Here is a 115343-nt window from a genome sequence, read left to right as displayed (position 1 = left end):
ACGGCACACAAGTGCGCTTACTTAAAGATGTCATTCAAATGCGTAAAAAAAATCTTGATGGCACTGTCGGTGATTACGTTTTACTTACCGATGACTCACTCATAGCCGACTATACCGGCATAGTTTTGCGAGATGGAGAAGCCGTTGGTAAACGTGTTAGCACCATGGCCTATGATTTTGGTTTGGATGATTCAGGCACAGAAATCACCAGTATGGACATGGACGGAGGCGGCTCGTTAGATACCCATGTAACTTTCCAGCTGAATTTAGCTGCCACAGCGCCAACAAACCCTTTTGGTCATATTTATCACGCACAGCATGGTAAAAAAATCATAGATGGGCAAGTGGTATCAAGGGCTTATGCTTTAAATCGAAAAATGGAATTTACCTTTGAATCTATCGAAAACGGACTCGGCGCAGGCTATGACGTTAAGGGTGGAACTTACAGAGAAGTGGTTGATGGGTTACACAAATCACCCATTATTGCTGCAGGCACCTTTACGCTGCGACACGCGGCTCAAATCGATAAATTGAACCAATAAGGCATCAACCAATGAAAACTATACAACCACATAAAACCAATAATTGGTGCCTAAAGTTAGCCTGGGTATTGTTCATTATTATTGCACCACTACAAAATAGTATGGCAGCATGGCCAGTGCAATTTGGGGGTGACGGTGATGAAGAAGTTATCGACATGGCTGTTGATAGCAACGGTAATATTATTGTTGTTGGCATGTTTGTAAACAAAAACTACTTTCCTCTTGGCAGTGATGCTGCGCCACTCATTATAGAATCAGCTGGCGGCAAAGATATTTTCGTAGCGTCTTATAACAGTGGTGGTAATCTCAATTGGGTAAGAACAGTTGGTGGCACGGACGACGATACGGTTAATGCAGTAGCGATCGATCACGAAAACGCTATTTATATTAACGGTAATATTGGCGCGGGCGCTGCAACATTCGGAACCGACAAAGAGGCTAGTTTGAGTGCGCATACTGGTTTTTCAGGCAAATTTTTTGCCGGAGGGAGTAAGGATTGGGCGAAAACTACGGCGCCAGATAATGAAGATGACAAAAATGATGTCGATTTAGCCTTGTCTACAACAACGACCATTAATGCACAGCAGCAACCAGAATTTGCCAGTGAACTCTTTGGGGGTTATACCGCGGTCGCAAAGTCATGGAAAGGATACTTCAAAAGTATTGATGCTGATGGCAACTCTTTAGCCAGTAAGATGGTCGAAGGTGGGGCTCCATTATATAGACAAGAGGTTAGCCGAATAGCGGCATCATCAGCGACTGAAGTCTATGTATTGGGTGTCATTGCCGGCGCATCAAATCAGACGGGGTCTTGGTGTGGTACCAATATAGCAAGTGGTGGTGTTTATCCTTATGAGTCGTGGGTATTTGTCTCAAAATACCAAGAAATTAATGGCGTATGGACATGTCAATGGTTAACACAAGTCGACGATATTCAATATAGAGGCGACATCGTTACCGATATTGAAGGCGACGTATATTATAGTGCTTCGGGCTTAGTCAAACGCTTAGACGGTGGAAGTGGTACTGAAAGCATTTTAGGTGAAGTTGACAACCGTTCGTTATTTATTAAACCTGCTGCCTATACCGTTAGGTACATGGACCATCTCAGTACTGACCTAGGTGGGTTGGCAGTTGATGACGAACAGAACGTGTATATCTCAGGTGCCTATGTTGGCGCACCAATTTTTACCGATCTTGACGAAGCGAAACAATTAAGAGCAGTAACAACACCTTCTTTATTTGTCGCCAAACTGTCGGCAAATGAGAGAAGTGCTGACCCTTTCGGCTGGAAATGGGCAACCACAACTACAATAATTAACGACGAAGAAGACTATATTGCACAAAAAAACGCACGTATTGGATTGAGCGCCACTGGAAATACCGTATTTGTTGCGGGTTCTACTTCGGGTTATGAGCGTTTTAATGACAGTATTGTTGGTTCGCAGGATGGTGCCTTAAGTTTTGACGGGGAAGATGATTATCTTGCTTTTGCAGTGCCTGACAGAATACCCGGTAAATATTTACGAGATTATGAATTATCGTTTAACGTAAAAATGCCAGCAGACGCGCAATTTCCGCTGTCACTGGTGAAAAGTTCTGGGGAAGATGGTAAAACCTTACAGATATGGATGAGCGATCCTCAAACCCTGGAGATCCGCGAGTCTTTTGGTCGCGAGATTGAAATAACTGCAAATAACATTTATGAAGCTAAAGTCAATCCAGATAACGTTACTGAGCTTAGCTTCCCACTCGGATTTTCCATCAACGACGATGTTTGGCACAAAATACACCTCAAGCGAGGAAAGTCGGCAACTTATAGAACAGATGACTTGTTTTCCACCACATTTGAGCTAGTTGTTGGTGGAGCGTCTTTAGGGTTGAAAACTCTCGATGCCCAAACGGGTTTTGAAGTGCCGTTGTTACCTGATAACTTGTATTTTGGTGCAGGATCTACTGAGTCAGAAACGACGATGATGTCTAGTTTTAAAGGCCTGCTGACTGGCCTTTCGATTAACCTCACTCACTATAGAAAATATGAGGCGGTGGATAGTACTTTAACAAATTATTACAGTCCTCATATCAAAAAAAGCCAATGGAACTTCCGCCAGTCTAATAACACAGGTACCGTTTTAACTGATACTTTAGGCAACAATGATATTCAATTAACAGACATTAGTGCAGAGCGGAGGCCTTCAATTGTTGCTAATTTTGGCAATTTGGCGCTTAGTTTTGATGGTGTCGATAATGTTATTTTAATGCCGATTCCTCATGACACGGTTACACAACAAATACCCGTTTATGAACTTGGTTTTAAAGTATGGTTTGCTGATAATGCCGACACAGCTTATCCGCAAGTGTTAATGAGTGATAACGCCAGATTCCACTTAATTATGGAATCGCCAACGGAGATAACTCTCATTGAAGACCGTGTAGAAAATACCGAAGGAGCTTTTAAATTCAAATTAAATGCGCCGCTACAAAGTGGTCAATGGCATACCATTAAACTTAATCGAGCGCTTGAAATATATGGTGATTTTGACAATGCCGTTAGAGCAACAGTTTGGGTCGATGGTGGGCAAATTTATCGTGAAAATAACACCGGTGAATGGCTATATGAATTTGGAGGCATCGAATACAGTGGCTTTGCTGCACAAGCGGTGTCTTTTGGGCAAACAAGCAGCACTTTAGTAGGGTACGACACACTAAAACCTTTCAACGGTTTTGTTGATGATCTCTACATAAATGCTGAAGTGTATTCCTTAGATGCATTGCGACTGGTCGATCCCAATGGTCCTGAATATGAGCGGGGACCACTTACCTCAAGTGATTTAAGCCTCAAAGGTTTATGGGAATTTAATACGCCACTAACTAATAGTGTAATTCCCAATACCGCAAGCTCGGGCGCAATGATGGATATTGATATTAGCGGTTTAAGCGCGGCAGAACTTCCTAGCCAAATCATTAATAAATACGATGAGCCTCGCGATGGCTATATTTCATTATTAGATGCTGTGTCAGGCTCGTGGTTAATACCGCAAAGCTGGGAAATAGCTGAAGCAATAGCCTTGCCTGATGGCGCCTTAGCAATACAACCTGATATTAAAATAGATGGCGTATTAGTGTCAGACTATTCTAGCTATCTTTATTGGAGTCCATCTGAAGGAAAGCTCTACGCTATAGGTGAAGCACCGGGTATTGTTACTATTGAATGGAAAGTCAGTTCAGATCCCCAGGTTGAAACTCGTGTCACTACGCTGGGCTCTCCCGTCCAAACAAGTAATTTAGTGCAAACTCATATAGCAGGCACTTCAGTCGCGCTAGAGCCCGCAAATCAGATAGGTAATGAAGGGCAAAAGTTACTGTTCAGTGGTGTGGTGTATCCCGCTAATTCAAATAATTTAGTGACGACAACTGGCCAAGGTAAAATGTTTAATCGCCCACCTGTTAATGCGGGGCAGCCACCCTATGTAGTGTTGCAATATACACTTGTGGATGAAGGTCAAGCATCTAACACTCAAACGCAAACCTCTGTGTTTCAAGTGGTTTACACGAAAGATTGGCACGATGAAAATATTGTCGACATTGACGATGACAGTTGCAAAATTGGTCAGCCATTAATAGATGAACGTCATAATAACTTAAGTGGCAGAAATGGCCATGTCGTGAATTCACTATCGCGCTTCGATGCATCAATTCATAGCGCTGGTTTTGGTTCTATTATTCCAGTTAATAAACGCGCTGGAGATTTAGTAGAAGATTATATGGGTGTGGTTTGGTTTACCGCTAATACTATGGGGCAATACTGGGCTGACACACCCGTTAAATATGATTGTACTTGGCCAGAAAGCCCTAGTTCGATAGTTATTGCTAACCAGCAGGGTTTTGAACTAACAGAAAACATGATCAACCCTGTTATTTATCGACAAAATAATCCAAATGCAGCCGGTTATAATCCAAATGAAGAACATGCGTTATTACAGGATGAGACCGTATTTGTATTACGAAATGATTTAAATAGCGTGATACAAAGCGAAAATCCAAGGCTGGGCTCTGACCCTTATGTTTTGGTGAAATATCAAGACGCGGAAAATGCTGAACAATGGGCATTTAAAGTATTGGCTATTGAATCTAGTACCAATGAGGACCCCTTTGCTCCTGGCGAGACCAATGACCGTTATCGTCACACGGCGGGTTTACTTTTACAGTTACCCCAACCACTGACACGTATGGGGGTTTGCGAAGAAAATAAAATTACACAAGATCCAGACACTGCCGCTTGGCAAGACCATAAGGGTTTTACTTGGGCACGGGCTGCGGGCACCGTTATTCTTCAATATTATTACCCGTTACAAGAATATTTTGATTACGATTTAGACTCTGACGGTGTGCCTGATGTTGAAGCTGGAACTTGTATCCCTTGGTTAGATCAGTTAGCTGGAACGACAGAAAGTACAGAAATTAATAAGCCAATAAATATTGAGTATCGTTTTGAATGGCCGGAATCTGTGCCTTTGATAAAGCCGGGTGAAACCGTATTTACCTCAAAAGAAGTCACTTGCTCTAATGGCGCAGAGGCAGAAAAAGCCTGTTATTTACCTACTATAAACGGACAAGCTGCCGCTCAGATTATCTATGACCAAACAGTAGAAACCAGCAGTGGTGATGTTGCTGATGCTTTAGTTAAACTGATGGATCCGCTTAGCTCGCGAAGTGTACCTTTACTTGAGCTAAATGGCGCTATAGCGACCTTTAGTTTGCAGGGGAAAAAGTTTTTTACAGGACTGCCTTTTGTGCTTCGTTCACGTTTAAGTTACGACGAAATTAATCAAACCTTGAGCTTTAAAGGCACATTTGATGATAGCCAAATAGGCGACCCGCACTTATTACCGAATATAATGACTATCAGAGAAAGAGATCAAATTTTAGCATTGGAAGGGGTGAATGATGACTTCAAAGCCTCCCTGTGGGCATTGTACCATCTGACTCGCAATCCGAACCAACTTGACTTGGTTGCCAATGATGGTGAAGGTGGTGGCTCAGATGAACTTGCTGATACAAATTACTTGATTGGCTTACAACCCAAATACTTAGGCGTTGGCATTGATGAGAATGGTGATGGTTTCGCTATTGGAGTTGAAAGTGAAGATGAAGATGAAAAGGAAGAGAACTTTGTCGATGCCAACCAAAACGGCAAGGATGATCGCTTAGATGATAGTACTTTTAGCTTACCCGCCGGACAGTTTTTAGCTAGCGCAATCGACAGAACTATTGCGGAATCTCAAGCTATGCTAGGAACCCCTATGGCGCTTACCGCAGGTCGACCTGCTGGCGAAGGTTATATTACTGTTGCCTTCAACAATCATCCTAGTTTGAGTAGCCTTCCGGTGAGCTTGCAGGTAATAAAACTTGATACCAGTGATGGGGTTTATCAAGGGAGTATTTGGATAGTACCGTCGGATAATATTTTTGAAGAGGCATTAACCTTACGTCATACCGCTGACTTTGCTGGTGACCCAAATACGATTGATTTTTCGTGGTATTACCAGCCTGATTCAAGTGGCCAACCTGCGGCACCTGATGGAATCTTTGTGCCTGAATCACCATGGATACGACACGATGATTCTGGAGCCGGTGCGTTAGATGTCACTATTTCTGGTCCTGGCTTGTTAACCTTAAGTGATAATTGGTTTATTGCCCGTTATGGTGGTAAAGGGGTAGGAAGTGGTCTGTCTGTAGGCGATAACAATAATATACCCAGCCCTTGGGCAGGTGACCCATCGCAGCCAGCCAATGCGCCTAAAGCTATGTTAGCCACTGGGTGGATAAAACGTGTTATTGCGGGTTTAAATCCCTTTGATCAACGGGTACAAAATTTTCATACCGATGCAATCAGTACTATCAGTAGTATGATCGCACAAGCAGGTGAACCTTTTAATGGTCCGATCCCCTTTAATCCTGATCCTGATGTTGTTAATGGCGTTGGAATAATCGAGGCTTATCAAACTGTACTAAACAGGGGTAAAGATTTAAGCATTAGTTCTGGTTTCAATGATATTGCTGCCAATACGCAGTTGTTGAATGCGTCGACCCGTATTGGTGATTTATATATGTTATTGGGTAATGAGGCTTATGCTGATGCGCAAGATCCAACCATTGGTTTTGATACAAAAAGTGAGGTAGGCAGCTTAGCCTCTTCCATCTTTACCTTTCAAAATCAGTTGGACTCGCCTTTAGAAGAAGAGTTGGTCTTGTTACGCGGTCGTGATGATAGCCGTGCTGGCGTCGCGGGACACCCTGTTAATAACCGATTGTTCTGGAACTTTACCCAAGGTAGTGGAGAAGTTGCTTATGCGCAAAGTTATCGAATTACCGATCAAAATTCTGATGGATTTATTAATGAAACTGATGCTCGTATATTATACCCGCAAGGGCATGGTGATGCGTGGGGTCATTATTTAACCTCGGTGAAAAGTCGCTATGAGTTACTGCAAGAACCCAATTATACCTGGGTACCTAGAGCCGAATCTGTGTTGGTTGCTGGTGTGCCGATTGAAATTGATTATATGGACGAACGTAAGTTTGCTGCGGCCGCCGCCGCCAAAGCTCGCACCGGTGCAGAAATTGTTAATCTTACCTATCGTGACAAGTATGTTGAAGCTCCGTCAGGGCAATGGCAAGGTTATAAAGATAATGATCGAGAACGCGCTTGGGGCTTGGATGGCTGGGGACGTCGTTCTGGGCAGGGTGCTTATTTAGACTGGCTCACCGCCAACGCTATATTGCCAGCGGAAGACCCTAATCCCAGTAATGAAGGTATTGAAAAAATAGATCGAACTACGGTGGTTGAATTAAGTCAGATAATTGCTGGTTTCAATGCGATTCAAGCGCAGGTAGATAAGGCCGATGCGGGTTTAAACCCCTTGGGTTTAGCTAAAGGCGTAGTGCCATTTGATATCGACCCTAGTTTCTTGCAAGTAAGCTCTTCAGTGCAGGGACAGAACCATTTCGACCAAATTGCTAGCCGAGCTCAAAAGGCTTTAGATAACGCGGTAAAAGTTTTTGATCACGCTAGCCAACAAACGCAATCATTGCGACAGGTTCAAGATGATGTTGATAACTTGACATCATTGGTGAATGAACAAGAACGAGGCTTTAAAAATCGATTAATCGAAATCTTTGGTTATGCCTACGCTGGTGATATAGGGGGGGGGAAAACCTATCCTTCAGATTATGACGGCCCTGATCTTTATCATTATATGTATGTCAGTAGCGATTTAACCGGAGATTTGCCTAAACCGGATGGATCTTTTACAGGTTTCTTCTCAGGCATGCCATTTGGTGGCGAAAAAAGCTTCGTATTTGACTCTGACTCTCTGAGTGAAGCATATACCAATGTTGATGCTGGCGATGTGTTAGAGGTCGACTTCCCAGAAGCGAAGGGCGCCGATTGGAAATTTGTCGCCCCAACTGCATGGGGCAAACGACGTGCACCAGGGCAACTACAAGTAGCGTTGTCTGATTTACTTCAATCTCAGGCTCAATTACAACGCGTTTTGAAACAACATGAAAGTTTAATTCAACAAATAGAAGGGGCTGCAAACCTAGTTAAAGCAGAGTATGACTTGAATATTGATTCTATTGATATTTTACAAACGAGACAAGATTACTCTGTAACCTTAGATGTTGCCATGGTAACTGCGCGAGGTGTCAGTGCAACGGCAAGAGAAGCAGGTAAAATACTCGAAGAAGCTGGAGAGGCAACATCAGAGTGCTTTCCAAGATCAGTTGGTTTTTCTGTTGATGGGACATCGAGTATGCGTTGCGCTATTTTAGCTGGTTTTCTTGGAGCCCAAACGAAATGGTCGATTATAGAAGCTGGTGGCGAGATTGTCGAACTTGGACTTGAAAAAATATCAGAACGCTTAGAGCTTCAGAGTGAGATTGACTTACTGGCTGATACAATCAACGTTGACTTATTGGAACGAATTAAAGAGCTCGAAAAACTTTGGCGGGAAGAGGCTGTGCTACGTATAGAGCTTTTTACCCAAAGTGAAGTAGTTAACCAAAGTCTAGGGAATTATTATGCAAAACTTGCTGAGGGTCAGCGTTTGTTGGAAGAGCGGAGATCCTTTCGAGTCAGCGCTGCAGGTGATACTCAACAGTCTCGTTACAATGACATGACCTTCCGTATTTTCCGCAATGATGCGTTAGCTAAATATCGTGCTCAGTTCGACTTAGCGGCCCGCTATGTGTATTTAGCCGCGGCAGCCTATGATTATGAAACCAATTTATTGGGTAATGAGTCAGGCTCGGGTCGTGAGTTTCTTGCCGATATTGTCCGTCAGCGCAGTCTAGGGCAAGTGATTGACGGTGTCCCAATTGCAGGAACGCCAGGGTTAGCCGATGTGCTGGCGAGGCTAACACAGAATTTTGATCTTTATCGCGGCCAGTTAGGCTTCAACAACCCCCAAGTTGAAGAAAATCGCTTTTCGCTACGAAAAGAGCTCTTTAGACTCGCGGGCAATGATGAAGCATGGAGCAAAACTTTAGAAGATGCTCGAGTAGCTAACCTTTGGGATATCCCTGAATTTAAACGCTATGCGCGCCCGTTCGCGGTAGAAAGTTCAGGTGCACAGCCCGGCTTAGTGATCAGGTTTCCAACCACTGTGACCTTTGGTTTGAACTTTTTTGGCCATGAACTCGGTGGTGGAGATAGTGCTTACGACCCGACTAACTTTGCGACTAAAGTGCGCGCAGTTGGCACTTGGTTTGAAGGTTATGACGGCGCGGCATTGTCTAATACGCCACGGGTTTATCTAATACCTGTAGGTATGGATGTGTTACGTTCGCCCTCAGGGGATGATTTTAAAACCAGAGAATGGCATGTTGTTGACCAAAAATTGCCTGCACCTTTTCCTTTAGGAGCATCTGATTTAACGAATCCTGAGTGGATCCCAGCCAATGACTCTTTAAGCGATACGTATGGTGATATCCGCCGAATGTCGAGCTTTAGGGCCTATCACGACAGTGGTGAATATGTTCCGTCACAATCGATCAGTGATTCTCGTTTGGTTGGACGATCGGTGTGGAATACCGAATGGATGCTGATTATTCCTGGCGGCACTTTGCAGAATGACTCAGACGAAGGACTAAATCGCTTTATTCACGGGCAATTAACACCCGATGAGGTTAGTCGTGATGGCTCTGGTATTACTGATATTCTTTTACACTTTCAAACCTACGGTTATTCAGGGAATTAAGGCGATGACAATGAAACAAATTAACGTGTTCACATTGACAAAATGTTTAATGGTTTGTCTATTGTTGCAAACGAACTTCACCCAAGCGGAGATACCTGAACCTGACAATTTATTTTACGGTTCTATTTCTCTCGATAGTCTATTGTTAACCTCGACTGATACTCATGTCACTATTGTCGTTAAAAATAATGGTGAAGAAATTGCAAGTTACCGTTTGGGAGATAATCCTATTATTGAAAACCGCTATGTATTGAATATTTTGATAGATTCGTTAAATGCGCGAACTGAAAAAATTGCACGTATTGGTGATACGTTGACATTACATTATCATTCAGGAAGTCTCGTCAGCAAAGTAGGAGAAATGGTGATTGAGGAGCAAGGAGTAGCAACTGAATTTAACATATCACTGCTCTCTTCTGATCTTCATGAGGAGGATGATTTAACGGCTAACGACTCTGATGGTGATGGTATACCTGATGAGGTTGAATTAGCAAACGGATTAAACCCATTTGATGCTTCGGATGCACTTCTAGATAGTGACGGTGATGGTATAGATAATTTAAGTGAATTCTTAGCCGGAACTGATATTCAAAAGGATGAACAGCCACCTTTAGTTATTGCGCCAGGGACACTTGTTGTTTCAGCAACAGGATTATATACCCCGATAAATTTAGGTGTTTCGGCTGCTTTTGATCAAAAAGATGGTGAATTGACCCCATTGCCCGATGGAAATGGATTTTATGCACCGGGTAAATATACCGTAACTTGGACATCGTCAGATGCTGAGGGCAATCAAGGAATCGATACACAAATTTTAATGGTAAATCCCTTAGTTAACTTTTATGCAAATAAATTGGTCGCGGAAGGTGAGCGAGTTAACGTAACAGTAGAATTAAACGGTTATGCTGCGAAATACCCTGTAACCATACCTTTTGTCGTCACAGGCACTGCTGAGGCAAATGGAATTGACTATACGTTAATAGAAAGTCAAATTGAGATTGATAGTGGTTTGGTTGGTAGTACTGAATTATTGGTGGTTGACGATATGATATCGGGGGAAAATATTGAGTCTATTATTTTCACTATGGGTACACCAATCAATGCTGTTGTTGGCAATAAAAATACTTTTGTTGCCAGTATCACCGAAGAAAACATTGTCCCTCGTGTCAAACTGGTTGTTGAACAAGATAATCAAAAGACAAATATTGTTGTTATCGGTATGGGAAATATTAACGTTACAGCGGTAGTAGAAGACCCAAATATACAAGATACCCATAGTTATGATTGGTCGTTAAGTGATAGTAACTTAGTAGATGTTGATGGAGATACACTTAATTCTATTTTAGCTGTCGATTCAACTGCCCTGACAGCTGGAATATATAAAATTTCATTGCTGGTAACTGACAGTGAAGGAAATAATACTAACGTTGAACACTATATTGAACTTCTACAGGAAGCGCCTTTATTAACAGACGTTGACAGTGACGGAGATGGGGTTGCTGATAATATTGAAGGTTTTCACGATAGTGATGGCGATGGTATTGCGCAATATATGGATGCAATAGCACAAATACATTTAATGCGAGCGAATTCACAAGTGAGTAATGCTTATATAATGGAAACTGAGATAGGCTTACAGATTTCATTAAATGAGGTTTCCTTGAATGTTGGAAATAGTTCGCCTTCGATATCGATGGCGGAGCTGCAAACTGTTTTTCCTAACTTACAAGAAGAAAGTAGAGTTTTTAATGGTGGTATTTTTGACTTTCGTGTCTCAGGTATTTCTGAATCAGGTGCTTCAATAAAAATTATTATCCCTCAATTAGCAGCCATTCCTGATGAGGCTACTTATACTAAATTACATATCGAGGATTTAAGCTGGCATCAATTTGTAGAAGATAATAAAAATATATTATATTCAGCGCCCGGAGCTATAGGCTTCTGTCCTGCGTCAAATGACAGCTCTTATGTAGAAGGTTTAGTTGCAGGGTATTGGTGTGTAATGCTTGAGATAGAAGATGGTGGAGTGAATGATGCTGATGGCAAAGCAAACAAAACAGTTGTTGACCCCGGTGGCGTACAATCACCGATTGTTACCGAGGCACCACCTCCAACACCTGAGCCGTCAATTCCAATAGAATCTAGTAAAAGTAGCAGCGGTGGTAGTTTTGACTTTGGTCTATTGTTTCTACTTGCTCTGTTTTTTACTTGTAATCGTCGTATTTTATTCAGATCAAAGGTTGTGATCTGATAAATTGCTCTGTATTTATAGTTAGGGCTTCTAATGGTCGTAAATAGTCTGTTTTCAATTGGATAGGCTATTTATCTCTTATTTTTTAAGAGAATATTAACTTTTTATAAAAATGGTTTTTCTACTAAAAAAGTTTGTGTCTTTTTAATTTCTAAATTTATTCGAATACGCCAAATTTATTCGAATTTAAATGCTTTTTCTGACCAACACATTTACTTTTGTTCGAAGCAGCTATGATAAAACCCCATTGTTGTATGTAAATAATAGTTAAGATGAAAATGTTGGATTTATAAATGGCTGGTATATGTGTTTTATATGTTAATAAGCTACCTTGAACAGAGATAGATATGGCTTAGTTTATATGCATTATTGTAAAATTAAAAAGCCGCTTTCTTAGCGGCTTAGAAAGTCGTTCAAGCTATTAAATACAACTATATGTTTACAGCGTCTTTTAATGCTTTTCCTGCTTTAAATGCAGGTACCTTAGCTGCAGCTATTTGTATTTCAGCACCAGTTTGAGGGTTACGACCAGTACGAGCTGCACGGTCATTTACTTTGTAAGTACCAAAACCAACTAACGCTACATCACCACCATTGGCTAATTCAGTCGTAACAGAGCTAATTAGACTATCTAACGCACGACCAGCAGAAGCTTTTGAAATGTCTGCGCCTTCAGATATTTTAGTTATCAATTCACTTTTGTTCATTATTATTATTCCTTTTATTGTTGTTATAAACATACTAAAAAATAACAGTGAATAGAGCAATATAAATTGTCTTCTATTAGTCGTAGTTAATGCCTAGGACTAACTCAGAAAGGTTAAAAAACTAGCCTTTATGGTTTGCCTGTTCGTTATGTACTTAAATACTCTTACCTAAACTAACCAAATATACACCTGAAACATCCACCTTTCGCACGAGTGATATAAACTAAGTCTCCACCATGATTGATCATAATCTGTTTAGAAAGGCTCAAACCAATACCTGAACCTTGCCGCTTAGTCGTAAAGAAAGGCACAAAAATCATCTCTATTACATGCTCACCAATACCTGAACCATTGTCAGCAACTTCAACGTAGAGTTGTTGCGCATTGTTTTGGGCGACAGTTATTGATATATGATTATTAACCACATAATTCCCTACTAATTTTAACTGTTCATTACTATGTGATTTTACCGCTTCTATAGCATTTTTAATCAAGTTAATAAGTACTTGTTCAATTTGAGCACTGTCTAACATGACCAATTGTTTATTTTGTATATCAATCGTTAGGGTGGTATTACATTCGCTAAGTTGCTGTCTATGCAGTATTTCGATTCGCGTTAAAATAGTAGCTAATTGAGTCGGGACTAAATTTGGCATCGGTAAGCTGCTAATTTGTCGAAAGCTAGCGATAAACTCACCTAAGTATTGCGTACGAGAAGCTAAAGTATTGAGTGCTAAGGTTAAATCTTGTTTATTTTCTTCATCAATAAAGCTAAGATCTTTGGGTATTAATCCCTGACAAGTTTGTGCAATAGAAGCTAAAGGGGTTATGGTATTGGCAACTTCATGCGTAAGTACGTGAGTAAGTCGTTTATAAGCCTGTTGTTCTTTGTTTAATAACAACTCATGAATTGATTGTAAGGTAACAATCTTAACCTCTTTTCCCTGTATTTCAGCAATACTCACTTGCAGCGTTAACGTGTCTTCCTGCTCTCCATGTTGCCATTGCACTGTACTATGCAAGTTCTTCTGTGCGGCTAAAATAATAGTACCAATATGACTAAGTTCATTGACATGGCCGACACTTTTGCCTAATAACTTCGTAACCGCGGGGTTAGATTCAATAACATTACCTTCATCGTCGAAAACGATAACAGCAAGATCTACATGTACCAGTAACGCTTTTAAAAATTCGCTTTGTCGCTCGGCAGCAAACCGTGCTGATTGCATTTGTTGTTTCACCCCATGAAAATGCTGGCGCATGGGGTGATTATGGCTAAATCCCAAGGTATTATCACCATTAGCTAGCGCTCTTACCACTTGTATAAGTTGTTGATCTTGGCGCTTAAAACAGGTCAGTAATGAAGCTGTTAATGAAATTGATATCACGAGTACCAAAAGTAAAGTTGAAGACATGCCAATCGTATTGTAAATCCAGGTCAGCAATGCAATACAAGCCAGTAAAGCAACAAGGTTAATGACCAATAATAACGTGGGGCGATTATATAAAAAATTCATAAGATAGATTTCATTAAATTAAGTAATAGGGGAATAACTGGAGATCAATTATAGATCATGTTTTTTTAAACGACGGTACATAGCACCACGCGTCAAGCCCAGTGCCTTTGCCGCTTGGGTAACATTTCCCTGATGATGCTTAAGGGCAGCACGGACAGCGCGTTGCTCTAATATCTCTAAATTGAAGCAGTCGTAAACTCTATTATCAATACCAGTATCAATCTCATTTTTTATAGATATATCAGGTAAATTAGTTCCTTCGTCGATAGCTTCTTTTTCAGTTTTTGTAGTTGTGTTTGCGCCTATTACCGAACAAACATCTAATACACCACAGTCACTTAAGATAACGGAACGTTCAATTACGTGAGCCAATTCTCGTACATTACCGGGCCAAGCATATTGGCAAAGCAGGTTCATATCGTCGGGTTCAATAGACAAGTTTCTTTTATATTTACGGCTAAAGTGCTCAAGATAATATTCAGTAAGTAAGGGAATGTCATCTACTCGTTCGCGTAAGGGGGGCAAGCGTATTTCTACGGTATTAATGCGGTAAAGTAAATCTTGTCTAAAACGGTTTTCATACACCGCTTGAGGCAAGTTTTCATTGGTGGCGCAGATGAGTCGAATATTGACATCTATCGGTTTTGTACCACCAACAGGGGTGATCTGACGATTTTGCAAGGCGGCTAATAAAGTCGCTTGTTGACTCAAGGGGAGGTTGCCCAATTCATCTAAAAATAAGCTGCCCTCATGGGCGAGCTCAAATCGACCTGTTCTATCAGCTTTAGCGTCGGTAAATGCACCTTTCTTATGCCCAAAAAGTTCGCTTTCAAATAAACTTGTGGCTATCGACCCCATGTCTAAACTAATAAAAGCTTCATCACTTCTGTTACTTGCTAAGTGCACAGCATGTGCTGCTAGCTCTTTACCCGTACCACTTTCACCGGTAATTAAAATATTAGCATCCGTTTCAGCCGCTTTTTTAATGGTGTTAAAGACCTGTTGCATTGCAGAGCTTTGGCCTAAAAAATCAAAGTTTTTACCTTTTAGCGCGTGATTTAACCCTAAGGTTTTTCGAGTTAGTTTTTCTACTTTTTGTTTATCTTGAGCATGAGCGAAGCCCGCGGCAATTACGGCTAATAGCTGTTCATTCTTCCAAGGTTTGGCAATAAAGTCAGAAGCACCCGCTTTTATAGCGTCAACGGCTAATTGAATATCACCGTAAGCCGTCATTAGCACAACAACTACTGACGAGTCTTGGGCTAAAATTGACTTGAGCCAATAAAAGCCTTCCTGACCACTTATCGCATCATGGTTAAAGTTCATATCCAGCAATATAACTTCTATTTTCTGCTCGTTAATCATCTTTTCAATGTCAAAAGGATTATCTGTTGTTACCACGGTTTGATAATGTTGCTTAAGCAATAATTGGGCAGCAATCAAAACATCAAGGTTGTCATCAACAATTAAAATTGAACCCGCTTGCTTCATTGTTATTATCCATTTTTAGCATTTTTTTTAGTCTACCTATATTTGATAAAGGCGTCTAGTAATTGCCTGTCCATAAATGGACGCTTTGCTGGTTTATGTACCATTAATGGACGCCTCTAGCTGTCGGTAAAATCAAGTGAGAATAATTAAGTTATTGTTTTTATTGTATTTGATTGTGTTTTGGTTTTTGGCACAAGTCTTGTAATAACAATTGATAATTAGGGCATCAATATCTTATAAAGCTAAACGCGAGTTAATAGGAAGACACTAAATGGATAACTTAAATGGATAAAAAAATAATCAAATCTCCGTTCAAAAAGTATGTAAAGCATAGTATTTACGGTGTGATTATTTTTGCTATAACCTTCGCGGCTTATAGCTTTAGTCAATCAAGTACAGAAGGACGTAGCCATAACTTAGCGATAAATACCCTAACTATAAGCTCAGTGACTCAAGGTACATTTGTCGATGCTTTAAGTTTGCGTGGTCAAGTTGTACCAAAAACAACCATTTACCTTGATACCACTTCGGGTGGCCGTGTAGAACAACGTTTAGTTGAACAAGGTGATTTTGTTAAAAAAGGACAACCTTTAGTGCGTTTAAGTAACACAAACTTGCAGCTTGATGTGATGGGGCGAGAAGCACAAGTGACAGAGCAGCTCAATTTTCTGCGTAACACCCAAATGAATATGGAAACAAGTCGATTAGATTTACGCCGTGACTTATTAGAGGTTGAATTACAGATCAGCCACTTAAAGAGACGTGCAAAACAATCATCAACTTTGGTCAAAAAGGGCTTGTTGGCCAAAGATAGACTCGCAGAAGTAGAAGATGATCTAAATTATTATAAAGCCAGAAAAGTACTAACCATGGAGCGTCAGAAACAAGAAAACAGTATACGTAAAGTACAAGTACATCAGCTAGAAGAAAGCGCTATTATGCTAGAAAAAAACCTACAATTTGCCCGTGAAAATTTAAACAATTTGTTAATAAAAGCCCCCGTCTCAGGTTATTTAAGTGAGTTCAATGTTGAACTTGGTGAATCAAAAGAACGTAGTGCCCGCCTCGGACAAATTGATATCCCCAATGAATACAAATTAGTCATTCGCCTTGATGAGTTTTATTTAAGCCAAGTACAACGTGGATTAGCCGTTATGGTTGAGCTTGAAACGGGTGATTTTATGGCTAAAGTCAGCAAAATTGATAGCCGAGTTAATCAATCACAATTCCAAATTGAAGTTGATCTACCAACCGATGCTGGCAACATAAAACGTGGACAAAACATTAATGTTGAATTGATGTTAGGTGGTGACAAAGAACAAGCTTTATTGCTTAAACGTGGTGCATTTTTTAGCAATAGTGGTGGGAATTGGGCCTATGTACTTAACGAAGAGGGTAGTAAAGCGGTTCGAAGAACAATTAGCTTAGGGAAAAAAAATCAAAAGTATTTTGAAGTATTGTCAGGCTTGTCACTAGGCGAAAAAGTGATCACATCAAGCTATGGCAATTTCGATAAAGCGCAAAAGCTGCAATTAAACTAATTAGAATTAAAGGAATAACAATAATGATTAAAATAAATAACTTAAGCCGTATTTTCCGCACGTTAGATCTAGAAACAGCCGCATTAAGTAATATTAACTTAACTGTAAACGAAGGAGAGTTTGTGGCCATTATGGGCCCATCCGGTTGTGGTAAATCAACTTTATTATCGATATTGGGTATGCTCGATTCTCCTTCCTCAGGCAGTTTTGATTTTGATGGCTGTGATATCGCCAAGTTCAATGAAAAAAAGTTAGCTCAGTTACGTAAAGCTTCAATTGGTTTTGTCTTTCAAAGCTTTAACTTAATCGATGAACTTACCGTTTATGAAAATGTAGAACTGCCACTGCAATACCAAAAGATTAGTAAGGGTGAACGTAAACAGCGTGTTGAAGCGATTTTAAAACGCGTTGGTATTGACCACAGATCTGATCATTTACCACAACAGCTTTCTGGCGGCCAGCAACAGCGTGTCGCCGTTGCTCGTGCTTTAGTTATCAACCCAAAACTGATTTTAGCCGATGAACCTACGGGTAACCTAGATTCAAAAAACGGTGATGAAGTTATGGCGATGTTACGTGAACTCAATAAAGAAGGCACCACAGTAATTATGGTCACTCACTCAGAAAAAGAGGGTGATTATGCCGATAGACTAGTGCGACTTCTTGATGGTCAAATCATGCTTGATAAAGCTAATCAAGTTGGTATAAAAGTGGATATGCAGTCTGAGGTTGCCTAACATGATCGTTAATTATTTTGTTACTGCGTTACGCGCTATTAAAAAAGACAAACAACATTTTTTTCTTAATGTCAGTGGCTTTAGTGTCGGTATCGCCGCGGCTATTTTGATGGCGTTGTTTGCACAGCATGAATTGTCCTATGACAAACATCAGCCAGACAGCGAACGGGTATACCTTGCGCATACTGATTGGACCTCGATAGGATTACAGGCAATTTCACAGAGTAGTTATAGTAATGCCGAAACATTTAAAAACCATAGTCAGGTAGAAGATATATTTAGATTAGTAAAGTCGGATGATCTCAGCCGGCTTAATCTAGGAGGGAGTAAACTAGTACAAGTGGATGGCAATGATTATCGGCTGAACAACTTTTATAGCGCAAGCACTAATATTCTCGACTTCATTGCCTTAGATATTATCGCCGGTGATATCACTCAGGCCTTAACACAACCGAATCAATTGGTATTAAGTGAATCAGAGGCATTGCGCTTGTTTGGCGAGTCTCTAGTGGTTGGTCGCACTTTAAAAAATCAGCAAGGCCAATATACTATCGGCGCTATTTTTAAGGATTTAGCACAGAATAGCCATGCTCAGTTTGATAGTTTAATTCACATGCCAGCTAAGTTTATTCAAGAGGGGCAAGGTTATGCTTATTACAAGCTTTTAGCTAATACCGACATAGCCAGTTTTGAGCAACAATTGACCACTAAGTTACACAAATCATGGGGCCAAGAGGGGAGTAGCACAATAACCATGACCTTAATAAACATGGAAGATTTACACTTAAAAAGCAATGGGCCGTTTGTGATGAAAGAAGGTGGATCATCGACAGTATTGCAAATTTGCATTGCTTTGAGTGTTATGTTGATCGTGATTGCTAGTATCAATTTTATCAACCTCAATATTGCCCAATCGGCTAAACGTGCTAAAGAAGTGGGTGTTCGTAAGGCCTTAGGAGCAAGCAAATGGCAATTAGTGGGCCAGTTTCTAACCGAATCATTTTTGGTAGTAACTCTGGCAGCCTTGATCGCTTTTACTCTAGTAGAAACGAGCTTACCCGTATTTAATCAAATGGTGGATAGGCAGCTTAGTTTGAATTCTGGTTTTATATTATCAGCTAGTATTTTGATCTTAGCCATAGGCTTGTTGTCAGGCCTTTATCCTGCGCTATTTGTCGCTTCTTTTAGTGCCAAACGTGTACTCAGTGGTGATTTAGTACGAGGCGCTACTGCTGTTTTTGTTAGAAAACTAACCCTGTGTTTACAGGGCGCTTTATCTGTCGGTTTAATTATTGCCGCGATTTTTTTATCTCAGCAGATTAATTTGATTGACAACCTAGCCGTTGGTTATGAAAAATCATCACGTTTGGTGATAAAAGAGCTACCTTCTGAGGCCTTATACACACAAAAAAATAACAGCTTATTGACTTCGATTAGAAATTTCCCAGGAGTTGAGCAAGTAACTCTTTCTAGTATCGACTTAACCAATGATATTAAAGGTAGCTTGTATTTAAGTTGGCCAAATGGGGAAACATTAACTGGCCCTCAACCTACGATAGCCACTGGTTATTATGCGGTTGAAACCTTAGGACTTACACTGCTTGCCGGTCGTGATTTTTCGCCTCAGTTCAGTGGTGACTGGTATCAGATTGATGATGCAAAAAATAGCACTGTCGGAGTATTAGTCAGTCGCCGCATGGTGGAATTAGCTGGTTATCCATCGCCAGAGTCAGTTATTGGCCTGACATTGATGGACACAGAATCTAAACTTACCGCTAAAGTGGTTGGCGTTATTGAAAATGTTAAAGTTGGCTCGGCTCGGCAACAAGCTTTGCCAATATCCATTAACTTGGGGTTTTACGGCCCCCTTAGCACAGGACATATCATTATTAAGGCGAGCAATGCCAATATGGCTAAGCTACGCAGTCAAGTTCGTCAGCTAATACGCCAAGAATTACATTTAAGTGACGTAAAAATAACCACGCTTGCTGATGATTACGCCAACGCCCATAAAAACGAACACAGGGCATTAGAAATGGTCACTCTTTTTAGCTTGTTGGCCATTTTCCTCAGCTGTTTAGGCACTTTCGGTTTAGCGTCGTTTGCTACTCTTCGCCGTCAGAAAGAAGTGGCGATGCGCAAAGTGTTAGGTGCGTCACGTTTAAGTATCGTGAACTTACTCGCAAAAGAGTTCCTACTATTAGTGGCAATAAGTATTGTTATCGCCTATCCACTTAGTTACTGGTTGATCGGTGACTGGTTAGCTAACTTTAATGAACGTATCGAGCAAACAGTTTGGGTTTACGTTATTGCCGCAGCAATGATTACTGTGATCACTTGGCTTACCGTGGCAAGCTTGGCCTTTAAAGCGGCCAGTAGCAGACCCTCACTTACTTTACGTGACGAATAGTAATGAACGTTAAGGTTTATTAGTTTTGAGCGATTAGTTTATAACAATCGCTCAATAGGGAAAAATATAGTTGGCTAACGATCGTACCTAGAAATTTTAGCCAACTACAATTCCCCGTTAATAGCTTGTCCAGATATTTTTAACTTTAAAAGGATTAATTAAAGTGCCACATGTCTTCGGATCAGAACATCTAAAGCAAACGTTATCAATCACGTTAAATAAATTTGTATTATTGATTTTTTTATTTGTGATTGCGTATTTCGGATATGAAAAATATGCTTTTGATAATGCAGAACAAATTGAAGCTTCGGTTCTAATTTTAACCCCTCAAGTTAATGATATATATTTTTTAGACATGAGATTACTCAGTAATAATTTAGAACGTAAACACAAATATAGATTAGCTAAAGTGGTAAGTGTTACGGGTAATAATGTGGCTATAGTTTATGGAAGGGTTTTCTATCAATGGAAAAATTCAGTAGTCAATCGCATTAAACACGATGATTTAAATAACCATAATTATTTTAAGTTAATACCCGATTATATTCCTTTTAGCACAATCAAAAAAATGAAAGCTAGCGGAGCTATTTATTTAGTTAAACGGCCAATTCAAAATAAACTTTATGGTAAATACGTTAACTAAGATTTCAAGTGGTTGTATTGTCACAGAGGTCGCCCTATGTTTAATTAGTTCTATTATGTAAGGTGTTTAATTGGCTTGGAATAAAGTGCAATATACAAACCATTCAAGCAAGCTCTTCTACAGTTGGCTAGGTTCCTCTTTATCTCGATAACGCCGCCTAACGAAATAGCATTAACATCCAGTATTTCCAAGTTTCAAGCAGTAAGTACCCCATGAATAGGCCATTTTTTATTAGGAATAGCATCGTTATGTAAGAGATTTTATGTCAGCTCTGTGATCATAAAATTTCTTACATAACACGTATACTATTCCACATTCGAGGCATTAGTGAGTGATTCAAATTAGGTGTTTTGTAACGCCGATAAGACATACCTCACTTTCAAAGCTCTTCTTTATCTAACAATTCCATTAATCCAACCAGTGCAGCGAAAAGTACTCCCCCCACAGGCCAAACAATCCAAGTTACACCCCAGTCCATCGTCCATAAGCTCCAGCCAAGAAATATAGCTGTTAGCAAAGGCCAGTAGAATGCAGCAAGCTTTTCAGCGCGTTTTGTACGTTTACTTTTAGTGGTCGCTAAACAGCTATCTTTTAGAATATGGTTGTAGGCATCATATTTAGCAGAGACAGGAGCTACAATGAATATTCCTGCGGCTATCATAAGGAGCAGTACAATTAACATCATTAAAATTGTATCTGAACCATTAGCAAATATGCTAACAAACATCAGAGGGACAAAACTGAAAATGAACATAAATATACCTACTGACAGCCTTCGATTATAAGTAACTCTAAACTTTTTTAATTTTTCTTTAAAAGCACCGTGCACACCATAGGCCAACTCGAAGGCTTCATTATCTATCACATCGGTATCACTTTCATATTGGTTGATTTTGATAAAAAAGCTAATGCCAATAGAGATCATAACCAAAATACTCGCAACTCCTATTGCTGCTGCGATATCACCTGTCAAATTTAATCTATTTGTTTCAGCCATTGCCAAGAAGAAAAACAGTGGTATTACTGAGCAGACACAAAACATAACCCCCTTAGTAATTAAGGCTGACACTTCCATCTTATTTTCAATATACTTCGCCGCTTGTTCCAAGCTAATTAGAATGGTGTCAGGCTCTTTACTTTCATCTAGGGAATCAAATGCTTCAATTTTATCCTTCAGCAGAAAGTCGGTTGAAACGTCAAAAAGCTCTGCTAATATAATTATTCTATTTAAATCAGGTATGCTATTAGTACTTTCCCATTTAGAGACTGACTGCCTAGAAATATTCATCTTTTCAGCCAATTCTTCCTGCGACCAACCAACTTGTTTTCTTAATCTAACAATTTTTTCTGCTAATATCATAAAGTTCATTCCTTCATCTGTAGTTGAGTGGTAAGCATAAAAATTCAGGTGGTTGCAGACCAGCAAGTCAGGTTGTTAATTTGTCAACCAGCAGTTGCAACTAGTCTAAGTGTTTAAATTTTAATGTTATTTTTATGCCGATAAGCTGGTTTTATTTAAAAACTCCAACCCGAATATAGTTCCTAACTATCAGTAGATTATTAATATAATGGCAAATTTCTATATATAAAAGCTCTATCAGCACAATGCATTAACCGTGTGCCACTAGAGCTAATTTTGTATGCTAGAGTCTTTTATGTTTACTAAGTGATCTTGAACTTGGATTCATTACTGACTGTTTAAGGTTCAAAGTTAACGTTCAATAACCGAAGGTGAACGGTATCAATGAGCCCTAAAGCAGACCGTAGCTACTACGACACCGAGACTTCCGCTTTGCGCACAAAGTGAGCGTTAATAATTCAAAAATGGCTATTTATTAAGACAAATTCGTGTCTACATTAGGCCAGCTTTGTAGCATGAGTGACAGTTTATTTAATTAGTCGGTTTGAGTTTTTGTTAAATAATGTTGAAGGTTAACAAAATTATAATTGTTAATAATATAGGTTTGTAAAAACTTAATTACAAAGTAATGCTTTTTATTTAAGAACAAAAAAAAAGACCTCAACTCACCATATAATTTCAGCAATATATCACTATTTTTAAAGCGATAATTCAAATATATTATTAAGATCATCTCTAGAGCCTGCCACTAAATCAGCTAAAGTGTATTTATTTAAGGTACTGATAAAAGACTCTTTTGCCTCATTTAGAATACTTTTGAATTTGCAAGCGGGTAATATCCGACATTTTTGTGTTTCACAATCAATAATTTCTAAAGTACTCTCCATTAAAATAACCATATCTCCAACATTTATATTTTCAGGCGATAACTTTAAGAAAAATCCCCCACCTTTTCCCCGCTGTGTTTCAATAATTTTTGCTTTACCTAATTGGTGCACTATTTTATTAACGTTGTTTCTAGAAATATTATATAGCGTACTAACAGCATCAATACTGGCTTTTTCATTTTTGGGCAAAAGAGCGAGATAGATAAGAATTCTCATTCCGTAGTCTGTATGGCGAGTTAAGTGCATATATTTTCCTTTTAGTACTCTACATATTTCTAAACATAAATCTGGATTATTGTGCTTTAAAAAACGGCCCAAGCCCAAAAATTTGAGTAGACTTTAAGATATGCCGGGTAGCTCGTCAATTGACTTTAGCTTATCTATTTAAAAATTATTTTGTCAGCATAAATGCCTGTGAATAAATAAAGACGAGCATTTATGAAATCGTCAATAACATGCATTTGACATGTATTATATAGGAGGCATACAATAAGGTACATACAAAATGTATCTATTGATTTTGTTTATTTTATTATTAAGAACAAGGAATACTGTATATGAAAAACTTAAAGACAGATGTTGTTATTATCGGTGCTGGTCCTGTTGGAATATTTCAAGTATTTGAATTAGGTTTGCAAGGCCTCAAAGCGATAGTTGTAGATAGTGTTCCTGAAATCGGGGGGCAGTGTTCGCAACTTTATCCAGATAAACCTATCTATGATATTCCTGCTATTCCTATTGCTTCAGCCCAATCGATAATTGATGCGTTAGAGAAGCAAGCATCTCCTTTTAATCCAGAGTATTTGTTATCACAAAAAGTTATAGAGATTCATAAAGAAAGAGACAATTTATTTTTTGTCAAAACAGACAAAGGTATTTTACTTGAATGTAAGTCAGTAATTATTGCCGCAGGAAGTGGCGCTTTTGAGCCCGTTCGTTTAAAAGTGAAGGGAATTGAAGAGTTTGAAAACCGTCAACTTTTTTATAAAGTAAAAGACAAAAATTTATATAAAGATAAAAATGTTGTTGTTTTAGGTGGTGGTGATAGCGCTTTTGACTGGGCACTTACATTACAGCCCATTGCACAGAGTGTTCTGATGATTCACAGAAGTACTAACTTTAGAGCATCTGAAGCGAGTATTAATAAAATGGAGCAGCTGTGTGCAAGTTACGATATGCAATTTTTAAACGGGCAGGTCGTTGATTATACGAAAGACGGAGACTCACTAAGTAAGCTTATTGTTCAGTCTTCAGGTTTAAAAAGAACGGTTGATGTTGATCATTTACTTGTTATGTTTGGCCTCTCGCCAAAAATTGGACCCATAGCTGATTGGAACTTTGAAATGAACCGTCATCAAATTTGTGTCGACACCGAAAAGTTTCAAACATCAATTCCAGGTATATATGCTGTCGGAGACATAAATTACTATCCGGGTAAAAGAAACTTAATTTTAAGTGGTTTTCATGAGTCAGCATTAGCGGCTTTTGCTATTAAGCAGTCAATGGATACGACAAAGCGTGTTGCTACACTATATACAACCACAAGCCCTATTCTACAAAACTTGCTTAAATCTGAAGATATAGCTACTAATTAAATGTGATCAAAAATTTAGACGGTTAAAGTTAGGTCAATATTTAACTACGCCACGACAAAGCGATAAGGCTTATTATAACGTTAAGGAGCATCAAATGAGATTTCATCAATTAAAAGAAATATATGAACATGTAATGGAAATCAATCAAGAATTGAATGGTTTATATAGCTGTTTTTTAGAAAACACTAAAGATGAACGAACACGTATTTTTCTTCATTATGTCATTGAAAAACAATCAGAGAATATTCAAGGCATTAAGAAATTAATTAGCGATGAATCTATTGGTGTGCTCAGTACGTGGCTTGACGAGGATATTGAACATCAGATATCAGCGCGTATTAATAGTTTTAAAGCAAAGCCAGATGTGAGTATTGATATTGTGCTTGATATGACCACAGAAATAAGATTTCAGCTAAATGATTGGTTACTCCTTATTAAGGGACTAGTTTCAAGCGAAACCGTTAAAACCCATCTTGAGAATTTAATTGAATTTCAACAGCTAAAGTCTCAACAACTTATGCACGCCGTTCACCGCATGGATGATATTTAACAACGTACTGTGATAGTCTTTTCTACAGGCAATTATCATGTTGTGTGTATGTATAACATTAAGCAAAACACCTAACACCGATTTTACAGTGAAGTATTACCAATCGGTGGTGAAAAAATGAGTGGGTAGATACAAAATAGAGTATGTCGTTAATTCTGCAATGCATATTATAGCTGGTGTTATCTCGAAGGCTAACATCAATAAGCTTGCAGGGATTGGTTATCATAAAATCCTAACAAAAATTTTACGTGTTAAAAGTACCGCGGGCTACTTTTACTGCCTGCATACATTTTAGCCAGCGATTTTATCCACTAATGGCTGTTATATGCCTAAAGGAATATAGTGTGAGGTTTCCCCTTTTATTTTTATTATCAATATTTTCGTTAAACTGTTATGGCTTAACCAATTTAGAGATTAAAAACTGGCAAGATGATCTTGATGTTTACTCTCAAAGGCTAACAGAGAAGCACATAGACCTTTATCATACAATTTCCAAGCAAGCATTTAATAAAAAAATAATGCATCTGAAAAGCACTTTAGCTACGTTAACAAACAATCAGATTTTAGTTCAATTAATGAAGCTAACACACAGCATTGGCGATGGGCATACATCATTACCTTTATGGGCAGCTAATCTAAAAAGTTTTCCTATTCAATTAAAAATGATGCAAGGAAAGCTTTATGTTATTAAAACAACAAAAGATTTTAAACACCTTCTTGGCGCTAAACTTGAAACAATTGACGGTATTCAAGCAGAAGAAATTTATCTTTTATTTTCTCAACTCACCCCTTTCTCTGAAAACAAATACTCAACACAAGTAAGAGCAGCAGAGTATATTCCCAAAGCTGAACTGCTTAATGGCTTAGGGGTTATTAATGATACAGATCACGCTTGGTTCACATTTAAAGTGGGTGAAAAGCGAGTAAAGCAGCAATTAAAATCTCATCACTCAAACGAATATAACGCTTATCTCTCAATTGAAAACTACTCTTTATTTCCTGTAGAGGAAAAATTAAACGACAATCTTTGGTTTGGGGCGTCAACTAATAAAAAAGTAATTTATGTTAAGTTTCGTCGTTACACCTCAATATCGAACATGGGGTCATTGGCTGAAGATTTACTTTCTTTCATTAATGAACAAGCGTCAGAAAAGTTGATAATAGATCTTAGAGAAAATTATGGAGGTAATTTTTTTATCGGTTTAAAACTTGCTGAACTGCTTGTGTTGGCTGATAGCATTGATTGGAAATCAGGGGTTTATGTTCTTATTGATCATGCTACCTTCTCAGCTGCAATGAGTAATGCCGCACAATTCTCACAACTATTGAATGCAAAGTTAGTGGGGGAGCCTACCGGTGCTAAACCTTCAGGATATCAAGATATGGGACAATTCACGTTACCAAATTCTACACTAGGGGTAACGTATTCAAAGCGGTTATATCATTTTGGTAATGACACAAAAGATGCGTTATACCCAGATGTTGCCATTGAAGTTTCAATTGATGATTACCTTTCTAATAATGACCCTCAATTGCAATGGATAATACATGATGTGGGTTTGAATTAATCCGCTTATAACAACTTGCTCACACGGATCAAGCTATGGCTTTGCTTGCGCCTGGTAAATTACACGAACCATTATTTAGCTTGTTACTGACCTAGTTAGTTATTATAGTTAGATAACAAACGGTTATATATTCATCTAAAGGAATAGTAAAATGAAAAAAGCACTATTAATATTATCATTAGCATCAATTTTGATGTCGTGTGCATCAACAAATGCAAAGCAAGAAAAAAAAGAATATCTAGATTTAACAAATGATTATGATCAAAGTACTTTAGCTCAATATTGGAAGGTTAGTAAAAGAGTTGACCCTAAGTACCCAATAAATGCCGCTAGGCAAAATATTTCTGGATGTGTCGAAGTACTTATAGGGATCAATGAAAAAGGAGAGGTTGATGGCTATAAAATCAATAAATCTTATCCAAAAAGGGTATTTGATCAAAGTACTCAAGCTGCATTAATGGCTTGGAAATATGAACCCACAAAAGAAAATGCAAGCCATCAACCTGTTTTAACGTTAATTCAAATGGATTTTCAAGTTAAACGTAGTAGTACAGATGATAGCTTTGAAAAACACTGTGTAAATAAAAGTGTTTAACTCTATAAGAATATGCAGACATGAGAGTGAAGATAATTACATTTATTTTTAAAGCGCAAGTTTCTATCTGCAACGCTTTCTTATTCAGTTTCATGATTAATATTGGGTTGGTTGGTAGTGTGCAAGCTAATACAATTTTAGAGCAAATAGAAGCACAAGAACACCTGCTTGGCGCTCGTATAGGTGTTTCTATTTATGATGTAAAAGCCAATGACTCATGGGATTATAATGGCAATGCTAAATTTCCATTAATGAGCACATTTAAAGTACTAGCCTGCGCAAAATTACTTGCTGATGTTGAAAAAGGATTACAATCTTTTGATACTTCTACCGTTATAACCACAGATTCTTTGATTAATTGGTCGCCGATAACAAAAAAGCTTGTTGGTGAAAAAATCTCGTTAAAGGAGGCATGCTCAGCAGCGATGATCATGAGTGACAATACCGCGACCAATATTGTACTTAAAGGTATTGATGGACCCAAAGCTTTAACGCAGTTTATGCGTGCTATTGGCGATGAAGTCACTCGGTTAGATAGAATTGAACCTGAATTAAATGAAGCACTTGATGGGGATAAAAGAGATACCACAACCCCAAATGCAATAGTGAAAAGTTTGCATACCTTATTATTTGGTGATGTATTATCTCAAGATTCAAAAGTGCAACTCAAGCAATGGATGATAGATAACAAAGTTACGGGGAGTTTATTACGGTCGGTACTCCCTGAACATTGGTTCATTGCAGACCGTTCAGGCTCTGGGGGCTTTGGTTCCAGAGGAATTACCGCTGTTGTTTGGTCTGATAAACGAACACCGCTAATTATTAGTATTTATTTAACGCAGACCGATGCCACTTTCGCCCAACGTAATAAAGCCATTGCGGATATAGGCAAAGCAATATTCGCTGTTTATCGTAAATAAACGCTAAAAAATTGTGAGTTTTTATTAAAAAACCGGCATAGGCCGGTTTTTTAATTTATTAATCAAGGTGATTTACTCAGGGTTATTGCTAGAAAGTAAAGGTTTTGCTGTCTTTTCCTCCTTTTTCTGAGTCTACTGTTACCTGGTAACTGCCTTTGCCATCAACAATCCACTTAACGACAGTTGTTGAATGTCCAGCAATAGTTGCTACTTTAATTGTCGCTGGGTTTAAGTCGTGGTCAGTATGCGTGTTAGCCCCCTCACTAATGACCGTTAACCCACTTAATATTTTAAAGTCTTTAGATACTATAGATATACGGTCTTCAAAAGACAGGTTGTTATTAACATCTTGTGACAAGCGTGTCGGTATTGCTCTTTCATTTGCAATGTTAGCGGTGATCTCATACAAACCGTTACTGAGCTTACGTGTTGACGAACGTGTCACTTTTAGTTGTGGCATATGGTAGGCATGAAATAAGGTAAAGGCCATATTTCGGTGTGCTTCTTCCTCTAAAAGAAAAGAGGGGGGTGTTCTACCAAAATTTTTCTTAAAACCGCCTACTTCAATATCACCATAAATAGGGTGCTTTACTTTAGTCCAAGGCACAAACGCGTCACCAAATAAAAGATGCGTGTTGAAATTATGGTTTTGATCACCCAATTTGTCACGTGTCTTGTCGTTTGGACGAAACATGTTAGCAGAAGTCCACAGTTCATTGGTAAATGCCATTATGCCATTGTTGCCATAAAACCAGTCAAACTCACCACCGTAAACTTGATAGAGATCTTTCCAAGCAACAAGATAGCGATAATTTGGCAATATTTGTTCACCTTGGTTGGCAATAAAGTCGTATACGCCAATATCAGAACGAGTGTATTTGTTATTTGCTTTACCGGGGCCACGTAAAATCATACCGCCAGCATTGTGGTAACTTTGAGCGGCAGCAATGTTACGGTGAGCTTTAACAAATTTCGCAACGGCACTGGTTTCTTTTAATGAAAAAGGATAACGACGTGCGCCTCTTTGAATATAAGCAGGCTCCCATTCATTTGCCCAGTCACGATTAGGATCATATTCGTAAACCCCTTTGCCATCTTCGTTTACACGGCCATCACCATCGTTGTCATATCCTTCAGCGCCTAACATACGATAATCGCCCGTTTGACCTTCAGCAACACGCACCATTAAGCCAGGGTATTTTTCGTCTTCTTTATGCGTACCACGTACCGTATCTTTAATACGCATGCTAGTAATGTGGCCATCATTATTTAGATCTTCTGGACCGTCTTCATCTATTTCACCGTCAAGGTCGTTATCAGTGGGAACCATGCCAGAGCGAGGAGAGTGCGCGGTATTTGCTTCATTCATAAACCAATCACGTCCGTCAGGGTTTATGGTTGGCACTATATAGAAAGCTTTGTCGTTAAGCAGTTCGGTTATCCATTTCACTTTACCGTAGCTTTCCGTTAAGAACCAAGCGGTATAAAGAGAGACTTCTGTTCCTTGAATTTCATTAGAATGAATATTGCCATCAATATACATTGCAGGTTTTGTTGTATCATCGCCGTTGTTGTAATTGGTGATCTTAATAACAAAAATATCACGCCCTTCAAAGGACTGACCTATAGAGGCCAGTCGCGTAAGTTTTGGGTAGGCTTTATTTATTTTCTTAAGTATTTTTATCGTACTTTCTGAGTCGTAAAAACGATTCCAACGTATATCTACTTTAGGGTCTAGAGGGGCACCTAACGCTTGTAAACCCGTAAGTTTATCTGCGGCTTGTGCCGTTACATTTAATAAAGCAGTGACGGTTAAAATACCGAAAAGCACTATTTTTTTCATAATTAAGCTCCAAACTTAACGGTTTGTTTTACTGCATCGATGACCGGTGAAGATATTTCAAATGAGGCATTACGATGCCCTTTGGTGTTGATCAGCCATTTGATTTCTTGTTGTCCGCCATTAGCCTCAATAGGCGCCAATAATGTCCGCTTGGAACCGCCAATGAAGTTTTCTTTAGGTAAATTCCATTGAACTCTTACTGGTAGCATCCAACGCGTTAGCTTTCCCATTGCACTTTGTGTTGGCAGTTTGCCAGTATTTTTTATTTTTAAGGTGACTCGGTAAAGATCGTTGCCGAGCTTTTTAACGCTTTGACTGACTTTAAGTTCAGGAAATAGCGTGGTTAATGAAGCAACGTATTCTGAACTCTTCGTCTGGGCAAAAACAGCAACATCAGGGTTGTTCAAGTAGGCAAGTCGAAATCCGCCCACTTCTACTTGCTCATCAGCAAAGTCGGGGTGAGCTATTTTTGTCCACGGCACAACAGCGCCTTGAAGCCCTTTACTTTTAGCATTAGCTACCAAACGGCTTTCTTTAGTATCTGAGATTTTCGCGTCTGTATTCTTTTTGTTATCGATTTTACTTTCAACAACACCCGCATCGTTTTTATTTTTGTCTTCACTCGTATTTGCAATGGTTATTTGTTTAAAATTCCAACCATTAGTCGCTATAGACCACCTGCCACCATGAAAATAGGCCCAGTCGTGAAAAGTACCTTGTCCACGGTTTTTGGCGCTTACTGTCCAGTCTTTATGATCTTCGAGCCATAAGTTAGAAAATAACTTATGGCTGTTAACATCTTCTTTAGGCATTTTATCGAAAGCTTCTAGTGGGCGTTTATATTCACTGACCATTACTTTTTTGGCTGGCCAGTTTTCATGTAGATTGTCGTATTTAGAAAAGTTAACCGTCATCAAAATATTCTGATGATCGATCACAAAATCAATCAAGGCGCGTGTTTCAGGTTCAGATGCTTGATTAACACCAGAGCCAACACCAAAATAGTCATAGTTGTAGGTGAAATTTTTATTTATTGCTGCTCCGCCATAGCCGTCTTCGTCTAATTGACCATCGCCATCGTCATCTTTACCTTCATTGAGTACTCGGTATTGACCCTCTTCGTTTTTCAATGGGTCTACTTTAACTAATAAATTTGGCGCTTGTTCACTGGGTTTGTATAAACCTGAACGGTCTGTGATCCTAAGCTGGGAAATAAAACCATCGTTGTTGAGATCGTTAGGGCCATCTTCATTTGTCTTTAAGTCGTTGTCGTCATCTGTTTCTAAATGATTAAACGTCGTTGAATAGCCATTTTTACCCAGCATAAAGTTTGTTGCGTCTGGATTGGGCATTGGCACAATAAATATACTCTTGCCATTTCGCTCTACTTTGCCTGACTTTAGATCTTCAATAAGACGCATAGCAAGTTCAGTACCTACTAAATAATCACCATCAACGTTTCCGGTAACCAAGACAGCGGGTGATTTTTCATCGCCAAATTGTGCCACGACTATCGATTTTCCCGAGCGAGAAGACCCTATTTGCTGAGTTTTCACACCCAGTTTTTTTAACTGTTCTAACATCTCAGCATGACTGGTGTATTGGTTAATATAGTCTTGACCAACACAACTGCTAGAGATGAGGAATAACGCGAGTAGTCGCTTCATTTACTTGTATGCTCCTGTTAAAAAACGCTTAGTTATTATAATAATTGTTTAAGCGAACTTAAATTATCCATAAAGAGTATATATTTTACTCAATAAATTCAAAGAAAAGTGCTTTAAATGAGCTGGTTTGTTAGATATTCAGGCTAAACGTCAAAATGAACAAATATGTCAAGACGCTAAATAGTTCAAACGACTGTTTTCATATTGAAAGTCGACAATTTATCGCCTTATTTACCCTGACTAATTTATTTCACTAATTATTTGAAATAAAAGTGCTTTTAATAGATATTAAATACACTTTAACTTTATGCCAGATAACTATGTTTAAAATAATTAACACACCCATTTTGTTATTTTTAGCCACTTCATTATCACTTTTATTAGTCACGGTAGCACATGCTAAAACACCACTAGATATCAATGAACAGAAGATAGTTAAACAAGTTAAACTCGCGTTACCGCAGTCACTTAAAGACATTGAACAAGCAGTAAATATAAACAGTGGTTCAATGAATTTTGAAGGTGTAAAACAGGTTGGTTTACTGGCTAAGCAACAACTTTCAGAAATCGGCTTTGAAGTGCAATGGCTAGATGGAAGTGCTTTTAATCGAGCTGGCCATATTTTAGCGACTCACAAAAGTAACAATCCAAACGCTGTTAAAATTTTAATGATTGGTCATTTAGATACCGTATTCGCCAAAGATGATAACTTTCAATACTATAAAAGGCTAAGTAAAATACATGCGGCGGGTCCAGGTATTGCTGATATGAAAGGCGGTAACACCATTATAATTGCTGCAATGCGCGCATTAACAAAACTTAACTTACTTGATAATGTCAGTATAAAAGTGCTATTAACAGGCGATGAAGAAAGCAGTGGTCGCCCTTTATCTTTATCAAAAAAAGCCATCGTTGATGGTGCGATTTGGGCTGATATTGCCCTTGGTTTTGAAAATGGTGACAACAATATAAATACAGGTATGGCAGCACGTAGGGGTTATACGGGCTGGACTTTAAATGTAGAGGGTAAGCCAGCTCACTCGTCTCAAATATTTAACGACGAAGTAGGGTATGGTGCAATTTATGAAACGGCGCGTATTTTAGAAGCTTTTAGAGCCCAGTTGGAACAAGAAGAAAATCTCACTTTTAATCCTGGCATGATCATCGGCGGTACCAGTATAGATTTTGATCTCGATAAATCAGCAGGTTCAGCATTTGGTAAAAGTAATGTTATTGCGCAAAAAGCTAAAGTCAAAGGTGATTTAAGGGCACTTTCAAATAAGCAGCTAAAAAGCGCTAAACAAACGATGCAAAACATTCTCAAAAATAATTTAAACCATACACAAGCTGAACTCATTTTTGAAGCAGGTTATCCACCTATGGCGCTTACCAGCGGTAACTTAGCCTTGTTGGAACAATATAGCCAAGTCAGTCAAGATTTAGGGTATAACGCCGTAATTCCTGCTAATCCGCGTAAAGCAGGCGCAGCTGATATTTCATTTGCCGCTGAGCATGTTGATATGTCACTTGATGGTTTAGGCTTAATGGGCACGGGCGCTCATACTAAAAATGAAATTGCAGATTTAACAACGCTAAATAAAAATATCGAAAAAGCAGCAATTTTGATTTATCGTTTGTCTAAAAAAAGTCATAAATAATGACCTGAACAAAACTAATACCTCATTTTCGATGGGCTTACTTATATTCAAAAGTAAATTCATCGGAGACATCAACCTCAATAAAAACCATCAAACATAGCTCCTGTCATTAACGTCTTTTAAAAACCTAGTTTAGGTAAGTAAATCGTATTAGAAACGTGTATAGGTGACTCCCAAGTTAATCAATCGGGTAGGTTTAAACTTGTTGTCAAAACACCTACATATTATTAATGACTGTCATCATCTTTTTTTCAAGCATAAAGACAATTTATAGTGTCTTCTGCATTTTCCAGCTGCCATCAGCTTGGCGGCAGGCATATCCATAAAGCTGTTGGTTTTCCCCTGCTATTTCAGCATCGACAATAAACTCTCGACAAGGGCCTGAATTGGATTGGTCGGTACGTATTGGCTTTACTTTATAATAATTCGCTGTATCAGGGTTACGCCAAGATGATATCTCATTGGTTTTATTGTGCTCTAATATATAAGCAGTACGGCTGCGATCTTCAGCGTCCATATGCTCGCCGATAGCTCTGCCTAATTCACTACCAAGAATAGCACCAAAAAAAATAGCTAAAGCTCGTCCACTACCTTTACCAATACTTGAACCAACGGCGGCACCAGTTACTGCACCTGCTTCTTTTCGGCTAGCGCAACTTTGAACCAGTAGTGTAAAAAATAAAATAAAAAGTACCATTGAAGACGTTTTCATTTGTAACCTCATATTCAAAGTAAATAACAAGCAGGTTCACTTATTAACGAAGATAAATCATTACATCAATTTAATGCAGAGATAATCTGCTTTTATGAGTATGAATTTAGGCTAAAGAAATTTACACGTCGCTGATATAAATCATCTGAGATAGAAGCAACTGATGTGCAGTATTAATTATTGGTTAGTGTATTACTGAGGAGGTGCGTTGGCTCGAAATGTTAAGGAAAAAATATAAGGGTAAACGACTCGTTAGTTTTAGTTGAGAGACGAGTCTATTGCTTTGACTAAAATATCAAGCTCTATTGGTTTTCCTACAATACCATTAAAACCAGCTTCTATATATTTTTATATCGGGGTTTAACTCCCAATCAGTAGAACATAGTTGATAGACAGAGGGAATACTTTACCTTCCCCCCTTGTATGTAGTTAACCGTTAGGAAGTTGCTATTTTACAATTGAATGATAGTTTACATTTACTTATTCTTTGTCGGCTATACGGATCGATGCTTTAATAATTTTAACCGTTTCTTTAGTTTTACCTCCTCGGCTACCTAAGGCTTCAATTTTAGCTAAGCTATCCTCTAAATCTGTGACAACTTTACCAAAAACAGTATGTTTACCATCTAAAAAGGGTGTAGGTAAAAAGGTAATGAAAAACTGACTACCGTCAGTACCTGGACCTGAATTTGCCATGCTTAATATACCCGGCTCACTATGACTTATGTCACTCTTAAACTCACCATCATATTTATAACCTGGGTTGCCAGTACCATTACCCATAGGGTCCCCACCTTGTGCCATAAAACCAGGAATAACACGATGAAAAGTTAACTCGTCATAGAACCCCAGTTTAGTTAAATAAATAGTACTAGAAACATGCATAGGTGCAGAATCGGTTAAAAACTTGATAGTCAAATTACCTTGGTTTGTTTGCAATTCCCAAAAGTAATCTTTACCTGGTGTAAAGGTAAGTAGTGGCGGTTTACTTAACGTGGTTTTCCAAGCAGGGTCAGTTTTATCTAAAGTTTGTTTTGTTATAAATTTGTCTGCCGTTTTTAGGGCGGGATCTATGGGATTACAAGCGGCTAGCGTTATGATTATAAAAAGGCCAGCAATGATGTTTTTATTATTTTTCATAGGTAGTGTCTATTTTATTTCAATGAGTTAAAAGGAGTTAATTGATTAAATATTATCAGATATTAAGCGTGACTTTAAACTTTTAGTTGTCAATATCTTCAATATTGACACGCATAATTTCAGAAGAAATTGATTGCTGATGTTTATATTTAGTGGGTAACACTGCGATAACAACCAAATAACACATCATGAAAGAGTGGTGTTAAATACCTGTTACCATGGAAAATTTTAGCGTTAGTTCGTCACAAATACATCATTAAATTGCCACAATACTCACCTAGCATGACACGAACTTCAATTATATTTTAAAAATTTTGTTACTCATTTTATAAAGAGTCAATACAAGGAACAGTTATGCAAACTTATTTTCCAAAAAAACATTGGGTTTTACTGGCGTTAACGGCGGCTTTTTTTCAAACTGGGTGCAATAGTGACAATAATACCGTTGATGCAGTTCCTCTTGAATTTAATAACGAAGCCGTAGCTAAAGTCGCGGATAAAGTGGTTGCTCAAGTAGGGGTAAGACCCTTATTTTTAATTAATGAAATGAAAAACAGTGAATTAAAAACTAAGCTTGAGCAGTGTAAAGATAATACGTTTTACCGTTCTGATTTCTCAATAGGACATCGTGGCGCTTCTATGCTCTTCCCAGAACATACCAAAGAGTCTTATCAAGCTGCCATTGATTCTGGTGCTGGTATTGTTGAATGTGATGTTACCTTTACCTCAGACAAGGCCTTAGTGTGTCGTCACTCTCAATGTGATTTAGCCACAACAACTAATATTCTAGCCATACCAGAGCTCGCAGCTCAATGTTCACAGCCATTCTCTCCGGCAGACCTAGCCAATGGCGCATTAGCTACCGCCAAATGCTGTACAAGTGATATTACGCTTGCCCAATTTAAAACACTTAAAGGTAAGATGGATGGTGCGAACTTACAAGCAACTACCGTAGAAGAATACATGCGAGGCACACCTGATTGGCGTACGGACCTTTACTCAGGTACAGGAACATTAATAACGCATGCTGAAAGTATCGCCATGTTCAAAAATGCCGGTGTTAAAATGACACCTGAATTAAAGGCCGCTAGCGTACAAATGCCCTTTGACAACTTTAGTCAAGCAGATTATGCGCAAAAAATGCTCGACGAATACATAGTTGCTGGCGTGCCAGCATCTCAAGTGTACCCACAATCATTTAATCTTAAAGATGTTGAATATTGGATAGCGAATGACTCAGCGTTTGCTAAACAAGCGGTATTTCTTGATGGTAGAAATAGTGAAGCTGGTTTTGATCCGCAAAATCCAGAAACTTGGACCCCAAGTATGGACCAGTTAAAAAGCCAAGGTGTTGAGTATATAGCGCCACCTTTATGGATGTTGGTGACCTTAAATTCAGCAGGTGAAATTATACCTTCTGAATATGCTAAAGCAGCTAAATCCGCTGAACTTAACATTATTGCATGGTCGCTTGAACGTTCAGGCTTATTAGCCAATGGTGGTGGGTGGTATTATCAAAGTATATCCGACGCAATAAATAACGAAGGTGATGTACTTATATTGTTAGATGTTTTAGCAAAGGATGTAGGTGTTGTTGGTGTGTTTTCTGATTGGCCAGCAACGGTTACTTATTACGCTAATTGTATGGGGCTTGATAAAGAGTAAAGGGAATAACGAAAAAACTTTATAACAATGAATACGAATTTCAGTATTCATTGTTATAATTTATGCTGGATTACGCGCTAAACGCTATTTTTATTCAGAGACTCAACAGCATAGAGTAAATCTAACAGACTCTTTAGACGTATCTATTTCAGCTCAAATTCATCCGCATCTAAAAAGGCAGGGAAGTTAGCTTTGAATTTTTCAAGTTTGCTAAAATCAAGCTGTGTGGCAATGATTTTTTGTTGATTATCAGTGGCACTAAGTATGTTTTCACCGTCAAAATTAATGATGGTTGTTCCACCTGAGTGAGGAACATTATTGCCGTCTGCACCAACGCGATTAACCCCCACAACAAAGCTTTGATTTTCCATTGCACGTGCTTTTAATAACGTGTCCCAAATATGACGTCGTGGGGCCGGCCAATTAGCAACATTAACCATTAAATCATAGTTTTGACGGTTTCTCGACCAAACAGGAAAGCGTAAGTCATAACAAACTAATGGCAGTATTTTTATGCCGTTAATCGTGATCACTTTTCTGTTTTGGCCCTGTTCTACATGGTCTTGCTCTTTACCTAAACGAAAAAGATGACGTTTATCATAATGTTCAACGGTTCCATCAGCAAACACCCAATAAAAACGATTGACCTTTTTATCGTGTTGGCTCACTAACACCGTACCCGCGACGACACAGTTGTATTGCTTTGCCATTTTTTTTAGCCAGACTAAAGCCATGCCACCATCTTCTGGTTCTTGCACGTCTTCTCTGTTGATACAAAAACCGGTTGAAAATGTTTCTGGGAGTAATAATAAGTCGACAGCCGTATTGTCAATAAAGTGATCGCTGATCAGCTGTTCTAATTGCTTTAAATTGGCTTGTTGGTCTAACCAATGAATATTAAACTGTACTGCGGCTATGGTTAAAGTTGACATAATATTCCTGCGGCTTTTAGTAAGGTTTCGTCATTTTTAGCAAAACACAGTCGTATCACTTTATTCTCTTGATGATAAGCTTCCCTATGTTCTGCGGGATAAAGCGGACTCAGTGGAATAGCCGCAACGCCTATTTCTTTGGTTAACCATATACAAAAATCACGATCATTTAACGTTGATATAGCTGAATAATCTAGTAATAAGAAGTAAGTGCCTTTTGATGGAAGCAGGGTAAAGCGAGAGTCTTTTAAGGCTTTTATGAGTAAATCTCTTTTTTGCTGATAGAAACTGGCTAACGCAGTGATATGTGATGGTTGTTCTTTCAACATTTGTGCAATAGCAATTTGTGCTGGCGTGAATGAGCAAAAGGTAACGTACTGATGAATTTTTCTAAATTCGGCTGTAAGTTCAGCGGGTGCGGCGCAATATCCCATTTTCCAACCAGTACAATGAAAGGTTTTACCAAAGCTAGAAACAACAAAGGCACGTTTAAATAAATCAGGGTAACGTAAAACACTCTCATGGCGTAAACCATCAAAGGTCATGTGTTCGTAAACTTCGTCGCTAATGACATATAAATCGTACTTCTCAACCAAAGCTTGTAGCGTACGTAAATCAGATGCGTTTAATATTGAACCTGTTGGGTTGTGTGGGCTATTAATAATAATGGCACGTGTTTTTTCATTAATCGTTTGTTCAACTAATTCCCAATTTATGGCATAACTTGGCGCAGCAAGTGCAATATGTCGACACGTGCCTCCGGCAAGTTCAATCGCTGGTTCATAAGAGTCGTAGGCGGGATCGAAAATAATTACTTCATCATTTGGGCTGATCAGCGTTTGAATCGCAACCCATAATGCCTCGGTAGCACCTGAGGTAATCGTAATATTGTTTAGACCATTGAGTTTTTTTTCATCAGTTAAATGCGATTGATATTGCCTATGTATCATTTCTGCAATTTGCGTTAATAAATCGGGCAAACCGTTTGAAGGGGAGTATTGATTTTTTCCTTCATTGATCGCCTGATTAATTTTATCTTTTAAAAAAGCAGGCGTGTCAAACTCAGGAAAGCCTTGAGATAAATTTATGGCTTGGTGTTGATTTGCCATCATCGACATCTCAGTGAAAATACTGGTATCTACGTTGGGCAGTTTACGGGTAAAAGAAGATGGCACAAATGGCTCCCTTGATTTCTTAGGTGAATATGTTTCGGTGGTCAGTGTTTAAGTTAGCATTGTTCAAGAGGCGATAGTTTTAATTTGAATAGGCATTGAACGCATCAACCGAATGTTAAGGCTAACAGCTGACGAGTTCAATCGTTATCATTTTTAAATATTAAGTGCCTTCTAAAGGGGCTTAAATTAATAAAAGAACTAACAGGTTAACATGGTTAAAGCGCGACATAATTAACGCACACTTTTATTCTTCACCGTTAAGACAAGTAAAGCTATTGAAATGGCGAGAAAATAGTAAGGTGTTCCTGCTTGCCAACTTACTTGGCTATTAACACCAAAAAAGTCTAGATATAACGCTGCTTGAATCGGTCCCATATACCAAATTGCTGGGTATAGCACTTCAAACATACGTTTTGTGCCAGTAAATGCACCACAAAAATAGGCAAGTGATACGGTAAATGAAATAGCTATAATTAATTGAATGATTAACAGCCACTCGGACATTGCCGCAAATCTAAGCGCACTTCCTAAACTTGCCATTGTCAATAACACCCATGCCGAAGAGTAGCTGGCTAAACTTTGCTGTATTGCTGACTTATTACTGTAGGTTATTAATTCGGTAGTATTCGCTTGTTTCTCTATTTGTCCGAGCTGCGAAACGACTAAAACACACCACAACCATGAAAGCGGCAAAAATACGCTGACCAACAATTGCTGACTAATAAACAACTGTATGATGTTTAATGTTAAAAGTCCCATTACCCAGTAAGTTGAATGGCCTTTGAGTAATAATTTTAGCTCTAATCGTAATAAACGTGTAAAAGCGAAATGCTTGGTTAGCAAATAAAAAGGAATATCAAGTCGGCTGATCACTTGTGTGTTTAAGAAGATAACTAATTTTGATGGCTGTTTGTTTTCGGTAAGTGAATGTTGACTAAAACGATCAAAAAATATCACTGCAATTATAAAGCAGCTCAAGCTAATAATCAGTAAAGGTATGATACCCAACAGGTTCGAAGTTGATGGTTCTATGCCTTGCCAAATAAAAGTGTTAACGGTTTCTACTTCATTGACTATGGTAACGCCGATATGTGTTGAGCCTTGTTGTAGCGGAAAACGTTCTGCAACCTCTGTATCTAGTTGAGAAAGTATTGCGCCTATTCCTGAAACACTTTCAATGGATTGAATAATCGAACCGGTCCATAAGAAAAAATAAACAACATTACCCAAGCCATTTTTAAGCCATTTAATTGTTTCAAACATTATCGCTAATGAAGCAACAGCTAATAGCATTGGCAATACAAACACTAATTGTGGCCAGGCTAACGCCCAAAGGTCTATTTGATAGCTTTCTCCGTAGTAGAGCTGAAGTAAAATACAACTGATCAACATAACCATCACGATAGAAACTAAAATGAGTACATTAGTACACCATTTTGCAAATAAAAAAGTGAGTTTGTTAATAGGCGTTGCTGCAATAAGCTCACTGGTCATTGATTGTCGGTCTAATTCAAGCCCATTCTTGACCAGATAAAAACAGATGAGTGGTAGAAATAAAACGTTTAACATTGCCAAACAAATACCGAGCCAAGCACTGTTATAAATACCTCGGTAACCATTGACCACTAGCGTTTGATATTGATCATCTAGAGAAGGGAAAAAAAGTAAGGTTAATACCGACATTGCCAGCAAAGTAACAACAAAACTTTGTTGGCGTGTTCGTTGTTTAAAGTCGGCGAGAATACATTGCCATAACTGACTCATTAACATGCCCTCGACAGATCAGTTTGAGAACGTTTATTACTGGTAAAGTACAGGTAGGCATCTTCTAGTGATGGTGCTCTTGACGTTGCTCGAGCATCAGGGCAATAGTCAGCGACAATGTTTAATTCAACCTTGTTTTCTTTTCGTACGCTGTGACTAATAATAAAGTCGTGCTGAACTTTTTTTAATTCACTGACATTGCAGGTGAGGTGCCAGCATTTATTCGCTACTTTATCTTGCAGTGCGCTTGGCGTTGCTGACTGAATTAATTGTCCCGCTTGCATAATAGCAATACGGTCGGCTATCGATTCAACATCTGCTACTATGTGCGTTGAAAATATAATGCAACGATCATCGGCTAACTCAGTTAATAGCTGGCGAAAATTTGCACGCTCTTGCGGATCTAAGCCAACAGTTGGCTCGTCGATAATCAGTAACTTTGGACCATTGAGTAAAGCTTGTGCAATACCAATACGTTGTTTCATACCACCGGAATAGCCTTTTAATGGTAAATGTGCGGCATGTGTAAGATTGAGTTTATTAAGTAAATCTTCAATTTTTTGCTTGGCTAAAGATTCATTTAATCCCTTTAGCCCGGCCATATATTGCAAAAACTCAGTACCTGACAACTGGTCATAAACACCGAAATATTGTGGTAAGTAACCGAGTTCGTTACGCAATAACTGCGGTGACTTGATAATATTTTGTCCTTGCCATAGAATTTTCCCTTGGCTAGGCTTTGTGATCGTTGCAAGAATACGCATTAAGGTAGACTTTCCTGCACCATTAGGACCTAACAAACCTAAAATTCCAGGTACAACGTTTAATGACAGCGACTTTATGGCGAATTTTGCATTTTTGCCATCTTGGTATTGATGACTAAGTGATTGAATATCCAATAGCATTATAGTTCTCTTCCTCATTAAGATGAGATCAATTTAGCAAATATCACGCCAAAAAATAAACACTTACAAATCAAGTGTTTAAGTTGGACTGTGAGTTTTTGAAATTTACCCGCTTGATCAATCTCACTAACTATTAGTGAAATAAATAAAAATTATTGAGCGAAGCTTAACTAGAGGTTGGTATAATCATTATTCTTTTTAGGAGCGTTATGTGAAAATTTTCAGTGCTTTTATTGTCAGCGTGTTAGGGATTTTTTCAAGCAACATTGATGCGGGTGAATTAAAAAAAATTGATATAAGCGAGGTTATTTCAAAAGAAGAATTTGCCTTATATAAAAATGTTGCCGATTTCATTGAAAAATCACCTAAAGTGACGATTATTGTTAAACCTGATCAAGACGATGTCTCTATCTATGGCACAGATGTTGTTAAATCTCTTACGGGTTCAGATTGTAATAGAGATGGTGTTATGGACGATAATGCCACTTGTAACGCGGTTTATTATAAACTTTGGATGATATATGAGCGTTAATTTACAACATTAATAGGTAAATAAGCCCAAAATATAAATTATATAAACAACATTTTTAGTCCAATTAATATCAGTACTATACCTCCTAATAACTCTGATTTACTTTCGAGCCATGTACCACTTCTTGCGCCAATAAAAACACCAATAGCACTGAAAAACAATGTGGTAATACCGATTGTCGCGCATGCAATAAACGGATTGACCTCAAGTATCGTTAAAGAAAATCCTGCCGCCATTGCATCTATACTGGTTGCTATAGCAAGCACCAACATGATCCTATGGGTAATTTTAGCGATATCTTCTTCTATGCCTTCAGAAAGCGATTCGTAAATCATTTTTCCACCAATTAATACCAGTAAGAAAAATGCTATCCAAGGTGCATAAATCCCGACCCAACTAAAAAGACCTATACCGCCCATATAACCTAATAAAGGCATTAATCCTTGAAAAATACCAAAGTATAACCCAGCCATAACCGCAAGCGAGGTGGTCTTTTTCGTGCGCTTTGATCCTAAACCTATTGATACCGCAAATGCATCCATACTTAATGCTAATGCGAGAATGACTATGTCGAACACTTTGTAAACTCCAATAAATATAATTTTTACATTAATATGTTTTATGAAAAATAATTCTCATAGTAAGGGCTAATTAAAGCTATCTGGAGCACACCAATACCTTTAACGGTATGCTTACAGTTATTTAACCTCGTTGTATTTCAATAGATACGTGTGAAAGTTGTGGTAAAAACCGCTGTAAAATAGCTTCATACTCTGCTGTATCTAGCGGTTTAACAGCGGTTACTTTAATAATTGCTGCTTGATGAGCGGTGGCTATTTTCCAGACATGTATATCGTTTATTACCGTGTTTTTTTCATTTAATGCCAGTGAAATTTTATCCATGGTTGATTTTTTTATCGACTTATCAAGCAGCACTTCGCTTGATTCTTTGATAAGCCCATAAGACCAACGCAAGATCACTATAGCACCAACAATTCCCATTAATGGATCCATCCAGAGTAGCCCCAAGTACTTTCCAAAGAGCAAAGCAACAATCGCTAATAAAGAGGTAAGGGTATCAGCCAATACGTGAAAATAGGCTGCTTTCATCGTATGGTCTTGCTCATGGTGATGATGCTCATGGTCATCGTCTCCATGATGGTGGTGATGACCATCATGCAAGATAAAAACAGAGGCGACGTTGACGACTAAACCAATAATCGCAACCATGATAGCTTCGTTAAAATGAATAGATTGTGGTTCTACTAATCGAAGCACAGATTCTATTATCATCATCAATGCGACAATGGCTAAGGCGACTGCGCTGGCAAAGCCCCCTAAAGAGTTTACTTTACCTGTTCCGAAGCTGAAGTCTTTATTATTCGCATGTTTTTTAGCGTAAGAGTAGGCAAAGAGTGCAATAAGGAATGCCGCAGAGTGAGTACCCATATGCCAACCATCGGCAAGCAGGGCCATAGAACCTGACCACGTTCCTGCGGCAATCTCAAGTACCATAATAACGGTTGTTAACCAAAAAACAGTTTTTACTTTGTTTTCATGTAGCTTACTGTCAATACCAAAATTATGAGAATGTTCCCATTGAATACTGCTATCATTTTTCATTACATACCCTAAATTGGTCGCTTCATGCTGGATTGAAATAGCACCTATTTAAATTTTGTATTATACTATACCCTAGTATACTACTTTTCAAGCAAAGGACATTTATGTCACATACCATCGCAGGAAAAAAAAAGCTCCTCAGTCGTGTTAGGCGCATAAAAGGTCAGTCACTTGCTTTAGAGACAGCTTTAGAAGGCGAACCAAACTGCATGGCTGTTTTACAACAAGTTGCAGCGATTAAAGGGGCGGTGAATGGGCTGATGAAAGAAGTATTAGAAGCTCATTTGAGGGAGCATTTAGGCGCTGAGGAAATGACTAAAGAGCAGCGATTAGAAGAAGTAGAAGATGTTATTTCCATCCTTAAAAGCTATTTGAAATAACGTGTTAATTAAATTTAAGCGACAGTAATCATCATTTGATCACGTTGCTTTATTAAAGCATCACCTTATTTTTATTGAATATAAATATAGGGTATGCAATCATTTACGCTAATTATCATAGTTTGTAGGTTCTTGTGACTTTTAAATTATCTAAAACATTAATAGTATTGCTCGCTTGCATGACCTTTGTTGGTCAGGCAATGGCGTCGACTATTATGTCTTATCATATGATGAGTATGAAGGTAATGAACGAGCAATCGCAAGACATGTCTATGATGGATCACAGTGACCATAATATGGTTGCTACTTCTGACAGTTTTGAGGAATCAGAGACTACTGATAAATCGATGAAAGATTGTTGTGATGGCACCTGTAACTGTTTTACAGGAGGGTGCTCAATGATCATCGCATTGATGATAGATGTTACAGATAACGGCCCGATCGTTAATTTTTCATTTAAAATACGTTCCTCTTCTCATTTGGCATTAAGCCAACAACCATCGTCTTTATACCGCCCACCCATATTAAGCTAAATACAGCATAATTGTGTCCAAATTTTGGCACCTTTATATAACAATATACTGTGTTAGGCTTTTTTGATGCCGTTTTTTATAACGACTTTATCCCCGTCAAAACAAACTTAATGAATCAAAATATTAATTAATATCCCTCTTGGAGGGGTCATGTATTCAAATAAAGTTACCTTAAAAGCAATCGCTTCTTTTGTTAAAGCTATGGTTAGTTGTTCAATAAGTCAGGTGCTAGTCATACTCATTATGCCGCTACTTCTCACGTTGGCTATGGTGATGGTCAATCCGCTAAGGAAAAATACTCATGAATAAGTATAAATTTGATCAACAATTTTGTATGAAATTTATTGTAGGAACTCTCGCCTTTACACTTTTATCAGCAAGTGCTGCAACGTCGCCTTTAATGGGGGGTAATGCGCCGCTATCTTTTGCAAAGGCAGTTAAGGCCGCTCAAAAAAATGATCCTTGGTTAACAGGGAATGTTCATAAACAAAGCGCTATTGAGTCAATGAGTAGAGCGGTTAATACCTTGCCAGACCCAAAAGTGTCATTGGCTCTGTCAAATTTACCGGTGAATGGTTTTGATTTTGGCCAAGAAGGTATGACACAGGCTAAAGTTGGCATTTCACAAATGTTTCCTCGCGGAGATACTTTAGCGATTAAAAGCCAACAACTTAAAATACAAAGTGAAGCGTTTCCCTATCAAAGAAAAGACAGGGAATCAAAGGTCGCCGTAACGGTTGGAAGTTTATGGTTAGACGCTTATCGAATTCAGCAAAGTGTCGCCTTAATTGAAAAAAACAGATCGTTGTTTGAACAGTTAGCCGATTTAGCAACAGCAAGCTATTCATCTGCCTTAGGTAAAACACGTCAGCAAGATATTGTTCGAGCACAATTAGAGCTTACCTATTTAGATGATAGGTTAGATAAACTAGCACAACAGAAAAATCACTATGAGGGAATGCTTTCTCAGTGGTTAACCACGTTTTCAAAGGGAAGTAACTCAGGTGATGAAGTATACTCAGTCACTGATTATTCTTTAAACAACACTTTACATAATATCGTACTCAGCCAAGAGTTACCCCAAATAGCGTTACTTACTCATGATTTAGTTGCCAAAGAAAGTTGGCTAAAGCCAAGTGAATTGATCGCACACTTCTTAAGCCACCCGTCTGTTATGGCATTCGAAAACAAGATAAAAGCCACTAGAACAGGCATCAAGTTAGCACAACAAAAGTACAAGCCTGAATGGGGAGTAAACGCAAGTTACGGGTATCGCGCAGATGATCCTATGGGAAGAAGTCGAGCTGACTTATTCTCTGTTGGCGTGACATTCGATTTGCCACTTTTTACTGAAAATCGACAAGACCAAGAAGTTAAATCAGCGATATCTCAAACCGAAGCGATGAAAACAGAGAAGTTACTCTTACTTCGACAATTACTTGGTGCTTATTCGAGTGCAAAAGGAAGATTACTGCGTTTAAAAGACCGACAAAACTTGTATACAACCCAATTATTACCACAAATACACGATCAAGCAGAAGCCTCTTTGACTGCCTATACCAATGATGACGGCGACTTTTCTGAAGTTGTTCGTTCACGTATCGCGGTGTTAAATGCCGAAATAGACGAGTTAACCATTAACGTAGAAGAACAAAAAATACGGCTAGAACTTAACTACCTGTTTATAGGTAATCTTGGTATGGCAGCGAAACCACAAAAAACAAACAACGTGAAGTTAACCAGTAGCCGCAAAAATATGGTTATTTGGGGAGAAGAATAATGAGTACAACGACCTCAGTAAAACAAATGAAACCGATAATTCTGGGCATAATAATCGGCGGTATTCTCACTTTTAGTGCCACTCGGTTTATTACGCTGCTAGAGACTGACCAAGCAACCACCATGGTATCCCAAGAGAAAAAACCAATTTATTGGGTCGCACCAATGGATGCAAATTATAAAAAAGACAAACCAGGTAAGTCGCCGATGGGAATGGACTTAGTGCCTGTCTATGATGATGGCGGTGTCGGCCCAAATGAAGGTGCAGGCACCATTCGCATATTACCAGATGTTATTAATAACTTAGGGGTGCGCACGGTAACAGCAAATTATAAGTCATTACATACGGAAATAAACACTGTGGGTTATGTTGCTTATAATGAAGAAAAACTTGTTCATATTAACCCGCGTGTGCAGGGATGGATAGAGAAGCTCTATGTTAAATCAGTTGGCGATCGTGTTAAAAACAATCAACCTTTATATGATATATATTCTCCAGAGTTAGTGAATGCTCAAGAGGAATTATTATTAGCAATAGATAGAAAAAATAGTCGACTAATAAAGGCTGCAGAAAATAGATTGTCGGCATTACAGCTTTCTAAAGTCGCTATTGAAAAACTCAAAGAAACGAAAAAAGTTCAACAGAGAATAACCTTTTATTCACCACAAAAGGGCGTTGTTGAAAATCTTAACGTACGTGAAGGCTCATTTGTAAAACCAGGTTCTACGTTAATGTCAATTGGTGACCTTTCTGAAGTTTGGGTTGAAGCTGAAGTTTTTGAAAGACAAGCTGGGCAAGTTAAAATGGCGACACCCGCCACAATGACACTTGATTATTTACCGGGCAGAACATGGGAAGGTCAAGTGGATTATATCTATCCAACGCTTAATCCTAAAACACGTACAGTGAAAGTACGTTTACGCTTCGATAATGAAAAAGGTGAATTTAAACCAAATATGTTTGCGCAAATTGCCATTCATACAACCGATGATGAACAAGCGCTGATTATTCCAAAAGAGGCCTTGATCAGAACAGGCAAGCAAGACCGAGTTGTGCTTGCATTAGGTGAGGGAAGTTTCAAATCTGTAGAGGTCTTAGTGGGACACTATGGCAGTGAAAGTGTTGAAATACTTAAAGGGCTTAGCGACGGGGAAGAAGTAGTGAGTTCTGCACAATTTTTACTCGATTCAGAGTCAAGCAAATCGTCTGATTTTAAGCGCATGTATTATGAAGTTTCCGATAAAGAGCCTTCCCATAAAGTGTCTGACCAAGATAAATCAATGAAGATGAGTGGAAGCAATAGCAAGGTTTCGTCGACATCTGTTTCTTCTGCAACAGTAAATGGAACCGTCGTTTCGGCTATGTTCGATCATCGCATGGTAACTATCAACCGAGAAGCTATAGAAAAATGGGGACGCGCAGCAGACATCGTTGATTTCATTGTTGATGAGAAGGTTGATATGACCTTATTTTCAAAGCATGCTTATGTGATGTTTACCTTTGAAATTCGAGATAATAATTTTATTATTATCAGTGCAATGACCATGACTAAAGCTGACACAACAATGAAAAATGTTGTTAACGACCAAGGAGAATAACCATGATCACGGCTATTATTCGTTGGTCTGTTGGTAATCGATTTTTCGTACTGTTAGCGACATTATTACTTGTTGGTGCTGGTTTGTATTCTGTTAGCAAAACGCCCATTGATGCACTACCTGACTTATCTGATGTGCAAGTTATCATCAAAACAAGTTACCCTGGTCAAGCGCCGCAAGTGGTTGAAGATCAAGTCACTTATCCAATAACCACTGCTATGCTCTCTGTACCTGGGGCTGTTACTGTGCGCGGTTATTCATTCTTTGGTGACTCTTATGTTTATGTCATTTTTAATGAAGATACTGACCTTTATTGGGCACGTTCACGCGTACTTGAATATTTAAGTCAGGTTGCGCCAAATTTACCCAGTGATGCTCGCCCTCAACTAGGCCCAGATGCTACGGGCGTTGGCTGGGTATATTTGTATGCGCTAACAGACCCAACAGGTCAACATGACTTAAGCCAATTACGTAGTTTACAAGATTGGTTCTTAAAGTTTGAGTTGCAAACCGTACCGGGTGTATCAGAGGTTTCTGCTCTGGGCGGCATGGTCAAGCAATATCAAGTGAGGGTTGATCCCGATAAATTACGTGCTTTTGGTATTCCACTTTCACACATTCAAATGGCGATTAAACAAGGTAATCAAGAAATAGGTGCGTCAGTTGTTGAAATGGCCGAAGCCGAATATATGGTAAGGGCTACGGGATACATTAAAAGTGTCGAAGACTTAGAAAATATCCCTCTAGGGGTGAACGAAAATGGCACACCTTTACTGCTAAAAGATGTTGCCGATATAGGCACAGGGCCACAAATGCGACGTGGTGTCGCTGAACTTAACGGCGAAGGTGAAACGGTTGGTGGCATAGTCGTCATGCGGTTTGGCGAAAACGCTCAGCAAGTGATAAACCGTGTCAAAGAAAAACTTGAACAGCTGAAAAAAGGACTACCAGCAGGCGTTGAAATAGTGCCTGTTTATGACCGATCTGCCTTGATTGAACGAGCAGTCGAAAATGTTGCTTATAAATTGCTTGAAGAATTTGGGGTTGTCGCGTTAGTTTGCATCATTTTCTTATTTCATGTTCGTTCTTCCCTTGTTGTCATTATCAGTATTCCCGTAGGAATTTTAACGGCATTTATTGTGATGCACTGGCAAGGCCTAAACGCAAATATCATGTCGTTAGGAGGGATTGCCATTGCCATTGGAGCAATGGTAGATGGTGCAATCGTGATGGTTGAGAATATGCATAAGCACATAGAGGCTCTTCCGAAAGATAAGCCCTTAACCAAAGAGAATCGTTGGCAAATCGTCAGTGAATCAGCCAGTGAAGTCGGGCCAGCATTATTCTTTAGCTTATTAATTATTACAGTGAGTTTTCTGCCAGTATTTACCTTAGAAGCACAAGAAGGACGGATGTTTTCCCCGCTAGCTTTTACCAAAACATATGCCATGGCGGCTTCTGCCGTATTAGCTATTACCTTAGTACCGGTACTTATGGGGTATTTTATTCGAGGAAAAGTGCTGCCTGAGCATAAAAACCCGGTAAATAGATTGTTAACTTTTATCTATATGCCTGCGTTGAAAACCGTTTTGCGTTTTCCAAAGATGACGCTAGTAGCAGCATTCGCAATTCTTGCTATTGGGATATATCCATTGGATAAAATCGGTAGCGAGTTTATTCCACCGCTTGATGAAGGAGATCTGATGTATATGCCAACCACTTACCCTGGTATTTCAATAGGGCAAGCGCGGCAGTTACTGCAACAAACGGATAAGCTGATTAAAACCGTTCCTGAGGTTAAAACTGTGTTTGGTAAGGTTGGTCGAGCCGACACTGCAACAGACCCAGCACCTCTTACCATGATAGAGACCTTTATTCAGTTTAAACCTCAGGACCAATGGCGAGAAGGGGTAACCCCAGAAAGTTTAAAAAAAGAGCTTGACGATTTAGTGCAACTGCCAGGCGTTACTAACGCTTGGGTTATGCCGATTAAAACACGTATTGATATGTTAGCAACGGGTATTAAAACACCCGTAGGAATCAAGATTGCTGGCCCTAGACTCGAGATTATTCAAGAGATTGGTAAACAGTTGGAAGTGATTTTAAAAGATGTACCTGGCACCGCGTCCGTTTATTCAGAGCGTGTTGCTGGTGGCAGGTATATAAAAGTGGATATTCAACGAGCAAAAGCCGCACGTTACGGTTTAAATATTGCTGAAATACAACAAGTTATCGCTACGGCTATTGGTGGGATGAATGTTACTCAAACGGTTGAAGGTTTAGAGCGTTATCCGGTGAGTTTACGTTATCCACAAGATTATCGTGATTCGCCTGAACAATTATCTTTGTTGCCTATTGTTACCCCTAATGGCCAACGCATTTCCTTGGGCGATGTTGCTAATATTATTATCGAGGATGGCCCTCCGGGGATCAAATCTGAAAATGCTCGCTTAAATGGTTGGGCTTTTGTTGATATTGACGGCGTTGATGTTGGGACTTATGTCGTTGCTGCACAGAAAGTGGTCGCTGACCAATTGAAATTACCGGCCGGGTACTCTATTGCATGGGCAGGCCAATATGAATACATGCAACGTGCTAAAGCTAAGTTGGCTTATGTTGTGCCGCTCACTTTATTTATCATTGTTATTCTACTTTATCTGAACTTTAGAAATGTGATTGAGGTCGCGATGATCATGGGTACTTTACCATTAGCGATGGTGGGCGGTATTTGGTTAATGTATCTAGAGGGCTTTAACTTCTCGGTGGCGGTTGGGGTTGGCTTTATCGCGCTAGCAGGTGTTGCTGTAGAAATCGGTGTCATTATGCTGGTTTATCTCAATCAGGCATATCAAGAAATGCTTAGAGAGCATAGTGAAAAAGCTATCGAAACCACCAAAGAAGATGTACTTAAAGCGGTTTTACATGGCGCTGGTATGCGTGTTCGTCCGGTGATGATGACTTCAGCGACCATATTTATTGGTTTGTTACCTATTTTGTATGGTACAGGGACTGGCTCTGAAGTGATGGGGCGAATTGCAGCACCTATGATTGGCGGCGTGTTCAGTGCTGTCATATTAACATTACTTGTATTACCGGCATTATTTTATTTATGGCGCTCGTCATCGATAAAAACCAATGAAGTATAAAATAAACCTTGAGTTGTGTGTTAGACATAGGTTTATGCTTAAGCAATAGCAAACTAATATTAGTCACAGGGGTCATCATGAAAGTAAGTGAATTAGCAAAAAGTTTAATGGTGACCGCCGATACCGTTCGGTATTACACCCGTAATGGTTTTTTATCACCCAATAAAAATGCTCAAAATGGTTATAAGTCTTACAGTTTTAAAGACCAAAAAAGGTTGAGTTTTATTATAAGCGCAAGACAGCTAGGCTTTACCGTAAAAGATATAGAGAAAATACTCGTTGAAGCTGACAAGGGTCATAGTGCGTGTCAGCTCGCCAGAGCATTAATTGAGAAAAAACTACGTGAAACTGAGCGTCAGTTTCAGCAAGCATTAGCCTTAAGAAATCGTTTAACGTCAGCGATAGCTGACTGGCAGAGTAAGCCAAATAAAGCACCGACAAGTGAGATGATTTGTCATTTAATTGAAGGTTTCGATGAAGGCTTAGAGTCAAAGGTTCAACAAGATGATTCGGTGGTCATTCCCTTATCAAAAAAGGAGGCATAAATGAGTAACGCAATAAACAAGTTAAGAGCAACTGAATTATTAACCCTAGAACTGCTTATTGAAGGGGCTGGTTGCGCCAGTTGTGTTGGTAAAATAGAAACTGTTTTGAAAGAAATTATTGGGGTTAAAAACGCCGAAATGAATTTTGCATTACGAACTGTCAGTATCACAATGCAGCAGGACATTTCCCCACAACAATTAATCAAAGCTGTTGAGTCTATTGGTTATAACGCAAAAAGTGCTCAAGATACCAGTGACGAGGAGCTACTAAATGAAAAAGAGGCCGCTGAAAATAAATACTATAAAAAGCTGATGTTACAAACTTGGATTGGCTTAGGTTTAGGTGCGCCGTTAATGCTGTATAGCTTATTAGGCGGACCCATGACGGTAAATTCTAATTTGGAACGCGGAGTTTGGTTGGTCGTTGGTTTGCTCTGCGCGGCAATTATGTATTTTGCAGGAAAGCATTTTTATATTGGCGCTTATAAATCATTGGTTAACCACAGTGCCAATATGGACACCTTAATTGCTTTAGGCACGGGTACTGCTTGGCTGTATTCAATGATAGTGGTGCTTTTTCCGTTAGCATTACCTGAAATGGCTCGCCATGTTTATTTTGAAGCGACAGCGATGATCATTGGTTTAATTAACTTAGGTTTAGCACTTGAGGTAAAAGCACGAGGACGCACCAGTGAAGCCATAAAGCGTTTAATCGGTTTACAAGCTAAAACCGCCAGAGTGATAAGAGACGCTAAAGAGCTAGATATTACTATTGAGCAAGTTTTATTAAATGACGAAGTGCGAGTAAGACCTGGCGAGCGAGTACCCGTAGACGGAACGGTTATTGAAGGCAGCAGCACAATTGACGAGTCGATGTTAACAGGGGAGCCAATGCCTGTTAAAAAAGAGGTTGGTGACAAAGTCGCTGCAGGTACGATTAACAAATCAGGTGCTATTATTTTTAACGCTACCCGAGTTGGGAAAGACACAGCCCTCGCACAAATTATAAACATGGTGAAACGTGCGCAAAACTCTAAACCCCCAATTGGTCGCTTAGCTGATGTTATCTCTGCCTATTTTGTTCCTGTGATTATGATTGTTTCTATTAGTAGTGCCTTAATTTGGTTGAACTTCGGTCCTGAACCTACAGTTGCCTTTGCAGTAATTTCAGCGACCACCGTGCTAATTATTGCTTGCCCATGTGCCTTAGGATTAGCGACACCTATGTCTGTAATGGTGGGAATAGGTAAAGCCGCGGAAGCGGGTGTACTCATTCGTAATGGTGAAGCGTTGCAAACCTCTTCGAAAATAACGGCAATGGTCTTAGATAAAACGGGAACTATCACTTTAGGTGCACCTAAGGTTACCGATGTCTTGGTGTTTAATAACATGAAGGATAATACTATCTTGTCATTAGTCGCTAGTTTAGAGGCAGGCTCAGAGCACCCTCTGGCACAGGCGATTGTTGACTCAGCAAAAGAGCAAGAATTAACGCTTGATAAAGTTGAATTTTTTAACGCTATCGTCGGGCAAGGCGTTCAGGGTACTGTTAGCGGTGAAAAGCTATATTTTGGTAATGAAAAGCTAATGGTCGAGCAAGGTATTCCCCTTACTCAAGCTATTATTGAACGGGCTCAAGTGATGGCGGGCGAAGCTAAAACGCCGATGTATTTTGCACTAAATAACGAATTAGCCGCGCTCATTGCTGTGTCAGACCCGATAAAAGAAGATTCAATTTCAGCCATTAAGCGGTTACAAGATAATGGTATTCGAGTGGTAATGTTAACGGGCGATAACAAGGCTACTGCAAAAGCTGTAGCGGATAAAGTGGGTATAAGTGAGTTCTATGCTGAAGTATTACCAGAAGAGAAGTCATCTAAAATTGCCGAGCTACAAGCACAGGGAGAAATAGTTGGGATGACAGGCGATGGTATAAATGATGCGCCTGCCTTAGCGCTTGCTAATGTCGGTTTTGCTATTGGAACGGGCACTGATGTGGCCATTGAGAGCGCAGACATTACCTTAATGAGAGGCTCTCTTCATGGCTTAGCTGATGCAATCGCGGTAAGTAAAGCTACTTTACGGAACATCAAACAAAACTTATTTGGCGCCTTTATTTATAATGCTGCCGGTGTGCCCTTTGCTGCCGGAATTTTATATCCATTTTTTGGCGTGTTGCTAAGTCCTGTTATTGCAGGCGCGGCAATGGCTTTTTCTTCTTTGACGGTGGTAAGTAACGCTAATCGATTAAGATTTTTTAAGCCCCAAGATCATTAATCTACAGATAAAGGAATAAGTAAAATGATAATAATTAATGTCATCGGGTTTGTACTTATAGGGCTCGTTATTTGGTGGTTTTGGCTATATAAACCTGCAAAAGCTGTTGATACAAGTACTGAAAATATCACAATAATTGTAAATAATGGTATTTATCAGCCAGCTAAAATAAAGGTTGAAGCAGGAAAAGAAATCGCCCTTAAATTTCTTCGTAAGGATGGCAGTCCTTGCGCGGCAACAGTGCTTTTTCCTGAGTTTGAAATAAATGAAGAGTTGCCGTTGGATATCAGTAAGTCGATTTTTTTACCGTCAATGCCGCCAGGAGAATATCCATTTCATTGCCCAATGAAAATGTATAATGGCACTTTAGTGGTTAAATAATTTTATTAGCACATTCACCACGGAATTGTCATACACCCGCCTAAATGAAAGCGTGGGCGGAAGGCGTAATCGATATTGTGAGCATTGAATAACGATAATTTAATGCGTTATAATTGGCAAGGTTAGCAGAGTAGTCTCTGAAAAAAGTACAATAAAATCTCATTATAAAGTAAAGGTAGTATGCGTTAATGGTAGAAAATCGCAGTCAATTAAAAAGCAATTATGACGATCAAGGTTACGTTGTTATTAGAGATTACTTTAATGCCGCTGAAATTTCATCATTGAGAAAAGTAGTGCTGAAATTTCATGACTTATGGAAAAAAGACAATGCAAAGTTCTATCAAGAGGAAGCGTTTAATTCTTCTTTAATTACGGGAAGCCAATACCTGGCGTTCGACGATAGAGTGAAGCTTTTTAACTTCATCAGTTCAAAAAAAGTAATGGATATTGTTGAATCGGTTATAACAAATCATCCTGCATTTATGAATACCCAATTATTTTTTAACCCCGTTGATCCTAAGCAAAAAGATTTTTGGCATCGAGATTGTCAATACGACCATGAAGTTGAAGCGCAAAAAAAAGCGATTCAGGAGACGCAAGTTGTTCACCTTCGTGTGCCTTTGTTTGACGAGCTTGGTATGGAACTTGTGCCTGAAACACATAAGCGATGGGACAATGAAGAAGAATATAATGTCCGACAAGAAGAAAAGGGTAGGCTCAGCAGTGAAAACCTCTCTACTGGCAAAGCGATTAAGTTAGCCGCAGGCGACTTGTTAGTTTTTTCGGCTGACATGATCCACCGAGGTCTTTACGGAATGGATCGATTAGCGCTAGATATTTTAGTTTTTGATTCAGCTGGAGATTTTGCTGACTACGTTGATGACGACTGTTTACCCGAACGTTCAATGCTCGACAAAATAGATGATCCCAGGTTATTTGTTAATACGTTGCAGTTAAAAACGATTAACCTCAAGTAAAAATCCTCAAGGAGGGTGATACGGTATCAGTCTCTTTGTTTTTCATAGCATCAAAAAAATCTTGATTACCGCAAGCTATTTAACTTAATTCCCTGATGAATGGTAATGGCATAGATAGGGGGGCGATTTAAGTTTGTTTCAAATAAAATATTTTTAATAAAATCAACGACGCTGTATGATCAAAAACGCGCCAGTATTTCTTTATGATGTTTGACGTTTTATTCAACAATAAGTACATTAGGTGATCGTTATTACATTCGTCTATGTTGTATGGCAAATTATTTCTGATCAATACGCATTGAAATGAGGCCATAACTTGCGTAATACATCGAATAAAAATTTATCTAACTTATGCTAATATGAGAAATATGAAATTAAGCACATTTTTTTATCTGTTATTAACGCTGGTACTTTTCTATAGTTCTCCGTTGTTCTCAAAAGAACAAAGCAAAGAGCAGTCGAACGTTCTTACGATCGTCGGTGCTGAAGGTAACTTACCCTTTAGCTTTAACTTACCTGACGGTACTCCTAGCGGACTTTATATTGAGTTTTGGGAACTCTGGTCTAAAACAAATAACATCCCTATACGCTTTGTTATGGTGCCTTTTAAAGAAAGCTTGGCGTTAATAAAGCAGAAAAATACGCTCCATGTTGGACTCTTTAAAAATAAAGCACGAGAACAATGGGCAGACTTTTCATTACCTATCCACAACGTAAAAACCGGTATCATTTATAATCGTTCAATCAATAAAAACGCTAAGCTTAAAGAACTTCATGACGTAATAATATCGACTCAAAACCATAGTTTTCAAGAGTCATATTTGAAAAACCACTTTCCAGATATTGGTTTAACTACATTCGAAATCCTCGATGAGGGAATTGAGCAATTGTTAAATAATGATGTTCAAGCTGTGGTTGCTGAATTACCTAATGCTTTTGCACAAATAGCTAAAAAGGGCTTAAGTGGCGTATTCACTATTTCTGATGAGGTAATTGCTTCAAATAATGTCTTTGCGTTGATAGCAAAAGGCCAGCCTGAATTATTAACTCTGGTTAATACAGGTATCGAAAATATTCCGGTTAATAAAATCATTGAATTAGAAAAAAAATGGCTACCAACGTTAAAACCTTTTTTTGAAACATCGTCAACTAATCCTCATTTAACAGAAATTGAAAAACAATGGTTATCACAAAATAATTCATTTAGTTTGGGGACAGACTCCGCATTTCCACCGTTTGAATTTAACGATCAACAGGGAGTTCATAGTGGTATTTCCGCTGATTACATGCAGTATGCTAAACAACAACTAGGAATAAATTTAACACCTAGGTTAGGGGGGAGTTGGGGCGAAGCGTTTGAGGAATTTAAACGTGGCAATATTGATGTCATGTCTGCCATTTTTTATACAAAAGAACGAGCAGAGTATATTCGTTTTACTGAACCCTATTTTGAAATTTCATTGGTCATTGTCAGTAAAAAGAATGCTTTTTATGCTGAAAGTTTATCATCACTAAACCAAAGAAGGCTTGGCCTAATTAAAGGCTATGTTTATAACGAAATTATTACTCGAGATCATCCCAATATAAATATAGTTGACGTTATTTCGGTTGAAGATGGACTTAAAAAGTTACAGTCTGGTGAAATCGATGCTTTTGTTGATTCAATTGCTGCGATTAATTATGAAATAAACAAAAATAAAATTAATGACCTGATTATCACTTCATTTACTCCTTATACACTTGAATTATCAATGGCTGTTAGAAAAGGACTTGAACCCCTTATTCCTATTTTAAATAAAACTTTTGCCGCTATGAATGAAAAACAACGTTCTGCTATTGCGAATAATTGGCTGTCGGTTCACGTACAATCAGGGACAAAGTTATCCACTATTCTTTTTTGGGCTCTACCGATAATATCATTGTTGATTTTGATTATTTTAATATTTTTCCGTATGAACAAAAGGCTCAAAATAGAAATTGATGCGCGGGTTGAAAATGAAGGAAAGCGCATTGTAGCCCAACAAGATTTGGCGGTGCAAAAAAATGCAATGGATGAGCACTCCCTTGTTTTTGTCACCGATACGAAAGGTGTTATTACTTACGCTAATGATAAGTTTTGTGCGGTCAGTGGTTATAGCCGTGAAGAACTTATTGGTGAAAACCATCGTATTTTAAACTCAAAAAATCAGTCAAAAGATTATTGGCTCAACATTTACTTGGCAGTTTCTAATGGTGCGTTTTGGCACGATGAAGTGCTAATTAAAGCTAAAGGAGATCAACTTTATTGGTTAGATACGACTATTGTGCCACTTTACGATAACTATAATCAATTCAATGGTAACACCTATATTAGTACTGATATTACCCATCAAAAAGAAACTATTATTCGCCTAGCCCAAGCGAAAAAACAAGCTGATGTTGCCAATGAATCGAAAACTAATTTTTTAGCGAATATGAGTCACGAAATTCGTACGCCAATGAATGGCGTAATCGGTATGATTAATCTCTTACTTGATACTCCGTTAAATCAAGAGCAGCAAGATTTTGCCAAAACTGTAAAAAACAGTGCTGAATCGTTACTAGGGGTTATTAACGATATTCTTGATTACTCCAAAGTTGAAGCGGGTATGTTAGCGCTTGAACCACTTGAGTTTGACTTAGAATTGTTGCTGCATGAACTTGCTAGTAGTCTTGCTTTTCAGGCGCATGATAAAGGGCTAGAGCTTATTTTTCCTGCTAATATTATACCTACTCAGTCTTTTATTGCAGACCCTGGACGTATCCGGCAAATACTTAATAATCTTGTCGGTAATGCGATTAAATTTACTGAACAAGGTGAGGTGTCTGTTTATTGCAAAGTGCAAGAGCAAACAGAGCAACGTACAACACTTCTCTTTGAGATATCTGATACCGGAATTGGCCTTACTGAACAGCAGAAAAATAAACTTTTTGAACGTTTCAGCCAAGCCGACGGTTCAACTACCCGTAAATATGGAGGTACGGGATTAGGGCTATCGATAAGTAAGCAATTAGTCGAATTGATGGACGGTGAAATAGGGGTGAAAAGTGTTGAATGTGAAGGTTCAATGTTTTGGTTTACACTCAATATAGCGAATGCCAAAAGTACGCTACCAAATAAATCTTATAACAACTTACATAATCAAAAAATACTTGTGGTTGATGATAATTTAACAAACCGAACGTTATTAGGATTACTGCTCACTAAGTGGCAGGTTGAGCATACCTTGGTAGATAGTGGTCATAAAGCCTTAGAGAATTTAACGGAAGCTGCGATACAAGGACACCCTTATCATATCGCCATTCTTGATATGCAAATGCCTGAAATGGATGGCTTTCAATTAGCGGCGAAAATTAAAGGTGACAGTCGCCTTTTTGCAAATACTCGTTTAATGATGCTTACATCACAAGGCCAACGCGGTGATGCTGAAAAGCTTAAAACAGCAGGTTTTAACGGATATCTTAATAAACCGATTGATCAGTCTATTCTCTACAACACTTTAATGACAATAGCAGAAGTTAATTCCCCAGAGCAATCATTGATCACGGCATACAGTGCTCGCAAACTTCCTCAGTTCAAGGCAAGAGTATTGGTAGTCGAAGATAATGCTGTTAATCAAAAAGTTGCTCAAGGCTTGTTGAAAAAGTTTGGCGTACAAGTTGATTTGGCTGCTAATGGTGAAGAAGCACTGAGTTCTTTAAGCCATTTACCTTTTGACTTAGTGCTTATGGATTGTCAAATGCCAGTCATGGATGGTTATGAAGCCACTCAACGAATTCGCCTTCCCCAATCGAATGTACTTAACAGAAAGATCCCCATCATTGCGATGACTGCAAATTCAATGCAAGGAGATAGAGAAAAATGTTTAGCAGTAGGCATGGACGACTTTATTTCTAAGCCGGTAAACCCAAGTAAGCTCCAAGAGGCATTAACGCGCTGGTTACCTAAGGATAAATCACCTATTACTTAACCAGATAATCAACTTATACAACGTTACTCTCTGCTTTGTTAGCGTTAAGTTCCACGATAACTGAAACTTAACACTTCATAAGCTGTGCGGATTTCAATAAAGTCTTCTGCGCATCCGCCTTTATCAGGGTGACTAATGTTAGTTTTCTTACGGTAAGCTTTACGTATTTTAGACCAATCCACGTCTTTATCTAGCCCTAAGGTCATCAGAGCAGCTTCAACCTTATCTATCGCACGATACCTTTGCCAAAAGCTCGAAAAAAGTTTTTCGACTTCTTCAACGGTGATGTTACTCAAATTAGACCAGTCTAAATAGTAGCTGGCCAATTCAGTATCACGAGTGGTCAGGGCATTGGCACCATCAGTTGAATTTGGCACCATAGAGATTGCTAAGGGGAAGATTGTGAGTATAAAACCCTCGGTTTGAATGTCTCGTTGAATTTGATAAAGCGCATTCATTACAAAAAAATTCTTTTGGAAAATAACAACCTGAAGGTCGACATCCTTACCAATAAGCAATAAAAAGTCCTGATGACAAAGCGTGACCAAATCAAGCAACGAACATGAACTATTCTGTTGTCTTAAATATCCTAATATCGGAATAATTAACGGATTAATCATTGGCGTTGATTCACGGTTAATTTGTTGTTGAACTTTCTTCGTAGAGGAAGGTAACTTAGCCAGAGAAAAGGGCTCACAGTAATAAACCTCGACCTATCTGTATTCTTATCATTAAGAGATAGGAGGGAAATTGAGTATTAATTTAGCGCCGTTTTTATACTCTTTGTCTAGTGATAAGTAGCCTTGTTGTTTACGTGCAAAATCGCCACATAAACTTAACCCTAAACCGTGACCTAATTCTCCTTGAGTACCTCGGTTGCTCGCGACACTCTCACTAAATAACCCGTTTTGTATATCAAGTGGAACACCTTGTCCCGTATCCGTAATGATTAGTTGAATTTTATCCTCAATAGTTTGTGTTTTTATATGTATAGTTCCTTGCTCTGGCGTGTATTTAATCGCGTTTGCCAGTAAATTACGAATAATGGTTTTAGTTAAATTAACATCTGCCATAGCTACCGTATCTTCACTTTTTTCGTGTTTAATAGTAAGTTTTTTTAGGATAAAACTCTCTTTCATTAAGTCGAGCGTTTCTGTTATCAGCGGATTTAAAGCGGTCGCTTTTAACTCAACATGAAGCGCACCTAATTGATTGCGTGACCATTGTAAAATTTCGTCTAATAACTGATAGAAAGTGAGTGATGACTCTAAAATACCGTTTGCCATTTCAGCGATAAGCTCAGGCTCAAGTGTGTCAGCATTTTGATGGAGAATTTTTGATAGCCCCAAAATCCCGTTAAAAGGTGACCGTAAATCATGAGACATAACGGCAAATATCTTTTCTTGATCTTTTTGCATGCGCAATAGCTGTCGATTACGAAGTCTCAGTTCTAGTTGGCTAACCACTTGTTTAGCCAAAGTGTTTAATGCTAACTGCTGTTTTTCATCTAGTTTTTTAGGAGCGGTATCAATAACGCACAAGGTACCTATAGGCAAACCATTTGTACTGACAAGTGGCGCGCCCGCATAAAAGCGAATATCGGGTGCACCGGTTACAAGCGGGTTATCAATAAAGCGCTTATCTTCTAAGGTGTCAGGTATTTCAAATATTTGGTCTTGTAAAATCGCATGCGAACAAAAGGCTATTTCCCTTGGTGTTTCAGGTGCATCAAGTCCTACGCGTGATTTAAACCACTGGCGGTCTTTATCTACAAGCGAGATAAGCGAGATAGACGTGCCACAAATTGCACTCGCCAACTGAGTCAGTTCATCAAGTGCTTTCTCATCTTCGGTATCTAATACTTCGTAACGAAGTAACTCATCAATACGTTGTGTTTCTTTAGGGTGCAGTCCTGCACTTATCATAATGCTCAAATCCTTACTGTGTATTAACTAAGTCTAGACGATAATTGGCTGTTAATTGTATTGTTATAAATAGAATTTATTGATTTTAGCAGAGTTTGTCAAACTTCAAATTACGCTGAGTAAGTTAACAATTCACTCAGGTGGTCAATAGGCCTAATTAATGTGACTGTCTGCTTCGCTCTATACTATTATTAACCTTTATACTGATGGGCTTTTAAAACATCTAGAGATATTACGGCTAAAGCTTTTTGGTTGGTTGCCTCAAGCACAATAGGAGGAGCAGCATTAGCTGCAATCGCCTGATACCAGCGAACGGCGCATAAGCACCATTTATCACCCGCTTTTAAGCCAGGGAAGTCATACATAGGGTTAGGAGTGATTAAATCATTGCCTTGTGCTTTTGATAATTGCAGGAATTCATCGGTCATAATTGCACAAACACTGTGGTTGCCAAAATCAGATTCTGGTACATAACAAAACCCTTTTCGGGTATAGCCCGTATTACTACAACATAACTGTAAACTTGTACCTAATACATTGAATTGATTATCCATGAAGGTGCCTTGTATTAATGAACGTTAAATGAAATGGAAGACCTACTATGTTAGACAAAAGTAAGCTTAACTCGATTCCAAATGATAGCACTGAACCTACTTCTGCTGGTAATTTTAGTCCCGAAGAAATAGCAAAATTTGATAAGTTGGCTGAGAGTTGGTGGGATCCAAACGGTAAGTACAAGACCGCACTTGAATTTAATCGCGCCCGCGTCGAGTATTTTATAACGCAAATATGCTTATTCTACGACCGAGATCCCAAAAAGGTAGCGCCGCTGCAAGGCTTACGTATTTTAGATGTGGGTTGTGGTGGAGGCTTGGTTTGTGAGCCTTTGGCAAATGCAGGCGCTAGCGTAGTAGGCATCGATGTGAGTGAAATGAGTATTGAAGTTGCGAAGCGTCATGCGTTGAAATCTCAGCTTGATATTGAATATCGTCATGAGCATGCGCACCACACGAGCACAAGCGACCAGAACCGTTATGATGTTGTCATTAATGCTGAAGTTATAGAGCATGTTCCGAATAAGAAAGATTTGGTAAAAGAATGTAGTCAATTATGTAATTTCAATGGCTGTGTCATTATGGCAACACTCAATCGTACGTGTAAATCTTACCTAATTGGGATTATTGGCGCCGAATATATAATGCGTTATTTACCTATTGGTACGCACAGTTGGCGTGACTTTGTAACGCCTGTCGAATTGAATAATATGGCTTCAATGGCGGGTATGCAGTTGATAACAGAAATGGGCATGTCTTACAGCCTAGTGACTAAAACATGGAAAACCACCGCAAGTCTTGGGGTCAACTATGTACAACTCTATAAAAAACTAGCGACCGGTTAGACTGTTAATCTGTAAATAGTTAACTGACTGACAATATTTAATGTTCTGTTATGCTAAACATGTGATAGTAACAAGAGAATAAAAGAAAAAGTCAGTTATTGTCTCGATGGTAGCAATGGCTAGGTGAAAACCAGCACCATAAAAAGGGGTTGAACCATCACTACTAGTCGACTTGCGTTTCGTGCACTACGCTTAAGTGTTGATGAACTGAAGGTCTACGTTTTATCCTTCACTGAACTTGCTAACTATTTACACCTTTCATCAGGTGTTAGGTGACTTTATGTTTACTGAAAATCCAGAAGATTTTATCTATAACTCATCAATAGGTATTCATGCTGTCTCGCCAGAAGGTATCATTGTTTATGCCAATGAGTGTGAGCTTGAAGTGCTAGGATATGAAAAAAATGAATATATAGGTCACCACGTGTCAGAGTTTCAGATAGACGAAGACTGCTTATCTGATATGATGAAACGTTTAAGTCGTTTTGATATTTTGAAGAATTACCCCGCAAGGGTACAAGGTAAAAATGACGTTAAATATATTATTTACAACTCAAGTGTTTATGAAGAGGGTGGAGAGTTTAAACATACTCGTTGTTATGGAACTGAAGTAGAAAAGGTCATTTATGATGTTTTCTTTAAACATTTTGATTTTTAAATTTTGCTGTTTTTATTCATAGATACATTTTATTGCTCACTTTTTTGTCCATTATGAGACGGTTCAGCCTCTATTAGCTCGAGAACCTTAACCGTTTAGCGTATCCTATGCATTATTAAATTTATTGTTATTTATTATTTATTATGAACATTGAAGTAAAAAACATTCCCGTTCCCCAAGTCACCTGTGCAAATTGTCAGGCATGTTGCTGCAGTTTAGAAGTTAGAATTATTTCTGATACTGGTGTGCCTCATCGGCATATCTATATTGATGACCATGGCCATGAATCAATGTTACGACTTGATGATGGTCTGTGCTCAGCGCTCAATCGAGATACATTATTGTGCTCTATCTATGAAAACAGACCTTGGGTTTGTCGAGAATTTGAGATGGGTTCATATGAATGTATCGACGAAAGAACAGAAAAGCTCTATACCTCAGTAAACAATTGAACGTTGATTTTATAGCAATAAAAAACCCCTAACCATTAATATTAGGGGTTTTGATCTTATGCGACATCTTGAAAATTAAGCGGTATCTCATTTACCTTATCAGAGAGTATTTAGAGCTTATCCATTACTGACTTCTTCAAAATCAGCATCAATAACATCTTCGTTTCGAGTACTGTCATTAGCCGCTTCACCTTGAGGCTGCTCTGCTTGTGAAGCTTGCATTATTTTACTATGCGCCTCTTGTAATGCTTTTTGTCGCATTTCTATCGCCGCTTTATCATTGCCATTAACCGCCATTTTTAGTTGCTCAATTAATGTTTTAAGCTCGGTTTGCTGATCTTCACTCAAGCTAGGCATTGAGGCTTGCACCGTATGAATCAATTGATCTGCTTGGTTACGTTGTTCAACTAACTCACGTTTTTGCTTATCTTCAGTTGCGTGCTTGTGAGCATCATCGACCATGCGATTAACTTCATCTTCAGTTAAACCACTTGATGCGGTAATTTTAATGCTTTGCTCTTTACCCGTTGCTTTATCTTTCGCTGATACATTTAAAATACCATCTGCATCAATATCAAACGTGACTTCAACTTGTACCGAGCCACGAGGACCTGGGTTAATATCGGTTAAGTTAAATTGACCTAACGATTTATTATCTGTTGCCATTTCACGCTGACCTTGCAATACATGCACCGTTACCGCCGCTTGATTATCTTCAGCCGTAGAGAACGTTTCAGACGCACGTGTTGGTATCGTGGTATTTTTATCAATAAGCTTAGTCATTACACCGCCTAACGTTTCAATACCTAGTGACAATGGCGTTACATCAAGTAGTAACACATCACCGACCGTGCCAGATAACACTCCCGCTTGAATCGCGGCACCAATAGCAACGGCTTCATCTGGGTTAACATCTTTACGCGGCTCTTTACCAAAGAAGGCTTTAACGGCTTCTTGTACTTTTGGCATACGTGATTGACCACCCACCAAAATAATTTCGTTAATATCACCTTTACTTAAGCCAGCATCTTTAAGTGCTTGGTCACACGGAGCGATAGTCTTTTTCACTAAGTCATCAACCAAAGACTCTAATTTTGCTCGGGTAATTTGCACATTTAAATGTTTAGGGCCACTAGCATCAGCGGTAACATACGGCAAGTTCACGTCAGTTTGTAGTGCTGATGATAACTCTATTTTTGCTTTTTCAGCCGCTTCTTTAATACGTTGTAACGCTAACGGGTCTTGGTGAATATCAATACCGCTTTCTTTTTTAAATTCATCAGCAAGGTAGTTAATCAGGCGTAAATCAAAGTCTTCGCCTCCTAAAAAGGTATCACCGTTGGTTGCTAACACTTCAAATTGTTTTTCGCCGTCTACATTAGAAATTTCAATAATTGAAATGTCAAAGGTACCGCCACCTAAATCATAAACCACCACTTTTTGGTCAGCTTTATTGTTTTTATCAACGCCGTAGGCCAATGCCGCCGCCGTTGGTTCATTGATAATACGTTTTACATTAAGTCCTGCAATTTTACCTGCATCTTTTGTTGCTTGGCGCTGTGAATCATTAAAGTAAGCGGGTACGGTAATAACCGCTTCGGTTACTGTTTCACCCAAATAGGCTTCAGCATCTTTTTTCAATTTACGTAAAATTTGCGCTGATACTTCTTGTGGCGATAATTTTTTACCATTAACTTCAACCCAAGCATCACCATTGTCTGCTTTTACAATTTTATAAGGGGCTAACTTAATATCTTTTTGTACTTCTTTATCATCAAATTTACGACCAATTAAACGTTTAATCGCAAATAAGGTGTTTTTAGAGTTAGTAACGGCTTGTCTTTTTGCCGGTTGGCCCGCTAATGTTTCATCGTTTGCATAAGCAACAATTGACGGCGTTGTGCGGCTACCTTCTGCGTTCTCAATAATTTTAGCAACACCACCTTCCATAACCGCTACACATGAATTTGTTGTACCTAAATCTATACCAATAATCTTCGACATAATAATTACCTATTATTTAAAAAAAGGGTTTAATAAAAAAGTCTGCTGCTTTATGGCAATTATCCCGTAAGCAGTTTGACCGTATAAACCTTATAAACAACCTTGGATAAGCCGACTAACATTGATGGTTTAAGCTTGGTTGTTTGTTCAGTGACGCTATAATACATAAGTGGATAAAAGGCTTCTGTCACAAATATGACAGTAATGATCATTTTGTATTGTTAATCGTTTTAAATTTAAAATTAACATTAGCTTTTGCTATATACAGACAAGGGGGTAGAATAAAAACACTTGTGAACACCACGGCTTAAATTTTACCTTCATGAATAAAGATGTTACTCATTTACCTCAAAAAGCCAGTCCTGTTTTAGTCAAGCAAGCTAATATTTTTGCAGACTTACCAACAAAATTAATTGAAGACTTTCAACAAGAATTTCAGCTTGATGAATGGCACAAAGGTGATTACTTTAATCCTGCGTTACTTACCCAGCGTTTCTTCGTCGTTATTGATGGCAGTTTAGAAATCAAACAAAGTAATCCTGAGACAGGCAGAGAAGCCACTCTAGATATGCTTTATGCCGGTGATTGTTTTGACTTAATGGTGCTGTTAGACGATCAACCACATGAGGTCATTGTTTCTCCTTTAACAACGGTAAAGTTATTGTCAGTTAAACTTTCAACGATGCGCCATTGGCTGTGGACATATCCAGAGTTCAACCAGCAATTTATGCCTTATTTAGCCAAAAAAATGCGTGAAAAAGAACAGCAGGCCAGCAGCCTGATTTTACATGATGTTACCACACGCTTAAGCCGTATTATTTTAGAACATATTAATAAAATTAAGTTTTATACCGGCACGGTAGAAGCAGAGCATCAACATCATTTGGTTAACGGTTTAAATGATGAAACCTTGGCGCGGATGACGGGTTCAGTTAGGCAAGTGATAAATAAGCAGTTACAACATTGGAAGAAAGCAGGAACGCTTGATAAAAAACGCAATCAACTGATTATTAAAGATTTAGAAGCATTAGAAAAAGAAGCGAAATACACAGAAACGTTATCAAATGCACCTTTTTATAATGCACCACCTCAAAATAAAAACTAACAGTCACTTATAAATAACGTAAAGCATTGCCTTTCTTCCTTGGGGGATATTATTTTTGGTTGTGTGTTTTTGCTAGGCCTTCGTCGAGCATTTCCATAGCATGTTTAGTGTTTTTTGACTTACTAAAAGCAACATAAATATCACTTTTTTGGTGAAGCTTACCTTTTCTTATGTCGTTAGGTTGAAGCCCCATATCGTTTAATTTACTTTTAACAACATCATCAAACATAATGGCTACATCTATTCTTTTCTTCTTTAGAAGCTTGATCAGTTGTGTTTGACTCGCGACTCTAACCTCTTTAAATCGATTTTTGTTTTTCTCGTAATTATCACCGTATTCATAACCAATAATTACGCCAACAGATATTTTCTTAGATATATCATCAGCCGAAGTGAAGTTTATGACGGTGTCATTGTGATAATAAAATGATGCGTTAGCTTGCAAAATAGGAATTTCACCAAAATTAAATAGATCAATCGTGCTTTTTTGTTTTGTTACATTGAAGGCGCCGTCAACTTGCCCATTCTTGGTCATCTTTAGTGCTCTAGCGTATGGAACAACAATAAATTCAACGCGAATATTTACAGCGTTATATGCTGCTTGAATAATGTTTTTTGAAATTCCGTTTCCGCCTTCGTCTGAATAAGGAGGCCAGCTATTTTCGGCAGCAAGGGTTATGGTCTCTAAAGCCGCACTGTTTTGAGATATTGTTAGCATTAAAAGGACAAATAAGTTTCGAAGCAATATCATGAATATAAAAAATTTCCAAAGTAATGATGACAAGATAAAAGAATGTTTGGGGTTAAATAGCGAATACAGACTCTGACTATAATTATCGACTAATAATGCAGTGAATTTAACTCATTATCTACTTTTAACTGCTGTTAATATTATTGTACTCTCTTTTTTACTTAATGACATAAGCACTATCATTCACTATCATGCATTATTGTCATTAAGTCTCACTTAGGGCTACTGGTTAGTTTTATTTGGTTCTCCAGAGTAAATTATGAGCACTTTGCGCGTTAATATTTCAAGAAGCGATAATGCTCATTAATAAACAGCTAAAAAAGTATATGGATCTATTCGTTTCATTTTTCTGTTAACTATCAATTTTTTGCTTTGCATTTTCAGTTTCATTTTTATCATGACTCGTCGCTAATCCCTTTAAAGATTGATAAAGCGTTTCTTCTTCTGGGGACAAGCTTTTTGGAAAAGCAATCTTAAGTTTTACAAAAAAGTCTCCAGGAATTTTGCTGGGTAATCCCCGACCTTTTAGGCGCATTTTAGCACCACTACTCACTAGTTTAGGTAACGTTAAATCAATTGTACCTGTTGGTGTGGGTACTTTTACTTTTTCACCTAATGCTGCTTGCCATGGAGTAATAGTAAGCTCGGTGGTAATATCGACGCCTTCAATAACATATAACGGGTGAGGATTAAAACCTACCTCAAGATATAAATCGCCATTTTTTGCGCCACTAAAACCCGCTTCACCTTGCTTTTGTAAACGAATTTTTTGCCCTGGTTTGATGCCTTTTGGTATATTAACTTTTAATGTGCGTGCCTTTGATTGTACTTGTCCATTTACAATTTGATCTTGCAGCGTAAAGCTTCGGGTTACTCCAGTGTACGTATCTGGTAAATCTATTAATATTTTGGCATGACTATCTTGCCCTTGTTTAGGCTGATGACCACGCGGTGAATGTTGACCCGCATTGAAGCCACCACCAAATAACGATTCAAAAAAGTCGCTAAAGTCACCTTGGCCACCGGTATTAAAACTACTATTACCTTGTTGGTATTGCTCTTGCCACTTAGGTGGGGGGGTAAAGCCAGATTGGCCCGCTTTCCAATTACTGCCCAGTTGGTCATAAGCTGCCCGCTTTTCTTTATCACGTAATACGTCATAGGCTTCATTTATATCTTTAAAGCGAGTCTCTGCATCTTTCTCTTTACTGACATCAGGATGAAATTTTCGTGCTAGTTTTCGATATGATGTTTTGATTTCATCTTGGGTCGACGTTTTATCAACGCCCATAATCTTGTAGTAATCTTTGTAATTCACCGTGTTCTCCTGTGCAGATAAACCAGCTAATGATTATTGGGTTTATCTATAATAGTCCCATTTTATGACTTTATTATAAGCACAAATAAAAATGATGAATGTCAATAATGTGACATTTAGAGAAAATATGGGATGTTCAATTTAATTTTTCATGCTACTTTTCATACAAAAGTAGATTGTATTAATATATTAACAGGGAATTATGTCTTACACACTGATACACAACACGCAAGAATGTCGGTATGAATATCATATTGATGGTTATATTGCCTATATTACATATGATGATAAAAATGGCAATATGCACCTAACGCAAACTATTGTTCCTGAAGCACTCGCGGGTAAAGGTCTCGCTAAAATACTTTTAGAAGATGTTCTTGAACAGATCAAAAAAGAGAATAAAAAAGCCGTCGCAAAATGTTCATACATCACTAAATACCTTGAAAAAAATCCCCAAGCAAGCGATCTGTTTATTTGAAAGTAGTGGGGGGAAGACTTTTTATTATTGCGTATAGTTTTACCTTTAAGCGCTGGTGGTTATTAATGACAGTTTTGGTGATAAATCCTAATAATGGCCTGCTTGATTTTCGATCTTAGTGCTTGTTATTTGAGCTTGATTTGTTGATCTGTTCTGACATTGGTCGTTGTTAGATAAATTAAGTCAATAATTGCGGTAAATAGTAGCATTCTGCCTCACTTTATATTAAATTTGCCGCCCTTAATTAGCACAGTTAACAAGAGCGCCTTATGATAGAAAATACTCTCCCACAACTCGAACAACTGATCGAAAAAATCATTGATAAAAATAACCAATTAAAAAGCCAAGTGGCAGAATTAATACAGCAAAAAGCAGAACTCGAACAGCAAAAAACTTTGCTTATTGATGAAAATGAAACTTTTCAACTTGAAGCCCTCGAGGGTGAAGAAAAGCAGAAACAAACAAATAATGTATTAACCGCTTTATTAGACAAATTACAAAGTGCAGAAGAGCTGAGTTAATGTTGACTCAAGACTCTAATGGCATCAGCATTGAAATTATGGGTAAGCAACATCAGTTTTCTTGCTCAGCTGAACAAGCAGAGGATTTAAAGCAAGCCGCTAGCAAGCTTGCTGTAATGTGTGAAGACATCAAACAGCAAAGAGGCAATGCCAGCAGTGAGCGTGCTTTATTAGTGGCGTCAATTAATTTAAGCTATTCATTGTTAATGGCAAATAATAAAATTGAACGCTACCAACACGGACAAGAGGCGCTAATTTCAACATTAAAAAGCGCTTTATAGACACTTTCATTTTTTCAGTATTGCCACTCAGCGCGAGAGTTAATATAGTGGTAATACTGCTGATTTAATATTTAGGAACATTTTCGCTATGGCTGATGCTAGCATCGAATTTAAAGGCTCGAGCTTTACCTTGTCTGTTTTACATTTAAAAACGTCAATATTAGCGGACATTCGTACTGATTTAGCTGATAAAGTCGCACAAGCACCCGATTTTTTTTATCTTGTTCCCATTGTGGTCAGTATTGAACAGTTAGAGGGTTCAATTGATTATCAAGCGATAAAAACGTTAATTGAATCATTCAATTTTACCTTTGTTGGTTTTACTGGCACGGTATCAAAAGACCAGCGTACCTTGATCCGCGAACTTGGTTTTTCATTTGTGAATACGGCGAAAGCGAGTACGGTTGAAAAAACCACTCTTTTAGCAGAGGCTGAAGCCGGAGAAACTAAAATAGTTGCAGAGACACCAGAACGTAACTTATTCAGCGACAAAATACACCGTGGGCAAATACGCTCAGGTCAGCAGGTTTACGCTAAAGATCAGAATTTAGTGGTTATTGGCTCAGTATCTGCTGGAGCTGAAGTCATTGCTGATGGTAACATTCATGTCTACGGTTCGTTACGTGGTCGGGCCATTGCGGGTGCAAAAGGTCATCATCGGGCGCAAATATATTGCCAAAACCTCGAGGCTGAATTGGTCTCTATTAATGGTAACTATTGGTTGAGTGAATCAATGGAGCAATATTGGGGTTCTCCCGCATATATACATTTGACTGACAGCGAACTCACGTCATCAAAACTCATTTAACTTTTAACTTAAAAAGGATATTCGGTCTATGGCACGAATAATAGTTGTTACATCAGGAAAGGGAGGGGTTGGCAAAACGACATCAAGTGCGGCAATCGGTCTTGGATTGGCGTTAAAAGGTCAAAAAGTAGTGTTAATTGATTTTGATATTGGCCTACGTAACCTTGATTTAATTATGGGTTGTGAACGCCGAGTTGTTTATGACTTTGTTAATGTGATTAATGGTGAAGCGACTTTAAATCAAGCCTTAATTAAAGATAAGCGCGTTAGCAGCTTGTCTATATTACCCGCTTCGCAAACTCGTGACAAAGATGCGTTAAATAAAGAAAACGTCGGTAAGGTACTTGAAGAACTGGGTAAAATCTATGACTATATCGTTTGTGATTCTCCCGCTGGTATTGAAGCAGGCGCTATGATGGCACTGTATTATGCTGATGAAGCTATCGTAACGACTAACCCTGAAGTGTCATCAGTACGAGACTCTGATCGTATTTTAGGTATGTTAGCCAGTCGCTCTCGCAGAGCAGAACTTGGCTTAGAACCTATTAAAGAACATTTATTATTAACACGTTACTCGCCTAAGCGTGTTGACGATGGTGAAATGCTGAGTGTTGAAGATGTTGTTGATATTCTATCGATACCTTTGTTAGGTGTCATTCCTGAATCACAAGCGGTGCTTAAGGCATCTAACGCCGGCGAGCCAGTGATTTTAGATACAGAAAGTGATGCAGGAAAAGCGTATCAGGATGTGGTTGATCGCCTTATGGGTGAGACGGTTGATTTTAGATTTTTACATGCCAAGAAAAAAGGCATTCTTAGTCGTATGTTTGGAGGATAACATGGCATTACTGGATTATTTTTTACGTAAAAAAGAAAAGCAGGCAACGACAGCGTCGAAAGCCAAAGAACGTCTGCAAATTATTGTTGCTCATGAGCGCAATAGTCGAAATAAACAGCCAGATTACTTGCCTCAACTCACTGCTGATATACTTGAAGTATTGCGTAAGTATATCAAAGTAACTGATGAAAGCTTTTCAATTAACCTTGATAATAAAGGTGGAGACTTAAACGTCTTAGAGCTTAACATCGAATTAAATGACGAGCACAGTATCAACTAAGCCTCTATTCATACCGTTTATGACCTGTCGGTCTTGAACATAAAAAAGGCGGATATTCATTAATAGAATATCCGCCTTTTTCATTTTATTTTATTGATAAAACCATTGATAACCTAAGCGCTTAAGCTAATAGGCGTTGGCAATCGCTTCTTCGACAAGCTGAGTTAATTGTTCGTAGCCAAAATTGGTTAATGGTTTACCATTGACGAAAAATTGTGGCGTCGCTCTAACGTCAAGTGTTTTACCGTCTTCGATATCTTGCATTATAACCTTGCTGACTTTATCGCTACTAACATCTCGCATAAATTGCTCGTTGTCTAAAGGTAAGTCTTTTAATAATGCCCTAGCACTTTGTGGTTGCGCAACATGGTGGCGAGTCCAGCGTTGCTGTTGACTAAATAAAATGTCTACTGCTGGCCAAAATTGCCCTTGCAAGTGTGCGGCTTCGAGTAGTTTTACCACTTGATCTGATCCCTTATGAAAAGGGGTGTAGCGCATCATAACGTTAACTTTTCCAGGGTATTTTTTAATTAAGTTATTTACTAATGGGGAAAAGGCCGAACATGTTTCGCAAGCGGGATCGAAAAATTCGACAATAGTCACTTTCGCCTCTAATGGTCCTTTTATTGGTGCGCCGATACGTTCAACGACGTCGAGGTTTGCAACCTTAGTGTTCTGGTGACTATTGTTTGCTTTAAATACTGATACAACAACAATAAAAGCCAGAAGGATAATAAGGCTGGCGCTAATAAAAAGTGATTTTTTATTCATGATGATTCCGATTTAGTAAGATAAAATAATAATAAAGCCATGACACTAAAGGTTAATAAAGACATCATTGGCATATTTAAGAACCCAAAAACATTGAGGTGCGTTTCTGAACAAGGGATATCTTGTACGCAGGGTTGTGCGCTTTTAGGGATGTAACCGGCCACTAATAATACATGAAATAATGCGGTGAGCCAGCCAAATAACACCAATACACCCGCATAACGTGTCACTTTAGCGTCAAATGGAAATAAGGCCATTGGTAAAATAACGACTAAAGGGTACATGGCAACTCGTTGATACCAGCACAAAGAGCAGACAGGGAGTTTAACAATCTCACTAAAAAATAAGCTGGCAAGCGTGCTTATAGTGGCGAGTATCCAAACCGAAAAGAGTAACAACCAACCTTTGGGTAAGGTGTTGTTAGCAGATATATCGTTCATATAATCTCGTTTAGTTAAGTTAAAGTTAAAAATCCAGCCGAAGCCGGATTTTTTAAGATAAATAAAACTCAGTTAATTATTCAACGATATCCATTTCTTCAATAAGATTAGTCGCGCCGTCAACATGCTCCATTACCCATAACATGTATTTAATATCAACGTGAATCGATCGGTTTAACTTTGTGTCGTAGTCCCAATCACCAATAATACTTTCATAAACACCGTCAAACACTAAACCCACAAACTCTGCCTTATCATTAAGCGTAGGTGACCCCGAGTTACCACCGGTGATATCTAATGTACCTAGGTAGTTAACCGGTACTGAGCCAAGTTCTTTTTTAGCGTATTCGCCGTAAGTTTTACTCTTAATTAAATCAAGTTGTTTTTTAGAGGCATTAAAGGGTTTTACACCTGTGTCTTTTTCTACAATGCCTTCAAGTGTGGTAAAAGGTGTTGCTGTTAATCCGTCTTTTGGCGAATAGCCTTTCACGTTACCGTAAGTAATACGCAGTGTGCTGTTTGCATCAGCATAAACCGGTAAGTTTTTATCGTTAAAATAAGCGATTAACGCTTCCATATACTTAGGACGATAAGCTTGAATATTACCGGATAACTCTTCGCCTTTTTCTTCAAGCGCTTTTCTTACGGTAAATGTACTTACGGCAAGTTGAATAAAAGGGTCTGAGCTGTTTTCAAAGTCTTTTACTGATTTATTCATCCAAGCAAGGCGCGTTGTTTCATCTGCAAGTGACGATGCTTGATACATTTTTGTAAGCTTAGTACTTAGTGCTGTTTCATTGAGACCCTTTTCAAGTTCAAAAAATTTGTCGATTGCGAGAATACGTTCTGATTTAGGCAGTTCAACATAATGCGTTAACATGGCGAATAAAATCTTTTGATCAATATTCTCGTCATAACGGCGATTAAAGGTTTTCATACCTTGTTCAAAGCCGGCAATATCACGCTCTTGGTAACCACGCTCTCTTTCTACATTTGATTTGGTTTTTTCTACGGCTAAACGGTGTAATCGGTAAGCGGTACTTAACATTTTGTTGTAAGCCATATAACCTAAAATTAGATCACGGGCTTGGCTTTGTTGGTCTTGTTTTAGTAATTTGTTGAGACCAGTAAGTGCTTTGCCATATTTAGCTTTACGGGTTTTATCAGTGTTAATCCAAGCACTTAAGTCTTGCTCTAGTTGCTGTTTACGCGCTAAAGTTGTACCTTTGTTATAGCTTTTTATCATACTACCGTAGTTTTTTGCGTAGTTAGCTAAGCCAGCTAAGGTACTTTCGTACTTTATTCTCGCTTCACTTTCTGGTGCAGACTCGGTATGAATTAAGTCGATAAGCTCTTCACGATAATTTTTAGCATTAGGGTAAGTCCAAGTAAATTGGTTCTCAACTTCAAGTGCAGTACGGTAACGATTGGTGCGTCCTGGGTAACCTAACACCATAATGTAGTCACCTTCATCAACACTACTTTTATTCACTTTTAGGTGATGCTTTGGCTCATAAGGTACGTTATCTTTACTAAAGTCAGCGGGTTGGCCATCTTTACCGACATAAGCACGGTAAAAACCATAGTCACCCGTGTGGCGTGGCCACATCCAGTTATCTACATCTCCACCATACTTGCCAACACTGCTTGCTGGGGCATGTACTAAACGAACATCACGAATCGTTAATTGTTTGAATAAATAATATTCTAAACCACCATGAAAATTAACAACACTACAACGATATTTTTCATCACTTTCACATTCAGCTACTAATGTTTTAGAATTTTTATCTATGGTTTTATAGCGTTCAGAGCCCGACATGCTCTCGGTAATACTGGCTTTAATTAATGAGGTAACATCGTTTATTTCTTCAGTTACATAAATGCGGCTACCTGGTGTTGCGGGTAGCTCTTCATCAAAGTTTTTTGCGAGAAAACCATTAGCAAGTAAGTTGTTCTCTGCTGTTGAGTTATATTGAACAGAGCCATAAACACAATGATGGTTAGAGGCAACTAAACCTTTGTCAGAAACAAAAGAGGCGGTACAGCCGCCAAGGCTGACAATAGCACCCATAGGGAAGCCAGTTAGATCGGTTAAGTCGTTTGGGTTTAGTTTTAAACCAGCTTGGGTAAGTTCTTTTGCAATGCTAGGCAATTGGTGAGGTTGCCACATACCTTCATCAGCCGTGGCGAGTGTAGAAGCCATTGCTAATAACAAAATAGTTGTTTTTTTCATTAGAATTCTCTGGGTTGTATTAATTTATAGTTATAGTTTTTATATTGATGAGTCGCCAGATAATACTGAGTAATATTTAGCAGCCACATATTTATCTATTTTTACGGAGAACATTATGCCAAAGATAACTTTAAGGATAAAGCTTGATGTTTACAGCGACTTTTCAATAGTTTACTGAAAATAATACCTAATTCTACCTGCTTTTTGTTATGAGCTTCACAGCAGTTAAGCACTTAATTATAGAGCCTTCATCATTGTCATTATGACCAAGAGCTTGAAATTTAACTATTTCGTACCTATCTAAAGATAAATACTCTCAGGTAATGCTCTTTATGTTGTCTTATTTACTTCCTATCTTTATTGGCGTTTTACTTATTGGTTACTCTGTTGCCAAGCCTTATTGGCGAGAGTATCAGCGAGAAAAAATAAGAAGTCAGCCATTTAAAAAGTCTTGGCGAAAAATCATTCAGCAAAGAATGCCGTACTTTGGACAAATGCCAACAGATTTACAACTGCAGTTAAAGCGACATATTCAGGTGTTCTTGGCGGAAAAAAACTTCGTTGGTTGTAATGGGGTTCAAATAACTGATGAAATACGGATCACTATTGCTGCACAAGCATGTCTGTTATTACTTAACCGTAAGACAAATTTTTACCCTAAATTACAGACTATTCTTGTTTATCCGAGTGCTTTTATTAAAGAACAACAAAATATGGGTACTGACGGTTTAAGGTATCAGCAAAGTGTTGCACTTGCAGGTGAGTCATGGGATTTTGGTAAGGTGGTACTCTCTTGGCAAGATACCCTCGCAGGGGCAAAAATCCCTGACGATGGACGCAATGTGGTCATTCATGAATTCGCTCACCAATTAGACCAAGAAAATGGTAAAGCTAATGGCGCTCCAATATTATATCAAGGGCAAAATTACAAAGCTTGGTCTGACGCTTTTTCTTTACAATTTGAAAAACTTCAAAGACAAGCACAAACAGGGGCACCTTCATTGTTTGACTATTATGGCGCCACTAATCCTGCTGAGTTTTTTGCGGTGACCAGTGAAGTTTTTTTTGAACAGGCTAATCAGTTTAATGCCAAGTATCCGGTGCTTTATCAACAACTCAAAAACTATTATCACGTTGACCCGCTTCACTGGAAATAGGGCGGTAATGGCTGACCTTTTAATCGCTTAATATTTTACACTGTAAAATATCGAGGGTTTTAAATGAACTCAAGCCAATTGATATGCCTGACTTTTCATCTTCTCTACTTTTAAAGTATTGAATATGTGTCATTTTTCCTGAAGTATTTCCCAACTGATACTCTATATTTGCACTACCATTACCGTAGTATTTTATTTGGTAGGGAAACTGATACTTATTCGTTCTGTCATTGTATTCTGCTTGTGCCCAGCGGTATTTTAATGGGCAGTTATTCCTAGCGAGTGTCCATTTTCCATAATTTTTCTTGTAATGTTTAATACTGTGTTTTTCTTCAGGCTTTGCCTTACCTTGGCTTACTCTATATTCAATCGCTGAATATTTTGCCATCGCATAAGCCTCTTCAAACGCTAATACAGCAATAACAGGTAAGTCGGGTGCAACACCAACGCCTTCCCAATTCGTTTTTGTTATAGGGTCAACCGCTCTTCCGGTCGGTATAAAAATTGAAAGCCTTGAAGGTAAATCAAAAAAATGTCCTGGGTTGGCTCCTCCTTTTGTTGTTTCTCCTACGAGGTATGCGCGCTTTCTTACTTTTAAGAGGTAGGAAAATCCTTCAGCGGCTGAAAAGGTATTTTTACTGGTGAGAATGTAGATGGGCAGATTGGGCCTTTTATCACTGGGAAGATCATCAATCGTCCAATATTCTTCATTCTTATTTGTTTCTCGCCAATAAATACTATTAAGGTGTGTCTTCTTATCAAAAAAATAGCTGCTAAAATAGCGAACAAGATCTGCGCTTCCTCCTCGATTATTTCGTAAATCAATGATCAGGGAATCAACATCCGTTAGTTGCAATAAAATACGGTCTATTATGTCTTTAGCTTTTGGATCAGATGGAAACTTATCAAAGGTAATCAGTCCGACATTACCGTCGAGTATTTCGACTTCTCTAAAGTGTTTTTCAACATCTTCATTAATATTAATCGTTACACCTGGTTGACGAAGTTTAACTCTGATGTGCTTGTCTTGCGTTATTTCCTGAATGTCACCAGTTAGTCTGTCTGCAAAGATAAAACTTTCATCATAGCCAAGATATTCATTATTATTGATATTCAATAAAAGCTGTGTTGCTACTTTGTTGGCAACATCAGGGAAGACATAATTATCGATTAATTTTTTCGATATACTATCGATAATGACCCTTTGCTTATCATAAGGTGTTTTGGCAACGGTCATTGCTATAACAGCAAAGTTGACAGGTAAGCTACTGAAAAAAAATATTAATACCACACCATATTTAGTCATAGAAATTATCCCTTTTCGTTATTATCGATAATACACCTCTTAGCAACATAGCATTGTTTTAAGCTTTACGAAACTATTCGTAAAGTAATGGGCTTTGCTGACAAATGATAACAGGGCAGGGATAATTTTTTAGATCTATGTGCTACCACTGTAGTAAGATACGCTTATACTTTTGGTTAAAAATTATTCCGCTAGAAGATGATATGGTTTAATAACTAATTTTCATTTTTTTGCCTATGATTTTCTCAATATTTCTAAAGATCCCCTCTATGCGTTTATTAAAATCAACGATTCATCCTGACATTAGTGACATGTCAGCACGCCAATTTACGCGAAAAGCGACGCGCGCTATTGTGTTAAAAGGCGAAAATATTCTTTTGCTTTATACCAAACGCTATCACGATTATAGCCTTCCCGGTGGCGGCATTGATGACGGCGAAAGTCATGTGGCAGGCTTAGTACGTGAGTTGAAAGAAGAAACGGGTGCACATGATGTAAAAGATGTTCAAGCGTTTGGCTTATATGAAGAGTTTCGACCTTGGCATAAAGCCGATTTTGAATTTATGCATATGCAGTCTTATTGCTATATTTGCTCAATAGACGATGAACTACTTGAACCTGAGCTTGAATCACATGAAATTAGTAATGGTATGTATCCTATATGGATGAATATTCATCAAGCGATTAGTCACAATGAACACACGATGGCTAATAGTCAAAAGAAGGGATTATCCATTGAGCGTGAAACCTTTTTACTCAAACTGATTGTTAGTGAACTATTAGCTTCATAATATTTAATAAGTAACATTTACAAAAGTAATATTGAGCGGGGCAATGTTGATATACTTTTGATGTTTTTTGTTGCTGAAGCTAACGAATTATAGGGAAATATACTTCAAATGATTAAGACTCAACCTTCGTTATTATTGACGGTGGCGGTTAATGAACTGCTTAGTCAGTGTGAACTGCCTGCAACTTTATCGATAGAATTGTGTGCTTCGTCTTTAGCGATGAGCATGACGTCTTTTCGCCGCAAACTTGCCAAAGAAGATACGAGTTTTAAACTTATTCAAGGTAAGTTTTTGAATGAACTTTGTGTGGAAGCTTTATTAACTCAGCAAAGTAATATTGAAGACTTAGCGATTAAACTTGGTTATTCTGAAAGGGCGACCTTTGAAAGGGCCTTTCGTCAAAAATTCGGTATTACTCCTTCTCAGTTTCGCGAACTTTCCCCTGCTGGTAGTACTGATAGCCATTATGAAAAACTGACAAGCATCGCTAAAAATATGCCACCAATGCCCAGCAGTTGTCGTCAATTAATTGAAGAGAAAGAGCAAGGCCGTCTTAATTTGCAGCGAGTTATTGAGATTATAGGTCATGACGCAATTTTTTCTGCTCGTATTCTTGGCCAAGCCAGTAAAGCGATTTATGGAAAAACCCCAAAAAATCTCCTTGAAGCCATAAGTCGTAATTTAGGGATAGGTAGTGTGGTTAATTTTGCCATTGTTTATGCAATGAAAGATGCACTGCAAGATCATGTAGAACAATGGATTGTTGAGCAGTACACTGAAGCCTTTTTAATGGCACCTAAAATATTTCAGCAAGTTCGTAAGTCATTACCCTCAAAAATTAAATTTGATATTGCCCTAACCGAACAAGTACTTGTTTTTGCATTGCTTGGGGTGTTTTTACTCAGCCATAAAAGCACCTATAAGCATGAGTTAATGCTTTATTCGCTGCGTGGTGTTGCCGATTTAGATTCGCTTAATCGTCACATGAGAAAATCGATGGGGATCAGTATATTTTCGTCATCATCTCTAATGCTTTCGTTATGGCATATTGATGCGAGTTTGGTTAAACAGCTTAATCATTTAGAAAAAGTGAGTCAGTTAAAAGTGCTAGGGAGTGTACAAGATGAATTAGTATTATTTATGCTTTCATGTTTGTACTTTTCAGCGGCGGGGTATGACGATTTTAGTCAATTAGAGCAAAAAGCTGAGTTGCTTCATCTTTGTGACTTTGATGAAATTAAAAAATTATTAATTAAAGAGTAGTATAACGTTTGAAAAGGTAACTTTCTCAGCCATTAGGAAAAGGGGGCTACTTGTTATTAACTGAGAAAGTTATAAAGCTTGAATTACGCTTGTTTGGCGAGTTTTCGCTGACGAACAAATAACAAGGTTATTGCTATTAAAAACAAGATAAACATTGACGGCTCTGGAACCGAAGTTACCTGCTCTAAAGAAACATTATCGACTAACCCCCCTAAAGTGTTCTGTGTACCAAATGATGCGAAACTTAAATTCATTGATTGTGCTTGAGCAGTAAATGAAACTGACTGCAAAGCCCAGTTTGGCGTTAAGTTTCTTGTGCTGTTAGCAATTAAAGCTGCTGTCATTCCTAAATTAAAGTCAACGTTTGCATCATACCAAAAAACATTAATTCCGTTATCGTTACTATTATTGGTTCTTGGTTTGTAATAGAACTCTAATAAATAGTCTGCACCAATCGTCAATGAGTTTAGTGTTTGTGTCATTGCAGCGTTAGATGAACCACGTTGATGAGAATCTAATTCAACATGGTATAAGCCGTCTTGAGAGCCTGTAACAACATTTTTTTGTAATTCTATGCCATTACCGTATGACGTTTTCCAGCCAGGTAACGTTGAAAAAACATCCCAAGCACTTGTTTTGTTTTTAAATGCTTGTAAGTCAATATGAGAAACTATACCCGTAGATTTTGTCGCATCAGCAAAGGTAAGTTGTTCAAAACTTCCATTAGTAATTAATGATGCATGAGTAAAAGCACTTAAGCTGATTAAGGAAACATACAATAAAATGTTCTGTATAAGTTTAGACATAGAGATTAAGCACTTATTTGATTTTTTGAATACCGTCACTATACGTAACGATATCAATCGAAAATATGGCTAAACTGTCCATTTTAGGTACTTACTATCAAGAGTAACTATTTTTAGGTAAGAGGGTCTAATTTTTATTCAAAAGGGGGATTCTTAATGTTTCCCTTTGTAGTAACTTTACTGCTACTTCTGCAGGTACTTGATAAAACTCATTTACGTATTTTTTTGCATTTAAATACGTGCGAATTTGTTTTTTGACTTCGCACGGCTCACTACATGCTAAAGAATAGACCAGAGAATAATCACCGGGTGAATTTTTTGAAAGTGCTTGCGCATATTCCATAGGGTCTTCAGAGGTGCAACCTATTCTTATGACATCTGAAAAAAAAGAGTGGGTCATTATATAAACGTAACCAGTTGAAACAGTATTATCCTTCATTTTTTATAAGCGTCCTTGTTAATACCTTAATAAGGCTCAATATTTTTAAAGCACTTACCTTATTAATAAAGTAAGTGCTTTTTAAATACTTGTTGGCTGGCTTAAGCTATTTTTAAATAATCTTTGATTATTTCTGCGCCATTATTGGCTTGAATCGGCTTGAAAATGAACCCTGAAACGCCACTTTGTTGGCATTCATCGACAAGTGCTTTATCAGTGACCGATGACAACATAACAACCGGCACATTTGAACCACTTGCTCGGATAACTTTTAATGCTTCGTTGCCGTTCATTTGAGTCATAACGACGTCCATGAAAAGAAAATCAGGGGCTTCGTTTTTTACAGCTTCTACCGCAGTACTACCATCATCAGCTTCAATGACATTTTCATAGCCCAAACCAGCTAAAAAGCGCTTTAATGCTTTTCTTATCATCGCGCTATCGTCAACGAGTAATATTTTACTGTCTTGGGGTAAAGGTGTGTTGTGTGGATTAGAAATACCCGCACTTTGCTCTCTTTCAACATTATTCGTTTGAAAGTTAACATTACGTACCAATAAATTAAAATAATAGCGACCAACGCCTTCAACGGTAATTGGCACAGTGACTATTTCTTTAACACCTTCGAGGTATTTTTCCATATCTTTAAAATCATGAATAAAATAGGGGCTAGAAAAATCAAACTGTAAGTTATTTCGACTGAGTAAGTCGGTAGCACGACCTACAATAGTATTGCCCCATTCTGCTAAAGCATGGCTCAATTCTTCATTTATTTCTGTGTAATCATAGTCTTCATTAAACATATTTTGACAAACAGAATTGCCAATAGCGACTGCAGTTTCTGGATAATGATGCATCATTATTACCCCATCCAAACAGCCCGTAATATCAGAACAAACGGCATAACCTTTAAAACGAAAGTCTTCAACTTTATCCATAAAGGCGTCGCCAGCATTACCCGATAAACTGGTCATCGATTTTAAGCTAGCAATAGATTCATTAATGAAAGGGTGTAGGGTGACTTTGTAAATTGTATCAATAGACATGAAATATCCGCATATATTATTTTTATTGTGCTAACAAAATACTAGAGCAAATAAGGTTTTGCAAGGAAATACCCGAGGCGATTAACAAGCTTTGATAATTTTTATTTAATAAGATATCAAGCACTAATCACTTCTGTATTGCTACTGGTGAAAAAACAACCAGAAATATTGAGGATTAAGTAGAGAAAATAGAGTTTTTACTGTATAATGCGGCACTTTATTTTGATGGTCTTAAATATGTTTCTATTTTTGCTATCTTCACCGTTGCTGGTTAACCATTTTAGTTAGCACTATTTAGGAATTTATCTTTGATCACTACATCTAACATTACAATGCAATTTGGCGCAGAGCCTTTGTTTGAAAACATCTCGGCAAAATTTGGCAATGGTCACCGCTACGGTTTGATCGGCGCAAATGGTTGTGGCAAGTCTACATTTATGAAGATACTGAGTGGCGATTTAGTACCAAGCTCTGGCAATGTATCGGTTAGTACCGGCAACAAAGTCAGCACTTTGGGACAAGATCAATTTGCCTTTGAACAACACAATGTTATTGATACTGTGATCATGGGTGATATGCCTTTATGGAAAGTAAAGCAAGAAAGAGATGCTATTTACGCACAAGCTGAAATGAGTGAAGCCGACGGCATGCGTGTGGGTGACTTAGAAAGCGAATTTGCTGAAATGGATGGTTACACGGCAGAAAGTCGCGCCGGTGAAATTTTATTAGAAGCAGGCATTGAAGAATCTTTTCATTACGGTTCAATGCAACAAGTTGCGCCAGGTTGGAAGCTTCGTGTACTACTTGCACAAGCCTTGTTTGCCAACCCTGATATTTTATTACTTGATGAGCCAACCAACAACTTGGATATTCATACTATCAGTTGGTTAGAAACAGAATTAAACAAGCGTAAATGCACCATGATCATTATTTCGCATGATAGACATTTTCTTAATTCTGTTTGTACGCATATGGCTGACATTGATTATGGTGAATTACGTGTTTACCCAGGTAATTACGAGTTCTTCTTAGCGCAGTCTGGCTTGTTACGTGAACAGTTATTAGCGGGCAATGACAAAAAAGTTGCTGAAATTGCAGAGCTACAAGACTTTGTTAACCGTTTTGGTGCAAATGCTTCAAAAGCGAAGCAAGCAAGTTCTCGTGCCAAGAAAATGGATAAAATTAAACTTGATGATGTTAAATCGTCTAGTCGTATCACACCAAAAATTGCTTTTGCTCCAGGCAAGAAAATGCACCGTCAAGCATTAGAACTTGAAAATCTAAGCCATGGTTTTGATGGTGAAGTATTATTTGAAAAAGGTGACTTATTACTTGAAGCGGGTGCTAAATTAGCCATTATTGGTGAAAACGGTGTTGGTAAAACAACATTGCTACGCTGTTTAATGAGTGAGTTAACGCAAACTGAAGGCGTTGTTAAGTGGTCTGAGAATGCTTCTGTAGGCTATTGCCCACAAGATAGTGGTTCATTTTTTGATAATGACTTAACCCTCATGGAATGGATGTCGCAATGGCGTAGACCTTGTCATAACGATTTAAGTGTTCGTGGCATGCTAGGGCGTATGTTATTTACTGATGACGACGCAAACAAAAAAGCACGTAACTGTTCAGGTGGTGAAAAGAATCGCTTGTTATTTGGTCGCTTAATGATGGCTGATATCAATGTATTAATCATGGATGAGCCGACTAACCACATGGATATTGAAGCGATAGATGCATTGAACAATGCACTGAAAGACTTTGAAGGTACGTTAATCTTTGTTAGCCATGACCGTGAGTTCGTTTCAAGCTTGGCAACCCGTATTATCGATATTAAAGATAAAAAGCTTGTTGATTTCCAAGGTTCTTTAGACGAATACCTTGATAGCCAAATGCAGGCACAAAAAAGAGCTTAGTCTTTTTTATTGGCTTAATTGAAGTTTAAAAGCGTCTTTAATGACGCTTTTAAGTCTTTGGTTAAGTAACTTTATTACGATATATAAATAAATGAGTTAGGCAGAATTCAAAACGAGTGCGCTATACTCTCTATCTTTTTGAATATGACGCTATGTTATATTCACTCCTACTACGACTTCTAGGCTTATACATGATAAACAATGATATTCTTCGTCGCTTAAGTACTTTACTTGGTTTTGATGACGAAAAAACACGCGCAGTATTTAAATTAAATGCGTGTGACATAACTGCAGATAAATTGGTTTGTTTTTTTAAAGAAAAAGATGATGCTGCTTACATTGAATTACTTGATGTGGAACTTGCTAGTTTCCTTAACGGTTTAATTGTTGAGAAAAGAGGGGCAAAAGAAGGGCCTCAAGCTGTGCCTGAAGAAGATTTAACGAATAACGCCATTTTTAATAAATTGAAAATAGCCTTTTCTTTACAAGCTGATGAAGTGATTGAGACGCTTGAATTAGCTGAGTTGAGTCTAACCAAATATGAATTAAGTGCATTCTTTCGAAGTATCAATAATAAGCACTATAGAGAGTGTAGTGATGAAGTTTTGTCGACCTTTATCAAAGGTTTGAAAATTAAACTTCAAGGATAGTATCATGCCATTTTCGACATTGGGATTAAGTGAACCCCTTTTAAAAGCGCTTGCTGAATTGAATTATAGCGAGCCAACGGCTATTCAGAAAAAAGCAATACCCGTTGTTTTATCAGGTAAAAATCTTGTTGCTGCCGCGCAAACGGGGACCGGTAAAACGGCGAGTTTTGTTTTACCCATACTTGAAAAACTTAATACCGATCGAAAATTACGTGGTAAACGCATTCGAGCACTTATTCTTACGCCAACGCGTGAGCTCGCGGTGCAAGTAGAACAAAGTATTCGTGATTACGGTAAACATCTAAACCTTAGTTCAATGGCCATGTATGGCGGTACTGATATTGAGCCGCAAAGGCAAAAGCTCATTTGGGGGGTCGATATTGTTGTTGCAACCCCAGGTCGATTACTTGATATGGCGCATCAACGTGCTTTGCATTTTGATGAACTCGAAGTACTTGTTTTAGATGAAGCCGACAGAATGCTTGATATGGGTTTTATTGAAGATATTAATAAAATTATTGAACGTTTACCGCTTGAGCGTCAAAATCTATTATTTTCAGCGACTATTTCTGATGATGTTCGCTTGTTATCAAAGAGAACCTTTAGTAATGCGACAGAAATCTCAATCGGCAATAATAGCGCGTCAAAGCCTAAAATTGACCAATGGTTAATAACCGTTGATAAAGGTAATAAATCTGCATTACTGAGCCATTTAATTAATGAAGAAAAATGGCAACAAGCGCTCATTTTTATTGAAACAAAACATGGTGCGGCTAAATTAGTCAGCCAATTAGAAAAACGCGGTATCCATGCTGAATCTATCCACGGTGGTAGAACGCAAGCGATGCGAGAACAAGTACTTAATGACTTTAAAGCGGGAAAAATTAAATTTCTTGTCGCTACTGGTATTGCTTCTCGTGGTCTTGATATCGGTGAGCTTGTACGTGTGGTTAATTACGACTTACCCGATCAAGTTGATGACTATATTCACCGAATAGGTCGAACAGGTCGCGCAGGTGCTTCTGGCGAAGCGGTATCATTTGTCGCAAAAGATAACTTTAGAAACTTGTGTGCGATAGAAAGTCGTTTAGGGCATGTTATTAAACGCAAAGAATTTGAAGGCTTCCCCGTCAAAAAAGCTGTGCCAGTTTCTATTTTAAATTATGTTCCTAAAAATAAGAGATAAATTTAAAATATTTCACTCTCATCAGTTAAGTATTCATTAGACCAGCCAATATACCCGCTTCACCTCAATATGCAGTAATCTGCATTTTGAAGTGGAACGGGTATATATACTTAACTGGCTATATTTAGCTTCAGCAATCGGCTATATTTACTTTAATACATTCTCCTGAAAAATTAATCCGATTTTGCATACCCTCTTAGATGTTTTACAAGCGATTTTATTTGTCGGTATACCTGTTGGTGTATTTAGTTTTTTGATGATCTACTTTTCTTATCAAAAAGGATATTTATCAACTGATTTTGAACTTAAGGATGCCTTTAAAAAAAATAACAACACAGGTTCTTCTCTCTCAAGAAAACACAAAAAAGAATTATTATTCTTACACTCTAAATGGGTCACCTTTGGTGGTGGTTTCTATGGGCTAATTGCGTTGTTAACTTTTCTTATTATTGAATTAACTCAAGTGGTTAATTTTTTGTTTAGCATTACGGGTTGGCAAGATATTGTTGCATTATTCAGTTTTGACACTTTGATTGCTATGATTATTGATTCAATAACTAATATGATACAAGCAATCATTTGGTTTACGTATTGGTCCGAAAAATTCGATACTGAAAACTTCATAGTCTGGATTTTTATTGCTTATATAAGTTATCGTTTTTCTGAAAAATATGCGATGCGTTATACCGTTTATCAACGTAAACTTGCTATAGAAGAGGCTATAGAAGAATAAAATGGTAATGAATGCTCTTCTAATAGTTTGAGCATAACGTTCATGTGCTATTTTATTCTTACTTTCCTGTAAAAATAGCACGCCTTATATGGCTGTTTTCAGCTTTATTTCCTAATCTTACTCGTCCTGCTTGTTGCTCTATTCCTAACATATTTAAATCATCCATATATTTAGGTAATATGTAACTTTTTGAAAATTCGGTAAATAATGAAGTGAAGATATTATTGTTAGTTAATTTGTCGAGTTGCTTGGTAATTTCTCCTGCCGATAAGTAGCGATCAAAGCAACATTTGTGTAATTCATGTAATGCCTTATCAAGTGAATAACCAGTATTGAGCTTTCTTAGGGCAATATCAGCTTTAAGCCAATATAAGGCACCACTCCAATAAACGCGCATATAACTATTATTCTGATTAATATTATCACTCAAGTAATTTAACTTTTGATGATTATACTTCGTGTCTTTTCTGCCACGTTCAAATCCTTCATAGAGCTTTTGCCACATTTTACTTTCATTAAACATACCCACACGCGCTTGAATTATATTTTGATAATAACTGGCGAGACCTTCAGAAAACCAACGGGAATCAGCGGCATCATAAGGTATAAGTAAGTGGCTAAATTCATGATATATCGTCCAATCAGCTTTTAATTCATTGAGGGTGCTTTTGGGATTCACAACAAGTGTCACCTCAGGAATAGTATTTCGGCTAACTTCTCCCCAAGGAACTACACCAGAGTCTCGTTTACTGAACTTTATTTTGGTTATGAAATGGTCAACAGGTAGTTCACCATAAACCAAGGTTAACGCATCACTACTATGGTTAATCCATTGGCGTAAGATTTCTTTTTTATCTGAAGAAATATTTGATTGAAAGCGCACATCTATATTTTGGTTAAAATGAGTATTATCCCCATTACTTTTTGCAGAGATAGGGTGAGTAAAAAGTATCAATAATAACGTAATACTCAACACTGGATAGTTTAGGGCGTATTTATAAAACATAATCACATACTAAATAGATTTTCATAAGCATCATTTATTGTAGGTTCAACATCTTAAAAATGACCTTGGATTGTACTTATTCTTTTGAAATACAGTGTAACAAGGCATTACCAAAGCAAATAAATCACATTGGTATTACGTTATAAGTGGGTTGAATTGATTAATTATTCAAGCTAATGAAATTATAGTATAGGTGGCTATTATTTAATAAAGGTTATTAACTAGCGACTATCACTCATCAAATCGTCGAGGATTAATTGTGCTTTTTTGGGGTGATTCAAATCTACCACTTCAATCATTTCACATTCATCTCTTACCATTTCAGCAATATTACTGGGATATTGACGACAATCTTCTGGGCGGTCTAGATAAATAGCGCAGGTATATTTTACTTGCTCTGAAGGCTGTTGGTTGGGCATTTTTTCTAAAAATGGGCATTGAGTTAATTGTGTGCCTGTTTCGGGGTTAAACCAAATTTTATCTTTGATAACATATTGATGAATGTGTGGTCGAAAAATTGCCCACATGTCAATATCTTCCTCGGAAGCTGCTATGCCGCCATTGCCATACTTAATACAACACTTTCCACATTGATTACAATCTTTCAACGGTTGAATTACTCCTTAAATTGTTTACACAAAATTGTACCATGGTATTTCAAGTAATAATGGAGGGTAGCACTTCATTCGTTATTCGTAAAAGGGTTGTTTTCATCCTTAAAATTAGGGGCGCGTGTGCTGATTTGATCTCTGACCGGTTTAAAGTGACAATAAGCCCAATAAATGATTAAAAGGTAACAATTACAACGTGAAAAAATCTATTTTAATAACGGGGTGCTCAAGTGGTATCGGCTTAGATGCTGCCTTGACACTATCAATGAGAGGTTATCAAGTTTTTGCTACGGCGCGAAAAGAAGCAGATGTATTAATGTTGCAAGAAAAAGGCTTAACCGCCTGCCAGCTTGATTTAACTGAAAGTGACAGTATCAAAACCGCGCTTTCTTTTGTACTTAAAGAGACAGGAGGAACATTGGACTTTCTCTTTAATAATGGCGCTTATGGACAACCAGGCGCATTAGAAGACTTATCAACACAAGCCCTTAAAATTCAATTCGACACTAATGTTTTTGGTTGGCATGAACTTACTAAGCAGGTTATTCCTGTTATGCGTAAACAAGGTCATGGTCGAATTATTCAATGTAGTTCTGTGTTAGGTTTTGTTTCTATGGCATATAGAGGGGCTTATAATGCGTCAAAATATGCGCTTGAAGGCTTAACTGACACGTTAAGATTAGAATTGAAATCAGCTAATATTTCGGTGGTGTTATTACAGCCAGGACCGATTAATACACAATTTCGAGCGAATGCATTAAAGGCTTTTCAAGAACACATCGCTGATAAAAACAGTGCTCACCAAGTTCAGTATCAACAGCAAATAGCAAGGCTGGCCAGTAAAACCTCAAATGCAAAATTTACCTTAGAGCCCGCTGATGTCACAGCAGCATTGATCCATGCTTTAGAAAGTAAGCGACCAAAAATACGTTATAGAATTACAGTACCCACTAAACTATTTGCTGTATTTAAACGTATATTACCGGCACGTTGGTTAGATAATCTTTTATCGAAAGGTTAAGCAGCCAAAATAAGATAAACTAAAAACAACAAAACTTAAATACACTCATCTTTAAAAGGTAACCCTGATGAAAAATACGTCAAAAGTCGTTTCTACATTACTAGCCATATTTACGAGCTTTAGTTTGCTCGCTTCTGATTTAAAAGTAGGGGAACAAGCACCCAACTTTAAATTACAGGCGACTAATGGTGATTATTATCAACTGAGTGATTATAAAGGTAAGCAAGCGGTTGTTTTAGCTTGGTATCCAATGGCTAATACCCGAGGTTGTACGATTGAATGTAAGTCATTAGTAGAGAAAGGGCATTTAATTAGAGAATACAACGCTAGCTATTTTATGGCCAGTGTAGATCCATTAGATGACAATAGAGATTTTGCAAAGAAAACAGGTGCAGATTTTCCGATGTTAAGTGATCCTTCCAAAGAAGCTGCTAAAGCGTATGATGTCTTGAATATTATGCGAGTGGCTAGTCGTGTGACTTTTTATATTTCTAAAGACGGTCAGATATTAAAAATAGATGAAGACATTTCGCCCAAAACGGCTGCTGAAGATATTGCCAGTAACCTTGAGATGCTAAAAATAGCCAAAGCTCAGTAATAGAAAGAGAGTAGCCAGATGCACTCTGGCTACTCAATATAAATTATTTAGCGAGTAACTTTTCTATATCAGCTTTAATGCTTTCAGGTTTAGTTGTAGGTGCATAACGCTTAATAACTTGCCCTTGTCTATTGACTAAAAACTTAGTGAAATTCCATTTAATACTTTTTGACCCTAATATTCCGGGTGCTTGAGCTTTTAAAAAAGTGAAAAGCGGGTGAGTGCTATCGCCATTTACATCTATTTTGTCAAATAACGGAAATTTGATATTAAAGGTTAAATCACAAAACTGTTTAATCTCCTCGTTACTGCCTTTTTCTTGTTGCTTAAACTGATTACAAGGGAATGCCAATACTTCTAAGCCTTGAGTTTGATACTCACTGTAAAGTGATTGTAAACCTTCATATTGTGGCGTAAATCCGCAGGCACTTGCCGTATTAACAATAAGCATGACTTTATTTTGGAAGTCTTTTAACTCAACGATTTCTTTTTTATTGTTTAGTGCATTAAATTGATAAATAGCATCAGACATTGATTATTCCTTTATATTAAGCGGCTTAAAATTTAGTGAAATTCTTCACAAGCTATCAAAGTGTTCTCGATTAAACTTGCTACTGTCATTGGACCTACACCGCCAGGTACGGGCGTAATATGAGCTGCTTTCGTTTTAGCTATATCAAAACCTACATCACCAACGAGTTTACCGTTTTCTAAGCGGTTAATCCCAACATCAATGACAATAGCGCCTGTTTTAATCCATTCACCAGGTATGAACTCAGGTTTTCCTACAGCAACCACTAATAAATCAGCGTTACGTATTTTGTCTTCAAGATTTTTGGTAAATCTATGCGTGGTGGTTACGGTACAACCAGCGAGTAATAACTCGAGTGTCATCGGGCGACCCACAATGTTTGATGCACCCACTATTACCGCTTCTAGACCGTGAGGGTCTATTCCGGTAGTTTCTATCAGTTTAATGATACCTTTAGGCGTGCAGGGGCGTAATCCTGGCTGACGTAGCGCTAGTTTACCGACGTTGAACGGATGGAAGCCGTCTACATCTTTTAAAGGGTTAATATGTTCGATAATCAAATTAGCATCTAGACCTTTGGGTAAAGGAAGCTGAACTAGAATACCATCAATGTTTTTGTCATTATTTAATTCATCAATTAAAGTAAATAATTCGGCTTGAGTCGTTGTGGGTTCAAGATCATAAGAGCGAGAAAGGAAACCGACTTCTTCACATGCTTTACGCTTGCTCCCTACATAAACTTGAGAGGCGGGATCAGAGCCAACTAATATGACTGCCAATCCTGGAGGTCGTAAGCCATTTTTAATGCGTAGTGCTACTTTTTCTTTCACTGAGAGCCTAAGCTGCTGAGCAATGTATTTACCGTCTATAAGAGTTGCTGTCATGATAGTTTCGATTCAATTAGTTAAATGATGAAAAACAAGTTTATTTTCGCATAAAAAGAAGGACTGTTATAGTTACTGTTCTTATAAATGTACATTATTAAATGATTTACGGTTAAATCAGGAAATTAAATAAGGAAAAGTACTATTAACCCTATATGAAAAGCTTAATTTATCCATCATAACGGGGCTGCTATATATTTAGCCAATAAATGGCGATTATCAAGCGTCTTGCTTTAAAAGTAAGCAAACGGTTATTTTTTTATAAAAAAGGTTTGACGGGGCTCAGGCAACTAGGTAATATCCGCATCCGTTGAAAGGGACGTATTTTTAGTTCTTCTCAACGTAGTACATATCGGTGATTAGCGCAGCTTGGTAGCGCACTTGGTTTGGGTCCAAGGGGTCGCAAGTTCGAATCTTGCATCACCGACCACTTTTTTAATTATGTTAATAACTAAAAATTTGGCCTGTAGGTAATGTGCGCCCTTAGCTCAGCTGGATAGAGCAACGCCCTTCTAAGGCGTGGGTCGCAGGTTCGAATCCTGCAGGGCGTACCAAACAATATTTTACAATGGTGGCTATAGCTCAGTTGGTAGAGCCCCGGATTGTGATTCCGGTTGTCGAGGGTTCAAGTCCCTTTAGCCACCCCATTTTTTCTCAAAAAATGGTGTTAGAATATTGTAGTAAAATAGAATAAATGTCGGTGATTAGCGCAGCTTGGTAGCGCACTTGGTTTGGGTCCAAGGGGTCGCAAGTTCGAATCTTGCATCACCGACCACTTCTTATTTTATAAAATATTAACTTCAATAATTCTTCTTCTAAATACTTCATTATAAATAAATATCTTCTTAAATATTTCGTAACACCACGATCATTGATCTTAAATAAAGTTATTACAGGCTATTTTTATCTGTTTTTTTCACTAATTTTAAAAATAAGTCAAAAATAACGCGATTAAGGGGTCGACTCTTATATCAAGCATCGCTATAATTTCGCGTCATTATTTTAAAATCTAGGTTGTTTACTTGGATTTTTCGGGCTTCTGTAGCGTTGGTTATAGGGCTACAAACGTCACACTCTTTGGCTAAATTAAGCTGTGAAGTAGTTGTGTTATTGAAAGCGTTAATAAAACGCTAAGTTTTGAGGTATTAAAATGCAAGTTTCAGTAGAGACTACACAAGGTTTGGAACGTAAGTTAACTATTTCTGTTCCTGCAGAATCAGTAGATGTAGAAGTAAAAAACCGTCTTCGTCATATATCAAAAACCCAACGAATTAATGGTTTCCGTCCAGGTAAAGTACCTGCGACTGTTATCCAAAAGCGTTACGGTCAATCAGTTCGTCAAGAAGTTGCTGGTGAATTAATGCAACGTAATTTTGTTGATGCAATCGTTGCAGAAAAAATGAATCCTGCCGGCCGTCCAAGTTTTGTTGCTAAAAGCAATGAAGATGGCAAAGCGTTAGAATTTGAAGCGACTTTTGAAATTTATCCAGAAGTTACTTTAACGGGCTTAGACTCAATTAACGTTGAGCGTCCTGATGTTGAAGTTACTGATGCTGATTTAGATGAAATGTTCATTACATTACAAAATCAACACAAAACGTGGAAAGAAAATAAGCGTAAAACTAAAGCGGGCGATAAACTTGTTTTAGACTTTACTGGTCGTGTTGACGGTGAGATTTTTGAAGGTGGTGAAGCTAAAGGTTTCGAACTTGAATTAGGCGCTGGTCGCATGATCCCAGGTTTTGAAAAAGAAATTACTGGCATGAAAGCTGGCGATGAAAAAACAATTAAAGTAACTTTCCCTGATGATTACCATGCTGAAAACCTTAAGGGTAAAGAAGCAGAGTTTGATATCGTTCTTCATAGCACTGAAGGTCCAGTATTACCAACAGTTGATGAAGATTTTGCTAAATTGTTTGGTGTTGAAGCTGGTGGTGTTGAAGCACTACGTACTGAAGTAAGCACTAATATGACGCGTGAGTTGACTCAAGCAGTAAAAGCTAAAGTTAAAGAGCAAGTTATTGAAGGCTTATTAGAAGCTAACGAAGTAGAAATTCCTAAAGCATTAATTGCTCAAGAAATTGATGTTTTACGTAAGCAAGCTATGCAAAGATTTGCGGGTCAAATGGATCCTAACAACATGCCAGAACTTCCTGCTGACATGTTCGAAGAGCAAGCTAAACGTCGTGTTAAAGTTGGCTTATTACTCGGTGAAGTGATCAAAATTAATAAATTGAAAGTTGACGAGAACAAAGTTAACGAATTAATTGCATCTGCAGCATCAGCTTACGAAGATCCAAAAGAAGTTATTGAGTACTACGCAACAAACAAAGAGCTTAACCAACAAATGCAAAATGTTGCATTAGAAGAGCAAGCTGTTGAGTTGTTACTTGAAAGTGCAAAAGTTAAAAATAAAAAAGCTAGCTTTAAAGATATAATGAATCCAGAAGGTAAATAAGACTGAGTCTCTTAAGGTTCTTGTCACTGAGCAAAGAAACTTAATCGGCTGAGTTGCTGCCATTTGCTTAAATTTGTAGCACTTTAGTGAAACAAATGTGAATTGGTAGACCTTTTAGATTGACATTATGTCAAGCAATCGCTTAAATGGCTGGTATGGGGACATACGAGCCATTTTTTATATAGAAAGGAAATTTTAGTTGTTTACTTCTCACAATAATTCTCAGAAAATCACCAGCACTATCGATAGTGCTTTAGTGCCAATGGTTATTGAGCAAACACCTAAGGGTGAGCGCTCGTTCGATATTTATTCAAGACTTTTAAAAGAGCGTGTTATTTTCTTGTGTGGTCAAGTTGAAGATCACATGGCAAATTTGATTGTTGCTCAATTATTATTCCTTGAGTCTGAAAGTCCTGATAAAGATATATATTTATATATTAACTCTCCTGGCGGCTCAGTAACTGCAGGCATGGCTATTTACGATACAATGAAGTTTATTAAGCCTAACATCAGTACCGTGTGTATTGGTCAAGCGGCAAGTATGGGCGCATTTTTATTGTCAGGCGGTGAAAAAGGTAAACGTTATTGCCTACCTAATGCCCGTGTGATGATTCATCAACCATTGGGTGGTTTCCAAGGCCAAGCCTCTGATTTTGAAATTCATGCAAAAGAAATTCTTTACATAAAAAACAAATTAAACACCCTAATGGCAGAGCATACCGGCCAGTCGTTAGAAAAAGTCGCTCATGACACAGACCGTGATAACTTCTTAAGTGCAGAAAGTGCGGTTGAATATGGAATAGTTGACTCCATATTATCAGAAAGATTAGATAAATAATTTCACAGCTTTGTGATCTAGACAATTTATGAAATACTTAACAGTATCTGTATTAGCAATTAAAAGAATTAGAGGTTCCGTATGACCGATATTAAAAATGGTGACGGTGATAACGGCAAGCTTTTGTATTGTTCGTTTTGTGGCAAGAGCCAACACGAGGTTCGTAAACTTATTGCTGGTCCGTCAGTGTTTGTTTGTGACGAATGTGTTGAGCTGTGCAACGATATTATTCGTGAAGAAATAAAAGAAATTTCCCCGAAAGAAGAAAAAGAAAGCTTACCAACGCCTATAGAAATTCGTGAAAGTTTAGACGACTACGTTATTGGTCAAGATCACGCAAAGAAAGTGTTATCAGTAGCTGTTTATAATCATTATAAACGTTTACGCAATGGTGACTCTCATAATGGTATTGAACTAAGTAAAAGTAACATTTTACTTATTGGTCCAACAGGGAGTGGTAAAACATTACTTGCTGAAACCTTAGCACGTTTACTCGATGTCCCATTTACAATGGCAGACGCAACAACATTAACAGAAGCAGGTTATGTTGGTGAAGATGTTGAAAACATCATTCAAAAGCTTTTACAAAAATGTGATTACGACGTAGAAAAAGCACAGCGTGGTATTGTTTACATTGATGAAATTGATAAAATTTCACGTAAATCTGATAATCCATCAATCACTCGCGATGTTTCAGGCGAAGGTGTTCAACAAGCATTGTTGAAATTGATTGAAGGCACCATTGCTTCAGTGCCACCACAAGGTGGGCGTAAACATCCTCAACAAGAGTTTTTGCAGGTTGATACTTCAAAAATCTTATTTATCTGTGGCGGTGCTTTTGCCGGTTTAGATAAAGTTGTTGAGCAACGCTCTCATACAGGTGCTGGTATTGGTTTTGGCGCAGAAGTTCGTGGCAAAGACAGCAAAAAAACACTTACGCAACATTTACAAGATGTCGAGCCTGAAGATCTTATCAAATATGGTCTAATTCCAGAATTTATTGGTCGCTTACCTGTTGTTGCTACGTTAACAGAACTTGATGAAGATGCATTAATTCAGATATTGCAAGAGCCTAAAAATGCGTTAACTAAGCAGTTTGGCGCTTTATTTGACATGGAAAATGTTGAACTTGAATTCAGAGAAGATGCCCTTATTGCTATTGCTCACAAAGCAATGGTTCGTAAAACAGGTGCACGTGGTTTACGTTCAATCGTTGAAAGTGTCTTACTTGATACGATGTATGAATTACCATCAATGGACGACGCTGTAAAAGTTGTTGTTGATGAAACTGTAATAAGAGGCGAGTCAAAACCTATTATTATTTATGATACACCGCAGGAAAAAATAGCGAGCGAATAGTCGTTCATTGCTAAATTTTTAGGTGTTTCGATAAAAAGAGTTATGTGACATTGGTCATTTAGCTCTTTTTTTTTGTCTATCCGTTGAAAGCTTTACTAAAATCCCCATATACTTTTTAACTACAATTTTTTCCCTACTGATTTTCGAGAGAGTAACCTATGACCGAAGAGTTATCTGGTATCAATGAAATTCCTGTTCTAGCCTTGCGTGACGTTGTTGTTTATCCCCAAATGGTGATCCCATTATTTGTAGGTCGCGAAAAATCTATTCGCTGTTTAGATATCGCGATGGAAAACGACAAGCAGGTTTTTCTTGTTGCCCAAAAAGACGCAGCAGTTGACGACCCAACCGCAGATGATGTTTATCGAGCGGGCACTATCGCCACTATTTTACAAATGTTAAAGCTACCTGACGGCACAGTAAAAGTATTAGTTGAAGGAGCACGTAGAGCTCGCATCACTGACTTTGTTGAAACACAAGAATACTTCACTGCCGATATTGAGTTTCTCGACGTAGAAACTGTTAACGAAGACGATTGTGAAGTATTGGTTCGCTCCGCTATTTCTCAGTTTGAAGGTTACGTAAAACTCAATAAAAAAATACCACCTGAAGTATTAACGTCAGTTTCAGGTATTGACGATGCTGAACAATTAGCTGATACCATGGCTGCACATATGCCATTAAAGTTAGCTGAAAAACAAAAAGTACTAGAAATTGAGAATGTTGCTCAACGTTTAGAATACTTAATGGCACTGATGGAAGGCGAGATTGACTTATTACAAGTTGAAAAGAAAATTCGCACCCGTGTTAAAAAGCAAATGGAAAAAAGTCAGCGCGAATACTATTTGAATGAGCAAATGAAGGCTATTCAGAAAGAATTAGGTGATGACGAAGAAGGATCAAATGAAGTTGAGCAGCTTGAGAAGCAAATTGAAGACGCTCAAATGCCGGAAGAAGCGAAAGAAAAGACCTTAGCTGAGGTACGTAAATTAAAAATGATGTCGCCGATGTCAGCGGAAGCAACCGTTGTTCGTTCTTATATCGACTGGATGATTAGTGTTCCTTGGAAGAAACGCAGTAAATTAAAACGTAACTTAAAGCTAGCACAAGATACTTTAGACAAAGATCATTACGGTTTAGATAAAGTCAAAGAACGTATTTTAGAGTACCTAGCCGTTCAACAACGTGTCACTCAGTTGAAAGGACCCATTCTTTGTTTAGTTGGTCCTCCAGGAGTAGGTAAAACGTCTTTAGGGCAGTCAATTGCTAAATCAACCGGACGTAAATACGTGCGTATGGCATTAGGTGGCGTTCGTGATGAAGCTGAAATACGCGGCCACCGCCGCACGTATATTGGTTCTTTGCCCGGCAAGTTAATTCAAAAAATTGCCAAAGTAGGGGTGAAGAATCCACTATTTTTATTAGATGAAATAGACAAAATGGCGTCTGATATGCGAGGCGATCCCGCTTCTGCGTTATTAGAAGTGCTTGACCCAGAACAAAATACAACGTTTAACGACCATTACCTCGAAGTAGATTACGACTTATCGGATGTGATGTTTGTAGCAACGTCGAACAGTATGGATATTCCTGGGCCTTTACTTGACCGCATGGAAGTTATTCGTTTATCGGGTTATACCGAAGATGAAAAGCTTAACATAGCCAAAAATCACTTACTTGATAAGCAAATTGGTCGTAATGGTTTAAAAGAGAAAGAAATTTCAATTGAAGACAGTGCCATTATGGGTATTATTCGCTACTACACCCGAGAAGCTGGAGTACGTGGTTTAGAACGTGAAATATCAAAACTATGCCGTAAAGCAGTGAAGGCGATTTTATTAGATAAAACCATCAAGAAAGTCACCATCAATCAAGATAACTTATCTGAATTTTTGGGTGTACAACGTTTTGATTATGGTAAAGCTGATAGTGAGAATAGAATTGGTCAAGTGACTGGTTTAGCGTGGACATCAGTTGGTGGTGAGTTATTGACCATAGAAACAGCTTCTGTACCTGGCAAAGGAAAATTGACTTACACGGGATCGTTAGGCGACGTTATGCAGGAATCTATACAAGCGGCGATGACAGTTGTGCGAAGTCGAGCGGATAAATTTCGTATTAATGCCGACTTTCATGAAAAGCGTGATATTCACGTGCATGTTCCTGAAGGTGCTACACCAAAAGATGGACCCAGTGCGGGTGTTGGTATGTGCACGGCATTAGTTTCTAGCCTAACAGGTAATCCTGTCAAAGCTGATGTTGCTATGACGGGTGAAATTACCCTTCGTGGTGAAGTACTTCCTATTGGTGGTTTGAAAGAAAAGTTATTGGCAGCACATCGTGGTGGTATAAAAACAGTCATTATTCCAAAAGATAATGAACGTGATTTGGAAGAAATCCCAGACAATGTCAAAGGTGATTTGGTTATTCATCCGGTAAAATGGATAGAAGAGGTGCTCGATATTGCCTTAGAGCATCCGGTAGAAAAATTCAAATTAGGTGACTAAATTGGAAAAAGTGCTGTTTTTTTAGTAAATAAAAGAAAAAATTGCAATTAAATAACAAAAAACAGTGATTTTTGCTTTTCAAACGCTGAAACTATGGTAAGTTAATGTCGCTGATAACGCTAAACCCCATGTATACATGGGTTTTAGCTAAGATAAAAATAAATAATAATTTTATTTTCTTAAACACAGTGCTTGATGTTCAAAAGAAGCAAAATACAAAAATGCTTCCGCAGGACGCTAAAACAAATGATGGCACTGAATAATAACAATTGAAGGGGAATACTTGTGAACAAATCTCAACTAATCGAAAAAATCGCTGCTGGTGCAGACATCTCTAAAGCTGCTGCTGGTCGTGCGTTAGATTCATTTATTGAAGCTGTTACAGACGAATTAAAAAATGGTGAGCAAGTAGCTCTAGTTGGTTTTGGTACTTTCTCAGTACGTGACCGTGCAGCTCGCACTGGCCGCAACCCACAAACGGGTGCAACTATTCAAATTGCTGCAGCTAAAATTCCAGCGTTTAAAGCTGGTAAAGCATTAAAAGATTCAGTTAATCCATAATTATCTGCTTCAATTTTTGTAGATAATTTAGAAAAGCCTTTTTAAACGAAGGCTTTTTTTATTTTAGATTTTCAATAAACAGCTTCATTTATATCACTAAACATAATTAAATCTTCGTCTGCTACTTCAAGCTCAGTGATGCTTCTGATAGAATCCTGATCAAGAAATATCTGTCGTAATAAATAGAGAAAAAGATGTTAGAAAATATTCGAGAAGGTTCACAAGGATGGATCGCAAAATCAATCCTAGGTTTAGTTATTTTAACTTTTGCTTTAGCCGGAATTGGTACTTATACCAACTCAGTAGACACATCGGTTGCTGACGTTAACGGTGAAAAAATATCGCAAGATGACTTTAATAAAGCCTATCAGGCACAACGTAATCGTATGGCTCAGCAATTTGGCGATATGTTTGATACTTTGTCAGCCGATGAAAATTACATGGCGAATTTCCGCAACGGTATTTTAGATAATTTAATCAATGAAAAATTGATTGATCAAAGTACGGTTAATATGTCTATTCGCGTATCTGACGAGCGTATCAAGACAACTATTCGCACAATGACTGAATTTCAAATTGATGGTGTTTTTGACAATAACCGTTATTTAGCGATGATAAACCAAGCGGGTTTTTATCAATCATCAGACTTTCGTGACTACTTACGTGTTGAAATGACTCGACGTCAATTAACACAAGGATTAGTCGCAAGTGAATTTAACTTGCCGTACCAAGAAAACCTGATGAATGCCTTACAAAATCAAAAGCGCAACGTTCGCTACGCAACCATCAACGCTGAACAATTTAAAACAGGTATTGAATTAAGTGATGACGAAATCAATCAATATTATTTAGCGAATCAAGCCCGTTTTGAAAACCAAGAAAAAGTTAAGCTTAATTACATTGCGCTTGATGTTAATGACATAGCAAAAACAATTGAAGTAAATGATGATGACGTTAAAACGTATTATCAAGAAAATATTGCTAGCTACCGTGAAGACGAACAGCGCCGTGTTGCCCATATTCTTGTTGAATTTGGTGACGACGAAGTAGCTGCTAAAGTAATGGCCGAAGCTTTATTAGCGCGTATTAATGCCGGTGAAGATTTCGCTACTTTAGCTAAAGAAAGTTCAGATGATACTTTCAGCGGTGAAAACGGTGGTGATTTAGATTGGATCGAACGCGGAGCTATGGGCGATGGGTTTGACGAAGGTGCTTTTGCTTTAACTGATATTAATAGTGTTAGTGGCGTTGTTGAAAGTGAATTTGGCTTTCATATAATCAAACTAACTGATTTAAAAGCTGAGAAGATTCAAGCTTTTGCTGATGTAAAAGAAGATCTTCAGTTAAAAGTAAGTGAATCAAAAGCCCAAGATAAGTTTTTTGAATTACAACAAGAGATGGCACGTTTAAGTTTTGAATACCCAGATAGCTTATACGATGCAGCTAACGCTATTGATGTAAAAGTGATTTCGACCGATTGGTTAAGTAAGTTTGGTAACGTGGCACCGTTTAATAATCCTAAAGTGATAGAGGCTGCTTTCTCTGACTTAGTACTTCAAGAGAACTTGAATTCAGATATTATTGAAGTCAGTGATACCTTAGCGATTGTTATTCGTTTAGAAGAGTACCAACCAGCAGAAGTTAAACCACTTAGTGAAGTTACTGCACAAATTCGTGATACTTTGATTGCTGAGAAAGCGACCGAGAAAGCGTTAACAACAGCAGACTCTTTACTTGTTTCATTTAAAGCCGGTAATGATATTGTTGAACAACTCGCAGCGGTTAACGCCGTATTTGTTGAAAAAACTGATGTTGCTCGCTCAGGTGGTGATATTGCACCTAACTTAAGTCGTGAAGCTTTTAAATTACCTCATCCAAGTGAAGGTATGATCTCAGCAACGACGGTTACGTTAAACAATGGTGATTTAGCCTTACTTGAAGTTCAAGCGGTTATAACCAGTGATGTTGAAAAAGCGGTTGATCCGAGAATGGCTCAGCAACAAACTCAGCAACTTGCACAATCAGCTTACCAAAGCTTTGTTGAAGCACTAAAAGTTGACGCTGAAATTACCCGTAAAGTAATAACAGCTCCAGCATCTCAGTTTTAAGTTGTTAAACGACTAAGCCATTTGGCGATTAAAAAGCATTAACAATACTTATTCAACATCTAGTATTGAATAAATATAAGGCTACAAATTAATTTGTAGCCTTTTTTATTATTTTTTATCTAATAAGGTTATCGATGCACTCATCATTATTAAACCAATATTTACCTGAACTCAAAGATCAGACAAGCCCATTACCCATCTTAGATCTTGCTTGTGGTAATGGCAGGAATGGTTTGTTTTGTCTGGAAAAAAATTTAATGGTGACTTTTGCAGATATTAACGAGGAGTCATTAGGATATGTTAAGCAAACAATAAGTCGTGATGCAGATAAATATCAATCGACTCTAGCCACTTTTTGGCGCGTTGACTTTGAGCAAGCGTTTTCTCAGCCACTAGCAGAGAAAAGCTATCGTGCGGTAATGGTTTTTCGCTACTTACACCGACCACTTATAGAGCAGATTAAAGCGGCCGTAATCCCTAATGGTCTCGTTATTTATGAAACCTTCACCTTAGGTCAGGCTGAACTGGGTCGCCCTAAAAATCCTAATTTTTTATTAAAAGTGGGGGAGTTAGCTGAGCATTTTTCCGATTGGAAAATCATTCACTATTTTGAAGGGACAACAGTTTCAGATACGGGTAATCATCATCAAGCGATAGCACAAGTGGTGGCGAGAAAACCTTTATAATTGCTCTACAATCAAGTTGTGGCATAATCTAGTTAACTTTATTCAGTCAGTGGAGATTGCTTTTTTTATGACAAAGTATCTTTTATCAATAGACCAAGGTACAACAAGTTCACGGGCTATTTTGTTCACCACCCAAGGGGAACGCTACGCAAGTGCTCAAGAAGAGTTTCCGCAATACTTTCCTCAAGATGGCTGGGTAGAACATCAACCTAACGATATTTTACAAACGGTATTACGTACCTGTCAAAAAGTGCTTGCTGAAAACCAGTTGAGTGCTAGTGATATCATCGGTATTGGCATTACCAACCAGCGTGAAACAACACTCGTTTGGAATAAGCATACCGGTCACGTTATTTATAATGCCATTGTATGGCAAGACAGAAGAACCAGCGACTTTTGTGATTCAATTGATTGTGTAGAAATTAGAAAAAAAATTATTGATAAAACGGGTCTAATTTTAGATGCTTATTTCTCTGCCAGTAAAATTAATTGGATATTAACTCATGTTCAAGGTGCAAGAGAAAAAGCTGAAGCGGGGCACTTACTTTTTGGTACGGTTGACACATTTTTACTGTGGCATTTAACAGGGCAGAAGTCACATAAAACGGATGCAACCAATGCCTCAAGAACGTTATTGTTTAATATCCATCAGCAATGTTGGGATGATGAGTTATTAAACTTGTTTTCAATTCCAAAAAATATGTTACCTGAAGTGATGGACTGCGCTGATGAATTTGGCGTTACGCAATCATCCCTATTTAATGGAGAAATACCCATTTTAGCGATGGCAGGAGATCAACAGGCCGCTTTATTTGGTCAAGCTTGTTTTGAAGAAGGTATGGCTAAGTGTACTTATGGAACAGGGGCATTTTTAATGCTAAACACCGGCAGTAAGGCCTTGAAGTCAACTAACCGATTACTTACGACTATTGCTTATCGTTTAAATGGAAAAGTGAGTTATGCGATTGAAGGCAGTATTTTTATGGCGGGAGCAACGATTCAATGGTTAAGAGACGAACTACGGATTATTGATAAGGCCTGCGACAGTGAAAATATTGCTAAAAACACCACTGTTGAGCATGGTGTGTTTATTGTGCCCGCATTTACAGGCTTAGGTGCGCCATACTGGGACCCTAATGCCCGTGCGGCTATTTCTGGTTTGAGTCGAGACTCAGGCCGAAATGAAATAATTAGTGCAGCCTTACAGTCAGTCGCCTTTCAAAGCAAAGACTTACAAATCGCCATGGAAAAAGATGGTTTACGGCTCTCCTTGTTAAAAGTTGATGGTGGGATGGCTGAAAATAGCTGGCTGCTTAATTTTGTCAGTGACATGTTATCAATAACGGTTAAGCGGCCTGAAATTGTTGAAACAACAGCTTTAGGGGTTGCATACTTAGCGGGATTACAAGCAGGAACCTTCTCTTCTATGGATGAATTATCAATGTTGTGGCGTTGTGAAAAAAGTTTTAGCCCTGAAATTAGTGATGAACAAAGAAATAGGCTTTACGCGCAATGGCAACGAGCGGTTAGCAAAGTACAAAACTAGCATATTAATGTACAATACTCACTTTGTAACTCTATAAATCTTATTATGTATATTGATCCTAAATGGCGTGTTTTAACGGTTGGAGATGGCGACTTATCTTTTTCAGCATCCTTACTAAAAAATCATCAACCGCAACAACTCACAGCAACCATTTATGACAGCATGGCTTGTTTACAAGAAAAGTACGGTGATGATTATTATCAGCAATTACAGCAGGACAATTGCCAAGTAATCACAGACTTCGACGTAACTGATAAAAAAACTTGGGGGAAGTTAGTCAAAAAATCATTTGATTTAGTCATATTTCAATTTCCATTGTTACCTGCTTTTTCCTCTGAAAAAGCTTTTAAAACTTACTGCGAAACTTACAGTGTTAACACCTTAAATAGAGCTTTACTTCGAAAATATCTGTTGAACTGCTTTCAATATTTTCTCGATGATAATGGTGTAAAACTCGCGTTTATCACTTCAAAAAATGTAAAGCCTTATTTGCAATGGAATATTGAAAAATCGTTGATACGTAACACTGATATTAATTATATAGGTCGATTTTATTTTGATATTAGTAAGTTTCCAGATTATAAAGTCAGAAATGTAAACAGAGATAAACATGTAAAATCAACTCAAGGCACAACGTATATATACAGCCTTGAGTCTTTAGAAAACTGTAAAACGATTTTTGATGATAAGAGTGATGACTATATTACTTATAATCGACAAAGCAGAGTGCCTGAGCACAAAACTTGTCAAGCTTGCCGAACAGGAGCCTTTGCAACAGAACGAGATAAATTGATGCATTTAGCGACTAAGAAACATCAGCAAATGTTTGCCTATGAAGAACAATGGTCAGATTTTTTGCAACAAGAAAGCGCAAATAAACACATTACCTAGGGTGAACATAAATGAAACATAAAAAAGTACTGATCCCTCTACCTCGCTATGGCTGCGACCCATCAGAAGTCGCTATTCCTTGGTTATTGCTTAAAGAGCAGCAATTTGAAATAACGTTTATTACCCCTGACGGTCACATGGCCTCTGCGGATGAAATAATGTTAACAGGGAAAAGCTTGGGTTTACTCAAACCCGTATTGCAGGCTCGCCAAGACGCAGTAAATGCTTATCGTCAAATGGAAAGTTCAGTTGAATTTACTACACCCTTAAAATATACCGATGTAAAAGTAGACAATTTTGATGGATTACTATTACCGGGAGGACATGACAAGGGGGTAAAAGAATATTTAGAATCAGAAGTTTTACAAAAGCTTGTTGTTGATTTTTTCAATGAAAACAAACCGGTAGCTGCGGTTTGTCATGGTGTCTTAATTCCAGCGAGAAGTATTGATCCCAAAAGTCAAAAGTCGGTAATTTATGATTATCAATGCACTGGCTTATTAAAGCGCCAAGAGCTTACGGCTTACCACCTAACTCGACTTTGGTTGAATGATTATTATCTCACGTACCCAGAAACAACCACGGAAGATGAATTAATAGCAGCACTTGCTTGTCAGTCACAGTTTATGGCAGGAAGTTTTCCATTAGCTCGGGATAATTTACAGCACTTGTCACGCGGCTTTATTGTTAAAGATAGAAACTACTTGTCAGCGCGTTGGCCAGGAGATATTTATAATTTCAGTTTGAAATTTATTGATATGTTGACAGATTAACCGTTTGGTTAATCTGTCATTATACTGATGTTACTTAGGAGAATCTGAGTAAGGGTTTGAAGGTGCACTCGTTTGTTTCGAGCGTTCAGGTTTTTCTGTGCGACGAGCAAAACTCTGTTCATTTTTATCTTTATAGCTAGCCTTACTGCTATTATTTCTACTATCTCGAGCGTGCGATGTAGGTTTGTTATCAGAAAAATTTGACGATCTGATTGTCGGAATAGGTGCTTGGCCTAAAATTAATACGGCTGGTTCTTTAGGTTTTTGGCGTGCGGGTATCACCCGAAGACGTGGCGGAATTTCATATTGTTCATCATCGGCTTTTGGTAAGTTTTTAAATTGGTATAAATAAAAACGTTCCATTTTTTCACGAGCCCATTCTGTTTTACGTAAAAACTTTAAACTAGATTCAAGGCTAGGTTTGTTTTTAAAACAATTAATATTGGTATATTCCGCTAGAATTTCCCAACCATAATGATCAAACACTTCATTTAATAGTGTATCTAATTTAAGCCCGTGCAAGGGATTATTGAGTTGTTCGTTTTCTAGCGTCATGAGATTCTTTTTTACTAAACAGTTATAAGCATATTATATACGGATATGCTGTGAATGTACTCGCCTTTATTGTGTTTTGTTTCTGTAACGTTCTTTTGCTTTTCGCCCTTTTTCATAAAGTGCGGGTCTGAGAAAGCGTCTTAGTGCAGGAAAAAGATAAGAAACAGTAGTTAACCAACCGCTTGAACGAGGTAATGAAATCTCGACTTGCTCACCTTTAGCCACGCTAATTATTGCATCAGTGACTTGTTGAGGGCTGCTCATTGGTTGAGAGAATACTATGTCTTCTACTTCATCAATTTCAGACATAATAAAACCGGTATTGATTGGTCCAGGAGAAACTAAGCCAATACTAATACCCGAGCCTCTTAATTCATCAGCGAGAGCGTAACTAAAAGCACGTAGTCCAGACTTTGTCGCAGAATAGGTTGCTGCACCTTGTAAGGGGGTTCGACCTGCTAAAGAACCCACATTAACTATGCCACCAGAACCTCCCGCCGCAATACTTGCTCTAATATAAGGTAAAATTAATGTGGTGAGCTCGATGGGAGCACGTAAATTCACATCAACCATTTTGGCTAATTGCTCCGCGGCGTTATTTTCAACATTTCCGCGCTTATGATAGCCCGCATTATTAATAAGGTAATGAATACCACCAAACTTTTCCTGCGCGCTTACTAGCATCTTTTTATACGCTGAAGCGTCAGCGACATCCATCGCAATCGTTAACACTGAAGTTTCAACAGAAAGCTCTTTGCTTATCTCGTCGAGTGCTTGTTGTCCTCTTGCTAATAAAACTAGATTGGCCTTCATTTTTGCAAATGCACGGGCGGTTTCTGCACCGACACCTGCTGAAGCACCCGTAATGACGACAGTTTTACCTTGAAAATAATTATTCATGTTAGTGCTTTCCGTTTTATTTATTTTGAATCGCGTTAATTAAGTTGATCATTTGAGGCAGGTAACATGCATATTTATCAAAGACTTTACTAAAATAGTTGTAAAGCTGGGTCACCTAACTTGAGTGTTATTTCTGTCCAAAGTTTATTGTATAGATATTTGAGGAACTTTTATCGTGTTATCTACGGTATATCGTTTGATATAAATCATCAAGCCATCGTCTCAATTTGAGTTAATTGTTTATTTTATCTCTTAACTTCTGCTCCATTGATTACACTTTATATCAAGTATGAACCTACAAATTGTATAGTGCTGATGCATTAAAATGTGATGAGGTTATGTCGTGGCTGGATGTAATTATTTGAATTCTTTGTAAATAACTAGTATTTTGTTGATGAATACATTATTGTCTAAATGTACAAAAATATACTTAAAATAAAAATAATAAAGGAATATATAATGGGTCAACGTTTAAGTTTTGCTGAAGTTAATCCGCTAAGCAAAGATATAGTCGAATTAATTATAGATGAAAATACCCTGGTCAGTATTGAGATGGTGGAAGAGTTTGATATCTATATCGAACAAAACTTTAAACATAAAATCGGTATATTAATGAATAAAATTAATGATTATAAATATAGTTTTGAAGCTAAGTTGACCCTTGGTTCCTTGCCAATGATTCAAGCGGTAGCTATTTTAAATTACAGCAACGCTGGTATATCTGATAGCCATAGTATTGAACAGATACGCGCGTTAGACAATCTCAACACCAAGCTTTTTTCGGGGTTAGAATTAGCCCGAGATCAAGCCATCAATTGGCTAGTTAAAGAGTTAACATAGATTAAGTTTTATCTTACTCGCTCGAAAGGTGCCTGTTCACATCTATATTTGTTTAACTTAGGTCGCTGTCTTTAAAATCGTCAAAATATTTCAGTCTCTCAAGCATCTCTGAGGAAATTTCAGAGAAAGAATCTACAAAGGTGCTGGCAATCTCTAAGGCATGTTCAGTTGATTGGTCAGGAGCAACATCGGTTAAGTGATTATAAAGTCAGTGGTTGTGTTTTCTGAAACCGCTACCATTCTATCAATGGGGCGTATGGCATCAAAGAACCTGATAGATTTGTCGTATATTCTTTAGTCACCTTTAGTCGCTCACTTGGGATGTCTTCGGCCATTTTTCAACAGCCTGTTCCATCACATCAATCCTCAAGGACGATACATACAAGCAGACTCAGCACAGCAAGAGCAGATTAATATAAATAAATAACCGTGCAAGCGCCGCTTAGCACACGTATCAGTCTTTCAAACAAGGTGACTTTTTATGTCACCCTAAAATCAATCGCTGTCCATGGCTAACTCAATAACAAAAGGTATTTCGTGAGCGCCAAGTTTTACCAAAATAGAAACATAGTCTGAATGATCAACAGGGAGAGAAAAATCGCCGATTTTCAATACCAACACTACTTTACCACCAACTAAAGAGACCTCTGCTTTCTCAAAGCTATTAAATGTATTGTTAGTATCTAGAGAAAGACTATCAACTAAGCCGTGGCTATCGGAAAAAGGAAATTCAACCACAGTTTCCACATTACTTTTTATCACGGGTACTGATGCTACTTTAATATCAATCGAGCTTCTTGCCATAGATTTGGACAAAATTGTAACATTAGCCACCTTTTGTATTGTCGTGTTATCGCTAAGTGTGGCGCGATAGACAATACTCATATTTTGCTGGCCTTGGACCAGAGGCGCTGTGATTTCATAACCTGTTTTACTTTCTTTAATATTCACGCCTTGAACATTTAAGTTTTCCCAAGACCAAGCCGTTATTTGTTCAAAATTATCGGTGATAACGCTGAGCTTAATCGTTTGCCCTTCAACCGCAACTAACCTTGAAACGACAACATCCACTTCACTGGTCACAGGCTCATTCTTTATAGTTAAATCAGTCACTATTGTTTTAGTCAGTGTTCCCATAGTTACCGTGAACGATAGCTGCCCTGTAATATCAGCATCAACGCTTGGCGTGGATAGGCTCAATATCTTACTTGTTGGTGTTGATAGCGTAATTTCCTGATCCGATGACCATTGCCATAGATAAGAACTAATCGCATGAGAATGAGTAATTTCGGGGGTAATCGATATTGTCGAACTTTCGTCGACGACATAGCTTTCAGCTAAACTAATATCAAGAGTCATCACGTTATCAACAGCGACAAAAACTTGGCTATCAGCACTGAATTTAGCTCCTGAAAGCGTGGTGACATTCAAACTTATTGCGTATGCTTTAGCTACGGTCAGTGACGGTGCTGTAAAGGTAACATTAGTGGTAGTCACGTTATTAACGGGTGTATTTTCTTCACTAGCATTGACATCACCAAGCGCTGATAAATCCCAATTAATAGCGGTTATTTCAACATTACTGGTGAACTTAGCCGTTAGCGTGGTAACTCCACCTGAAGAGGTTTCAAAACGGTCTGTCAGCTCAAATTGTACGCTCGGTGCTGGTTCGCCGTCGCTTGGTATAATCGTTAATAATAGTGTTTTTTCACTGCTATTATTTTGGCTATCGGTAGCAATCAAGGTGATGATGATTGTTGTTGTACTCGTTACTTCTGGTAACGTCAGTGTCGGCGTCAAACTATGAGTGTCAGAAAAAACAATGGTATTGTTTGCTGAACGCCACTCGACAGTAACATTATCGTCTTGTGGATCTTGAACGGTCGCCACTAGCACGATACTGTCGCCTCCTTTAGCCTCTTGATTTTCAGGCAAAGAAATAATCGGCGCTTCATTGGATAATATTGACGCTCCGAGTGTTACGATGATAATTTTTTTAGTTGATTTTCCCTTACTGTCCGTTGCCGTAATGGTGATTTCTCTGACTTGCTCAGTAGTAACATCAGGAAAAGAAATCGTTGTTGAAGTGCCTGTTGTTGTTGAAAAGCTAACGTCGACATTATCAGCTTGCCATGCCACAGTAATCGCATCACCATCAGGATCAGAAATATCAGCAGTGAAAGTAACAGACTGACCAGCAGTTAAACGCTGTGTAGAGGCTATATCAATTATGGGTGCATTATTAACAGCAACAGTTACTCCGCCTTTATCACTGTCTGAACCACCGCCACATGCAGTCAATAGTATGCAAAAACACAATAAGCTCATTAATACTAACTTGTTCATATCATTCCTTAAAATAGTCAAAAATCCGTTTAAAAGTAATAATATTTCACAGGAAAAAACATTAGAAGGCAATAATATAAATGTTAATTTTTGTAAAAAATTATTACAAATAGTCTCAATAAATAAAATAGTTAGTGAGTTCAAACTATCGATAAATGAAGGGATAAATAGTTTACGCGATGCGGGTTAAATAATCTGAGCTATAGCTAGATGACCTGTGGGCATTCTTCATAATTTAACCTAAATAAATTACAGCGATAGTCGCAGTGTCATGATATGACTTGCAGTCAAAATATGTTGATTTGCTTTATATGGGAAGTGAGCTAAAAAATACAGTTTATTGTAATCGAGAGTTAAAGGGATAAAGCGCACTGTTGTCATATATTTAACCATGGCACTTAGCTTTAATTGATAAGAAATAGTCCAACAGTTATTACACTAAAAAATATCTAGCTGTTATTAATAGGCGAGTTCATATTGATACAATTTTTTCAACAGTAATCAGTTTTATAGTATGAGTTGATGCTTGCTTTTGAATAACGATTATTCGTTACACAGATAAACCTTAAAGGCATCGTCAAACTTGTCAGACGATGCCTTAAGGCTCATTGTGCTTTTGCAAAACGCTATAGCGGTTTTTTATCAATAGAAGTGGTTAACTCGCTGTCTTTAATATCGTCAGAATCTTGCAATATCTCAAGCATATCTGAGGCCATTTCTGGGAAAGAATCTACAAAGGTACTAGCAATCTCTACCGCATGTTCAGGGATACTTTCAACAATGTGATTAATGTAGTTATTGGCTGCATATTCAATATTGTCTATGGTATCCGCTGTAACAACTTGCTCACTGTCTATTAAGTTTTGAACATAGGCTTCAGCCACATTACCTGACGATTCAGGGAGTGAATCGGATACTGTAAAGGCAAGTTCTGCTGATTGGTCAGGAGCAACATCGGTTAAGCGATTATAAAGTTCAGTTGCTGTGTTTTCTGAGACTGCTGCCATTCTATCAATGGGGCGCATGGCATCTAAAGAATCTGATAGATTTGTCATATATTCTTTTGTCATTTCTAGCAGTTCACTTGGGTAGTCTTCGGCCATATTTTCAGCAGCCTGTTCCATCACATTAATACCGTCATCAGGCATGTTATTAGCAATCGCGACAACAATGTTAGTAAATTGGTCTGGGTATTCAGAGGTGATCCAATCAACCAGTTGCTCGGCTTGTTCAGGCGAAGCATTTGTTAAAGCTTCAGCAATATGGATACTCATTTGTGGCGCTGCTGAAGTTATTGCTGCATATAATTTACTAATGTCTATTGCCTCTATAGTACTTAATGCGGCGGCTAAGTTTGAAGCATTTTTTGGATCTCGAAGTACAAGTGCCTTGACCATATTAACAGCAGCAGACGGGTTTTTTCTTGCTAGGCTAATCGCAACTTCTACTTCTGGGTTTGTTTCAAATTGCGCTTCTGCATATTGTGTTCGAGGATCTAATTCCGACACCACACCACTGGGGGTCTGCATAATGAAGCTTTCCTGTTCATCAAGCGGTAATGCTTTTCTTAGTTTCATGCGAATACTAATAAAGAGTAACAGTGTTATAGCAACAATATTCATAAAACCAAATAAAGCGTTATTACCGAAATTCTCCATGACCATAGAGGCAAGGTAAGGTCCTAAAATACTGCCTAATGCATAGATTAATAACAACGAACTCATTGCAGATAATATTTGTTCTTTTAATACCTTATCAAAAGTTTCAGACATACTCATTGGGTAAAGACAGGCAACTAATCCCGTTATTAATGCAACAGCCAATAAAGTGAGTTTGAACATATCTTCGGATATAAGAAATGGCACAAGTAAGGATAATACAATTAGCGTTGCGACCATAAAGAGCATAACTTTTCGACGATCAAAATGATCTGATAAATAGGCAATAGGAAACTGTAAAACGATGGCACCAGAGATAGCGGTGCCCATGAATATTGATAAGTCTAAACCGGTAATGCCGTTATTACTGGCAAAGATAGGTAACATATTAATTAAAGCCGCATAGAGAACGCCGCAATAGAAGCAACTTACCACACCTAAAGGAGACAACTTGAAAACAGTCATGAAAGACATCGTTTGGCTGTCTTCAATTTGTGGACCTCTTTGTTTACTAATCACGATAGGGGTAATGGACAAGCTAAAGAGAATGCCACAGATAACAAATAGGGTAATGTCATCAATAGGAGCGACATTGAGTAAGAATTGACCCGAGAATAGTGCGGTCATTATCATCATTTGATTAATAGATAGTATTCGCCCCCTATTTTTTTCTGTGGCGCTATGGCTTAACCAACTATCAAGTGTGGCATTAGTACAGACAATACAAAACCCCGTTATTATTCTCATACAAGCAAGCATTAATGGTTCTGGATAGAGGCCAGAAAGCAAAATAGCAACGGAGGTTAAACTACCACACATAGCAAATATTCTTATGTGTCCAACTCGTTGTAATAGCATACGGCTATAATATGCACCCAACAAAAAACCCACAGATAGCATTGATAATACTAAGCCAATATTGTTCATGCTGACGCCGTCGTTCTGCATGCGCACAGGTAATAAAATATTGCTTAATCCGTAACCTAACATGAGCAAAAAGCCACTTGTTAGTAGGAGGATAAAGGGTCTGATGGTCATTATCACAAGATATACTCTTATCTATTTAGCGAACAGCTTTTACGGTTTAAATGAACAACATAATATTAAAAATGTCGTTCATTTAAACATTATTGCAGTTACTTCAAAGTAACTTACAGGTATTAATTATATCAAGAGAATATTAAGGTTTATAGCGGGAAAATGGAAAACTTATATCTAAAAATAGTTCGTTTGCTTGAAATCTAAGCGTTACCGGATAAAAAAACATATCATGGCAATTTATCAGCGTAATATCTCATAGCAGTAAAAATATTTCGGCGAAAATGCCATTATGGAACTATCAATGTTTGCTATTTTACAGGCATACAAAAATTGTAGTGCCTGCAACAACGTTACCCTCTTGATCATTAAGCCTCATTTATTCACTTATTTAAACCACACTTACTAAGGTGAGTTTTATAGCTATTATCATCAGTACACATCCTGCGACTTTATCAATTTTTTGTTTTTGTCGATTAAAACGAGGCATTATACTTGGGTGTGATAACAGCAACGCAACACCGCTGTACCAGATGAAATGTGCTAGCATAATAATCAACCCATAACTTATTTGCATTATTAAGGGAGTATCTACCGATACTACTTGCGTAAAAATACTTAAGAAGAAAATAGATGTTTTGGGGTTTAATATATTACAAGTAAAACCTAAACGCACCGCCATTAATGGTGTCATTTGGGACGTGTTACTTTTTTTATCTTGCTTTAAAATCGCGTCGGTTGTTAATAACTGCCACGCAATATAAATAAGATAAGCAGCGCCTAAATATTTGATTGTCGTAAATAACCATGGTGAGTTTGCAATCACTACCGCTAATCCTGCAATTGAATAGCTTGCATGAATACAAACAGACAAACACATACCTAAACTCATATATAAACCTGCCAAGCGGCCATTGTAGACACTCGTTCGTGTTACCAATACAAAATCAGCGCCAGGTAATATAGCCATAAAAATAGCAATTGTGCTCACCGCTATAATTTCTGCCATATAAGTGTTTATTAATACTTCCATAATTATTACTCACTCTTTAAGTATGCTAGTTGCAACTCAATTATTAATCTGCAAGTATGTTAATCTATGAGATATTTAAAACAATACACGCATTTGTAAAAGGACTTGTGCTTAATGGACACAAATAAATTAATCCCTCTATTGTCCGATATGGCCATTTTAGTTACGGTGGTTGAACAGGGGAATTTTAGTAAAGCAGCAAGAAAACTTGGCGTAACACCTTCAGCTGTTAGCCGTCAAATTAGTCGGTTAGAAGATGCACTGGGTATTAAGCTATTACAACGAACTACACGGCAACTGGCGTTAACTGAATCAGGAACAATAACATTTAATTATTGTAAACAGATGGTCGAGTCTGCTGAGCAAGCTGTTAATGCTAGTCGCTCTGCCACATCGACGGTGAGTGGATTATTAAGAGTCTCGGCGCCAAAATCACTCGCTAATCAGGTATTACGTCCACTTTTTGTTGAGTTTTTAAAATGCTATCCAGAGATCCAGTTACATTTGAAAGTAACTGACCGTATTTTAGATCCTATTCATGATGGTGTAGATTTTTTGATTCATATTAGTGACGACCCAATAGAAGCATTGGTAAATGTTAAAATTGGACGTGTAGAACAGGTGTTATGTGCGAGTCCTGATTTTCTAGCCAACCATACTTTGCCATCACATCCGGATGATTTAAAACATTTACCTTGTATTTGCTTAGGTGAAAATATGACTGATAATCGTTGGCGATTTAGTCATAAAAATCAAAAAACAACGGTAGAAGTAACGGGTTCATATTTACTTAACCACAGTGAAATGCGTCGAGATGCCATTGAGCAGGGCTTTGGTATTGGCTCTTTACCTGATTACACCGCGCACAAAGGGGTTAAAGCGGGAAAACTCATCCCACTACTGAAAGATTGGCATTTGCAATGCAGTTATCATGGTGATATTTGTTTGCAGTATGTGCAAAGTAAATATATGCCTAATAAGAATCGGGTATTTATCGATTTTATGAAAGAAAAATTACTGATCATTAAGCCGAGTTCATAAAAGGTGATTATATTATACTCAACGGTATTATTTATTTTAGTTAAATATCATTTATCTGGTTATCTGGCTCTCTTTTCATATAGTTATCTGGCGTGATGTATCATATGAAAATTACTAAGTTAAGGATATTCCTAATGGTCGCAGTTGTATCAAACAGTTCAATTAAGGTCAGTGCATACTTGTTCTGTATTTGTTTTAG

94 protein-coding genes and 4 tRNA genes (1 of these 98 running past the window's edge) are annotated in these 115343 nt (G+C 38.0%); 61 read left to right on the top strand and 37 right to left on the bottom strand.

Features of this window, described 5'->3' with window-relative positions; translation table 11 throughout:
- The 3 genes in view from H4J39_RS12050 to H4J39_RS12040 are tightly spaced (at most 11 nt apart) and all read left to right on the top strand, a layout consistent with a single transcriptional unit that may run on beyond the window.
- Positions 1 to 542 carry the end of a hypothetical protein gene (locus tag H4J39_RS12050; RefSeq protein ID WP_182228620.1) on the top strand. 1300 nt of this gene lie to the left of the window's left edge, so the window shows 542 of its 1842 coding nt (coding positions 1301-1842); its start codon lies off the left edge, out of view; its stop codon occupies positions 540 to 542.
- An 11-nt stretch (positions 543 to 553) separates the two neighbouring features.
- On the top strand, positions 554 to 9805 hold the full coding sequence (locus H4J39_RS12045; protein WP_182228618.1) for a hypothetical protein: 9252 nt from the start codon (positions 554 to 556) through the stop codon (positions 9803 to 9805).
- Between the two features lie 10 nt (positions 9806 to 9815).
- Complete coding sequence (locus tag H4J39_RS12040) at positions 9816 to 12056, top strand: thrombospondin type 3 repeat-containing protein (RefSeq protein WP_182228616.1); 2241 nt, start codon at positions 9816 to 9818, stop codon at positions 12054 to 12056.
- Positions 12057 to 12487: 431 nt separating this feature from the next.
- Here the strand turns inward: H4J39_RS12040 and H4J39_RS12035 are convergent, their stop codons facing one another.
- The 3 genes from H4J39_RS12035 to H4J39_RS12025 form a co-directional block, all read right to left on the bottom strand.
- On the bottom strand, positions 12488 to 12763 hold the full coding sequence (locus H4J39_RS12035) for an HU family DNA-binding protein (protein ID WP_182228614.1): 276 nt from the start codon (positions 12761 to 12763) through the stop codon (positions 12488 to 12490).
- A gap of 173 nt (positions 12764 to 12936) precedes the next feature.
- Positions 12937 to 14280, bottom strand: a complete 1344-nt coding sequence (locus H4J39_RS12030) for a PAS domain-containing sensor histidine kinase (RefSeq protein ID WP_182228613.1) — start codon at positions 14278 to 14280, stop codon at positions 12937 to 12939.
- A gap of 48 nt (positions 14281 to 14328) precedes the next feature.
- On the bottom strand, positions 14329 to 15771 hold the full coding sequence (locus tag H4J39_RS12025) for a sigma-54 dependent transcriptional regulator (RefSeq protein WP_182228612.1): 1443 nt from the start codon (positions 15769 to 15771) through the stop codon (positions 14329 to 14331).
- Between the two features lie 284 nt (positions 15772 to 16055).
- On the opposite strand from H4J39_RS12025, the gene H4J39_RS12020 reads away from it, so the two are divergent.
- The 4 genes from H4J39_RS12020 to H4J39_RS12005 all read left to right on the top strand — a co-directional run bounded on the left by H4J39_RS12020 (position 16056) and on the right by H4J39_RS12005 (position 21102).
- Positions 16056 to 17312, top strand: coding sequence for an efflux RND transporter periplasmic adaptor subunit (locus H4J39_RS12020; RefSeq protein ID WP_182228611.1), 1257 nt, complete (start codon positions 16056 to 16058; stop codon positions 17310 to 17312).
- Positions 17313 to 17335: 23 nt separating this feature from the next.
- Complete coding sequence (locus tag H4J39_RS12015; RefSeq protein ID WP_182228610.1) at positions 17336 to 18049, top strand: ABC transporter ATP-binding protein; 714 nt, start codon at positions 17336 to 17338, stop codon at positions 18047 to 18049.
- A gap of 1 nt (position 18050) precedes the next feature.
- Positions 18051 to 20459 carry an ABC transporter permease gene (locus H4J39_RS12010; protein WP_182228609.1) on the top strand — a complete coding sequence of 803 codons (2409 nt, stop codon included), beginning with the start codon at positions 18051 to 18053 and terminating at the stop codon, positions 20457 to 20459.
- A 163-nt stretch (positions 20460 to 20622) separates the two neighbouring features.
- The gene (locus H4J39_RS12005; RefSeq protein ID WP_182228608.1) at positions 20623 to 21102 is read left to right on the top strand and encodes a hypothetical protein; all 480 of its coding nucleotides are present in this window, start codon (positions 20623 to 20625) and stop codon (positions 21100 to 21102) included.
- A gap of 379 nt (positions 21103 to 21481) precedes the next feature.
- Here H4J39_RS12005 and H4J39_RS12000 read toward each other — a convergent pair whose 3' ends face one another.
- Positions 21482 to 22462, bottom strand: a complete 981-nt coding sequence (locus H4J39_RS12000) for a helix-turn-helix domain-containing protein (protein WP_182228607.1) — start codon at positions 22460 to 22462, stop codon at positions 21482 to 21484.
- A gap of 698 nt (positions 22463 to 23160) precedes the next feature.
- On the bottom strand, positions 23161 to 23595 hold the full coding sequence (locus tag H4J39_RS11995; protein WP_182228606.1) for an Rrf2 family transcriptional regulator: 435 nt from the start codon (positions 23593 to 23595) through the stop codon (positions 23161 to 23163).
- 311 nt (positions 23596 to 23906) lie between these two features.
- Between H4J39_RS11995 and H4J39_RS11990 the strand changes: the two genes are divergently transcribed.
- The 5 genes from H4J39_RS11990 (at position 23907) to bla (ending at position 28577) form a co-directional block, all read left to right on the top strand.
- Positions 23907 to 24944 (top strand): NAD(P)/FAD-dependent oxidoreductase, encoded by a 1038-nt coding sequence (locus tag H4J39_RS11990; RefSeq protein ID WP_182228605.1) that lies wholly within the window; start codon positions 23907 to 23909, stop codon positions 24942 to 24944.
- Positions 24945 to 25038: 94 nt separating this feature from the next.
- Positions 25039 to 25494 carry a hypothetical protein gene (locus H4J39_RS11985; RefSeq protein ID WP_182228604.1) on the top strand — a complete coding sequence of 152 codons (456 nt, stop codon included), beginning with the start codon at positions 25039 to 25041 and terminating at the stop codon, positions 25492 to 25494.
- 344 nt (positions 25495 to 25838) lie between these two features.
- Entirely contained in the window at positions 25839 to 27062 is a 1224-nt protein-coding gene (locus H4J39_RS19325) for a S41 family peptidase (protein ID WP_182228603.1), read from the top strand.
- Between the two features lie 151 nt (positions 27063 to 27213).
- Entirely contained in the window at positions 27214 to 27657 is a 444-nt protein-coding gene (locus H4J39_RS11975) for an energy transducer TonB (protein ID WP_182228602.1), read from the top strand.
- A 92-nt stretch (positions 27658 to 27749) separates the two neighbouring features.
- Positions 27750 to 28577: a class A beta-lactamase gene (bla, locus tag H4J39_RS11970; protein ID WP_182228749.1), complete on the top strand. Its 828-nt coding sequence runs from the start codon at positions 27750 to 27752 to the stop codon at positions 28575 to 28577.
- Between the two features lie 88 nt (positions 28578 to 28665).
- On the opposite strand, the gene H4J39_RS11965 is transcribed toward bla, so the two are convergent.
- Positions 28666 to 30420, bottom strand: coding sequence for a M14 family metallopeptidase (locus H4J39_RS11965; RefSeq protein WP_182228601.1), 1755 nt, complete (start codon positions 30418 to 30420; stop codon positions 28666 to 28668).
- Between the two features lie 2 nt (positions 30421 to 30422).
- The gene (locus H4J39_RS11960) at positions 30423 to 32087 is read right to left on the bottom strand and encodes a M14 family zinc carboxypeptidase (RefSeq protein ID WP_182228600.1); all 1665 of its coding nucleotides are present in this window, start codon (positions 32085 to 32087) and stop codon (positions 30423 to 30425) included.
- 320 nt (positions 32088 to 32407) lie between these two features.
- Here H4J39_RS11960 and H4J39_RS11955 point away from each other — a divergent pair, with 320 nt between their 5' ends.
- Positions 32408 to 33745: a M20/M25/M40 family metallo-hydrolase gene (locus H4J39_RS11955; RefSeq protein ID WP_182228598.1), complete on the top strand. Its 1338-nt coding sequence runs from the start codon at positions 32408 to 32410 to the stop codon at positions 33743 to 33745.
- 268 nt (positions 33746 to 34013) lie between these two features.
- Here H4J39_RS11955 and H4J39_RS11950 read toward each other — a convergent pair whose 3' ends face one another.
- Together H4J39_RS11950 and H4J39_RS11945 are read right to left on the bottom strand one after the other, a co-directional pair.
- Complete coding sequence (locus tag H4J39_RS11950; RefSeq protein ID WP_182228596.1) at positions 34014 to 34457, bottom strand: RT0821/Lpp0805 family surface protein; 444 nt, start codon at positions 34455 to 34457, stop codon at positions 34014 to 34016.
- Positions 34458 to 34937: 480 nt separating this feature from the next.
- Positions 34938 to 35597 (bottom strand): peptidylprolyl isomerase, encoded by a 660-nt coding sequence (locus tag H4J39_RS11945; protein WP_182228594.1) that lies wholly within the window; start codon positions 35595 to 35597, stop codon positions 34938 to 34940.
- A gap of 354 nt (positions 35598 to 35951) precedes the next feature.
- On the opposite strand from H4J39_RS11945, the gene H4J39_RS11940 reads away from it, so the two are divergent.
- Complete coding sequence (locus H4J39_RS11940; protein ID WP_182228592.1) at positions 35952 to 37262, top strand: glycerophosphodiester phosphodiesterase family protein; 1311 nt, start codon at positions 35952 to 35954, stop codon at positions 37260 to 37262.
- A gap of 143 nt (positions 37263 to 37405) precedes the next feature.
- Here H4J39_RS11940 and H4J39_RS11935 read toward each other — a convergent pair whose 3' ends face one another.
- The 4 genes from H4J39_RS11935 to H4J39_RS11920 form a co-directional block, all read right to left on the bottom strand.
- On the bottom strand, positions 37406 to 38194 hold the full coding sequence (locus H4J39_RS11935; protein ID WP_182228590.1) for an amidohydrolase: 789 nt from the start codon (positions 38192 to 38194) through the stop codon (positions 37406 to 37408).
- Complete coding sequence (locus tag H4J39_RS11930; RefSeq protein WP_259368833.1) at positions 38182 to 39312, bottom strand: methionine aminotransferase; 1131 nt, start codon at positions 39310 to 39312, stop codon at positions 38182 to 38184. The genes H4J39_RS11935 and H4J39_RS11930 overlap by 13 nt, the downstream gene beginning before the upstream one ends.
- Before the next feature lie 288 nt (positions 39313 to 39600).
- Entirely contained in the window at positions 39601 to 41133 is a 1533-nt protein-coding gene (locus H4J39_RS11925; RefSeq protein ID WP_182228586.1) for a hypothetical protein, read from the bottom strand.
- Positions 41133 to 42038 (bottom strand): ABC transporter ATP-binding protein, encoded by a 906-nt coding sequence (locus H4J39_RS11920; protein ID WP_182228585.1) that lies wholly within the window; start codon positions 42036 to 42038, stop codon positions 41133 to 41135. Before H4J39_RS11920 ends, H4J39_RS11925 begins: the two co-directional genes overlap by 1 nt.
- A 211-nt stretch (positions 42039 to 42249) precedes the next feature.
- On the opposite strand from H4J39_RS11920, the gene H4J39_RS11915 reads away from it, so the two are divergent.
- Positions 42250 to 42570: a hypothetical protein gene (locus H4J39_RS11915; protein ID WP_182228583.1), complete on the top strand. Its 321-nt coding sequence runs from the start codon at positions 42250 to 42252 to the stop codon at positions 42568 to 42570.
- 38 nt (positions 42571 to 42608) lie between these two features.
- On the opposite strand, the gene H4J39_RS11910 is transcribed toward H4J39_RS11915, so the two are convergent.
- Entirely contained in the window at positions 42609 to 43148 is a 540-nt protein-coding gene (locus H4J39_RS11910) for a manganese efflux pump MntP family protein (protein WP_182228581.1), read from the bottom strand.
- A gap of 124 nt (positions 43149 to 43272) precedes the next feature.
- Complete coding sequence (gene dmeF / locus H4J39_RS11905) at positions 43273 to 44193, bottom strand: CDF family Co(II)/Ni(II) efflux transporter DmeF (RefSeq protein ID WP_182228579.1); 921 nt, start codon at positions 44191 to 44193, stop codon at positions 43273 to 43275.
- 104 nt (positions 44194 to 44297) lie between these two features.
- Here dmeF and H4J39_RS11900 point away from each other — a divergent pair, with 104 nt between their 5' ends.
- From H4J39_RS11900 to H4J39_RS11850, 11 genes are all read left to right on the top strand, one after another.
- On the top strand, positions 44298 to 44573 hold the full coding sequence (locus H4J39_RS11900) for a metal/formaldehyde-sensitive transcriptional repressor (RefSeq protein WP_182228577.1): 276 nt from the start codon (positions 44298 to 44300) through the stop codon (positions 44571 to 44573).
- A 134-nt stretch (positions 44574 to 44707) separates the two neighbouring features.
- Positions 44708 to 45106 (top strand): hypothetical protein, encoded by a 399-nt coding sequence (locus H4J39_RS11895; protein WP_310649748.1) that lies wholly within the window; start codon positions 44708 to 44710, stop codon positions 45104 to 45106.
- A gap of 150 nt (positions 45107 to 45256) precedes the next feature.
- Complete coding sequence (locus tag H4J39_RS11890) at positions 45257 to 45415, top strand: hypothetical protein (RefSeq protein WP_182228575.1); 159 nt, start codon at positions 45257 to 45259, stop codon at positions 45413 to 45415.
- Positions 45408 to 46886, top strand: coding sequence for a TolC family protein (locus H4J39_RS11885; RefSeq protein WP_182228573.1), 1479 nt, complete (start codon positions 45408 to 45410; stop codon positions 46884 to 46886). The genes H4J39_RS11890 and H4J39_RS11885 overlap by 8 nt, the downstream gene beginning before the upstream one ends.
- Positions 46886 to 48484, top strand: a complete 1599-nt coding sequence (locus tag H4J39_RS11880; RefSeq protein ID WP_182228571.1) for an efflux RND transporter periplasmic adaptor subunit — start codon at positions 46886 to 46888, stop codon at positions 48482 to 48484. Before H4J39_RS11885 ends, H4J39_RS11880 begins: the two co-directional genes overlap by 1 nt.
- A 2-nt stretch (positions 48485 to 48486) precedes the next feature.
- Positions 48487 to 51630: an efflux RND transporter permease subunit gene (locus H4J39_RS11875; protein WP_182228569.1), complete on the top strand. Its 3144-nt coding sequence runs from the start codon at positions 48487 to 48489 to the stop codon at positions 51628 to 51630.
- 77 nt (positions 51631 to 51707) lie between these two features.
- Positions 51708 to 52175, top strand: a complete 468-nt coding sequence (locus H4J39_RS11870) for a MerR family transcriptional regulator (RefSeq protein ID WP_182228567.1) — start codon at positions 51708 to 51710, stop codon at positions 52173 to 52175.
- A complete protein-coding gene (locus H4J39_RS11865) occupies positions 52176 to 54452 on the top strand; it encodes a heavy metal translocating P-type ATPase (protein WP_182228565.1) in 2277 nt (758 codons plus the stop codon). It abuts the gene before it with no gap.
- A 24-nt stretch (positions 54453 to 54476) separates the two neighbouring features.
- A complete protein-coding gene (locus H4J39_RS11860; RefSeq protein WP_182228563.1) occupies positions 54477 to 54833 on the top strand; it encodes a cupredoxin domain-containing protein in 357 nt (118 codons plus the stop codon).
- A gap of 188 nt (positions 54834 to 55021) precedes the next feature.
- The gene (locus H4J39_RS11855; protein WP_182228561.1) at positions 55022 to 55810 is read left to right on the top strand and encodes a phytanoyl-CoA dioxygenase family protein; all 789 of its coding nucleotides are present in this window, start codon (positions 55022 to 55024) and stop codon (positions 55808 to 55810) included.
- 368 nt (positions 55811 to 56178) lie between these two features.
- A complete protein-coding gene (locus H4J39_RS11850) occupies positions 56179 to 59799 on the top strand; it encodes a response regulator (RefSeq protein WP_182228559.1) in 3621 nt (1206 codons plus the stop codon).
- Positions 59800 to 59843: 44 nt separating this feature from the next.
- Here the strand turns inward: H4J39_RS11850 and H4J39_RS11845 are convergent, their stop codons facing one another.
- The 3 genes from H4J39_RS11845 to H4J39_RS11835 form a co-directional block, all read right to left on the bottom strand.
- A complete protein-coding gene (locus H4J39_RS11845) occupies positions 59844 to 60419 on the bottom strand; it encodes a DNA-J related domain-containing protein (protein ID WP_182228557.1) in 576 nt (191 codons plus the stop codon).
- A 111-nt stretch (positions 60420 to 60530) separates the two neighbouring features.
- The gene (locus tag H4J39_RS11840) at positions 60531 to 61724 is read right to left on the bottom strand and encodes a GAF domain-containing sensor histidine kinase (RefSeq protein WP_182228555.1); all 1194 of its coding nucleotides are present in this window, start codon (positions 61722 to 61724) and stop codon (positions 60531 to 60533) included.
- Between the two features lie 191 nt (positions 61725 to 61915).
- Positions 61916 to 62278, bottom strand: coding sequence for a DUF2237 family protein (locus H4J39_RS11835; RefSeq protein WP_182228553.1), 363 nt, complete (start codon positions 62276 to 62278; stop codon positions 61916 to 61918).
- Between the two features lie 47 nt (positions 62279 to 62325).
- Here H4J39_RS11835 and ubiG point away from each other — a divergent pair, with 47 nt between their 5' ends.
- The 3 genes from ubiG to H4J39_RS11820 all read left to right on the top strand — a co-directional run bounded on the left by ubiG (position 62326) and on the right by H4J39_RS11820 (position 64233).
- Positions 62326 to 63123 carry a bifunctional 2-polyprenyl-6-hydroxyphenol methylase/3-demethylubiquinol 3-O-methyltransferase UbiG gene (ubiG, locus tag H4J39_RS11830; protein ID WP_182228551.1) on the top strand — a complete coding sequence of 266 codons (798 nt, stop codon included), beginning with the start codon at positions 62326 to 62328 and terminating at the stop codon, positions 63121 to 63123.
- Positions 63124 to 63403: 280 nt separating this feature from the next.
- Positions 63404 to 63781, top strand: coding sequence for a PAS domain-containing protein (locus H4J39_RS11825; RefSeq protein WP_182228549.1), 378 nt, complete (start codon positions 63404 to 63406; stop codon positions 63779 to 63781).
- A 143-nt stretch (positions 63782 to 63924) separates the two neighbouring features.
- Positions 63925 to 64233, top strand: coding sequence for a YkgJ family cysteine cluster protein (locus H4J39_RS11820; RefSeq protein ID WP_182180862.1), 309 nt, complete (start codon positions 63925 to 63927; stop codon positions 64231 to 64233).
- Between the two features lie 117 nt (positions 64234 to 64350).
- Here H4J39_RS11820 and dnaK read toward each other — a convergent pair whose 3' ends face one another.
- Positions 64351 to 66237: a molecular chaperone DnaK gene (gene dnaK, locus H4J39_RS11815; protein ID WP_182228547.1), complete on the bottom strand. Its 1887-nt coding sequence runs from the start codon at positions 66235 to 66237 to the stop codon at positions 64351 to 64353.
- A 322-nt stretch (positions 66238 to 66559) separates the two neighbouring features.
- Between dnaK and H4J39_RS11810 the strand changes: the two genes are divergently transcribed.
- Positions 66560 to 67342, top strand: coding sequence for a Crp/Fnr family transcriptional regulator (locus tag H4J39_RS11810; RefSeq protein ID WP_182228545.1), 783 nt, complete (start codon positions 66560 to 66562; stop codon positions 67340 to 67342).
- 49 nt (positions 67343 to 67391) lie between these two features.
- On the opposite strand, the gene H4J39_RS11805 is transcribed toward H4J39_RS11810, so the two are convergent.
- Positions 67392 to 68060: an ABC transporter substrate-binding protein gene (locus H4J39_RS11805; protein WP_182228543.1), complete on the bottom strand. Its 669-nt coding sequence runs from the start codon at positions 68058 to 68060 to the stop codon at positions 67392 to 67394.
- Positions 68061 to 68445: 385 nt separating this feature from the next.
- A complete protein-coding gene (locus H4J39_RS11800) occupies positions 68446 to 69411 on the bottom strand; it encodes a DnaJ C-terminal domain-containing protein (protein ID WP_182228541.1) in 966 nt (321 codons plus the stop codon).
- A gap of 202 nt (positions 69412 to 69613) precedes the next feature.
- On the opposite strand from H4J39_RS11800, the gene H4J39_RS11795 reads away from it, so the two are divergent.
- The 6 genes from H4J39_RS11795 (at position 69614) to minE (ending at position 72617) form a co-directional block, all read left to right on the top strand.
- Positions 69614 to 69889 (top strand): GNAT family N-acetyltransferase, encoded by a 276-nt coding sequence (locus H4J39_RS11795; RefSeq protein ID WP_182228539.1) that lies wholly within the window; start codon positions 69614 to 69616, stop codon positions 69887 to 69889.
- A gap of 269 nt (positions 69890 to 70158) precedes the next feature.
- On the top strand, positions 70159 to 70410 hold the full coding sequence (locus H4J39_RS11790; protein WP_182228537.1) for a DUF904 domain-containing protein: 252 nt from the start codon (positions 70159 to 70161) through the stop codon (positions 70408 to 70410).
- A complete protein-coding gene (locus H4J39_RS11785) occupies positions 70410 to 70691 on the top strand; it encodes a cell division protein ZapA (protein ID WP_182180851.1) in 282 nt (93 codons plus the stop codon). Before H4J39_RS11790 ends, H4J39_RS11785 begins: the two co-directional genes overlap by 1 nt.
- Before the next feature lie 88 nt (positions 70692 to 70779).
- On the top strand, positions 70780 to 71499 hold the full coding sequence (minC, locus tag H4J39_RS11780; RefSeq protein WP_182228536.1) for a septum site-determining protein MinC: 720 nt from the start codon (positions 70780 to 70782) through the stop codon (positions 71497 to 71499).
- 28 nt (positions 71500 to 71527) lie between these two features.
- Positions 71528 to 72337 (top strand): septum site-determining protein MinD, encoded by an 810-nt coding sequence (gene minD, locus H4J39_RS11775; RefSeq protein WP_182180847.1) that lies wholly within the window; start codon positions 71528 to 71530, stop codon positions 72335 to 72337.
- A 1-nt stretch (position 72338) separates the two neighbouring features.
- The gene (gene minE / locus H4J39_RS11770; RefSeq protein WP_182228534.1) at positions 72339 to 72617 is read left to right on the top strand and encodes a cell division topological specificity factor MinE; all 279 of its coding nucleotides are present in this window, start codon (positions 72339 to 72341) and stop codon (positions 72615 to 72617) included.
- 126 nt (positions 72618 to 72743) lie between these two features.
- Here the strand turns inward: minE and H4J39_RS11765 are convergent, their stop codons facing one another.
- The 3 genes from H4J39_RS11765 to H4J39_RS11755 form a co-directional block, all read right to left on the bottom strand.
- Positions 72744 to 73388, bottom strand: a complete 645-nt coding sequence (locus H4J39_RS11765; RefSeq protein WP_182228532.1) for a thioredoxin domain-containing protein — start codon at positions 73386 to 73388, stop codon at positions 72744 to 72746.
- The gene (locus H4J39_RS11760; protein WP_182228530.1) at positions 73385 to 73828 is read right to left on the bottom strand and encodes a disulfide bond formation protein B; all 444 of its coding nucleotides are present in this window, start codon (positions 73826 to 73828) and stop codon (positions 73385 to 73387) included. The genes H4J39_RS11765 and H4J39_RS11760 overlap by 4 nt, the downstream gene beginning before the upstream one ends.
- A gap of 76 nt (positions 73829 to 73904) precedes the next feature.
- Positions 73905 to 76064: a S46 family peptidase gene (locus H4J39_RS11755; protein ID WP_182228528.1), complete on the bottom strand. Its 2160-nt coding sequence runs from the start codon at positions 76062 to 76064 to the stop codon at positions 73905 to 73907.
- 332 nt (positions 76065 to 76396) lie between these two features.
- Between H4J39_RS11755 and H4J39_RS11750 the strand changes: the two genes are divergently transcribed.
- The gene (locus tag H4J39_RS11750) at positions 76397 to 77221 is read left to right on the top strand and encodes a zinc-dependent peptidase (RefSeq protein WP_182180837.1); all 825 of its coding nucleotides are present in this window, start codon (positions 76397 to 76399) and stop codon (positions 77219 to 77221) included.
- 19 nt (positions 77222 to 77240) lie between these two features.
- On the opposite strand, the gene H4J39_RS11745 is transcribed toward H4J39_RS11750, so the two are convergent.
- On the bottom strand, positions 77241 to 78527 hold the full coding sequence (locus tag H4J39_RS11745) for a S41 family peptidase (protein WP_182228526.1): 1287 nt from the start codon (positions 78525 to 78527) through the stop codon (positions 77241 to 77243).
- Between the two features lie 269 nt (positions 78528 to 78796).
- Here H4J39_RS11745 and H4J39_RS11740 point away from each other — a divergent pair, with 269 nt between their 5' ends.
- Both H4J39_RS11740 and H4J39_RS11735 read left to right on the top strand, forming a co-directional pair.
- Positions 78797 to 79318 carry an NUDIX hydrolase gene (locus tag H4J39_RS11740; RefSeq protein WP_182228524.1) on the top strand — a complete coding sequence of 174 codons (522 nt, stop codon included), beginning with the start codon at positions 78797 to 78799 and terminating at the stop codon, positions 79316 to 79318.
- A 108-nt stretch (positions 79319 to 79426) separates the two neighbouring features.
- Positions 79427 to 80581: a helix-turn-helix domain-containing protein gene (locus H4J39_RS11735; protein ID WP_182228522.1), complete on the top strand. Its 1155-nt coding sequence runs from the start codon at positions 79427 to 79429 to the stop codon at positions 80579 to 80581.
- Positions 80582 to 80664: 83 nt separating this feature from the next.
- Here H4J39_RS11735 and H4J39_RS11730 read toward each other — a convergent pair whose 3' ends face one another.
- The 3 genes from H4J39_RS11730 to H4J39_RS11720 form a co-directional block, all read right to left on the bottom strand.
- Entirely contained in the window at positions 80665 to 81387 is a 723-nt protein-coding gene (locus H4J39_RS11730) for a PEP-CTERM sorting domain-containing protein (protein ID WP_182228747.1), read from the bottom strand.
- Between the two features lie 127 nt (positions 81388 to 81514).
- A complete protein-coding gene (locus H4J39_RS11725; RefSeq protein ID WP_182228521.1) occupies positions 81515 to 81826 on the bottom strand; it encodes a GIY-YIG nuclease family protein in 312 nt (103 codons plus the stop codon).
- 101 nt (positions 81827 to 81927) lie between these two features.
- Complete coding sequence (locus H4J39_RS11720; protein ID WP_182228519.1) at positions 81928 to 82872, bottom strand: response regulator; 945 nt, start codon at positions 82870 to 82872, stop codon at positions 81928 to 81930.
- A 308-nt stretch (positions 82873 to 83180) separates the two neighbouring features.
- Between H4J39_RS11720 and H4J39_RS11715 the strand changes: the two genes are divergently transcribed.
- The 4 genes from H4J39_RS11715 to H4J39_RS11700 all read left to right on the top strand — a co-directional run bounded on the left by H4J39_RS11715 (position 83181) and on the right by H4J39_RS11700 (position 87354).
- Positions 83181 to 84785 (top strand): ABC-F family ATPase, encoded by a 1605-nt coding sequence (locus H4J39_RS11715; RefSeq protein ID WP_182228517.1) that lies wholly within the window; start codon positions 83181 to 83183, stop codon positions 84783 to 84785.
- A 191-nt stretch (positions 84786 to 84976) separates the two neighbouring features.
- Positions 84977 to 85435 (top strand): DUF1456 family protein, encoded by a 459-nt coding sequence (locus H4J39_RS11710; RefSeq protein ID WP_182228515.1) that lies wholly within the window; start codon positions 84977 to 84979, stop codon positions 85433 to 85435.
- A 4-nt stretch (positions 85436 to 85439) separates the two neighbouring features.
- Complete coding sequence (locus tag H4J39_RS11705; RefSeq protein WP_182228513.1) at positions 85440 to 86621, top strand: DEAD/DEAH box helicase; 1182 nt, start codon at positions 85440 to 85442, stop codon at positions 86619 to 86621.
- 184 nt (positions 86622 to 86805) lie between these two features.
- Entirely contained in the window at positions 86806 to 87354 is a 549-nt protein-coding gene (locus H4J39_RS11700) for a hypothetical protein (protein ID WP_182228511.1), read from the top strand.
- 58 nt (positions 87355 to 87412) lie between these two features.
- On the opposite strand, the gene H4J39_RS11695 is transcribed toward H4J39_RS11700, so the two are convergent.
- Both H4J39_RS11695 and H4J39_RS11690 read right to left on the bottom strand, forming a co-directional pair.
- Positions 87413 to 88360 (bottom strand): hypothetical protein, encoded by a 948-nt coding sequence (locus tag H4J39_RS11695; RefSeq protein ID WP_182228509.1) that lies wholly within the window; start codon positions 88358 to 88360, stop codon positions 87413 to 87415.
- A 221-nt stretch (positions 88361 to 88581) separates the two neighbouring features.
- Positions 88582 to 88968 carry a YkgJ family cysteine cluster protein gene (locus tag H4J39_RS11690; RefSeq protein WP_182228507.1) on the bottom strand — a complete coding sequence of 129 codons (387 nt, stop codon included), beginning with the start codon at positions 88966 to 88968 and terminating at the stop codon, positions 88582 to 88584.
- A gap of 199 nt (positions 88969 to 89167) precedes the next feature.
- Here H4J39_RS11690 and H4J39_RS11685 point away from each other — a divergent pair, with 199 nt between their 5' ends.
- Positions 89168 to 89992, top strand: a complete 825-nt coding sequence (locus H4J39_RS11685) for an SDR family oxidoreductase (protein WP_182228505.1) — start codon at positions 89168 to 89170, stop codon at positions 89990 to 89992.
- Positions 89993 to 90059: 67 nt separating this feature from the next.
- Positions 90060 to 90590: a redoxin domain-containing protein gene (locus tag H4J39_RS11680; protein WP_182228503.1), complete on the top strand. Its 531-nt coding sequence runs from the start codon at positions 90060 to 90062 to the stop codon at positions 90588 to 90590.
- A 43-nt stretch (positions 90591 to 90633) separates the two neighbouring features.
- On the opposite strand, the gene H4J39_RS11675 is transcribed toward H4J39_RS11680, so the two are convergent.
- Complete coding sequence (locus tag H4J39_RS11675) at positions 90634 to 91122, bottom strand: glutathione peroxidase (protein ID WP_182180089.1); 489 nt, start codon at positions 91120 to 91122, stop codon at positions 90634 to 90636.
- 32 nt (positions 91123 to 91154) lie between these two features.
- Entirely contained in the window at positions 91155 to 92006 is an 852-nt protein-coding gene (gene folD / locus H4J39_RS11670) for a bifunctional methylenetetrahydrofolate dehydrogenase/methenyltetrahydrofolate cyclohydrolase FolD (RefSeq protein ID WP_182180087.1), read from the bottom strand.
- Positions 92007 to 92359: 353 nt separating this feature from the next.
- On the opposite strand from folD, the gene H4J39_RS11665 reads away from it, so the two are divergent.
- From H4J39_RS11665 to H4J39_RS11600, 14 genes are all read left to right on the top strand, one after another.
- A tRNA-Pro gene (locus H4J39_RS11665) sits at positions 92360 to 92436 on the top strand.
- Between the two features lie 47 nt (positions 92437 to 92483).
- Positions 92484 to 92560, top strand: a tRNA-Arg gene (locus H4J39_RS11660).
- Between the two features lie 17 nt (positions 92561 to 92577).
- Positions 92578 to 92653: transfer RNA gene (locus tag H4J39_RS11655), tRNA-His, on the top strand.
- Between the two features lie 51 nt (positions 92654 to 92704).
- Positions 92705 to 92781 (top strand) — tRNA-Pro (locus H4J39_RS11650).
- 375 nt (positions 92782 to 93156) lie between these two features.
- Positions 93157 to 94464: a trigger factor gene (tig, locus tag H4J39_RS11645; protein WP_182228501.1), complete on the top strand. Its 1308-nt coding sequence runs from the start codon at positions 93157 to 93159 to the stop codon at positions 94462 to 94464.
- 229 nt (positions 94465 to 94693) lie between these two features.
- Entirely contained in the window at positions 94694 to 95302 is a 609-nt protein-coding gene (gene clpP, locus H4J39_RS11640; RefSeq protein WP_182180118.1) for an ATP-dependent Clp endopeptidase proteolytic subunit ClpP, read from the top strand.
- A gap of 81 nt (positions 95303 to 95383) precedes the next feature.
- Positions 95384 to 96661 (top strand): ATP-dependent protease ATP-binding subunit ClpX, encoded by a 1278-nt coding sequence (clpX, locus tag H4J39_RS11635; protein ID WP_182180083.1) that lies wholly within the window; start codon positions 95384 to 95386, stop codon positions 96659 to 96661.
- 158 nt (positions 96662 to 96819) lie between these two features.
- Positions 96820 to 99168, top strand: a complete 2349-nt coding sequence (gene lon / locus H4J39_RS11630; protein ID WP_182228499.1) for an endopeptidase La — start codon at positions 96820 to 96822, stop codon at positions 99166 to 99168.
- 285 nt (positions 99169 to 99453) lie between these two features.
- A complete protein-coding gene (gene hupB / locus H4J39_RS11625; protein WP_070374161.1) occupies positions 99454 to 99729 on the top strand; it encodes a nucleoid-associated protein HU-beta in 276 nt (91 codons plus the stop codon).
- A 194-nt stretch (positions 99730 to 99923) separates the two neighbouring features.
- Entirely contained in the window at positions 99924 to 101837 is a 1914-nt protein-coding gene (locus H4J39_RS11620) for a SurA N-terminal domain-containing protein (protein WP_182228497.1), read from the top strand.
- A 134-nt stretch (positions 101838 to 101971) separates the two neighbouring features.
- Positions 101972 to 102523 carry a methyltransferase domain-containing protein gene (locus H4J39_RS11615; protein WP_182228495.1) on the top strand — a complete coding sequence of 184 codons (552 nt, stop codon included), beginning with the start codon at positions 101972 to 101974 and terminating at the stop codon, positions 102521 to 102523.
- Between the two features lie 67 nt (positions 102524 to 102590).
- On the top strand, positions 102591 to 104069 hold the full coding sequence (gene glpK, locus H4J39_RS11610) for a glycerol kinase GlpK (protein WP_182228493.1): 1479 nt from the start codon (positions 102591 to 102593) through the stop codon (positions 104067 to 104069).
- Positions 104070 to 104114: 45 nt separating this feature from the next.
- Positions 104115 to 104960, top strand: a complete 846-nt coding sequence (locus H4J39_RS11605; RefSeq protein WP_182228491.1) for a class I SAM-dependent methyltransferase — start codon at positions 104115 to 104117, stop codon at positions 104958 to 104960.
- A gap of 11 nt (positions 104961 to 104971) precedes the next feature.
- Positions 104972 to 105733, top strand: a complete 762-nt coding sequence (locus tag H4J39_RS11600; protein WP_182228489.1) for a type 1 glutamine amidotransferase domain-containing protein — start codon at positions 104972 to 104974, stop codon at positions 105731 to 105733.
- A gap of 30 nt (positions 105734 to 105763) precedes the next feature.
- On the opposite strand, the gene H4J39_RS11595 is transcribed toward H4J39_RS11600, so the two are convergent.
- Together H4J39_RS11595 and H4J39_RS11590 are read right to left on the bottom strand one after the other, a co-directional pair.
- Entirely contained in the window at positions 105764 to 106288 is a 525-nt protein-coding gene (locus tag H4J39_RS11595; protein ID WP_182228487.1) for a VF530 family DNA-binding protein, read from the bottom strand.
- Positions 106289 to 106354: 66 nt separating this feature from the next.
- The gene (locus H4J39_RS11590) at positions 106355 to 107188 is read right to left on the bottom strand and encodes an SDR family oxidoreductase (RefSeq protein WP_182228485.1); all 834 of its coding nucleotides are present in this window, start codon (positions 107186 to 107188) and stop codon (positions 106355 to 106357) included.
- Positions 107189 to 107647: 459 nt separating this feature from the next.
- Between H4J39_RS11590 and H4J39_RS11585 the strand changes: the two genes are divergently transcribed.
- Positions 107648 to 108028 carry a hypothetical protein gene (locus tag H4J39_RS11585; RefSeq protein WP_182228483.1) on the top strand — a complete coding sequence of 127 codons (381 nt, stop codon included), beginning with the start codon at positions 107648 to 107650 and terminating at the stop codon, positions 108026 to 108028.
- Between the two features lie 495 nt (positions 108029 to 108523).
- Here the strand turns inward: H4J39_RS11585 and H4J39_RS11580 are convergent, their stop codons facing one another.
- The 3 genes from H4J39_RS11580 to H4J39_RS11570 form a co-directional block, all read right to left on the bottom strand.
- The gene (locus H4J39_RS11580; RefSeq protein WP_182228481.1) at positions 108524 to 110374 is read right to left on the bottom strand and encodes a hypothetical protein; all 1851 of its coding nucleotides are present in this window, start codon (positions 110372 to 110374) and stop codon (positions 108524 to 108526) included.
- Positions 110375 to 111000: 626 nt separating this feature from the next.
- Positions 111001 to 113070: an MFS transporter gene (locus tag H4J39_RS11575; RefSeq protein ID WP_220462187.1), complete on the bottom strand. Its 2070-nt coding sequence runs from the start codon at positions 113068 to 113070 to the stop codon at positions 111001 to 111003.
- Positions 113071 to 113461: 391 nt separating this feature from the next.
- On the bottom strand, positions 113462 to 114103 hold the full coding sequence (locus H4J39_RS11570; protein ID WP_182228477.1) for a LysE family translocator: 642 nt from the start codon (positions 114101 to 114103) through the stop codon (positions 113462 to 113464).
- A 114-nt stretch (positions 114104 to 114217) separates the two neighbouring features.
- Between H4J39_RS11570 and H4J39_RS11565 the strand changes: the two genes are divergently transcribed.
- Positions 114218 to 115144 (top strand): LysR family transcriptional regulator, encoded by a 927-nt coding sequence (locus tag H4J39_RS11565; RefSeq protein ID WP_182228475.1) that lies wholly within the window; start codon positions 114218 to 114220, stop codon positions 115142 to 115144.
- The last annotated feature ends 199 nt before the right edge of the window (positions 115145 to 115343 follow it).

Origin of the sequence: Colwellia sp. Bg11-12 (genome assembly GCF_014076955.1) — a bacterium.
Classification (GTDB): domain Bacteria; phylum Pseudomonadota; class Gammaproteobacteria; order Enterobacterales; family Alteromonadaceae; genus Colwellia_A.
Note: the sequence above shows the minus strand (reverse complement) of the source record. Positions and strands in the feature narration are given on the sequence as shown.

Excerpts from the sequence above, each read along its gene's own strand:
- H4J39_RS12045 (WP_182228618.1), top strand. The coding sequence starts at position 554 with ATGAAAACTATACAACCACATAAAACCAATAATTGGTGCCTAAAGTTA.
- H4J39_RS12040 (WP_182228616.1), top strand. The coding sequence starts at position 9,816 with ATGAAACAAATTAACGTGTTCACATTGACAAAATGTTTAATGGTTTGT.
- H4J39_RS12035 (WP_182228614.1), bottom strand. The coding sequence starts at position 12,763 with ATGAACAAAAGTGAATTGATAACTAAAATATCTGAAGGCGCAGACATT.
- H4J39_RS12030 (WP_182228613.1), bottom strand. The coding sequence starts at position 14,280 with ATGAATTTTTTATATAATCGCCCCACGTTATTATTGGTCATTAACCTT.
- H4J39_RS12025 (WP_182228612.1), bottom strand. The coding sequence starts at position 15,771 with ATGAAGCAAGCGGGTTCAATTTTAATTGTTGATGACAACCTTGATGTT.
- H4J39_RS12020 (WP_182228611.1), top strand. The coding sequence starts at position 16,056 with ATGGATAAAAAAATAATCAAATCTCCGTTCAAAAAGTATGTAAAGCAT.
- H4J39_RS12015 (WP_182228610.1), top strand. The coding sequence starts at position 17,336 with ATGATTAAAATAAATAACTTAAGCCGTATTTTCCGCACGTTAGATCTA.
- H4J39_RS12010 (WP_182228609.1), top strand. The coding sequence starts at position 18,051 with ATGATCGTTAATTATTTTGTTACTGCGTTACGCGCTATTAAAAAAGAC.
- H4J39_RS12000 (WP_182228607.1), bottom strand. The coding sequence starts at position 22,462 with ATGATATTAGCAGAAAAAATTGTTAGATTAAGAAAACAAGTTGGTTGG.
- H4J39_RS11995 (WP_182228606.1), bottom strand. The coding sequence starts at position 23,595 with ATGCACTTAACTCGCCATACAGACTACGGAATGAGAATTCTTATCTAT.
- H4J39_RS11990 (WP_182228605.1), top strand. The coding sequence starts at position 23,907 with ATGAAAAACTTAAAGACAGATGTTGTTATTATCGGTGCTGGTCCTGTT.
- H4J39_RS11985 (WP_182228604.1), top strand. The coding sequence starts at position 25,039 with ATGAGATTTCATCAATTAAAAGAAATATATGAACATGTAATGGAAATC.
- H4J39_RS11975 (WP_182228602.1), top strand. The coding sequence starts at position 27,214 with ATGAAAAAAGCACTATTAATATTATCATTAGCATCAATTTTGATGTCG.
- bla (WP_182228749.1), top strand. The coding sequence starts at position 27,750 with ATGATTAATATTGGGTTGGTTGGTAGTGTGCAAGCTAATACAATTTTA.
- H4J39_RS11965 (WP_182228601.1), bottom strand. The coding sequence starts at position 30,420 with ATGAAAAAAATAGTGCTTTTCGGTATTTTAACCGTCACTGCTTTATTA.
- H4J39_RS11960 (WP_182228600.1), bottom strand. The coding sequence starts at position 32,087 with ATGAAGCGACTACTCGCGTTATTCCTCATCTCTAGCAGTTGTGTTGGT.
- H4J39_RS11955 (WP_182228598.1), top strand. The coding sequence starts at position 32,408 with ATGTTTAAAATAATTAACACACCCATTTTGTTATTTTTAGCCACTTCA.
- H4J39_RS11950 (WP_182228596.1), bottom strand. The coding sequence starts at position 34,457 with ATGAAAACGTCTTCAATGGTACTTTTTATTTTATTTTTTACACTACTG.
- H4J39_RS11945 (WP_182228594.1), bottom strand. The coding sequence starts at position 35,597 with ATGAAAAATAATAAAAACATCATTGCTGGCCTTTTTATAATCATAACG.
- H4J39_RS11940 (WP_182228592.1), top strand. The coding sequence starts at position 35,952 with ATGCAAACTTATTTTCCAAAAAAACATTGGGTTTTACTGGCGTTAACG.
- H4J39_RS11935 (WP_182228590.1), bottom strand. The coding sequence starts at position 38,194 with ATGTCAACTTTAACCATAGCCGCAGTACAGTTTAATATTCATTGGTTA.
- H4J39_RS11930 (WP_259368833.1), bottom strand. The coding sequence starts at position 39,312 with ATGTCGATGATGGCAAATCAACACCAAGCCATAAATTTATCTCAAGGC.
- H4J39_RS11925 (WP_182228586.1), bottom strand. The coding sequence starts at position 41,133 with ATGAGTCAGTTATGGCAATGTATTCTCGCCGACTTTAAACAACGAACA.
- H4J39_RS11920 (WP_182228585.1), bottom strand. The coding sequence starts at position 42,038 with ATGCTATTGGATATTCAATCACTTAGTCATCAATACCAAGATGGCAAA.
- dmeF (WP_182228579.1), bottom strand. The coding sequence starts at position 44,193 with ATGAAAAATGATAGCAGTATTCAATGGGAACATTCTCATAATTTTGGT.
- H4J39_RS11900 (WP_182228577.1), top strand. The coding sequence starts at position 44,298 with ATGTCACATACCATCGCAGGAAAAAAAAAGCTCCTCAGTCGTGTTAGG.
- H4J39_RS11890 (WP_182228575.1), top strand. The coding sequence starts at position 45,257 with ATGTATTCAAATAAAGTTACCTTAAAAGCAATCGCTTCTTTTGTTAAA.
- H4J39_RS11885 (WP_182228573.1), top strand. The coding sequence starts at position 45,408 with ATGAATAAGTATAAATTTGATCAACAATTTTGTATGAAATTTATTGTA.
- H4J39_RS11880 (WP_182228571.1), top strand. The coding sequence starts at position 46,886 with ATGAGTACAACGACCTCAGTAAAACAAATGAAACCGATAATTCTGGGC.
- H4J39_RS11875 (WP_182228569.1), top strand. The coding sequence starts at position 48,487 with ATGATCACGGCTATTATTCGTTGGTCTGTTGGTAATCGATTTTTCGTA.
- H4J39_RS11870 (WP_182228567.1), top strand. The coding sequence starts at position 51,708 with ATGAAAGTAAGTGAATTAGCAAAAAGTTTAATGGTGACCGCCGATACC.
- H4J39_RS11865 (WP_182228565.1), top strand. The coding sequence starts at position 52,176 with ATGAGTAACGCAATAAACAAGTTAAGAGCAACTGAATTATTAACCCTA.
- H4J39_RS11860 (WP_182228563.1), top strand. The coding sequence starts at position 54,477 with ATGATAATAATTAATGTCATCGGGTTTGTACTTATAGGGCTCGTTATT.
- H4J39_RS11855 (WP_182228561.1), top strand. The coding sequence starts at position 55,022 with ATGGTAGAAAATCGCAGTCAATTAAAAAGCAATTATGACGATCAAGGT.
- H4J39_RS11850 (WP_182228559.1), top strand. The coding sequence starts at position 56,179 with ATGAAATTAAGCACATTTTTTTATCTGTTATTAACGCTGGTACTTTTC.
- H4J39_RS11845 (WP_182228557.1), bottom strand. The coding sequence starts at position 60,419 with ATGATTAATCCGTTAATTATTCCGATATTAGGATATTTAAGACAACAG.
- H4J39_RS11840 (WP_182228555.1), bottom strand. The coding sequence starts at position 61,724 with ATGATAAGTGCAGGACTGCACCCTAAAGAAACACAACGTATTGATGAG.
- H4J39_RS11835 (WP_182228553.1), bottom strand. The coding sequence starts at position 62,278 with ATGGATAATCAATTCAATGTATTAGGTACAAGTTTACAGTTATGTTGT.
- ubiG (WP_182228551.1), top strand. The coding sequence starts at position 62,326 with ATGTTAGACAAAAGTAAGCTTAACTCGATTCCAAATGATAGCACTGAA.
- H4J39_RS11825 (WP_182228549.1), top strand. The coding sequence starts at position 63,404 with ATGTTTACTGAAAATCCAGAAGATTTTATCTATAACTCATCAATAGGT.
- H4J39_RS11820 (WP_182180862.1), top strand. The coding sequence starts at position 63,925 with ATGAACATTGAAGTAAAAAACATTCCCGTTCCCCAAGTCACCTGTGCA.
- dnaK (WP_182228547.1), bottom strand. The coding sequence starts at position 66,237 with ATGTCGAAGATTATTGGTATAGATTTAGGTACAACAAATTCATGTGTA.
- H4J39_RS11810 (WP_182228545.1), top strand. The coding sequence starts at position 66,560 with ATGAATAAAGATGTTACTCATTTACCTCAAAAAGCCAGTCCTGTTTTA.
- H4J39_RS11805 (WP_182228543.1), bottom strand. The coding sequence starts at position 68,060 with ATGCTAACAATATCTCAAAACAGTGCGGCTTTAGAGACCATAACCCTT.
- H4J39_RS11795 (WP_182228539.1), top strand. The coding sequence starts at position 69,614 with ATGTCTTACACACTGATACACAACACGCAAGAATGTCGGTATGAATAT.
- H4J39_RS11790 (WP_182228537.1), top strand. The coding sequence starts at position 70,159 with ATGATAGAAAATACTCTCCCACAACTCGAACAACTGATCGAAAAAATC.
- H4J39_RS11785 (WP_182180851.1), top strand. The coding sequence starts at position 70,410 with ATGTTGACTCAAGACTCTAATGGCATCAGCATTGAAATTATGGGTAAG.
- minC (WP_182228536.1), top strand. The coding sequence starts at position 70,780 with ATGGCTGATGCTAGCATCGAATTTAAAGGCTCGAGCTTTACCTTGTCT.
- minD (WP_182180847.1), top strand. The coding sequence starts at position 71,528 with ATGGCACGAATAATAGTTGTTACATCAGGAAAGGGAGGGGTTGGCAAA.
- minE (WP_182228534.1), top strand. The coding sequence starts at position 72,339 with ATGGCATTACTGGATTATTTTTTACGTAAAAAAGAAAAGCAGGCAACG.
- H4J39_RS11765 (WP_182228532.1), bottom strand. The coding sequence starts at position 73,388 with ATGAATAAAAAATCACTTTTTATTAGCGCCAGCCTTATTATCCTTCTG.
- H4J39_RS11760 (WP_182228530.1), bottom strand. The coding sequence starts at position 73,828 with ATGAACGATATATCTGCTAACAACACCTTACCCAAAGGTTGGTTGTTA.
- H4J39_RS11755 (WP_182228528.1), bottom strand. The coding sequence starts at position 76,064 with ATGAAAAAAACAACTATTTTGTTATTAGCAATGGCTTCTACACTCGCC.
- H4J39_RS11750 (WP_182180837.1), top strand. The coding sequence starts at position 76,397 with ATGTTGTCTTATTTACTTCCTATCTTTATTGGCGTTTTACTTATTGGT.
- H4J39_RS11745 (WP_182228526.1), bottom strand. The coding sequence starts at position 78,527 with ATGACTAAATATGGTGTGGTATTAATATTTTTTTTCAGTAGCTTACCT.
- H4J39_RS11740 (WP_182228524.1), top strand. The coding sequence starts at position 78,797 with ATGCGTTTATTAAAATCAACGATTCATCCTGACATTAGTGACATGTCA.
- H4J39_RS11735 (WP_182228522.1), top strand. The coding sequence starts at position 79,427 with ATGATTAAGACTCAACCTTCGTTATTATTGACGGTGGCGGTTAATGAA.
- H4J39_RS11730 (WP_182228747.1), bottom strand. The coding sequence starts at position 81,387 with ATGTCTAAACTTATACAGAACATTTTATTGTATGTTTCCTTAATCAGC.
- H4J39_RS11725 (WP_182228521.1), bottom strand. The coding sequence starts at position 81,826 with ATGAAGGATAATACTGTTTCAACTGGTTACGTTTATATAATGACCCAC.
- H4J39_RS11720 (WP_182228519.1), bottom strand. The coding sequence starts at position 82,872 with ATGTCTATTGATACAATTTACAAAGTCACCCTACACCCTTTCATTAAT.
- H4J39_RS11710 (WP_182228515.1), top strand. The coding sequence starts at position 84,977 with ATGATAAACAATGATATTCTTCGTCGCTTAAGTACTTTACTTGGTTTT.
- H4J39_RS11705 (WP_182228513.1), top strand. The coding sequence starts at position 85,440 with ATGCCATTTTCGACATTGGGATTAAGTGAACCCCTTTTAAAAGCGCTT.
- H4J39_RS11695 (WP_182228509.1), bottom strand. The coding sequence starts at position 88,360 with ATGTTTTATAAATACGCCCTAAACTATCCAGTGTTGAGTATTACGTTA.
- H4J39_RS11680 (WP_182228503.1), top strand. The coding sequence starts at position 90,060 with ATGAAAAATACGTCAAAAGTCGTTTCTACATTACTAGCCATATTTACG.
- H4J39_RS11675 (WP_182180089.1), bottom strand. The coding sequence starts at position 91,122 with ATGTCTGATGCTATTTATCAATTTAATGCACTAAACAATAAAAAAGAA.
- folD (WP_182180087.1), bottom strand. The coding sequence starts at position 92,006 with ATGACAGCAACTCTTATAGACGGTAAATACATTGCTCAGCAGCTTAGG.
- tig (WP_182228501.1), top strand. The coding sequence starts at position 93,157 with ATGCAAGTTTCAGTAGAGACTACACAAGGTTTGGAACGTAAGTTAACT.
- clpX (WP_182180083.1), top strand. The coding sequence starts at position 95,384 with ATGACCGATATTAAAAATGGTGACGGTGATAACGGCAAGCTTTTGTAT.
- lon (WP_182228499.1), top strand. The coding sequence starts at position 96,820 with ATGACCGAAGAGTTATCTGGTATCAATGAAATTCCTGTTCTAGCCTTG.
- H4J39_RS11620 (WP_182228497.1), top strand. The coding sequence starts at position 99,924 with ATGTTAGAAAATATTCGAGAAGGTTCACAAGGATGGATCGCAAAATCA.
- H4J39_RS11615 (WP_182228495.1), top strand. The coding sequence starts at position 101,972 with ATGCACTCATCATTATTAAACCAATATTTACCTGAACTCAAAGATCAG.
- glpK (WP_182228493.1), top strand. The coding sequence starts at position 102,591 with ATGACAAAGTATCTTTTATCAATAGACCAAGGTACAACAAGTTCACGG.
- H4J39_RS11605 (WP_182228491.1), top strand. The coding sequence starts at position 104,115 with ATGTATATTGATCCTAAATGGCGTGTTTTAACGGTTGGAGATGGCGAC.
- H4J39_RS11600 (WP_182228489.1), top strand. The coding sequence starts at position 104,972 with ATGAAACATAAAAAAGTACTGATCCCTCTACCTCGCTATGGCTGCGAC.
- H4J39_RS11595 (WP_182228487.1), bottom strand. The coding sequence starts at position 106,288 with ATGACGCTAGAAAACGAACAACTCAATAATCCCTTGCACGGGCTTAAA.
- H4J39_RS11590 (WP_182228485.1), bottom strand. The coding sequence starts at position 107,188 with ATGAATAATTATTTTCAAGGTAAAACTGTCGTCATTACGGGTGCTTCA.
- H4J39_RS11585 (WP_182228483.1), top strand. The coding sequence starts at position 107,648 with ATGGGTCAACGTTTAAGTTTTGCTGAAGTTAATCCGCTAAGCAAAGAT.
- H4J39_RS11580 (WP_182228481.1), bottom strand. The coding sequence starts at position 110,374 with ATGAACAAGTTAGTATTAATGAGCTTATTGTGTTTTTGCATACTATTG.
- H4J39_RS11575 (WP_220462187.1), bottom strand. The coding sequence starts at position 113,070 with ATGACCATCAGACCCTTTATCCTCCTACTAACAAGTGGCTTTTTGCTC.
- H4J39_RS11570 (WP_182228477.1), bottom strand. The coding sequence starts at position 114,103 with ATGGAAGTATTAATAAACACTTATATGGCAGAAATTATAGCGGTGAGC.
- H4J39_RS11565 (WP_182228475.1), top strand. The coding sequence starts at position 114,218 with ATGGACACAAATAAATTAATCCCTCTATTGTCCGATATGGCCATTTTA.